General features: G+C 69.0%; 87 protein-coding genes and 1 tRNA gene (1 of these 88 running past the window's edge). 51 read left to right on the forward strand and 37 right to left on the reverse strand.

The features are described from left to right. From WB794_RS07640 to WB794_RS07655, 4 genes are all read left to right on the forward strand, one after another. A partial coding sequence (locus WB794_RS07640; protein WP_337335259.1) for an RHS repeat-associated core domain-containing protein occupies positions 1 to 1185 on the forward strand: 1185 nt, incomplete at its 5' end. Next, on the forward strand, positions 1185 to 1535 hold the full coding sequence (locus WB794_RS07645) for a hypothetical protein (protein ID WP_337335260.1): 351 nt from the start codon (positions 1185 to 1187) through the stop codon (positions 1533 to 1535). The genes WB794_RS07640 and WB794_RS07645, both read left to right, overlap by 1 nt. A gap of 43 nt (positions 1536 to 1578) precedes the next feature. Continuing rightward, positions 1579 to 3639, forward strand: coding sequence for an RHS repeat protein (locus WB794_RS07650; RefSeq protein ID WP_337335261.1), 2061 nt, complete (start codon positions 1579 to 1581; stop codon positions 3637 to 3639). Positions 3640 to 4308: 669 nt separating this feature from the next. Beyond that, the gene (locus tag WB794_RS07655) at positions 4309 to 5262 is read left to right on the forward strand and encodes a hypothetical protein (RefSeq protein WP_337335262.1); all 954 of its coding nucleotides are present in this window, start codon (positions 4309 to 4311) and stop codon (positions 5260 to 5262) included. Here the strand turns inward: WB794_RS07655 and WB794_RS07660 are convergent. After that, complete coding sequence (locus tag WB794_RS07660; RefSeq protein WP_337335263.1) at positions 5247 to 6002, reverse strand: DUF481 domain-containing protein; 756 nt, start codon at positions 6000 to 6002, stop codon at positions 5247 to 5249. The genes WB794_RS07655 and WB794_RS07660 overlap by 16 nt on opposite strands. A gap of 155 nt (positions 6003 to 6157) precedes the next feature. Between WB794_RS07660 and WB794_RS07665 the strand changes: the two genes are divergently transcribed. Continuing rightward, positions 6158 to 6631 (forward strand): acyloxyacyl hydrolase, encoded by a 474-nt coding sequence (locus WB794_RS07665; protein WP_337335264.1) that lies wholly within the window; start codon positions 6158 to 6160, stop codon positions 6629 to 6631. Between the two features lie 74 nt (positions 6632 to 6705). Here the strand turns inward: WB794_RS07665 and WB794_RS07670 are convergent, their stop codons facing one another. The 3 genes from WB794_RS07670 to WB794_RS07680 all read right to left on the reverse strand — a co-directional run bounded on the left by WB794_RS07670 (position 6706) and on the right by WB794_RS07680 (position 10128). Continuing rightward, entirely contained in the window at positions 6706 to 7347 is a 642-nt protein-coding gene (locus WB794_RS07670; protein WP_337335265.1) for a hypothetical protein, read from the reverse strand. Positions 7348 to 7443: 96 nt separating this feature from the next. Then, positions 7444 to 8253 (reverse strand): BPSS1780 family membrane protein, encoded by an 810-nt coding sequence (locus WB794_RS07675; RefSeq protein WP_337335266.1) that lies wholly within the window; start codon positions 8251 to 8253, stop codon positions 7444 to 7446. 60 nt (positions 8254 to 8313) lie between these two features. After that, complete coding sequence (locus tag WB794_RS07680) at positions 8314 to 10128, reverse strand: GspE/PulE family protein (protein WP_337335267.1); 1815 nt, start codon at positions 10126 to 10128, stop codon at positions 8314 to 8316. 145 nt (positions 10129 to 10273) lie between these two features. On the opposite strand from WB794_RS07680, the gene glyQ reads away from it, so the two are divergent. From glyQ to rpmG, 4 genes are all read left to right on the forward strand, one after another. Next, positions 10274 to 11197: a glycine--tRNA ligase subunit alpha gene (gene glyQ, locus WB794_RS07685; RefSeq protein ID WP_415926666.1), complete on the forward strand. Its 924-nt coding sequence runs from the start codon at positions 10274 to 10276 to the stop codon at positions 11195 to 11197. After that, entirely contained in the window at positions 11194 to 13368 is a 2175-nt protein-coding gene (gene glyS, locus WB794_RS07690) for a glycine--tRNA ligase subunit beta (protein WP_337335269.1), read from the forward strand. The genes glyQ and glyS overlap by 4 nt, the downstream gene beginning before the upstream one ends. A 534-nt stretch (positions 13369 to 13902) precedes the next feature. Next, entirely contained in the window at positions 13903 to 14139 is a 237-nt protein-coding gene (rpmB, locus tag WB794_RS07695) for a 50S ribosomal protein L28 (RefSeq protein WP_337335345.1), read from the forward strand. A gap of 12 nt (positions 14140 to 14151) precedes the next feature. Next, positions 14152 to 14316 carry a 50S ribosomal protein L33 gene (rpmG, locus tag WB794_RS07700; protein ID WP_337335270.1) on the forward strand — a complete coding sequence of 55 codons (165 nt, stop codon included), beginning with the start codon at positions 14152 to 14154 and terminating at the stop codon, positions 14314 to 14316. 34 nt (positions 14317 to 14350) lie between these two features. On the opposite strand, the gene WB794_RS07705 is transcribed toward rpmG, so the two are convergent. Next, positions 14351 to 14686 (reverse strand): hypothetical protein, encoded by a 336-nt coding sequence (locus WB794_RS07705; RefSeq protein WP_337335271.1) that lies wholly within the window; start codon positions 14684 to 14686, stop codon positions 14351 to 14353. Between WB794_RS07705 and glnA the strand changes: the two genes are divergently transcribed. After that, entirely contained in the window at positions 14648 to 16057 is a 1410-nt protein-coding gene (gene glnA, locus WB794_RS07710; protein WP_337335272.1) for a type I glutamate--ammonia ligase, read from the forward strand. The two genes, WB794_RS07705 and glnA, sit on opposite strands and share 39 nt — an antisense overlap. Before the next feature lie 24 nt (positions 16058 to 16081). Here glnA and WB794_RS07715 read toward each other — a convergent pair whose 3' ends face one another. Next, a complete protein-coding gene (locus WB794_RS07715; protein WP_337335273.1) occupies positions 16082 to 16627 on the reverse strand; it encodes a gamma carbonic anhydrase family protein in 546 nt (181 codons plus the stop codon). A gap of 98 nt (positions 16628 to 16725) precedes the next feature. Then, entirely contained in the window at positions 16726 to 17397 is a 672-nt protein-coding gene (gene radC / locus WB794_RS07720) for a RadC family protein (RefSeq protein WP_337335346.1), read from the reverse strand. Positions 17398 to 17560: 163 nt separating this feature from the next. Between radC and coaBC the strand changes: the two genes are divergently transcribed. The 3 genes from coaBC to WB794_RS07735 are packed head-to-tail and all read left to right on the forward strand — an operon-like array spanning position 17561 to position 21644. Continuing rightward, entirely contained in the window at positions 17561 to 18775 is a 1215-nt protein-coding gene (gene coaBC / locus WB794_RS07725; RefSeq protein ID WP_337335274.1) for a bifunctional phosphopantothenoylcysteine decarboxylase/phosphopantothenate--cysteine ligase CoaBC, read from the forward strand. Further along, the gene (gene dut / locus WB794_RS07730; RefSeq protein WP_337335275.1) at positions 18772 to 19269 is read left to right on the forward strand and encodes a dUTP diphosphatase; all 498 of its coding nucleotides are present in this window, start codon (positions 18772 to 18774) and stop codon (positions 19267 to 19269) included. The genes coaBC and dut overlap by 4 nt, the downstream gene beginning before the upstream one ends. Before the next feature lie 29 nt (positions 19270 to 19298). Continuing rightward, positions 19299 to 21644, forward strand: a complete 2346-nt coding sequence (locus WB794_RS07735) for a phosphomannomutase/phosphoglucomutase (RefSeq protein WP_337335276.1) — start codon at positions 19299 to 19301, stop codon at positions 21642 to 21644. A 198-nt stretch (positions 21645 to 21842) separates the two neighbouring features. Here the strand turns inward: WB794_RS07735 and WB794_RS07740 are convergent, their stop codons facing one another. Then, positions 21843 to 25430: an ABC transporter permease/M1 family aminopeptidase gene (locus tag WB794_RS07740; protein ID WP_337335277.1), complete on the reverse strand. Its 3588-nt coding sequence runs from the start codon at positions 25428 to 25430 to the stop codon at positions 21843 to 21845. A gap of 10 nt (positions 25431 to 25440) precedes the next feature. Further along, complete coding sequence (locus tag WB794_RS07745) at positions 25441 to 26325, reverse strand: ABC transporter ATP-binding protein (protein ID WP_337335278.1); 885 nt, start codon at positions 26323 to 26325, stop codon at positions 25441 to 25443. Between the two features lie 225 nt (positions 26326 to 26550). Between WB794_RS07745 and WB794_RS07750 the strand changes: the two genes are divergently transcribed. Then, the gene (locus WB794_RS07750; protein WP_337335279.1) at positions 26551 to 27663 is read left to right on the forward strand and encodes an OprO/OprP family phosphate-selective porin; all 1113 of its coding nucleotides are present in this window, start codon (positions 26551 to 26553) and stop codon (positions 27661 to 27663) included. A 17-nt stretch (positions 27664 to 27680) separates the two neighbouring features. Here WB794_RS07750 and WB794_RS07755 read toward each other — a convergent pair whose 3' ends face one another. The 5 genes from WB794_RS07755 to lexA form a co-directional block, all read right to left on the reverse strand. Continuing rightward, positions 27681 to 28907 (reverse strand): lytic murein transglycosylase, encoded by a 1227-nt coding sequence (locus tag WB794_RS07755; protein WP_337335280.1) that lies wholly within the window; start codon positions 28905 to 28907, stop codon positions 27681 to 27683. A 115-nt stretch (positions 28908 to 29022) separates the two neighbouring features. Next, on the reverse strand, positions 29023 to 32133 hold the full coding sequence (locus tag WB794_RS07760; protein WP_337335281.1) for an error-prone DNA polymerase: 3111 nt from the start codon (positions 32131 to 32133) through the stop codon (positions 29023 to 29025). Beyond that, positions 32130 to 33545: a Y-family DNA polymerase gene (locus tag WB794_RS07765; protein ID WP_337335282.1), complete on the reverse strand. Its 1416-nt coding sequence runs from the start codon at positions 33543 to 33545 to the stop codon at positions 32130 to 32132. Before WB794_RS07765 ends, WB794_RS07760 begins: the two co-directional genes overlap by 4 nt. A gap of 7 nt (positions 33546 to 33552) precedes the next feature. Beyond that, positions 33553 to 34218, reverse strand: coding sequence for a translesion DNA synthesis-associated protein ImuA (gene imuA, locus WB794_RS07770; RefSeq protein WP_337335283.1), 666 nt, complete (start codon positions 34216 to 34218; stop codon positions 33553 to 33555). Between the two features lies 1 nt (position 34219). After that, entirely contained in the window at positions 34220 to 34828 is a 609-nt protein-coding gene (gene lexA / locus WB794_RS07775) for a transcriptional repressor LexA (protein ID WP_337335284.1), read from the reverse strand. Positions 34829 to 34956: 128 nt separating this feature from the next. Here lexA and WB794_RS07780 point away from each other — a divergent pair, with 128 nt between their 5' ends. Together WB794_RS07780 and WB794_RS07785 are read left to right on the forward strand one after the other, a co-directional pair. Next, complete coding sequence (locus tag WB794_RS07780; protein ID WP_337335285.1) at positions 34957 to 36402, forward strand: pyridoxal phosphate-dependent decarboxylase family protein; 1446 nt, start codon at positions 34957 to 34959, stop codon at positions 36400 to 36402. A 127-nt stretch (positions 36403 to 36529) separates the two neighbouring features. Further along, positions 36530 to 39349: a DUF3427 domain-containing protein gene (locus WB794_RS07785; protein ID WP_337335286.1), complete on the forward strand. Its 2820-nt coding sequence runs from the start codon at positions 36530 to 36532 to the stop codon at positions 39347 to 39349. 396 nt (positions 39350 to 39745) lie between these two features. On the opposite strand, the gene WB794_RS07790 is transcribed toward WB794_RS07785, so the two are convergent. From WB794_RS07790 to WB794_RS07810, 5 genes are all read right to left on the reverse strand, one after another. Continuing rightward, the gene (locus tag WB794_RS07790; protein WP_337335287.1) at positions 39746 to 40027 is read right to left on the reverse strand and encodes a HigA family addiction module antitoxin; all 282 of its coding nucleotides are present in this window, start codon (positions 40025 to 40027) and stop codon (positions 39746 to 39748) included. Positions 40028 to 40127: 100 nt separating this feature from the next. Continuing rightward, positions 40128 to 40817 carry a lipoyl(octanoyl) transferase LipB gene (gene lipB, locus WB794_RS07795; protein ID WP_337335288.1) on the reverse strand — a complete coding sequence of 230 codons (690 nt, stop codon included), beginning with the start codon at positions 40815 to 40817 and terminating at the stop codon, positions 40128 to 40130. Beyond that, positions 40805 to 41092, reverse strand: coding sequence for a DUF493 family protein (locus WB794_RS07800; protein ID WP_337335289.1), 288 nt, complete (start codon positions 41090 to 41092; stop codon positions 40805 to 40807). Before WB794_RS07800 ends, lipB begins: the two co-directional genes overlap by 13 nt. Positions 41093 to 41143: 51 nt before the next feature. Next, complete coding sequence (locus WB794_RS07805) at positions 41144 to 42430, reverse strand: acetyl-CoA C-acetyltransferase (protein ID WP_337335290.1); 1287 nt, start codon at positions 42428 to 42430, stop codon at positions 41144 to 41146. Positions 42431 to 42524: 94 nt separating this feature from the next. After that, positions 42525 to 43457: a hypothetical protein gene (locus WB794_RS07810; RefSeq protein ID WP_337335291.1), complete on the reverse strand. Its 933-nt coding sequence runs from the start codon at positions 43455 to 43457 to the stop codon at positions 42525 to 42527. A gap of 56 nt (positions 43458 to 43513) precedes the next feature. Here WB794_RS07810 and WB794_RS07815 point away from each other — a divergent pair, with 56 nt between their 5' ends. From WB794_RS07815 to WB794_RS07865, 12 genes are all read left to right on the forward strand, one after another. Further along, positions 43514 to 44380, forward strand: a complete 867-nt coding sequence (locus WB794_RS07815; protein WP_337335292.1) for a hypothetical protein — start codon at positions 43514 to 43516, stop codon at positions 44378 to 44380. Positions 44381 to 44408: 28 nt separating this feature from the next. Next, positions 44409 to 45614, forward strand: a complete 1206-nt coding sequence (iadA, locus tag WB794_RS07820; RefSeq protein ID WP_337335293.1) for a beta-aspartyl-peptidase — start codon at positions 44409 to 44411, stop codon at positions 45612 to 45614. Next, on the forward strand, positions 45611 to 46165 hold the full coding sequence (locus WB794_RS07825; RefSeq protein WP_337335294.1) for a DUF1439 domain-containing protein: 555 nt from the start codon (positions 45611 to 45613) through the stop codon (positions 46163 to 46165). The genes iadA and WB794_RS07825 overlap by 4 nt, the downstream gene beginning before the upstream one ends. Before the next feature lie 704 nt (positions 46166 to 46869). Beyond that, on the forward strand, positions 46870 to 47706 hold the full coding sequence (locus WB794_RS07830; protein ID WP_337335295.1) for a cyanophycinase: 837 nt from the start codon (positions 46870 to 46872) through the stop codon (positions 47704 to 47706). Positions 47707 to 47920: 214 nt separating this feature from the next. Next, positions 47921 to 48883 carry a hypothetical protein gene (locus WB794_RS07835; RefSeq protein WP_337335296.1) on the forward strand — a complete coding sequence of 321 codons (963 nt, stop codon included), beginning with the start codon at positions 47921 to 47923 and terminating at the stop codon, positions 48881 to 48883. A gap of 166 nt (positions 48884 to 49049) precedes the next feature. Next, a complete protein-coding gene (cphA, locus tag WB794_RS07840) occupies positions 49050 to 51854 on the forward strand; it encodes a cyanophycin synthetase (RefSeq protein ID WP_337335297.1) in 2805 nt (934 codons plus the stop codon). Further along, positions 51847 to 53580: a Mur ligase family protein gene (locus WB794_RS07845; protein WP_337335298.1), complete on the forward strand. Its 1734-nt coding sequence runs from the start codon at positions 51847 to 51849 to the stop codon at positions 53578 to 53580. Before cphA ends, WB794_RS07845 begins: the two co-directional genes overlap by 8 nt. A 184-nt stretch (positions 53581 to 53764) precedes the next feature. Continuing rightward, the gene (locus tag WB794_RS07850) at positions 53765 to 57106 is read left to right on the forward strand and encodes a site-specific DNA-methyltransferase (protein WP_337335299.1); all 3342 of its coding nucleotides are present in this window, start codon (positions 53765 to 53767) and stop codon (positions 57104 to 57106) included. Between the two features lie 23 nt (positions 57107 to 57129). Continuing rightward, a complete protein-coding gene (locus WB794_RS13515; RefSeq protein WP_415926667.1) occupies positions 57130 to 57474 on the forward strand; it encodes a type II toxin-antitoxin system MqsR family toxin in 345 nt (114 codons plus the stop codon). Next, positions 57471 to 58019, forward strand: coding sequence for a type II toxin-antitoxin system MqsA family antitoxin (locus tag WB794_RS07855; RefSeq protein ID WP_337335300.1), 549 nt, complete (start codon positions 57471 to 57473; stop codon positions 58017 to 58019). Before WB794_RS13515 ends, WB794_RS07855 begins: the two co-directional genes overlap by 4 nt. Beyond that, positions 58016 to 58474 (forward strand): hypothetical protein, encoded by a 459-nt coding sequence (locus WB794_RS07860; RefSeq protein ID WP_337335301.1) that lies wholly within the window; start codon positions 58016 to 58018, stop codon positions 58472 to 58474. Before WB794_RS07855 ends, WB794_RS07860 begins: the two co-directional genes overlap by 4 nt. Next, positions 58471 to 61341 (forward strand): BPTD_3080 family restriction endonuclease, encoded by a 2871-nt coding sequence (locus WB794_RS07865; protein WP_337335302.1) that lies wholly within the window; start codon positions 58471 to 58473, stop codon positions 61339 to 61341. The genes WB794_RS07860 and WB794_RS07865 overlap by 4 nt, the downstream gene beginning before the upstream one ends. 6 nt (positions 61342 to 61347) lie before the next feature. Here WB794_RS07865 and WB794_RS07870 read toward each other — a convergent pair whose 3' ends face one another. Continuing rightward, positions 61348 to 64416: an efflux RND transporter permease subunit gene (locus WB794_RS07870; protein ID WP_337335303.1), complete on the reverse strand. Its 3069-nt coding sequence runs from the start codon at positions 64414 to 64416 to the stop codon at positions 61348 to 61350. Beyond that, the gene (locus tag WB794_RS07875; protein ID WP_337335304.1) at positions 64416 to 65540 is read right to left on the reverse strand and encodes an efflux RND transporter periplasmic adaptor subunit; all 1125 of its coding nucleotides are present in this window, start codon (positions 65538 to 65540) and stop codon (positions 64416 to 64418) included. The genes WB794_RS07870 and WB794_RS07875 overlap by 1 nt, the downstream gene beginning before the upstream one ends. Positions 65541 to 65619: 79 nt before the next feature. Here WB794_RS07875 and WB794_RS07880 point away from each other — a divergent pair, with 79 nt between their 5' ends. From WB794_RS07880 to ppa, 5 genes are all read left to right on the forward strand, one after another. Next, positions 65620 to 66267 (forward strand): TetR/AcrR family transcriptional regulator, encoded by a 648-nt coding sequence (locus WB794_RS07880; protein WP_337335305.1) that lies wholly within the window; start codon positions 65620 to 65622, stop codon positions 66265 to 66267. A gap of 136 nt (positions 66268 to 66403) precedes the next feature. Beyond that, positions 66404 to 68434 (forward strand): sodium-translocating pyrophosphatase, encoded by a 2031-nt coding sequence (locus WB794_RS07885; RefSeq protein ID WP_337335306.1) that lies wholly within the window; start codon positions 66404 to 66406, stop codon positions 68432 to 68434. Between the two features lie 304 nt (positions 68435 to 68738). Continuing rightward, positions 68739 to 69809 carry a L,D-transpeptidase gene (locus WB794_RS07890; protein WP_337335307.1) on the forward strand — a complete coding sequence of 357 codons (1071 nt, stop codon included), beginning with the start codon at positions 68739 to 68741 and terminating at the stop codon, positions 69807 to 69809. Between the two features lie 45 nt (positions 69810 to 69854). Then, positions 69855 to 70625: a murein L,D-transpeptidase catalytic domain family protein gene (locus WB794_RS07895; protein ID WP_415926668.1), complete on the forward strand. Its 771-nt coding sequence runs from the start codon at positions 69855 to 69857 to the stop codon at positions 70623 to 70625. 218 nt (positions 70626 to 70843) lie between these two features. Continuing rightward, entirely contained in the window at positions 70844 to 71401 is a 558-nt protein-coding gene (ppa, locus tag WB794_RS07900; RefSeq protein WP_337335308.1) for an inorganic diphosphatase, read from the forward strand. Positions 71402 to 71431: 30 nt separating this feature from the next. Here ppa and WB794_RS07905 read toward each other — a convergent pair whose 3' ends face one another. Beyond that, entirely contained in the window at positions 71432 to 72439 is a 1008-nt protein-coding gene (locus WB794_RS07905) for a DUF2333 family protein (RefSeq protein WP_337335309.1), read from the reverse strand. A gap of 131 nt (positions 72440 to 72570) precedes the next feature. Here WB794_RS07905 and WB794_RS07910 point away from each other — a divergent pair, with 131 nt between their 5' ends. Genes WB794_RS07910 through WB794_RS07920 form a run of 3 tightly spaced genes read left to right on the forward strand, consistent with a single transcriptional unit; the run spans position 72571 to position 77688 of the window. Beyond that, positions 72571 to 75246 (forward strand): DUF349 domain-containing protein, encoded by a 2676-nt coding sequence (locus tag WB794_RS07910; protein ID WP_337335310.1) that lies wholly within the window; start codon positions 72571 to 72573, stop codon positions 75244 to 75246. A gap of 58 nt (positions 75247 to 75304) precedes the next feature. Then, the gene (argS, locus tag WB794_RS07915; RefSeq protein ID WP_337335311.1) at positions 75305 to 77086 is read left to right on the forward strand and encodes an arginine--tRNA ligase; all 1782 of its coding nucleotides are present in this window, start codon (positions 75305 to 75307) and stop codon (positions 77084 to 77086) included. Next, the gene (locus WB794_RS07920; RefSeq protein WP_337335312.1) at positions 77086 to 77688 is read left to right on the forward strand and encodes an SPOR domain-containing protein; all 603 of its coding nucleotides are present in this window, start codon (positions 77086 to 77088) and stop codon (positions 77686 to 77688) included. The genes argS and WB794_RS07920 overlap by 1 nt, the downstream gene beginning before the upstream one ends. Before the next feature lie 64 nt (positions 77689 to 77752). Here the strand turns inward: WB794_RS07920 and WB794_RS07925 are convergent, their stop codons facing one another. Next, a complete protein-coding gene (locus WB794_RS07925; RefSeq protein WP_337335313.1) occupies positions 77753 to 79117 on the reverse strand; it encodes a PQQ-dependent sugar dehydrogenase in 1365 nt (454 codons plus the stop codon). A 316-nt stretch (positions 79118 to 79433) separates the two neighbouring features. Between WB794_RS07925 and WB794_RS07930 the strand changes: the two genes are divergently transcribed. Then, positions 79434 to 81998, forward strand: a complete 2565-nt coding sequence (locus WB794_RS07930; protein ID WP_337335314.1) for a TonB-dependent receptor domain-containing protein — start codon at positions 79434 to 79436, stop codon at positions 81996 to 81998. 66 nt (positions 81999 to 82064) lie between these two features. Here WB794_RS07930 and hrpB read toward each other — a convergent pair whose 3' ends face one another. After that, positions 82065 to 84551 carry an ATP-dependent helicase HrpB gene (gene hrpB, locus WB794_RS07935; RefSeq protein ID WP_337335315.1) on the reverse strand — a complete coding sequence of 829 codons (2487 nt, stop codon included), beginning with the start codon at positions 84549 to 84551 and terminating at the stop codon, positions 82065 to 82067. Positions 84552 to 84680: 129 nt separating this feature from the next. On the opposite strand from hrpB, the gene WB794_RS07940 reads away from it, so the two are divergent. Then, positions 84681 to 85109 carry a DUF4920 domain-containing protein gene (locus tag WB794_RS07940; protein ID WP_337335316.1) on the forward strand — a complete coding sequence of 143 codons (429 nt, stop codon included), beginning with the start codon at positions 84681 to 84683 and terminating at the stop codon, positions 85107 to 85109. A 109-nt stretch (positions 85110 to 85218) separates the two neighbouring features. On the opposite strand, the gene WB794_RS07945 is transcribed toward WB794_RS07940, so the two are convergent. The 6 genes from WB794_RS07945 to WB794_RS07970 all read right to left on the reverse strand — a co-directional run bounded on the left by WB794_RS07945 (position 85219) and on the right by WB794_RS07970 (position 93568). Continuing rightward, a complete protein-coding gene (locus WB794_RS07945; RefSeq protein WP_337335317.1) occupies positions 85219 to 87408 on the reverse strand; it encodes a hypothetical protein in 2190 nt (729 codons plus the stop codon). Continuing rightward, positions 87405 to 89108 (reverse strand): phosphate ABC transporter substrate-binding/OmpA family protein, encoded by a 1704-nt coding sequence (locus tag WB794_RS07950; protein ID WP_337335318.1) that lies wholly within the window; start codon positions 89106 to 89108, stop codon positions 87405 to 87407. The genes WB794_RS07945 and WB794_RS07950 overlap by 4 nt, the downstream gene beginning before the upstream one ends. After that, positions 89105 to 89911, reverse strand: coding sequence for a hypothetical protein (locus WB794_RS07955; protein WP_337335319.1), 807 nt, complete (start codon positions 89909 to 89911; stop codon positions 89105 to 89107). The genes WB794_RS07950 and WB794_RS07955 overlap by 4 nt, the downstream gene beginning before the upstream one ends. A gap of 47 nt (positions 89912 to 89958) precedes the next feature. Beyond that, on the reverse strand, positions 89959 to 91608 hold the full coding sequence (locus WB794_RS07960) for an AAA family ATPase (protein ID WP_337335320.1): 1650 nt from the start codon (positions 91606 to 91608) through the stop codon (positions 89959 to 89961). Positions 91609 to 91674: 66 nt separating this feature from the next. After that, positions 91675 to 92430, reverse strand: coding sequence for a PspA/IM30 family protein (locus tag WB794_RS07965; protein WP_337335321.1), 756 nt, complete (start codon positions 92428 to 92430; stop codon positions 91675 to 91677). A 178-nt stretch (positions 92431 to 92608) separates the two neighbouring features. After that, positions 92609 to 93568 carry an RluA family pseudouridine synthase gene (locus tag WB794_RS07970; protein ID WP_337335322.1) on the reverse strand — a complete coding sequence of 320 codons (960 nt, stop codon included), beginning with the start codon at positions 93566 to 93568 and terminating at the stop codon, positions 92609 to 92611. A gap of 390 nt (positions 93569 to 93958) precedes the next feature. On the opposite strand from WB794_RS07970, the gene WB794_RS07975 reads away from it, so the two are divergent. Beyond that, complete coding sequence (locus WB794_RS07975; RefSeq protein ID WP_337335323.1) at positions 93959 to 97177, forward strand: Rne/Rng family ribonuclease; 3219 nt, start codon at positions 93959 to 93961, stop codon at positions 97175 to 97177. A 59-nt stretch (positions 97178 to 97236) separates the two neighbouring features. On the opposite strand, the gene WB794_RS07980 is transcribed toward WB794_RS07975, so the two are convergent. Then, positions 97237 to 97869 (reverse strand): response regulator, encoded by a 633-nt coding sequence (locus WB794_RS07980; protein WP_337335324.1) that lies wholly within the window; start codon positions 97867 to 97869, stop codon positions 97237 to 97239. A gap of 155 nt (positions 97870 to 98024) precedes the next feature. Between WB794_RS07980 and WB794_RS07985 the strand changes: the two genes are divergently transcribed. Then, a complete protein-coding gene (locus WB794_RS07985; RefSeq protein ID WP_337335325.1) occupies positions 98025 to 98954 on the forward strand; it encodes a nucleoside hydrolase in 930 nt (309 codons plus the stop codon). A 51-nt stretch (positions 98955 to 99005) separates the two neighbouring features. Here WB794_RS07985 and WB794_RS07990 read toward each other — a convergent pair whose 3' ends face one another. Further along, positions 99006 to 99227, reverse strand: coding sequence for an HP1242/YdcH family protein (locus tag WB794_RS07990; RefSeq protein ID WP_337335326.1), 222 nt, complete (start codon positions 99225 to 99227; stop codon positions 99006 to 99008). A gap of 444 nt (positions 99228 to 99671) precedes the next feature. Here WB794_RS07990 and WB794_RS07995 point away from each other — a divergent pair, with 444 nt between their 5' ends. From WB794_RS07995 to WB794_RS08015, 5 genes are read left to right on the forward strand one after another with little or no spacing between them, the layout of a single operon-like run. After that, complete coding sequence (locus WB794_RS07995; RefSeq protein WP_337335327.1) at positions 99672 to 100919, forward strand: sugar phosphate isomerase/epimerase family protein; 1248 nt, start codon at positions 99672 to 99674, stop codon at positions 100917 to 100919. A gap of 12 nt (positions 100920 to 100931) precedes the next feature. Next, the gene (locus WB794_RS08000) at positions 100932 to 101414 is read left to right on the forward strand and encodes an S-ribosylhomocysteine lyase (protein WP_337335328.1); all 483 of its coding nucleotides are present in this window, start codon (positions 100932 to 100934) and stop codon (positions 101412 to 101414) included. Next, positions 101411 to 102559: a sedoheptulose 7-phosphate cyclase gene (locus WB794_RS08005; RefSeq protein WP_337335329.1), complete on the forward strand. Its 1149-nt coding sequence runs from the start codon at positions 101411 to 101413 to the stop codon at positions 102557 to 102559. The genes WB794_RS08000 and WB794_RS08005 overlap by 4 nt, the downstream gene beginning before the upstream one ends. Further along, on the forward strand, positions 102537 to 103247 hold the full coding sequence (ubiG, locus tag WB794_RS08010) for a bifunctional 2-polyprenyl-6-hydroxyphenol methylase/3-demethylubiquinol 3-O-methyltransferase UbiG (RefSeq protein WP_337335330.1): 711 nt from the start codon (positions 102537 to 102539) through the stop codon (positions 103245 to 103247). Before WB794_RS08005 ends, ubiG begins: the two co-directional genes overlap by 23 nt. A gap of 1 nt (position 103248) precedes the next feature. Beyond that, entirely contained in the window at positions 103249 to 104145 is an 897-nt protein-coding gene (locus tag WB794_RS08015) for a UbiA prenyltransferase family protein (RefSeq protein WP_337335331.1), read from the forward strand. A 14-nt stretch (positions 104146 to 104159) separates the two neighbouring features. Here WB794_RS08015 and WB794_RS08020 read toward each other — a convergent pair whose 3' ends face one another. Continuing rightward, positions 104160 to 104954: an SDR family NAD(P)-dependent oxidoreductase gene (locus WB794_RS08020; RefSeq protein ID WP_337335332.1), complete on the reverse strand. Its 795-nt coding sequence runs from the start codon at positions 104952 to 104954 to the stop codon at positions 104160 to 104162. 131 nt (positions 104955 to 105085) lie between these two features. Here WB794_RS08020 and tpiA point away from each other — a divergent pair, with 131 nt between their 5' ends. From tpiA to WB794_RS08040, 4 genes are all read left to right on the forward strand, one after another. Then, positions 105086 to 105835: a triose-phosphate isomerase gene (gene tpiA, locus WB794_RS08025; RefSeq protein WP_337335333.1), complete on the forward strand. Its 750-nt coding sequence runs from the start codon at positions 105086 to 105088 to the stop codon at positions 105833 to 105835. An 8-nt stretch (positions 105836 to 105843) separates the two neighbouring features. Further along, complete coding sequence (secG, locus tag WB794_RS08030; protein ID WP_337335334.1) at positions 105844 to 106266, forward strand: preprotein translocase subunit SecG; 423 nt, start codon at positions 105844 to 105846, stop codon at positions 106264 to 106266. Positions 106267 to 106322: 56 nt separating this feature from the next. After that, a tRNA-Leu gene (locus WB794_RS08035) sits at positions 106323 to 106407 on the forward strand. Positions 106408 to 106520: 113 nt separating this feature from the next. After that, a complete protein-coding gene (locus WB794_RS08040) occupies positions 106521 to 108563 on the forward strand; it encodes an acyltransferase family protein (RefSeq protein ID WP_337335335.1) in 2043 nt (680 codons plus the stop codon). 134 nt (positions 108564 to 108697) lie between these two features. Here WB794_RS08040 and WB794_RS08045 read toward each other — a convergent pair whose 3' ends face one another. Beyond that, positions 108698 to 109252, reverse strand: a complete 555-nt coding sequence (locus tag WB794_RS08045) for a DUF3228 family protein (RefSeq protein WP_337335336.1) — start codon at positions 109250 to 109252, stop codon at positions 108698 to 108700. A gap of 98 nt (positions 109253 to 109350) precedes the next feature. Here WB794_RS08045 and upp point away from each other — a divergent pair, with 98 nt between their 5' ends. After that, a complete protein-coding gene (gene upp / locus WB794_RS08050; RefSeq protein ID WP_337335337.1) occupies positions 109351 to 109980 on the forward strand; it encodes a uracil phosphoribosyltransferase in 630 nt (209 codons plus the stop codon). Between the two features lie 68 nt (positions 109981 to 110048). Beyond that, entirely contained in the window at positions 110049 to 110789 is a 741-nt protein-coding gene (gene phbB / locus WB794_RS08055; protein ID WP_337335338.1) for a beta-ketoacyl-ACP reductase, read from the forward strand. 154 nt (positions 110790 to 110943) lie between these two features. Here phbB and WB794_RS08060 read toward each other — a convergent pair whose 3' ends face one another. From WB794_RS08060 to WB794_RS08070, 3 genes are all read right to left on the reverse strand, one after another. Next, the gene (locus WB794_RS08060; protein WP_337335339.1) at positions 110944 to 111993 is read right to left on the reverse strand and encodes a hypothetical protein; all 1050 of its coding nucleotides are present in this window, start codon (positions 111991 to 111993) and stop codon (positions 110944 to 110946) included. A 116-nt stretch (positions 111994 to 112109) separates the two neighbouring features. Continuing rightward, on the reverse strand, positions 112110 to 113927 hold the full coding sequence (gene recD / locus WB794_RS08065; RefSeq protein ID WP_337335340.1) for an exodeoxyribonuclease V subunit alpha: 1818 nt from the start codon (positions 113925 to 113927) through the stop codon (positions 112110 to 112112). Continuing rightward, positions 113924 to 115343, reverse strand: the 3' end of a protein-coding gene (locus tag WB794_RS08070) for a UvrD-helicase domain-containing protein (RefSeq protein ID WP_337335341.1). It continues 2135 nt past the right edge of the window; the window shows 1420 of its 3555 coding nt (coding positions 2136-3555); the start codon falls outside the window, past its right edge; it ends in the stop codon at positions 113924 to 113926. Before WB794_RS08070 ends, recD begins: the two co-directional genes overlap by 4 nt.

Raw genomic sequence — 115343 nt, forward strand, 5'->3', positions numbered from 1 at the left:
GGCTTCACCGGGCACGAGCACCTGGAAGGCCACGATACCATCCACATGAACGGACGCCTCTACTGGCCCACGGGCGGGCGCATGGTGCAGGCCGACCCGATCATCACCGACATCTACAACCCGCAGAACTGGAACCCCTACAGCTACGTGCTCAACAACCCGCTGAACCTGACCGACCCGAGCGGGTACAGCTTCATCAGCAAGTACTGGCGTACGATCGCGGCGATCGTGATCACGATTTATGCTCCCTATGCCGCACCCTGGATTGGGCTGACATCGACTCAGGCGGTTATTGCAGGTGGTTTTGTTGCTGGTGCGGTCCAGACCAACTCGCTCAGGGGCGGAATCTATGGGGCGTTCAGTGCGGGGATGTTCAACAAGATAGGAACAGTGTTCCAAGGTATGTCTGCTACTGCGGGAACGGCGGGCACAGTCGGTCGCACGGGCCTGACCGCAGGCCAGTTCACCGCCAAGATCGTGGCACACGGCATGGCCGGCGGAGTGATGAGCAGCCTGCAGGGCGGCAAGTTCGGGCACGGGTTTGCCAGTGCGGGATTCAGCGAGGCAGCCAGCCCCATCGTGGCAAGCCGGGGCGGCCCGATCAGTCAAGGCACTGCGGCGGCTGTGATAGGCGGAACGGCTTCGGCAATGACGGGAGGGAAGTTCGCCAATGGGGCGGTGACGGCGGCGTTCTCCTATGCGTTCAATGAACTCATGCATTATGAGCGCACTGACTCTGGTGAAATGACGGTGCGTTCTCCGGGGGAGAGCATTGACACCGAACCATTGGTTAGTGCTGTTGTTACCTCATTGGACGCGGGTGAAAATGCGGCCATGCACTGGGCTGGCATGGCGAACGAAACAGGAAACCCCTTTTATGATTTCCTCGGTGGGCTGGCGAGCCTGTGGACACCAGATACTGCGTTTGCAACCGCAACGACACTGATTCCAATAGGCGGCGGAAGCTCTATAGGGGTGCGAGCCGGAAAGGAAATTAGATTTGGTAAAAATCTTCGTATTGCCGTATTTGGAAACCGCACAGGGCACAAATACGGAGAGCTGCCACATTATCATAGAAGAGGGATTGATCCGAGGACGGGTGGGGTTATAGACGGCCAAGGCATAGGCCGTCATAGGCCTTGGGAACCGAAATCAACGGATCGCTATTTCTGGGATCGATTCTAATGAAGCCTCCGTACTTCGTTGTTGAAGGCGACGATGTCAGCGTCTTCCAGAGTATTGACGCACTTGAACAGAGCTTGGAGTCTCCGGATATAGAATGCTATCGAGTGTTCGATGCAACCGGTCAAGTGCTAAATTTGATTTCTGACACCCCCCGATCAAGATATAAATTCCGTTTTGGTTTAGTGGCAATTGGCAAAGTCAAGGTGTCCCTCAAGGAGCCGCCGGAAACAGCGGTTGCTGAGCTCGTGCAAATTCTTTCAAACCATCTTGAACGATTGACTGGCCAGCCTACCAAAACAATTAACCTGAGCGATCTGATCCAAGAAATCGAACGGCAGGTTGGTGCCTGATTGGATCCGGCAAGATAGGATGGGGTCATGGGGATTGCGTCCCGTGACCCTTCCACACGACTGGATATACGACGGTGCCGACCGCCTCACCCTGGGCTGGTTCGAGTACGTGGGCACCACCTGGTACTCGGCCAACGCGACGTACGTGAACCCCGACGCCGCCGCGCCCGCGAACCTGAGCTTCTATGCCCAGTACGACAAGCTCGGCAACCTCTGCCGCAAGTACCAGTTCGGCCTGTTCGCGCAGTACGGCTACGCCGGCCGCGCCGGCTGCGGCACCGCCGGCAACCCCGGCAGCGGCAGCAGCTCCGCCACGCTCAGCGCGCACCAGACCCAGAGCCTGTTCATTCCCGGGCTGATCACGATCGCCAACCAGCACGATGCGCGCGGCAACATGACCAGCGCGGACAGCCTGCGGTTCTATGCCTACAACGCCCTCAACCAGGCCACCGAAGTGCGTCGGGTGGCGAGCGTGGGCTCGTCGGACATCACGATCCGCGCGCGCTTTGCCTACGGCGTGGACGGCGCGCGCTACCGGCGCATCGACGATGGCAGCAGCGCGGGCGGCACCACCACGACCACGATCATCGGCGCCGTGGAGCGGCTGCAGAAGCCGGGCGGTGCGATCCAGTGGCGTCGCACGATCGGCAGCACCGCCATCGTGAGCTACAGCGGCGATCAGCTCGTGGGCGGCATCACCCAGGCCGCGGGCGCGGGCACGGTACGCCACCAGTTCAGCGACCGGCTGGGCTCGGTGCAGGTGATCGGCCTGGTCAGCGGCTCGAGCGTGACGGTGCAGGAGCGTCTGGACAGCGGTGCCGACGGCCAGTGGCGCACGCCCGATCCGCCGTTCGGCAAGGCCGGCTCGTCCCACACCCCGCGCGGCTTCACCGGGCACGAGCACCTGGAAGGCCACGACACGATTCACATGAACGGACGCCTCTACTGGCCCACGGGCGGCCGCATGGTGCAGGCCGACCCGATCATCACCGAGATCTACAACCCGCAGAACTGGAACCCCTACAGCTACGTGCTCAACAACCCGCTGAACCTGACGGACCCGAGCGGGTACAGCTTCCTCGACAGACTGCTGAACCCGTTCAAGAGCGCGATCCGCTCGGTGATGCGCGCGCTCGGGCCGGACGTCTCCGGCGCGCTCATCGGTGCCTGCTCGTTCGTCCCCGGCGCGTGGTCGATCGCCTGCGCCGCGGGCGCAGGCTACGATCACGCCAGAGCCTTCGGGGCAAGTTCCTCGGACGCGCGCCGCAGCGGCGTGGCGGCGGCGTTCGTGGCGACGGTGGCGTGGGGCGTGAAGAAATACGGCGGAAACCTCGGCCCAACGAGCCGGATAGCGATCGCCGCCACCAGCGGCGGGGTGGCGAGCGTGATCCAGGGCGGCAAGTTCGGGCACGGTTTCGTGAGCGCCGGCGTGACGGCCCGGGCGTCGCCGTACGTGAGCAACATGGGTGACGTGTTCGGCACCGCAGCCTCGGCCATCATCGGCGGCACGGTGTCGGAAATGACCGGCGGCAAGTTCGCCAACGGGGCGAGATCGGGGGCGTTTGCGTATGTGGTTGGCAAGGCTATGCAGCGAGCATCGAGTGGTGCCGCAAGAGATGCTGGTACTAAGACTAGCGAAGATAATCCGAGAGTGGGTTTGCTGGCTGCAGAAGAGGCGCGAGCCGCGTTATATGACGCCGGTGTTCTTAGCAAGATCTATAAAGGTGACTTTAAAGTCGCGAGTGAAGATTGGGCTAGATTAGTTGATCCAATAGCGAGAAAGTACAATGTGGAGATTAGCTCGCTGCTTTATCAGATTGGCGAAAATTTGTTTGTATATGCCGCACCCTATAGTGATGGAAATTCCAGTCAGGTCATTGTTCGCGCTGGCCCGCGACTACCGGAGCAGTACGGTGGGAAGATCATTGGGTATATTCATACTCACCCAAGTTCCGCGGCTTTGAGTTCGGATGATAGGAGTATTGCATGGGATATGCGTGAGAGCGCCGGGCACACAGTTTATGCAATCTCTGTCTATCGGGGAGCGCCAGGCACGGTCTGGGATACATTCAATCGAAGGGATATTTTATGGAAAGACTTCTGATCCAACTGCTCATCGGGGTGGGGTTGTTGGTTCCGCCTCCTTGTTTAGCCGAGTCCGGAAAGGCAGAACCTGCGATACGGCATTGCTCGAAGACGGGCGGGGTGGATAATGAAAAATGTTATGTGGATAGCTATGAGCTAATTTCGCGATCAGGATCATATTGCAACATTACTGTCAGTACGTTTGGGTATTTACAACACAACTGGGCGGGTATTCTCCTTTATTCTGATGAATCAAGAGCAAAGCACCAGTGGATTCCCGGAACAATTTCCGTTGAGGATAATATTCAGAAGATCTTGTCCAAAAAACTCGGTGAGTACGGGGGCGGAGCATATTCCGCAATCAGAGGGACTTTTATTTGTGGCAAGCCACACCTCCAGGATGAAGTTGGTGTGGGTCGGCTCGTTGAAGTTAAGTCGATAGAGTTGTTTTCACTGGATCACCAGGGAAACTCCGTGAGGCACCCCGTCTCCCTTACGGACGCGGGTGGGCATGAGTGACAACGTTGAGCAAGTAGGGCGGAACCCGCTATGCGGATTCCGCCGCTACAGGTAGCTACCGATGCCCAGCCTCGCCCCTTCGATCATCACGGATCGCCACGCGCGTCGTCAGCGGCATGACCGAAGCGCGCCATCACCGCATCGGCGATGGCGCAGCCGCGACAGCACCATGGACGCACGCACCTGCCGCGAGCAGACCCGGTACGACGGCTACGGCCGGGCCTGGAAAACGCGCGATGCCAGCGGCGGATGGCTCAAGCAGCAGTTCGATGCGCGCGGGTTTGCCACGCGCCTGTGCGACTCCACCGAGGCGGACACCGCGCCCAGCTGCGGCACCGCGTTCCATGCCACCGTGGACGAGGTGGACGCGCGCGGCGCGGTGCTGGTGGAGCGGCGCGGTTCCAGCGTCGGCCCCACCATCGCGCGCAGCTACGATGCCCTCAACGGCCAGCTGGTGGGCGTATGCACGGGGCCCGGCTGCGGGGTGCAGAACAGCGCCTACGGCTACGACAACAAGGGCCAGCTCACGAGCCGGGAAGAGGCCGGGCGCTACAAGGAGCGCTTCCAGTACGACGGTGCCGACCGCCTCACCCTGGGCTGGTTCGAGTACGTGGGCACCACCTGGTACTCGGCCAACGCGACGTACGTGAACCCCGACGCCGCCGCGCCCGCGAACCTGAGCTTCTATGCCCAGTACGACAAGCTCGGCAACCTCTGCCGCAAGTACCAGTTCGGCCTGTTCGCGCAGTACGGCTACGCCGGCCGCGCCGGCTGCGGCACCGCCGGCAACCCCGGCAGCGGCAGCAGCTCCGCCACGCTCAGCGCGCACCAGACCCAGAGCCTGTTCATTCCCGGGCTGATCACGATCGCCAACCAGCACGATGCGCGCGGCAACATGACCAGCGCGGACAGCCTGCGGTTCTATGCGTACAGCGCCCTCAACCAGGCCACCGAAGTGCGGCGGGTGGCGAGCGTGGGCTCGTCGGACATCACGCTCCGCGCGCGCTTTGCCTACGGCGTGGACGGCGCGCGCTACCGGCGTATCGCGAAGAAGGAAGGCGTCGGCCGCACCCGGCGCTGGCCGGCATCACGACCGCCGCCGATGGCTTACTTGAAGTTGTAGACCAGATTGACCTTGGTCAGGCGGTCGGTCTTCTCGATGCCGGGGCCGACGTCGGTGTTGTGGCGCACGTCGAAGCCGGCCTTCAGTGCCAGCTTCGAGTTCATCGCCACGGCGATGCCGAATTCGTTGCTCACGAAGGTGTTGTCGCTTCCGGCTTCGACCAGCAGGGTGTCGAACAGCGAGGTGTTGGCGGTGAGCATGTGCTTGTAGCCCAGCAGGCCGCGGCCGATGAAGTCGCTCTGGGTTTCGCCGGTGAGCGCGTCCTTGGCGCGGCGGTAGCCGGGGCCGATTTCCGTGACCAGATTGGTGCGCGCATTGTTGATGAACGTGTGGCCGTAGCCGATCGAGAACGTGGTCTGGTGCTCGTAGGGCGCGAAGTCGTCGTTCTCGTAGCGCAGCGCGGCAACCCACGAGCTGACCTCGTTCATCTTGACCGCGCTGCTGGCACCGAACTCATAGCGGTTGGCCGAGGTCTGCATGAACTTCTCGGGGACGCCATCGCCGTCGACGTCGGCGCTGACCTCGGACTTGTTGCGCAGCGCCGAGAAATAGAACGCGTGTTTCCAGCGGTCGTCCTCCTTGGCGAAGGCGATCTTGCCGTTGGCGTTGTCGGACTTGGCATTGCCGCGTGCCATCGCCAGACCGAACTCGCCGGTGCCCGACCAGCCGCCGTCGGTGGCGGACGCCGCGAGCGGCAGACAGGCCAGCACGGCGGCGGCCAGGAGGGTCTTCTTCGTCATTGTGATTCTCCGTGTGTGGGGCCGATGCGCCGCAGGGCGCAAGGCCCGGCGATGCTACCGACTGCGCCTGATGCGCAAGTGAACCGGAAGCGTTGCGTTCAGTGTCGATTCTGCGTTCCGCAACCGAGCGAGCCGGGGCCCCGGAGTATCATGGCGTGTCGTGTTTTCTGTTCACTGGTGCCATGAGCCGCGTCTGTTTCCTGCTTTTCATTGTCCTGGTCATCGCGACCGGGAACGCGAACGCCGGGTTCCACGCCGGCGCGGCGTGGGTCGATGAAATCGACGGCGTGGCCAGCCATGCGCTGACCTTGAGCTGGGAAACGCCGACGCGGCATCCCTGGGAGTTCATGCTGGGGTACATCGCAGCGCGCAACGCGGCTGCGGCGCGCACGCCGGACGTCTACTTCGGTTCGGTTTCCAAGCGCTTCACCTGGCGCGGCTGGTTCGTGCAGGGCGGCATCGCGGCCACCAATTCCGAAACCGAGGCGCTCTCCAGGCACTGGCAGTTCCAGACCGGCATCGGCTACCGCTACCAGCGCCTGACCTTTTCCCTGCGCCATCTCTCCAACGCCAATACCGGTGGCCGCAACCGCGGCGAGAACCTGCTGCTCGTGCAGTACGGTTTCTGAGGGCAGGAAAGGGGAGTCGGAACATCCGGCATCTTCGGCCGCCACGTTCGATTCCCGATTCCTCACTCCCGCCATCAACGGCAGCCGTTGCGGCGCTCGCGGTCGATCAGGCGGATCAGCTCGGCGTCGCCCATCGGATCGTTGCGCTGCGAGAGGTCGCGGATCTTGCTGACGGTATCGGGGCAGGGATGGTAGTTGCCGCCGAACAGGCTTCCGATCATCGCCACGAGTTTTTCCGGCGACATGCCCTCGTGCAGCACCACCGCGCGCGGCGTGAATGGTTCGGCGCGTCCGGGCAGCGGCTCGGCGCGGTGCTGCAGGAAGTCGCGCGCGGCCGTGTCGCCGCGCGCTTCGCGCCGCGCGCCCGCGCGCAGCGCGTCCAGCAGCCGCACGCTGTCGGCGTCGGAGAGCCGGGGCGGCACGACGTCGCGTGACGGTGCCGGATCGGGTGGTGCCGAGGGCGTTGCCTGCGGTCGTGGTGAAGCCTTTGCCGCATGCCGGCGCGGTGGTGCTGCCGGGAACGGCGGCGGTGGACTCGCCGCCGAGGGGCGGTCGGCCGCCAGGAAAACAACCTCGAGCGCCGCGTCAGGCGCGGGCTCCGACCGCCGCTCCTGCGACAGCCACAGTCCGAATCCCAGGTGGCCCGTGATGACGAGCGCGAGCACCGCAGCCTGCGGTGCCCGCGCCAGCCACCGATCATCCTTGACCGACACCATCCCACCCCTCCATTTCGGGCGCGCCACCCTAGGGGGGCGTGGATTAGGCGCGGGTTAACCGGATGCAAAGTTTCCGTTGGACAGGCGTTTCTGCCCTCACGCCACCATGCCGCCGCCGTCCCGCGGCGGTTCGGCGGAGTCGGCTTCCGGCAGCGCCGGCGCCTCCCTGGTGGTGTCGCCGCCGACAACGTCCTTCCAGGCCAGGTACATCGAGGCACCCGCGATGGGGGTGACCAGGATCGAGGTGACGAACTGGCCGAGCAGGCTGGAAATGACCGACAACACGGCCATCAGGAGGATGGCCGCCCCCAACAGCACCAGCAGATAAAGCAGGATCGCGCCGACGTTGTCGCGGCTGGCGTGCAGGCTGCGGCGCATCGCGGCGAAGGCGTCCTTCTCGCCGAAGACCACGTCGGGAATCGCGAAAAAGGTCACCGCAAACACCACGATCATCAGTGCCACCACCACCAGGCCCAGCACGAAGGCCCCGGCACCCGCCGCGCCCAGCAGGGCTTCGGGCCGTTCCAGTATCGCGGACGCGCCCGCGCCCGCCAGCGCCACGCCGATCCAGATGGCGATGAGGACCGCCGCGATGAAGCCCGCCACCACGCTCGGCAGGCACAAAATCAGCAGCGGCCCGATGCGGCCTTCTTCCTTGAAGCCCTGGAACAGGTGGGCGAGCTCGGCGGTTTCCCCGCGCGACTGCGCGCGCGCCGCCCAGGCGATGCCGGCGTAGAGCGTCGGCGAGATCACCGCCAGCACCAGCGAGCCCAGGATCGGCAGGGTGCCGATCAGGGTGACGATCAGCCCCATCAGCAGGAAGGCGGCCGGGTTCTTGCGTATCAGCTCCACCGCGCCGGTGAGCCAGGCGATGCCGTTTGCGGCGGGTACGTTGCGTGCGGTCATGGGATTCTCCGAAAAGTGCGCAAAACGGGCGGGATGATGGCAGGACGCGATGACCGGACGCTATTCGGGCGGCGGCAGCACGTCCAGCACTTCCGCAATCGTGGTCAGGCCCTGCGCGACCTTCTGCGCGCCGGAAGCGCGCAGGGTCTGCATGCCCTGTGCGATCGCGTCGCGGGTGAAGCTGGCCAGGTCCATATCCTTCTGTACGCGGCTGCGAAGGACCGGGGTGATGAGCAGGAGCTCGTACAGCCCGACGCGGCCAAGGTAGCCGCTGTGGCGGCACTCCAGACAGCCGCGCGCGGCGAAGCCGGAGGCGGGCTTGGGCAGCCCCAGCCCGCTGGAAAGCACCGCCCAGCCGTCTTCGTCCAGCGGCGCGGGCTTCTTGCAGTGCGGGCAGAGCGTGCGCACCAGGCGCTGCGCCAGCACGCCGTTGAGGGTGGATTGGATCAGGTAGTGCGGCACACCCAGATCGAGCAGGCGGGTCACCGCCGAGGGTGCATCGTTGGTGTGCAGCGTGGACAGCACCAGATGGCCGGTGAGCGAGGCCTGCACCGCCATCTGCGCGGTTTCCAGATCGCGGATTTCGCCGATCATGATGATGTCCGGGTCCTGGCGCAGCAGCGAGCGCACTCCCGAGGCGAAGTCCAGGTCGATGGCGTGGTGCACCTGCATCTGGTTGAGCTCGGGCGCGATCATCTCGATCGGGTCTTCCACCGTGCACACGTTCACGTCCGGCGTGGCCAGGCGCTTGAGGGTGGAATAGAGCGTGGTGGTCTTGCCCGAGCCGGTCGGCCCGGTCACCAGGAGGATGCCGTGTGGGCGGCCGGTCAGGTCCTTCCAGGCGTCGGCCTCGGCGGCGTCGAAGCCCAGATCCTTGGTGGATTTCACCGCCGTGTCCGGGTCGAAGATGCGCATCACGCACTTCTCGCCGAAGGCGGTGGGGATGGTGGACAGGCGCATCTCCACCTCGCGCCCGCCCGGCGAGCGCGTCTTGATGCGCCCGTCCTGCGGGCGGCGGCGCTCGCCCAGATCCATGCGCCCCAGCACCTTGATGCGGCTGATCGCCGCGATCATCACCGGGGTGGGCAGCTCGAACACCTTGTGCAGCTTGCCGTCGATGCGGAAGCGCACGTGGCTCAGGTCGCGGCGCGGTTCCATGTGGATGTCGCTGGCGCGCTGCTCGTAGGCGTACTGCAGCAGCCAGTCGACGATGTGCACGATGTGGCGGTCGTCCGCGCCCACCTCGCCGGCCCGGCCCAGCTCCACCAGCTGCTCGAAGCTGGGCATCGAGACGCTGGGGTTCTCCTCGCGCTGGTCCCTGGCGCCGCGCACCGAGCGCGTCACGCCGAAGAACTCCATGGTGTAGCGCGCGATGTCGAGCGGGTTGGTCACCACCACGGTGATCTCGCGCCGCAGCACCTGGGTGAGGTCGGCCATCCAGCGCTGGTCGGTCGGTTCGCTGGTGGCGATCACCACGCGATCGGCGCTGACCGCCACCGGCAGGATGCGGTGGCGCTGGGCGTAGGCGTGGGATATGAGCGCGGTGACGGCCGGCACGTCGATCTTGGTCGGGTCGATGCGCAGGTAGCGCAGACCGACCTGGATCGCCAGCCAGCGCGTCAGCGTTTCGAGGTTCAGCTCGCTGCCCGCGCGCTTGCGGTTGGCGAACTTGAGGTTGGCCACCAGCACCAGCGGATGGATGTCCACCCCGGGCCGCTGTTCGCGCACCGCCTGCTGGGCGCGCGCCAGATCCGCGTCACCGATGAACCCGTCCTCGGCCAGCGCCGCCAGCACCTGCGAAGCGGCGAGCCGGGCTCCCTCGGGAAAACGGCGGGCGGGCGCAGCGCTGCGCTGTGGCTGGTCATGGCGGGTCATGGCGGGTCACAGCATGACACGGCACGGGAGGATGTTCAGCCGCGCGGGTGCGCGCGCGCGCCGCTGCGCCTGTCGAGCAGGGCCGCGTCGTGCCGAGGCAAGACCGCGGCGGCGGGTTGTCCGTATAATTCCCGGTTTTCACCCGATGCGCAGGCCCATGACCGGTCCCACCTTCCAGCAGCTGATCCAGTCGCTCAACGCCTACTGGGCGAATCAGGGCTGCGTGCTGATCCAATCGCTCGACCTTGAAGTCGGGGCCGGCACCTTCCATCCCGCCACCTTCCTGCGCGCGCTCGGCCCCGAGCCGTGGAATGCCGCCTACGTGCAGCCTTCGCGCCGCCCCACCGACGGACGCTACGGCGAGAACCCCAACCGCCTGCAGCACTACTACCAGTATCAGGTGGTGATGAAGCCCAACCCGGACAACATCGTCGAGCTGTATTTCGACTCGCTCAAGGCACTGGGCATCGATCCGCTGGTGCACGACCTGCGTCTGGTCGAAGACAACTGGGAGTCGCCCACGCTCGGTGCCTGGGGATTGGGCTGGGAGGTCTGGCTCAACGGCATGGAAGTCACCCAGTTCACCTACTTCCAGCAGGCCGGCGGGCTGGAATGCAGGCCGGTGCTGGGCGAGATCACCTACGGACTGGAGCGCCTGTGCATGTATCTGCAGGAGTGCGACAACGTCTACGACCTGATCTGGACGGTTGGTCCGCAGGGGCCGGTCACCTACGGCGACGTGTTCCTGCAGAACGAGCGCGAACAGAGCGCCTACAACTTCGAGCACGCCGACGTGAAGGAGCTGTTCCACCGCTTCGACGCCTGCGAGGCCGAGGCGCTGCGGCTGGTCGAGCTGGGCCTGCCGCTGCCGGCCTATGACCAGGTCTGCAAGGCCAGCCACAGCTTCAACCTGCTTGACGCGCGCCGCGCGATTTCCGTCACCGAGCGCCAACGCTACATCCTGCGGGTGCGAAAGCTGGCCCAGAACGTGGCGCAGGCGTATTTCGAGCAGCGCGAGAAGCTGGGTTTTCCCGGCCTCAAGGCCGCCGCGCAGGAGGCCGTCGCATGAGCCTGCAACCCCTTCTGATCGAACTGGGCACCGAGGAGCTGCCGGTCAAGGCGCTTCCCGGCCTGGCGCAGGCGTTTTTCGACGGCGTGATCGCCGGGCTGGAAAAGCGCGGCGTGGCGGTGGAGCGCGGCGATGCCGCGCCGCTGTTCACTCCGCGCCGCCTGGCCGTGCGGCTGCCGGGCGTGGCCGTGCGGCAGGCCGAGCAGGCCAGCGAAGTGCTCGGTCCGTATCTCAACATCGCGCTCGATGCGCAGGGCCAGCCGACCCGCGCGCTGGAGGGCTTCGCCGCCAAGAACGGCGTCGAATGGACCGGGCTCGAACGCCTCACCGACGCCAAGGGCGAGCGCTTCGTGCATCGCGCCGTCAGCGCCGGCGCGGCGACGGAAACGCTGCTGCCGGAGGTGCTGCGCGAAGCCATCGCCGCGATGCCGATTCCCAAGCCGATGCGCTGGGGCGCACACGAGTTCGCCTTCGCGCGCCCGGTGCACTGGCTGGTGCTGCTGCTGGGCGGGCGCGTGGTCGAGGCCGAACTGTTCGGCATCCGCGCCGGCGGGGAAAGCCGCGGGCACCGCTTCCACGCGCCGCAGGCGGTGGCCATTGCGCATCCGGACGAGTACGTGGCGGCGCTGGAAAAGGCCTTTGTCCTCGTCGATCCCGCCGCGCGGCGCGAGCGCATCCGCGCGCAGGTGTCCGAGGCCGCGCGCGCCGCGGGCGGCGTGGCGCGCATTTCCGAGGACAACCTCGAGCAGGTCGTGGCGCTGGTCGAATGGCCCGCGCCGATCACCTGCGGCTTCGAGCGCGACTTCCTCGCGGTGCCGCAGGAAGCCCTGATCGAAACCATGGAGATCAACCAGAAGTTCTTCCCGGTGCTGACCGAAGCCGGCGCGCTGACCGAGCGCTTCATCGGCATCGCCAACATCGAGTCGGCCGACGTCGACAAGGTGCGCGCCGGTTACGAGCGCGTGATCCGCCCGCGTTTTGCCGACGCGCGTTTCTTCTTCGACGAAGACCTGAAGCAGGGGCTGGAGGCGATGGGCGCGGGGCTGACCACCGTCACCTACCAGGCCAAGCTCGGCACGGTCGCCGACAAGGTGCAGCGCGTGGCCGCGCTGGCCGAAACCATCGCCGCGCAGGTCGGCGTCGAACCGGCGCAGGCGCGCCGCGCCGCCGAGCTTTCCAAGAACGACCTGCAGTCGCGCATGGTCAACGAGTTCCCGGAACTGCAGGGCATCGCCGGGCGCCACTATGCCGTTGCCGCCGGTGAGCCGGAAGCCGTCGCGCTGGCGATCGACGAAGCCTACCGCCCGCGCTTTTCCGCCGACGACATCGCGCTCTCGCCGCTGGGCAAGGTGCTGGCCGTCGCCGAACGCCTGGACACCCTGGCCGGCGGCTTTGCCGCGGGCCTGAAGCCGACCGGCAACAAGGATCCCTTCGCGCTGCGGCGCAATGCGCTGGGGCTGGCGCGGACGATTATTGAGAGCGGCGAAGAGCTTTCTTTGTACCAGTTGTTGTTGGAGGCATCTAAGTATGTGATTGCTTCGATGCATACAGTGACCCATCGGGAGCTTGATGCAGCACTCACTGCAGCGAAAGAACGAGGTGTCGCTGCCCAAGTTGCCACGAAGGCAAGTTGGATTCCTATTGAACAGAACGTGGCGGATAGTCTTTACGACTTCATCCTCGACCGCCTGCGCGGCTACTACGCCGAGCGCGGCGTGCCGGCGACGCACTTCAACGCCGTCGCGGAACTGAAGCCCGCCTCGCTCTACGACTTCGACCGCCGCATCGACGCCATCGGCCAGTTCGCCGCGCTGCCCGAAGCCGCCGCGCTGGCCGCGGCCAACAAGCGCATCGGCAACATCCTGCGCAAGGTCGAAGGCGAGATTCCCGACGCCATCGACCCGGCCGCCCTGGTCGAGCCGGCCGAGGAGCGCCTGGCCGAGGCGTTGCTGGGTGTGGAAACGGCCGCCAATGCCGAACTGGCGCAGCGCAACTACGTCACCGCGCTCAAGCACCTGGCGCAGCTGCGCGAGCCCATCGACGCCTTTTTCGAGGACGTGATGGTGATGGCCGAAGATCCCCGCGTGCGCGCCAACCGCCTCGCCCTCCTGCAGCGCATCGCGCGCCGCTTCCTCAGCGTGGCGGACGTTTCCCTGCTGGCCAGCGGCTGAGGAATTTCTCCCGGGCCGGCCGGGTCGGAGAGGGTACGGCGGGCGGTGGGCCGCTTGCGGCCACGTCATCGCGCCCGCATCGCGCGGGCCTTTCGCGAGGGGTTCGGTGATGCCGCATGACTGGCCGTATAGTCTGTCGCCATGTCGCGTCTTTCCGACCCGCTACGAGAAGTCCTTGCCGTGTTTCCCGCACTGTCGCCCGAGCCGCCGCCGGCCGGCGCTGAATTCCGCGCCTTGCGTCATGCCGATCCAGTGGCGGCATGGCTGGATCTGATGGAAACCGTCGAGCTGCTGCGCGCCTCGTGCCCGGTGCCCGCGCCCGCAGCGCGGCGCAGCCGCGACGGCCTGCAGTTGTTCGGCCATCGCGGTTATGGCAAAATGCACGGCTCGCTTCCTCCGGCCTTGTGCCGGGGACCGTGCCGGCAGCGCGATTTCCGGCCGCAAGCGACTGATCCCGCATCGCGCGCCGCCCAAGGCGGCGGGGCCGCCGTTCCCCTGGCCAAGGGGGGCATCACAGAACCTTCGAGGTGCGTCATGGCACGCGTGTGTCAAGTGAGCAAGAAGGGTGTGCAGACCGGCAACAACGTCTCGCACGCCAACAACAAAACCCGCCGTCGCTGGCTCCCCAACCTGCACGAGCGCCGCTTCTGGGTGGCGAGCGAGAACCGCTGGGTGAAGCTGCGTGTTTCCAACCATGCCCTGCGCACCATCGACAAGAACGGCATCGACGCCGTCCTGGCCGAACTGCGCAAGCAGGGCGAGAAGGTCTAAGGAGCTGCGACCATGGCATCCAAGCGCGACAAGATCCGCCTGACCTCCTCGGCCGGCACCGGACACTTCTACACCACCGACAAGAACAAGAAGAACACCCCGACCAAGATCGAGATCAAGAAGTACGATCCGGTGGTGCGCAAGCACGTGATCTACAAGGAAGGCAAGATCAAGTGACCTGAGCGGCCGCTGCGGCGGGCGCATGTCGGAATCAGAAAAGCCCGCCGTCCGGCGGGCTTTTCTTTTGCCGCGCGTGGCCTACCCACCCGCGCCATGCCGGCACGCGGAAGCGGTCGGCATGCGGGTGCTGCGCGGCCTGCCAGCCGACGACCGGCAGTGCGCGAAAATGCTGCGGTGCGGTACGATTCCGGGTCGCCCGAAAGAAGCTGACGACCGGATTCCCGGTCCCGATGCGTTCCGCGCAGGCCGTTCCGGCGACCAACGCCGCGCCGGATCCGGGCACGCCGGATCCGCGCAGGCTCCCGCCCATCCATGCCACGGAGTGCCCATGTCGTACGAACAGGTCGAAAAGCTCATCAAGGATCACGCGGTCGAGTTCGTCGACCTGCGCTTCGTCGACATGAGCGGCCGCCAGCACCACATCACCTATCCGGTCCGGGCCGCAGGCCCCGCCCTGTTCGAGGACGGGCGCATGTTCGACGGATCTTCGCTGGCCGGATGGAAGGGCATCAACGAGTCGGACATGGTGTTGCTGCCCGATGCCGCCAGCGCCTACCTCGATCCGTTCACCGCCGATCCCACCCTGGTGCTGGTCTGCGACGTGCTGGAACCGGCCACGATGCAGGCCTATTCGCGCTGCCCGCGCTCGGTCGCGCATCGCGCCGAGGCGTTCCTCAAGGCCAGCGGCATCGCCGATACCGCCTACTTCGGTCCGGAGCCGGAGTTCTTCGTGTTCGATTCGGTGCGCTGGGGCAACGAGATGGGGCACGCCTTTTTCGAGATCGATTCGGAAGAGGCCGCCTGGTCCGCCGCGCGCGAGTACCCGCACGGCAACAGCGGTCACCGCCCCGGCGTGAAGGGCGGCTACCTGCCGCTCCCCCCGAGCGACACCCTGCACGACCTGCGCGGCGAGATGGTGAAGGTGCTGGAGTCGCTCGGCATCGAAACCGAAGTGCATCACCACGAGGTGGCCACGGCGGGGCAGTGCGAAATCGGCGTGAAGTTCGACGCGCTCCTGACCATGGCCGATCGCCTGCTTACGCACAAGCACGTGGTCAGGAATGTCGCCCACCGCGCCGGCAAGACGGCCACGTTCATGCCCAAGCCGCTGGTGGGCGACAACGGCTCGGGCATGCATGTGCACCAGTCGCTGTTCAAGGACGGGAAGAATCTTTTTGCCGGCGAGGGCTATGGCGGGTTGTCGCAAATGGCGTTGTGGTACATCGGCGGCATCTTCCGGCACGCCCGCGCCATCAATGCCTTCAGCAACTCCACCACCAACAGCTACAAGCGCCTGGTGCCGGGTTTCGAGGCTCCGATCCTCCTGGCCTATTCGGCGCGCAACCGCTCGGCCTCGTGTCGCATCCCGTGGGTTTCGAGCCCGAAGGCGCGCCGCATCGAGATCCGCTTCCCGGATCCGGTGCAGAGCGGCTACCTGGTCTTCTCGGCGCTGCTGATGGCCGGCCTCGACGGCATCCGCAACAAGATCGATCCGGGTGCGCCGAGCGACAAGGATCTCTACGACCTGCCGCCGGAGGAGGAAAAGAACATCCCCACCGTCTGCCACTCGCTCGACCAGGCCCTGGAGGCACTCGATGCGGACCGTGACTTCCTCAAGGCCGGCGGGGTGTTCAGCGACGACTTCATCGACGGCTACATCGCGATGAAGATGCGCGAGGTCACCCGATTCCGCGCCGCCACCCACCCGCTGGAATACGCGCTCTACTACGGGCTGTGAGCGGATGCTTCAGGGCCGGCGGATTCAGCCGCCGGCCATCGCCAGATAGGTGTCCTTGAGCCGGACGTAGTGCGCCGCGCTGTAGCGCAGCGACTCCAGTTCGCGCTCGCTGAGCCGGCGCACGCAGCGCGCCGGGTTGCCCAGCCACAGCTCGCCCGAGCCCACGGTCTTGCCCGAAGGCACCAGTGCGCCGGCACCGACGAAGCCGTAGTCCTCCACCGTGGCACCGTCCAGCACGGTGGCACGCATGCCGATCAGGCAGAAGCTGCCGATGCTGCAGCCGTGCAGGATCACGCCGTGGCCCACCGTGGTGTCCGGACCGATGACCGTGGGGAATCCGCCTGGCCGGGTGTAGGGGCCATCGTGGCTGACGTGCACGATGCTGCCGTCCTGGATGCTGGTGCGCGCGCCGATCCGGATGAAGTTGACGTCGCCGCGCAGCACCGCGCCTGGCCAGATCGAGGCGTCGTCGTCCAGTGTGACCTGGCCGATCACGGTGGCGGCCGGATCGACGTAGACGCGCGCACCGAGCGCGGGCGTGGCGTGCAGGAAGGGGCGAACGGGCGTCATCGGATCGTGGGGCGGATGGACCAGGCGGTGCAGTTTAGCCGCGCGCGGCCGCGTCACCATCACCCGCCGGTCGCCGAGCCGGATCGTGGCCGGCGCGTTCACAGCCAGCCCCGTTCGGCGAAGCTCGTCACCTCGTCGCCGATGACGAAATGATCGAGCACGCGCACCCCCACCAACTTGAGTGCCTCGCGCAGGGTCACGGTGAGCGCGCGGTCCGAGGCGCTGGGTTCGGCGATGCCGCTGGGATGATTGTGTGCGAACACCACCGCGGCGGCGTTGTGCTCCATCGCGCGCCGCACCACCTCGCGCGGATGGACCTCGCTGCTGTCGAGCGTGCCCATGAACAGCTCCTCCATCGCGATCGGGCGGTGCCGGGTGTCGACGAACAGGCAGGCGAAGACCTCGCGCGTGCGATCCCGCAGGCGGGCGCGGAAGTACTCGCCTGCGTGGCGCGGATGGGTGATGGCACCGGGGCGATCGAGCCCCGTCGCCAGGTGGCGTGTGGCCAGTTCCAGCGCCGCTACCAGGCGCGCGGCGCGCGCCGGCCCGAGCCCGGACTCACGCACCAGTTCCCTGCCCGGGAGCGCGAGCAGGCCGCGCAGGCCGCCGCGGCGCGCCAGCAGCTCGCGCCCCAGATCGATGGCGTTGCGCCCCGGCAGCCCGGTGCCGAAGAACACCGCCAGCAGCTCGGCGTCGGACAGCGCCTCCGGCCCGCGGGCCAGCAGTTTTTCCCGCGGCCTTTCTTCGGCCGGCCAATCGCGCAGGTTCATGTCGTCCTCCCATCGGTTCAGGACCATCCTTCCTGATCCGGTGCGCCGCCGGCATCGGTTCGGAGCGGGTTTGAAGTAAGCTGATCGCCCCGTTCCGGCATAGGACTTCTCCGATGCGGCCACGCCTTCGCCGCCCCCTCGCGCTCGTTCGCGGGCATCGGGCATGAGCACGACGCCGCAGCGCATCCTGCTCGGCGTGAGCGGCGGAATCGCGGCTTACAAGGCGGCCGATCTGGTGCGTCGCCTGCGCGAGCGCGGCGCGCAGGTGCGCGTGGTGCTGACGGAAAACGCCGAGCGCTTCGTCACCGCGCTGACCTTCCAGGCCTTGTCCGGCGAGCCGGTGCGCACCTCGCTGTGGGACAGCGCCGCGGAAGCCTCGATGGGCCACATCGAGCTGGCGCGCTGGGCGCAGCGCGTGCTGATCGCGCCGGCTTCGGCCGATCTGATCGCGCGCCTGGCGCAGGGCCAGGCCGATGACCTGCTGACCACGCTGTGCCTGGCGACCGAGGCACCGTTGTTCCTCGCACCCGCGATGAACCGGGTGATGTGGGAGCACCCGGCGGTCCAGGCCAACCTTGCCACCCTGGTCGAGCGCGGTGCGGTGCTGCTCGGCCCTGATGCCGGCGGCCAGGCCTGCGGCGAAACCGGCGCGGGGCGAATGTGGGAACCGGCTGCGATCGCCGATGCGGTCGTGACGCCCGATCCCGATCCCGAGGCCGCCGCTGTCCTCGCCGGACGCCGCCTGCTGCTGACCGCCGGGCCCACGGTGGAGGATCTCGATCCGGTGCGCTACCTCGGCAACCGCAGCTCCGGCCGCATGGGCTACGCCGTGGCCGCGGAAGCGCAGCGGCTGGGCATGCGCGTCACCCTGGTGTCCGGCCCGGTGAATCTTCCCGTGCCGGCCGGGGTCGAGCGCATCGCGGTGCGCAGTGCCGAACAGATGCTGGCGGCGGTGACGGATCGCGTCGCGCAGTCCGACCTTTTCATCGCCACCGCGGCGGTCGCCGACTTCCGGCCGCGCGAGGCGAGCCTGGAGAAGATCAAGAAGCGCGGCGACGGCGGCCTGACCCTGGAGCTGGTACAGAATCCCGACATCCTTGCGGAAGTCGCGGCGCGGCAGGATCGGCCCTTCGTGGTCGGCTTTGCCGCGGAAACCCACGAGGTCGAGCGCTACGCGCGCGACAAGCTGGAGCGCAAGCGTCTGGACATGATCGCCGCCAACCGCGTGGGCGAGGAGGGCTCGGGCTTCGACGCCGACTGCAATGCCCTGACCGTGCTGTGGCCCGAGGGTCGGCACGAGATCGCGCGCGCCGACAAGGCGCAGGTGGCACGGGAGTTGCTGGCGGTCATTGCCCAGCGCTTCCGGAATCGCCCATGACCCTGCCCGCTGCCCCATGGTCGCCGGAGCGGACCACCTTTCCCGACGTGGCCGTGCGGCTGCTTGATCCACGCCTGGGCGTGGAGTTTCCGCTGCCCGGATACGCCACCCCCGGTGCCGCCGGGCTCGACCTTCGCGCCATGGTCGAGGCACCGCTCACTCTGATTCCCGGCCAGAGCGAACTGGTGCCCTCCGGCCTTGCAATCCACATCGCCGACCCGGGCTGGTGCGCGGTAGTGCTGCCGCGCTCGGGCCTGGGGCATCGCCACGGGCTGGTGCTGGGCAACCTCACCGGGCTGATCGACGCCGACTATCAGGGTCCGCTCCTGCTCAGTCTGTGGAACCGCAGCGACAGGCCATTTACCATCAGCCCCGGCGATCGCGTCGCGCAGCTGGTGTTCATCCCGGTCGGCCGGGCCCGTCTGGTGCCTGTCGATGCCTTCGCCCCCAGCGCGCGCGGCGAGGGCGGGTTCGGGCATACCGGCACGGGTTGAGCGCGCGATCGGGCACCCAGGGGGAATCAATGGCAAAGCGCAACAAGAACGAGCCACGCGAGGGCCTGCCGCTGCCGCCGCAGGTCAGCATCGGCATCCTGGGCGTTTTCGCGCTGCTCGCGCTGCTGGGCGGCGTGGGCATCCTGTGGCAAACCTGGCGCGCCTCCAACACCGAATCGTTGGGCCCGCGCCTGGAGCAGTTGCGCACCAGCACCGCCGCCGCGATCACCCGGGACGTCCTCCAGATGCAGGAGCGTCTGGATGTCGCGATCCAGGAACCGCGCCTGCGCGCCGACGTGGCTGCCGGCGAGTTCGAGGATGCCGTCGCGCGCCTGCGCACCGACTGGCCCGACGTCGGTGATGTCGCCCTCTACGCCTCTTCGCTCGACGACCCGTTCTCCGAAGAATTGGCCGCGGTAGGCTTCGGCAAGCTCGCGCTGCTGACAGCGGCGGTAAACGAGCGCGCCAGCCGGGTCGGCGTCGTGGGCAAGGACGCCGCGCTCTCGCTCGGGCTTGCTGCCCCAATCCCGGGCGATGACGGCGAGCCGCTGGCGGTGGCCTATGGCACCGTGCCGCTGGACACCATCACCGGTTCGGTCAGGGCGGTCAGCCTTCCGGGCGGCTACCTGGAGCTGCGCAGCGGGCAGCGGGTGCTGGTGCAGATGGGCGATTCGAACCTTCGCTTCGCCACCGAGTCCACCATGATCGAAGGCATCGCGCTGCAGATCGCCACCGCCGCCCCCGAATTCGTGTCCACCCTGCCTTATTCGAAGACCACCCAGCTGGGCCTCGGCATCGGCGCGCTGCTGATGGGTGCCCTGCTGGTGTGGAAGCTGCTCAAGACCCTGCAGCTGGCCTCCAGCCGTGGACGGGAGGTGGAGCCGACGTTTGCCGAAGCCCTGCGCCAATCGGAGCTGGAGGCAGAGCGCGCACCGGCCGCCGCCGCGCGCCGCGCGCCGCCCGGGCCCGCCCCGGAACCGGCCGCGAAGAAGCCCGCGCTGGCGCTGGATCGCAGCATATTCCGCGCCTATGACATCCGCGGCGTGCTGGGCAAGACCCTGAGCGATGATATCGCGCGCCTGCTGGGCCAGGCGATCGGCACCGTGATGGCCGAGCGCAATCTGCGCGAGGTCGTGGTCGGACGCGACGGGCGCCTCTCCGGTCCCGAGCTGTCCGACGCGCTGATCGAGGGCCTGCGTCTGGCCGGGCGCGACGTCATCGACATCGGCATGGCACCCACGCCGGTGGTGTATTTCGCCAGCTACCAGCTCCACACCGGCTCCTGCGTGGCGGTGACCGGCAGCCACAACCCGCCCGACTACAACGGCTTCAAGATCGTGCTGGGCGGTGAAACCCTCGCGGGAGAAGCGATCGAAGACCTCTACTTCCGCATCATCGACGGCCTGCTGGATCGCGACGGCGGCGGCGGCCTGCAGAGCATGGACGTGTCGTCCGAGTACATTTCGCGCATCGCCTCGGACGTGCAGCTCGAGCGTCCGATCAAGGTGGTCGTGGATGCCGGCAACGGCGTGGCGGGTGTCATTGGCCCGCAGGTGCTGGAGGCGATCGGGGCCGAGGTGATGCCGCTCTACTGCGACATCGACGGCGAATTCCCCAACCATCATCCGGACCCGAGCGATCCGGAAAACCTGCGCGACCTGATCCACCTCGTGCAGAAATTCGAGGCCGACATCGGCCTGGCCTTCGACGGCGACGGCGACCGCCTCGGCGTGGTGACGCGGGAAGGCGAGGTGATCTACCCCGACCGCCTGCTGATGCTGTTCGCCCGCGACGTGCTCATGCGCAACCCGGGTGCCACGATCATCTACGACGTCAAGTGCACCGGACACCTGGCCGGGCAGATCCTGCGCAACGGCGGCAGCCCGATCATGTGGAAGACCGGCCATTCGCTGATCAAGGCCAAGATGCGCGAAACCGAGGCCGAGCTGGCCGGCGAGATGAGCGGACACTTCTTCTTCCGCGAGCGCTGGTTCGGCTTCGACGACGGCATCTATTCCGCCGCGCGCCTGCTGGAAATCCTTGCCGCCGACGACCGCAGCCCGGAAGAAGTTTTCGCCGAGCTGCCCAAAGGGGCCAGCACGCCCGAGCTCAAGGTGCCCATGGAAGAGGGCGCGCACTACGCCTACGTCCGGGAGTTCGTCGAGAAGGCCCGCTTCGAGGACGCCAAGATCTCGACCATCGACGGGCTGCGCGCCGACTGGCCCGACGGCTGGGGCCTGGTGCGCTGCTCCAACACCACGCCCAGCCTGGTGCTGCGCTTCGATGCCGACGACGAGGCCGCGCTGGCCCGCATCCAGCAAGCCTTCCGCGAGCAGTTGCTGGCGGTCGATCCGGACCTTGCCCTGCCGTTCTAGCGCTCCGTCCCGCAGGTTTCCCGCCTCGTCACGCCCGCGCCGGCGGGCGTCCATCGCCTTGAAATCCAAAGTAAAGCCGCCGGTTCCCCGCCCTCGCGGGGGCGGCAGTCCAAGCACATTCCCGGCACCGCGGCACGCCGGAGCCTGTCGTCCATTCCCATGCGGAACCGCAGCGCCCGGCCGCCGCTCGGCCCGCCATCACTTCAGCGTCACGCGCCGGCGATTGTCGTCCGAAACCCGATCGATCAGCGTGTTGTAGGGATCGATGCCGGCATCGTAGGGTTCCGCATCCACCACCAGCTCCAGCGTGGTTTCGGTCTGGTCGAAACGGTGGCGGGCGAGGTAGAGCACGGTCTCGTCGTCTTCCTTGCCGCCCTCGGGGCGCGCGAAAATGCCGACCTCGATCTCGTTGGTGACCGGCACCCCGGTTTCCTTGCCCTGCCCGTCGGCCTCGAACTTGGCTGCGTGCAGCTTCAGCGTGACCGCGTACCTGCCGTCGTCGCGCTTCACCGCGGTGGCTTCCAGCGCGCGGTTGTCGAAGAACACGATCTTCTCGAACAGGTCCTCGATCAGCGGGTGGAACGCCGGGTCGGTGTCCTCGCGCAGGTAAGCCAGCAGCTCGCGCGAAGTGGTGTAGGGCGGCTCCTGGTAGCCCTTGTCTTCCAGGAAGCGCTTGAGGATCGCGTTCAGCGTGTCCTCGCCGATCGCGTCGCGCAGCGCGTAGAACACCAGCGAGCCCTTCTGGTAGTGGATGTACTGCTGGTTTTCCACCAGCGCCAGCGGCAGCTCCTCGCGTTTTTCCATGGCGCGCGACATGAGGTACCGGTCCAGCTCGTACTTGAGGAACTTGCGCATCCGCGCGCGGCCGTACTCCTTCTCCATCACCATCAGCGCCGAATACTGCGCCAGCGACTCGGACAGCATCGTGGAGCCCTGCACGTTGGCACCGATCACCTGGTGCGCCCACCACTGGTGCGCGACCTCGTGCGCGGTGACGTAGAACACGTAGTCGATCTTTTCCGCGTCGCGCAGGTCGGTGACGAAGCCGATGGCTTCCGAATAGGGCACGGTATTGGCGAAGGCCTGGGCAAAACCGGCGTAGGCGGGGAACTCCAGGATGCGCAGCTGGCGGTGCTGGTAGGGCGTGAAGTGGGTGCTGAAGTAGTCCAGCGACTTCTGCGCGGCCTCGATCATGCGTTCGACGTTCCAGGCATGCTTGGGGTCGTGATAGACCTCGATCGGCAAGCCATTCCACTCGCCGCGCGCCACCTCCCAGCGGGCCGACAGCCAGGCCGCGAAGTTGAGCATCGGCACATCCATCGTGTAGTGGAAGTGGCGGCGGCCGTTCTCGATCCACTCGCGCTGCAGATAGCCCGGTGCCAGCGCGATCTGGTCGGGCGTCGTCGAGATCGTGGTCTCGAACCGCAGCCAGTCGGCATCGGCGGCGATGTAGGTGTTGGCGCGTGCCGCCTCGTCGTCGATCGAGGCCATGCGAGGCACCTCGCCCAGGTCGCGCTTGCGCCGCTCGTTGCGGTCCTCGATCTGGAACGACTCGATGTAGCCGAACTGCGGGAATACGAAGCTGTTGAAGAAGCTGCCGTTGTCCACGATGGCGGTCTGGGCGCGGCCGTTGGGAAAGCCCGCCTGTCCCAGCGTCAGGCGGAAGTCGAAGTCCATTTCCGCGCCCGGGGCGAGCGGCTGGTCGAGCCGGTAGATCGCGTAGTCGAGCACCTCGTCCTGCAGCACGACTTCGTGCGGGGCGAATTCCAGCACCAGCCGGCTGTCGCGGAATCCCGCCGGCACCACGACGTGCAGCTCGTTGATGGCTTGGGCGTGGCGGTTCTTCAGCCGATAGTGCCCGCGCACGTTCGCGGTGCGCGTCTCCGGATGCAGGTCCACGTCCACCCGCATTTCGGTGATGCGCGGCTGGGCGATGCCCTTGTACTGGCGGTACTTCTTCTCGTAGTCCGCCTGACGGTCCAGCGCCACGTCACCCGGCACATACTCGTTGAGCCGGTGGGTGTTGTGGAAGATGAAAAGGCCGCTGCCGGCGAAAACCGCCAGCGCCAGCGCCGCCGCGACCGCCGGGCCGGGTGCGAGGCGGCGGCGCGCCTCGCGCAGGCGCTCGGGGAACGTGGCGCGGTTGCCGCGCACCCAGAACAGCAGGCCGGCCACGAACAGCAGCGCCGCGAACGCGCCCCAGTACAGCCGCAGCCAGGCCCAGCCGATGAGGAAGTGGCCGTAGCCGTTCATGTCCGAATAGGGCAGGGGCGGCGTGCCGAACGGACGATAGAGCAGGTCGTCGAAATCGAGGAAGCCCATCGTCGCGCGCAGCACCAGATACACCAGCATCAGCAGATAGCCGATGAACTTGTTGTTGCTGATGACCTGCAGGAACAGCGCCAGCACGCCCATCAGCACGAAGCCGGAGCACTCGATCAGCATCCGCGACAGGTACAGCCCCGGCTCGATCGCCACCCCGCCGCGGATGAGCTGGTAGACGATCGTCACCGCGATGCCCGAGGCATAGAACAGCAGCACCACGCCGGTCAGCGCCACCAGCTTGGAGGCCAGCGCGATCCAGTCGGCGTTGGGATAGGCGTCGGTGACCTCGGCGATGCGCGCGCTGCGCTCGCGGAACACCAGCTCGCCGGCGTAGAACACCACGATGATCAGCAGGAACAGGGAGTAGGAGCCGGTGACCAGGCCGACCATCGTGGCCGTGGTCGGATAGCGCGGGGTGCCGAACATCTCCATGCCGAAACTGAGGTTGACGATCAGGATCATCAGCCCGAACAGTCCCATCACCAGCAGCGGCACGCCGCGCAGCACGCCCTTGAGGTCAAACCCGGCCAGGTGCAGGAACTGGCGCCACTGCGCCCCGAAGCCGGTGGCGAGGGTGACCGCGGGAAGCGTCAGCGCCGCGGTACGCGGGGCTGCGGGTGCCTCCGCGCTGGCGGTGGGCTTGCGCCGGCGCAGCGTCCAGCCTTCGCGGTCGGTGCGGAACAGCCGCCACGCCGCCCACAGCAGCAGCGCGCCCAGCGCCAGCCAGATCGCGCGGTTGACCAGCAGCAGCCCGGACAGCGGCGGGACCAGCGTGTTGCGTTCGCTGATCGACCAGTAGCGCGTCGCCTCCTCCACCGCCGCCATGCCATAGGGATCGAGCAGCGCGCCGATCCAGCGGGTGTCGAGATCGGCCGTGAGCGTGCCGGTGATGATGTTGAACACCAGGAAGGCGATCACCCCGACGTAAGTCATCAGCATCGAGCGCGTCGCCACCGCCAGGCAGAACAGCAGCGCGCCCATGAAAAAGAGGTTGGGCAGGATCAGCACCGCCAGCGCCCACAGGTAGGGCGCGGCGGTTGTCGGCCCCAGCCGTTCGGCGTCGACCCAGGGCATGAAGGTGCCGACGAAGATGCCGAGCGCCACGCCCAGCATGATCAGCCCGGCCATGCCGAGGCCGCCGGCGAAGCGGCCGAGGAGGTAGTCGCGCTTCTTCACCGGCGTGGTGAAGAACAGCTCGGCGGTGCGGTTGTCGAAATCGCGCAGCGCCGCGCCGCCGATGAAGATCACCGCCAGCAGCATCGCCAGCGAAATGAAGGCACCCAGGAGATAGACGATGACGTAGGGCGCATTGCGGTTGACGTTGCCGATGGCCCCGCCCACCTGCACCGCGTCGGAGCTGGCGGCACCGAAGGCGAGCAGGGCGAACACCGAGAACACCACCCAGAATACGGGGCTGGAGAACTGCTGGCGCAGCTCGAAGGCGAAAATGGTCCGGAACATGGGCGTGACCTCAGGCAGCGCTTGCCGCGGCCTGCGCGCGCAGCCGGCCGAAATAGACGTCTTCCAGGTCCGGCGCGATGGCTTCGAAGCCCTCCTCCGGGCGCGTGTCGGCAAGCACGTGGATCACCGGCACGCCTGCCACCAGGCGCGTGGACAGCACCACCAGATCTTCCTGGTAGCGTGCCAGCGCGGCCTTGGGCACGGTCTTGCGCCACACCCGCCCTTGCAGCGAGGCCATGGCCTCGCGCGGCTCGCCGGTGAGCAGCACCTGGCCGCGCGAGATGATCGCCATGCGCGGACACAGGTCGGTCACGTCCTCGACGATGTGGGTGGAAAGGATCACCACGACGTGCTCGCCGATTTCCGACAGCAGGTTGAGGAAGCGGTTGCGCTCCTCCGGATCGAGCCCTGCGGTCGGCTCGTCCACGATGATCAGCCGCGGATCGCCGAGCAGCGCCTGTGCGATCCCGAAGCGCTGGCGCATGCCGCCGGAAAAGCCGCCCAGCTTCTGCCCGCGCACGTCCCACAGGTTCACCTGCCTGAGCAGCGCTTCCACCACCTCGCGGCGCTCTTTCGCATTGACGATGCCCTTCAGCCGGGCGAAGTGGTCGAGCATGGTGATCGCCGGCTCCTTCGGATAGACCCCGAATTCCTGCGGCAGGTAGCCCAGCCGGCGGCGCGCCTCGGCTTTGTTCGCCAGCAGGTCGAGATCGCCGAGGTGGATGGTGCCCGAGTCCGGATCCTGCAGCGTGGCGATGGTGCGCATCAGGGTGGATTTGCCCGCGCCGTTCGGCCCCAGCAATCCAAACATGCCGGTCGGAATATCAAGCGAGACGCCGGTGAGCGCCGCGACGCCGTTGGCGTAGGTCTTGGAGAGGTTCTTGATCGACAGCATGGGGTCGGGTTCCGGTAAAAGAATCGGGTGTGGCTTCAAGCCATCGCGCGCCGGCACGAGGGACGGTGCGGGGCGATGGATACGCGGGAAGACTACTTGGCCGGCCGCGGTGTGACTTGTGCCAAAGGTCGTGATGAAGGTCACGGAATCCCGGCGCAGCGTACGCGGCGCGCGCACCGGCACCGTGCTGCCATAATTGCCCGGATACCCGGTGGCCACTACGCCATGACGCAGCGACGCAACGCCCTGCTCCTCACTCTCTTTCTTGTTCCGGCGTCACAGTGCGCCGGCCTCGAGCTGGGTACGTTCGCCGGTTCCACGGTGGAGTGGGAAGGGCTGCTGCAGGCCGATCGCTACGGCTATCACGACGTGCGCCCCGACGCGGCGCGCCGCGCCGACACCGGCATGCGGCGCGCGGAGCAGAACCTCATCGGCACCGGTCCGGGCCGCGCGTTCTGGGAAATCGCCTACGACGTCCACCTCGAGCGCTGGTTGAACGTGCAGCTAGGTCTGGATCTGGGCAAGGGCCGCCGCCTGCGCGCGGGCCAGTTCAAGCAGCCGCTGGGCCTGGAAGAAGTGGCCTCGACGCGGCACGCCGATTTCATTGCCAAGGCGGCCGTCAGCAACGCCCTGGCTCCCGGTCGCCGGGCGGGGGTGAACTACACCCAGGCGGGCGAAGGCTGGAGCGTCAGCGTCAGCGCGATCGACCGCAGCATCAACGCCGGCGGGGCGCAGGGAACCGGCTATGCGGTGCGCGCCACCTGGGCACCTGTCCGCACGTCGGGCCGCACCCTGCACCTCGGCCTGGCCCAGGTCAGCCACACCGTCCCCGGCGGCGGGCAGCGCCTGGCCGCGCGCCCGCAGAGCGACCTGTCGAACGAACGGATCATCGACAGCGGCCGCTTCACCGACGCCCACCGCCTGGACACCAGCAGCGCGGAAGCGGTGTGGCTCGCCGGCCCGCTGAAGCTGCAGGCCGAATACCTGCAGGGCACCATCGAGCGCACCGCCGCCCCCGACTACACCGCGCGCGGCGGCTATCTGAGCGCGGTGTGGAACCTCGGCGGCGAGGCCTGGTCGTATCGCGACGGCCTGCCGCGCGCCGCATCACCGACGTCGGCGCACAGCCTCTGGCAGCTCGCCGCGCGCATCGAAACCCTGGATCTGGACGACGCCGGGATCGAGGGCGGACACATGGACACGATCACCCTCGGGGTGAACTGGTACTGCGGGGAACACCTGCGGCTGAGCCTCAATGGCTCGGGCGTCGACAGCCACCGGCGCGGCGCGCCCGCGGACAGGGAAGTCGTCGGGCTGCGCGCGCAGATGCACTGGTAGCCGGGTGCCGCCGGCGTTCAGCGCGCCTGCGGACCGTCCGCTCGCCGGGCTTCGCGCTCCAGCGCGTCGAGAATCCTCTTTCCCGCCCGCCCGTCGGCCGGCGTCATCCGGAGGCGCTCCTGCTCGGCGACGATGGCGCGGCGGGTGCGGGTGCCGATCATGCCGTCGGCCTCGCCGATATCGTGGCCGCGCGCGATGAGCAGACGCTGCAGTCGCTCGCGCTCGTCGCGGCCGAGGCCGGGGTCGTCGGTGGGCCAGGCCGCGACCTGCGGCGGGTCGCCGCGCAGGCGGTCGGAAAGCAGCGCGATGGCCAGCGCATAGCTTTCCGCCGCGTTGTAGGAATAGATCGCGCTGTAGTTGCGCAAGGCGAGCCACGCCGGACCGGCCCTGCCGGCGGGAAGCAGCAGCGCGGCGCGCGCTTCGCTCTGCGGCAGCGGTGAGCCGTCGATGCGGGTCACGCCGCGCGCGCGCCAGTCGGACAGCGTGCGCGCGTTCTTGCGTCCCGCCAGCGAAGCGTCCAGTGCCTTCGGCACGCGCACTTCGAATCCCCAGCGTTCGCCGCGCTTCCAGCCGGCGCGCTGGAGGTAGTTGGCCGTGGACGCCAGCGCATCGGGAACGCTTTTCACCAGATCGCGGCGGCCGTCACCGTCGAAATCCACCGCGATGCGCGCATAGGTGCCGGGCATGAACTGGGTGTGGCCGAAGGCACCGGCCCAGGAGCCGGTAAGTCCGTCGGGGGAAAGATCCCCGGCGTGCAGCAGCTTCACCAGCGCCAGGAACTCGCCGCGAAAGAACGCCTGCCGGCGTCCGGCGCAGGACAGCGTGGCCAGAGAAACCAGCAGCGGACGGTTTCCGGAAACCTGCCCGTAGTCGCTTTCCACGCCCCACACCGCGACCACGGTGTGACGGTCCACGCCATAGGCCGCCTCCACCCGCGCCAGCACCGCGGCGTGGTGCGCCAGCATCTCGCGTCCCTGCGCGACGCGGCGCGCGTCCACCAGCGCGGCGAGATAGTCCCAGATCGGCGTGGTGAACTCCGGCTGTGCGTCCAGCAGCGTCAGCACCGAGGCATCGGGTGCGAGGCCGTCGGTGAATCGATCGAAGGCCGCGCCGGGCACGCCCGCATTCGCCGCCTGGGCGCGCAGGCCGGCAAGGCAGCGGGCGAAGTCGGCATCCGCGGCCGCCGCGCCGCCGATTGATGCGAGCAGCAGCAGGAGTGCCAGTACGGGACGCGGTGAGATCATCTGAAAATCCGTTGCCGGGCTGGATGCGCCGTTTCGCCATCATTCCAGCACACCCGCGCCGTCGTCCGGAAAAATCCGCGCGGTTTTTCGAAAGCCCTCGTGCTTCCCGGTGGCGTCAGTGGAAGTCCCGGCTGCGCACGTCCAGCTCCGCCAGCCACGGGCTCAGGTCGACGAGGTTCCGGGCGATCAGGTGGCGCACGCCGTCCTTTGACTCCAGGCGCCCGTCCACCTGCAGCAGCTGCGCCTCCACCAGGGGCCGGCGCTGGCGCTCGGCGAGGTTGCGCCAGACCACGGCATTGATCAGCCCGAATTCGTCCTCCAGGGTGAGGAAGGTGACGCCGCTGGCGGTGGCGGGGCGCTGACGGCAGGTGACCAGGCCCGCGGCGCGGACGAATTCGCGGCTTTGCATCAGGCCCAGCTCGCGTGAACTCTTGCAGCGCCGCCGCGCCAGGCGCGCGCGCAGCAGGGCCAGCGGATGGGCTCCCAGGGTGGTGCCAAGGCTGGCGTAGTCGGCCTTGAGGTCCTCCACCCGGTCGGGCGGGGGCAGGGCGATGCGCGGCTCGGGCGCGGCAGCGCCTTCCAGCAGCGGGCGGTGCGCCTCCAGGCCGGCAACCGCCCAGCGCGCGCGGTGGCGGTGCCCGGCCAGACCGCGCAGGGCGCCGGCGTCGGCGAGCAGCGCCTGCGGGCTCTTTTCCGCCCCGCTCCCGTGCGGCAGGGCGGCGCGGCGGCAGAGGTCGTCGAGGTCGGTGAAGGGGCGATCGCTGCGCGCCGCGGCGATGTGTCGCGCGACGGCTTCAGGCAGGCCGTGCACCATCGACAGCCCCATGCGGATGGCCCAGCCGCCGCGCCCGTCGGGTTCCAGCGTGCTTTCCCAGTCGCTGGCACGCACGTCCACCGGGCGCACGGCGACGCCGTGGCGGCGCGCGTCCTGGAGGATCTGGTCGGGGCTGTAGAAGCCCATCGGCTGGCTGTTGAGCAGGGCGCAGGCGAAGGCTGCGGGGTGGTGGCACTTGAGCCAGGCGCTGGCCCAGGCCAGCAGGGCGAAGCTGGCCGAGTGCGATTCGGGAAATCCGTATTCGCCAAAGCCCGCGATCTGCTCGAACAGGCGCTGCGCGAATCCCGCCTCGTAGCCGCGCGCGAGCATCCCGGCGATCAGCTTTTCGCGGTGCGGCTCCATGCCGCCGTGGCGCTTCCAGGCCGCCATCGCGCGGCGCAGCCGGTCCGCCTCGCCCGGGCTGTAGCCGGCCGCGACCACCGTCAGCTGCATCACCTGCTCCTGGAACAGCGGCACGCCCAGGGTGCGCTCGAACACCGCGCGCAGCGCCTCGGAGGGATAGCTCACCGGTTCCAGCCCGGCGCGCCGGCGCAGGTAGGGATGCACCATGTCGCCCTGGATCGGCCCGGGGCGCACGATGGCCAGCTCGATGACCAGATCGTAGAAGCAGCGCGGCTTCATGCGCGGCAGCATCGCCATCTGCGCGCGCGATTCGATCTGGAACACGCCGATCGTGTCGGCGCGGCTGATCATCTCCCAGGTCGGTGCGTCGTCGCCCGGAATGGCGGCCAGATCCAGCGCCAAGCCCTCGTGCCGGCGCAGCAGCTCGAAGCTGCGGCGCAGGGCGCTGAGCATGCCCAGCGCCAGCACGTCCACCTTCATCAGGCCCAGCGCGTCGAGGTCGTCCTTGTCCCACTGCACCACGGTGCGCCCGTCCATGGCGGCGTTTTCCACCGGCACCAGGCTGGACAGCGGCGCGTCGGAAATGACGAAGCCGCCCGGGTGCTGGGACAGGTGGCGGGGAAAGCCGATCAGCGCGCTGGCCAGCACCAGGATGCGGTGCAGCAGCGGGCCGTCGGGGTCGAAACCCTGCTCGCGCAGGCGCTCGGCCGTCGGGATCGCGCGGCTCCAGCGCCCGGCGCAGGCGGCGAGGCGGTCGGTTGCCTCGGGCGGCAGGCCCAGGGCGCGCGCCATGTCGCGCAGGGCACCGGCGGCGTGATAGGTGCTGGCCACCGCGGTGAGCGCGGCGCGCTCGCGCCCGTAGCGGGCGAACACGTACTGGATCACCTCCTCGCGCCGCTCGTGCTCGAAGTCCACGTCGATGTCGGGCGGCTCGTTGCGCTCGCGCGAGATGAAGCGCTCGAACAGCATGCCGATGCGGTCCGGGTCGATCTCGGTGATGCCCAGCGCGTAGCACACCGCCGAGTTGGCGGCCGAGCCGCGCCCCTGGCACAGGATGCCGCGCTCGCGGGCGAAGCGGACCAGGTCGTGGACGGTGAGGAAGTAGCTCTCGTAGCCCAGCTCGGCGATCAGGGCCAGCTCCTTCTCGATCAGGCTCCGGCCCTTGGGCGTGACGCCCTCCGGCCAGCGCCTGCGGATGCCCTCCTCGACGAGCTGGCGCAGCCAGGCGGCGGGGCTCCAGCCGGCCGGCACCGCCTCGCGCGGGTACTGATAGCGCAGCTCGGAAAGATCGAAGCGGCAGCGCCGCGCGATGCGCACCGATTCCTCCATCAGCGCCGCCGGGTAGCGCTCGGCCAGCTCGGCGCGCCGGCGCAGGTGGCGCTCACCGTTGGGAAACAGGTGCGCGCCGGCCTCGGCCACCGGGACGCCGTGGCGCAGGGCAGTGAGCGCATCTTGCAGGGCGCGCCGGCCACGCGCGTGCATGTGCACATCGCCGCAGGCCACCCGCGGCAGCTCCAGCGCCGCGCCCAGCGCCTCCAGCCGCATCAGGCGCGCGGCGTCGTCCGGGCCGCAGTGCAGTTCGACCGCGATCCACGTGCGCCCGGGAAAGCGCTCCGCCAGCCAGCGCCCCTGCGCCGCGTCGGGCCGCGGCCCGGGAATCCACAGCGCGAGCAGCCCTTCGGTGCCCGCATCGAAATCCTCGTGCAGCAGGCGGTATTCGCCCTTGGGCGCGCGGCGGCGCGCGGCGGTGATCAGGGCGCACAGGCGCTGGTAGCCGGCGAGGCCTTCGGCCAGCAGGACGAATTTCGGGCCGTCCTCGATCTGCATTTCGGCGCCGATGATCAGGGCGATGCCCACCTCGCGCGCCGCCTGCCAGGCGCGCACCGCGCCGGCCAGGGTGCATTCGTCGGTGATGGCGAGGGCGGCGTAGCCCAGCCGCGCGGCGCGCTCGCACAGCTCGCGGGCGCTGGAGGCGCCGCGCCGGAAGCTGAAGTTCGACAGGCAGTGCAGCTCGGCGTAGGCCGGCGCATCGGGCGGGCCGGGACTCATGCGAACCAGCCGTGCAGATGCCAGGTGCCGTCGCCGCCGCGCTCGCGGTACACCCAGGCCTCGCGGCCGTCGCGGGTGAGCACGCGGTAGTAGTCGCGGCGCGCGTCGGCGCAGTCCCACCAGCCCGACTCGATGCGCTCCGGGCCGGCCAGCACGCGCGGCGCGCCGTACAGGGGCGGGGCTTCGCGCACCAGCCAGGCCGGGCGCGGGGCGTCGAGCGTCGGCGCGGGGGCCGGCGCATCGGATTCCCCCGGCGCGCTCGCGCGTTCGGGGCGGTGGTCGGCGCGCAGCGCCAGGCCCTGCACCGCGTCCTCGCCCAGCCGCGCGCGCAGGCGCTCGCGCAGGACCTCCCAGGGCACGGCCTGCTGCGGGCGCGGATCGAACAGGTCGCGGTGCTCCGGCGCAAAGGGCGGCAGGGATTCGGCGTGCAGCGCCAGCGCCTCCACGGGCGCGGGCACCGCGGCGCGCTCCAGCCGCCCGCGCGCCAGTTCGAACAGCAGCCCCGCCTCGCGCTCGGGCGCGAGCAGGCCCACCGGCACGCGCGTGGCCGGATGGTCCTCGTGCTCGAGAACCAGCTCGAACCGCTGCGCGCCGCCGTCGCGCGCGCCGAGGTAGAGCGCAAGATCGCCCGTCAGCCGGCGCAGCGGAAACAGCAGCGCCTGCGAGGATTCGACCCGATGCGACAGCTCGACGCGCGCGGCGAAGCGCGGCGGCGGGCGGTAGAGCGGCAGCGCGATCTCGCGCTCGCCGTAGAGCGCGTCCAGGTGCTCCAGCAGGCGCGGCGGAAAGCGCCGCATCAGGGCGCTGCGCGGCAGCGCGCGCAGGGCGCCGAGCTGGCGCAGGCCCATGCGCGCGAGCGCCTGCACCATGGGCTCGGGCAGGCCGCTGCGGGCCAGCGGCAGGGCGTCCAGGCGCGCGCGCAGCGCCGCGTCATCCGCGACCTGCGCGTCGTCCTCGATTCCCGCCAGCACCCGCGCCGCCAGCGGATTCGGCGCCAGCGCCAGGCGGTGGCGGAAGCCCAGCGCGGCCAGCTCCTCGCGCCAGCGCGGCGCGATCTCTTCCCAGCCGCCGAACAGGGCGCGGCTGCCGCCCACCTCCACCGCCAGCGCGCGCGGGCCGAAGGCGGCCACCTGCGAGCTGAAGCCATAGGCCCAGGCCGCCAGCAGGTCGCGCTGGCGCGCCTCTTCGCGCACGTCGCGCGGGCGAACCTGCAGCCGGCCGGCCAGCGCCTGCGCCACGCCCAGCGGCTGCCCCGGCTTCAATCCCAGCGCGCGGGCCCGATCGCAGGCATCGTGCAGCACGCGCCGCTGCGCGGGGCCGTCGACCAGCGCGAACGGAGCATCGTCCGGCCCGCCCGCGCGAAGGGCACCGTCCAGCGCCAGATGCGGCAGCAGCACGCAGGCCCAGCGCACGGGTGTCTCACTGCGCGAGCGAAATCGGCCGCGCCGGCACCGCGCCGCCGCGGCACTTGAGCACGCGCAGCGCGTTGGGCTCGGGGCCGATGGCCAGGCGCAGCGCCGCCGGCGAGGGGTTGCGCTGCGCCGCGAGCGGACGCCAGGCGAAGGCGAGGCTGCGGCCGGTTTCCGCCGCCACCTGCAGCCTGCGCAGGGCGCGATCGTCGGCGCGATGGGGCCAGCACAGCACCGCGCCGCAGCTGCCCGAGCGCAGGCACTGCTCGGCGGCCCACAGCGCCTCGCGCGGATCGGTGGCCTGCACCAGCTGCAGCCGCGCCGGCTCCACGCCGGCGCTGCGCCAGGCCGGGGCGCAGGGAAGGTGCGGCGGTGCCACCAGCACCACGCGCTGGCCGGCCTGCGCCAGCCGCGCCAGCGCAGGCCAGGCCAGGCGGATTTCGCCCATGCCGTCGGCCGGATGCAGGATTTCGCTCAGCGCCGCCTGCGGCCAGCCGCCGCCCGGCAGCGCGGCGTCGAGCGCTGCGTGGCCGGTGGGAACGGCGTCGGCACGGGGGCGCGCGGGCGCGCCGCGTCCTTTCCACAGCCGGCGCCCGTCCAGCAGCGCTTCCAGCACCACGGGTGACGCGGCGTCATTGGCCGCGACAGCGAGTTCGACCTGCCGGAGCGCGCCCATCTCAGCCGCGCCTCACCAGGCCGCAGTAGAGACCCTCGATGGCGAAGTCCTGCCCTGGTCCCACTTCGATCGGTGCGTAGGCGCGGTTGCGCGGCAGGAGGCGCACGCGCCCCTCGCGCAGCGACAGGCGCTTGATGGTCAGCTCGCCGTCCAGCCGCGCCACCACCACCTGTCCCTCGCGCGCCTCGGCGCTGCGGTGCACCCCGACCAGATCGCCGTCGAGGATGCCGTCCTCGATCATCGAGTCGCCCTCCACCCGCAGCAGGTAGTCCGGGCGCAGGGAAAACAGCCGCGCGTCGAGCGAGAGGGTATCGCCCAGCCCCGCGTCGGCGCCGATCGGCACGCCGGCCGCCACCCGGCCCAGAATCGGAACCGGCAGCGCCCCGGCCTCGCGCTTCGCGCCTGCCGGCCGAATCCCGCGCGCCTGCCCCGGCGTCAGCTCGATCAAACCCGCGTCGGCCAGCGCCAGCACCTGCTTGCGTGCTGCCCCGCGCGAGGCCAGCCCGCAGGCCTCGGCGATCTCGGCCAGCGAGGGCGGCTGCCCGTGCACGAGGGCGCGCTCGCGGATGAATTCGAGGATGCAGCGGCGGCGGGGGCTGAGTTCGTCCATGGGACACATTTGTACTCTTTTCGGCGAGCGAACGCCAGAACCCCCGGCGCAGCGGGATGCCCTGTGGCACGGGTCGCCCGGGTGCGCCGTCGCTATAGTTTTCGCCCCATCCATCCGGAGCACGAACGGTGAACCACGCCGCGCACGATCCCGCCAGCCTGGAGCTTTCCCCCGAGCAGATGCGGACCATGGGACAGACCGTGGTGGAGCGCGCGGTGGCGCACCTGGCGGCGCTGGACCGCGCGCCATCCAACGGCGACTTCACCGACATCGAGGCGCTGTGCCGTGCGCTGCGCGAGGACGCGCCCGAAGACGGCGCGCCGCTGGAATCGCTGCTCGATCCGCTGTTCGAGGAGTGGATCCCGCGCTCGTTCGGCACGCCCGGTCCCGGCTACTTCGCCTACATCCCCGGCGGCGGGGTGTATCCGGCGGCGCTGGCCGACTTCATCGCCGACACCGCCAACCGCTACACCGGCATCTGGCAGGCCGCGCCCGCGCTGGTGCAGCTGGAGGCCAACACCCTCGACTGGCTGCGCGACTGGATGCAGTTCCCGGAAACCGCGCGCGGGCTCTACACCCCGGGCGGCTCGATGGCGATGTTCAACGCCATCGCCGCGGCGCGCGAGGACCGCCTCGGCCACAACATCCGCGCCGGCACGCTGTATGTGTCCACGCAGTCGCACCACTGCATCACCAAGGCCGCGCGTCTGGCCGGCGTCGCGCACGACCGCGTGCGCCAGGTCGCGGTGGATGGACGCTTCCGCATGCGCGTGGACGTGCTGAAAGCGGCCGTTGCCGAAGATCGCGCCGCCGGGCTCAGGCCCTTCATGGTGTTCTCCACCGCCGGCACCACCAACACCGGCGCGGTCGATCCGCTGGAGGCCGTCGCCGACCTGTGCGCGCGCGAAGGCCTGTGGCACCACGTCGACGGGGCCTACGGCGCCTTCTTCCACATGGTTCCCGAACTGCGCCCGCTGCTGGCCGGGCTCCCGCGCGCCGACTCGCTCACCCTCGACCCGCACAAGGGGCTGTTTATGCCCTACGGCACCGGCGCGCTGCTGGTGCGCGACGGCGAGAAGCTGCGCGCGCTGCACTCGTCCGAGGCCGGCTATCTGCCCGACAACCAGAGCGAGTTCTACGACCCGGCGCAGTACGGACCGGATCTTTCGCGCGGCTTCCCCGGCCTGCGCGTGTGGCTCACCCTCAAGCTCTTCGGCACCGCGCGCTACCGCGCCGCGCTGGCGGAAAAGCGCGCGCTGGCGGTCTGGGCCGCGAACGAAGTGGCGAAAATCCCCGGCGTGGTGATGGACGCCGCGCCGCAGCTCTCCCTGTTCGCCTTCCACCTGGAGAGCCCTCGGCTCGACACGCTCGAAGCCCAGAACGCCGCCACCCGCGCCCTGATGGCGCGCGTCACCGCGCGCGGCCGGGTAATGGTGACCGGCGCGCAGGTCGGCGAGCGCTACCTGGGCCGGGTCTGCGTGCTCAGCTTCCGCTCGCGCCGCGCCCAGGTGGAAGCCTGCGTGGAGGATATCGCCGCTGAAGCGGCTGCGCTGCTGGCTGAAGCGGGGGGTTGAGCGAAGATCGGAGTCTCACCAACCTCGTCGTCCTCTTGGTTCGGCGTTTGCCAGCGATTGAGCGAGCTTTTCAAGGTTCCCTATACTTCAGGCGTAGCGCGAGCCACCTTGCATATGAGAAAGGTCAATGCAGGAACCACTCTCCAAGTCGGTCGTAGGAAACCTGCCCGGACAGCGCAGGATGCTGGATGTGGTTCGCGATGCGCTTCTTTCTGCCAATCGAGTGTCCATCGCAGTGTCGTTCTTCCGATACAGCGGATTCGGTCTCATATGCGAAGAGCTGGAGCAATTTCAAGCACGGGGTGGAACATTACGACTTCTGGTCTCCACTTATATGTGCGTTACTCAGCCAGAAGCTCTGAAAGCAGTCCTAGAATATCCAGGCGTGATCAGCCGCCTTCATCTAGCCCACCAACAGGGCTGTAAAGATCAAGGGCTGCACGCCAAAATGTATGTAATCGAGGACGAGCCGGCGGAGTGCTGGATCGGATCTTCGAACTTCACCAAGGGCGGGCTATCAACCAATATTGAGGCAAACCTGCGGCATGTCGGACAGCATGAATTGCTCGAAGCACAAGGTCTGTTCGAATACCTCTGGTTGAGGGAAGATGCGTTTCCTCTAAGCCACGAGCTGATCGACGCTTACGCGCAGACAGTTCGTCAATCATTAGTGCAGCCGGCAAAGATTCCGGCTACACACATCGATCAGTCCCAGCCTGTGTATGGCAGTGAAAGGAACGTAAAGCCCAATCAAGCGCAAGTCGAAGCGCTGACTCGATTGAACGAGTTGCGAGAGAGCGGTGAGCGTCGAGCAGCTGTTGTTGCGGCGCCGGGAGTTGGTAAAACCTTTCTTGCTGCGTTCGATGCGCTGGCTCATGGGGCACGAAGCCTTCTGTTCCTATCGAATCGACTGGAGCATCTCACTCAGGCAGAGCGAACATTCAATTCGGTATTTGGGGACACCCGCATTTATGGCCGAGCATACGGTGGTCGCCTAGACACAAACGTCGATTTCGTGTTCGCTACGATTGCGTCTGCCAGCAACAGCACCAAGCTAACGGGCCGCACCTTCGAATATGTTGTGGTGGATGAATTCCATCATGCATCAGCGCCGTCCTATCGCGCCCTGCTAGCTCAGCTGGATTATGATTTTTTGCTGGGCCTCACGGCCACCCCAGAGCGTCAGGATGGTCACGATGTACTTGCTCTTTGCGATTACAATGTTGCCTACGAAGTTCGGCTGGTGGAGGCGATAAATCGAGGCTGGCTGCTTCCTTTCCACTATTTTGGTATCGCTGACGAAAGCGTAGATTATGGCTCGATCCCATGGCGCTCTGGTGGATTTGACCCAGAGCGCCTGGAAAATGCTCTGATGGTTGAGAACCGCGTAGATGAGATGCTTCATCACTGTCGAATTCGTGGATTTGATGGACCAAAGCGTATTGCGGTTGGCTTCTGTGCTGGAGTCCGACATGCTCAGTATATGGCCGATGCGTTACGCAGGCGGGGCATTGAGGCTCGTGCAGTCACCGGGATGGATCATGTTGCCGAGCGCGAAAAAATCTATAAGCAGCTTCAAGACCCCTCACACCCCCTGGAGTGGCTGTTTGTAGCGGATGTCCTAAATGAGGGTGTGGATCTTCCGGCGATTAATACTGTGGTGTTCCTGCGCCCAACTGAATCCGCAACTATCTTTATTCAGCAGCTTGGTCGCGGCCTGCGATTGACGCCACAGTCGGAGGTTTTGACAGTGCTTGATTTCGTCGGTCATCACCGTTCGGCTTGGCTGGCAGTTGACGCGTTAGATGCGTTGAGCGACCGCAACGCCCCGCGCGGCCCAAGCACGGTACCTCTTCTGGATATCACACCGCCCAAAGATTGCGAGATTGTTCTTGATGCAAAGACGGTCGAGATTCTTAAAAAGGTACAGCGCTACGCCCCCTCGCGCAAGGATCTTTGTTTGACCGCCTATAAGCGCCTACATCAAGAACTAGATATTAGCCGGCCACAACTGGTGGATTTGCTATCCGACGCAAATATGCCAACTCCATCCGATGTGCGCAGCGCATTTGGAAGCTGGATTGGATTGCGTCAAGCCGCTGAAGATGCGCAGGCTTGGGAGCTTTCGCTTGATCGGGACAGCGCCAGTTATCAATTACTCTTGTCTGCAGAAAAGGACTGGCAAGCGCAGCGCGTCTATCCATATGCTGCACTATGGGGTATGTGTGCAATGCCCGATGATCCCGATGCGGGTTACGAAGCGTTTTATCAGCGATTTCCGCGTTGGCGCGCAGAGTACAAGCCATACGCCGAGTCCAAAGTGGCGGATACGCTCAAGCGTAAGCTTGGAGACTTGTTTGATGGCGTTGGGCTAACCAAAGGGGCGAGGCAAGAAATCCCAGCCGATTTGCTGCGAGAAGAAATCGAAGGCCGCATCCAGTACACCTTGGAAAAAGACTTTCGATCACGGCACGGCGGCATTTTGCGTCGTCCGGAAGCACTGGACTTGCATCGCGGTTACAGTCGGCAAGAGATCGTCAACCACTTTAATAGTCAGTATGATCCGGCGCGGCATAATATGGGCGTGATGACCTTTGATTGTGCCGGTGAGCACATAGTCATTATTACTAAGCTAGATACGAGCAGCGCAATTGCGCGTCACCAATACACCAACCGCATCAAAGATGACTCCCACTTTATGTGGACAAGTCAGAATAAGCAGACTAGAAACTCCGGTACTGGCCGAATGATCGTCGAGCACCGTAACCTAGGAATCACGTTACACCTGTTTGTGCAACCGAGCTCGCACAGCATGGCCAGTTATCTTGGTCCTGTCGATTTTATTTCTGCGGAAGAAGACGCCCCTATGCGAGTTACATTTCAGTTGCGCAACCGTATTCCTAGCATGGTCATTGAGCAGCTGCAGGGTGAACAGCGTAAGGATTAGATGCACCGTGCCAATGGAGGTTTGGTTTGGCCAGATTTTGCAGATATCCTGCGTTATAATCCATAGCAAAACTCGACCTGATTAGCCCCTCCCTCAGTTATGCTCAGACGGAAAGTTCCCTCTCCTCTATTTGCATGGGGAGAGGAAGCTCTACAGCTGCGCCCTGGGGCTAGTCAGGAAACTTAATTCTCCTAAAGTCCTTGCGGCGCCCCACCAGCGGCTAAGGAAAGGAGTTTGTGACTAAGACTTGACATTAATCAAAGTCTGCGTATGTCTGGTCATTTCTACACCCCAGCCCATGGCGAAGCTCGGCACATGACACCTCGCGAGAAGCAGCCCGCCAATCAGTGCGTCGAAGCGTTTCATCGTCGGACTCTTCGGTGCACGTAACGACAGCTACGCCGCCACCAGCTTTCTCACCTTCAGTTCGCTGCGGTGCTGCTCGGCCTGCCAGAGCTCGTACTGCGACTGCTGCGCCAGCCAGCTCTCCGGGGTGGTGTCGAAGGCGATGGAGAGGCGCAGCGCCATCTCCGGGCTGATGCCGGCCCGGCCGTTGAGGATGGCGCTCAGCGTCTTGCGACTGACGCCCAGCGCCTCTGCAGCGTCCGTGACGGAAATACCCAGCGGCTCCAGGCAGAGCTCACGCAGTACTTCACCGGGATGGGGAGGGTTGTGCATGCGCATGGCGAAACCTCAGTGGTAGTCCCCGTAGTTCACGACCTCGGCGTCCCCGGCTTCAATGCCCCTCCAGTCGCTTCTGGACTCCTGTTGCGAACGCTCAGGCCGCCTCGATCGCCGGCGCCTGCGCGGCGATCGGCACCAGCCGCAGCTCGCGGCACAGCTCGCGCACCAGCACCGGGGCGACGATGGCGGGGTGGGTGGCGGCACCGAGATCGGTCATCTGGGTGACGGCCAGGCCGCGGTAGCCGCAGGGGTTGATGCGCGAGAAGGGCGCAAGGTCCATGGCGATGTTGAAGGCCAGGCCGTGGAAGCTGCAGCCGCGCCGCACCCGCAGGCCGAGCGCGGCGATTTTCGCCTCGCCCACGTATACGCCCGGCGCGCCTTCGCGCCGCGCCGCGGCGATGTTCCATTCTTCCAGGGTATTGATGATGGCCTGCTCGATGCGGCACACCAGCTGGCGCACGCCGATGCCCAGGCGGCGCAGGTCGATCATCGGATAGGCCACGATCTGGCCCGGGCCGTGGTAGGTGACCTGACCGCCGCGATCCACCGCCACCACCGGGATGTCGCCCGGCGCCAGCAGGTGCTCGGCCTTGCCGGCCTGGCCCTGGGTGAAGACCGGGTCGTGCTCGACCAGCCACAGTTCGTCCTCGGTATCGGCGTCGCGCGCGTCGGTGAAGGCCTGCATCGCGTGCCACACCGGCTCGTAGGCGCGGCGGCCCAGATCGCGTACCAGCACCGACCGCAGCGGGGCCGGATCGGGCGATGGCTCGATCAAACCGTCCACTTCACTTCCGGATGGCCGCGCAGCGCGGTGTGCGCGGCGTCGTACTGGGCGCGGTCGATGGCTTCGAAGACGATCCGCACGGAGACGTAGCGCCCGCCGCTGGAGCCGCGCACGGTCACCTCCTCGTGTCGGACCGCCACGCCAAGCGCTTCCAGCAGCGCCGGCAGCTCGCGCTCGAGCGCGGCCGTGGCCGCGCCCATCGCCGAAAGTTCGAAGACGCCGGGGAACTGGAAGCCGTGGTCGGGGTTGTCGCTCTGGAGGATGCAGGTATTCATCGCCCCATTATCGGGGCGATGACTGCGATTCCCAAGCGTCGGGCGGAGCGGCTACCGTTCCAGGATCGCCGTCACGCCCATGCCGCCGGCGGTGCAGATCGAGATCAGCCCGCGGCCCTTGCCCCTTTCCTTGAGCAACCGCGCGAGGGTGGCGACGATGCGCCCGCCGGTGGCGGCGAAGGGATGGCCGAAGGCGAGCGAGGAGCCGACGACGTTGAACTTCGCCGGATCGATGCGGCCGAGCGCGCCGTCCAGACCGAGGCGCTCGCGGCAGAAGGTTTCCGATTCCCACGCCCGCAGGGTGCACAGCACCTGCGCCGCGAAGGCTTCGTGGATTTCGTAGAAATCGAAGTCCTGCAGCGTCAGCCCGTGGCGCGCCAGCATCTGCGGCACCGCCCAGGCCGGTGCCAACAGCAAGCCTTCGCCGTGCACGAAGTCGACGGCGGCCACCTGCGCATCGACGATCCAGGCCTCGACCTCCAAGCCGTGCGCCTTGGCCCAGTCCTCGGTGCCCAGCAGCACCGCCGAGGCACCGTCGCTGAGCGGGGTGGAGTTGCCGGCGGTCAGCGTGCCCTTGCCCGAGCTCTTGTCGAACGCGGGCTTCAGGGTGGCGAGTTTTTCGACCGAGGTGTCCGGGCGCAGGATGTTGTCGCGGGTGACGCCGCGGAAGGGCACCACGAGATCCTCGAAGAAGCCGCGCTCGTAGGCGGCAGCGGCCTTGCGGTGCGAGTCGTAGGCGAGCTGGTCCTGGTCGGCGCGCGCGATGTTCCATTCCTTGGCCATCAGCTCGCAGTGGTCGCCCATGCTCATGCCGGTGCGCGGCTCGGCCACGCCGGGGAATTCGGGCTTGAGCTCGCGGAAGGAAAAACCCTTGAAGGCGCGCAGCCGCTCGCCGACGCTGCGCGCGCGGTTGAGGTCCAGCAGGCGCCGGCGCAGCGCCTTGTTCACCGAGATCGGCACGTCCGAGGTGGTGTCGGATCCGCCGCCGATGCCCGAATCGATCTGGCCCAGCGCGATCTTGTTGGCCACGGTGATGATGCTGTCCAGGCTGGTGCCGCAGGCGCGCTGCAGGGTCAGGCCGGGCGTGGTGGGAGCCAGCCCCGAGGACAGCGTCGCCTCGCGCGCGAGGTTCCAGTCGGAGGAATGCTTGAGTACCGCGCCCATCGCCACTTCGCCCAGGCGCTCGCCGTGCAGGCCGAAGCGTTCGACCAGCGCACCCAGGGTGCGGATCGACATGCCGAGGTTGCCGACGTCGTAATAGGCGGTGTTGTTGCGGCAGAACGGGATGCGCACGCCGCCGATCACGCCGGCGCGTCGGGGGGATTGGGTCTTGGCCATCGCGGGGCTCACGGCGGTGGGAACGGGGATGCCGCGATGATAGCGCAGTGCCCATACGGTGGCGAACGGAAAGGCGCGCGGACGCGACGCCTGCTCATGCGGCAGCGTCTTTCGGCGGCGGCAGGTCGAACCAGGCCGGCATCGCGGCCCAGAGGAAGAAGCCCCACGAGCGCTCGCGAATGCGGGTCTGCCAGATGTCCACCGCCTGCTGCGGCAGGCCGGGGTCGGACGGATCGCAGGGTCCGGTGGCGGTCAGGTCGCGCCGGCCGGTGCGGATGTCCAGCCCGAACTCGACGATCACCACCGGCACTTCCGAGATGCGCGCGATGCCGAACAGCCCCGTGGTGAAGCGCGCCGGGCGGTCGAACAGCGTGACCGGTTCGGTCGGATCGTTGGGATGGGGCGGCACGTCGAGCATTCCGCAGACCCAGGTGGCCCCCGCCTCGCCCGACCTGAGCGCCTTCACCGAGCGTCGCACCGCGCCGTCGGGCATCACCAGGCTGCGGCCGTTGACCCGGCGCAGCTGCCACATGCGCAACGCGCCGTACCAGTAGGCCAGGAAGGTGCCGCCCATGGCGCGGCGGCTGAGCGGGGCGATCAGGCCGGAGATGACGACGTCCTGCTGGCGCAGCGCGCGCAGCGCCCAGAAGCCCGGGCACCAGTGGAAGAACACCCCGACCGCGCCGCCCTTCACCTCGGGCCACCGGTCCCAGCCGTCCACGTAGCGCGCCAGCCAGCGATCCGAGCGCGTCATGCACAGGTAGAGATCGGCGTGGTCCACCAGGCGCGAGAGGCGGAACTGGCGCGCCCACAGCGCCGCATCGTCGATCGGGACGTGCAGCCGCGCCTGCGCCAGCGCGGCCTGCCATTCCTGGCGGTAAAGCCAGGAAAAACGCGAGCACAGGCGCAGCCAGCGAAACCCCAATGGCCAAGGAACCAGCGCCGACAGTCCGGGGATCAGGTAAAGCTCCAGCAGGGCGCGCAGTTCCCGGCGCAGCGAGGCGAGCATCGGCGGGGCACACGGCATCGAAAAGGGGACCGCGATGGTACTGTAGCGCCCTGTTTTCCGCTCCTCGACCCCGCATGATCGCCCCCATTTCAACCCTTGGCGCGCTGGCGCTGGAATGCTCGGCGCCGATGGCGCGCAGCGCGCTGGCGCGCGAGGCGGCCGCCGAACTCGCCGATCACGTTGCCGCCGATCTGGCGCGCTTCCTGCCGGGCGTGGAGCAGGTGGACCTGGCGCTGGCGGCGGCCGCGTTCGACCCCTCCGAACTGCTGCGCGCCGGCTGGCCGGTGCACGCCGCGCTGGATGCCCTGGTCGAGCGCGCGCCCGAGCCGCACCTGCCGCGCGTCATGGGCTTTGGCGCGCACGAGGGGCAGATGCCCGAGGGCCTGGAGCCCGATCCGGCGCTGCACGGCGGGCCGCTGCGGCTGGTGCCCTTCGTGCTGCGCGGCGATCCGCGCGCCCTCGCCGCGGTGGCCCGGGAAATGGAGGAAAACCTGCTGGAAAAAGGCATGGCGCAGGCCGCCACCGCCTTCTTCGCCCAGCGCGCCTTCAACGCCCCGATGGAACACGCCCGCTACCTCAGCCTCAACGACCTGCTCGCCATGACCGCGATGCAGTACGAGCACGCCGGCATCGCGCCGCTGTGGCCGCTGATCGAAAGCGCCCTGCTGACGCCGGAGCGCGAGGAATGGCTCGATGCCCCGCCCGAGCCGCTGCTGCGCTGGGACGGCAGCGAAGTGCGCATCGCGCTGATGGACCTGCCGGCCTGGTCCGAGCACGGCTTCCAGCCGCAGGGCATCGACGCCGAGCGCCTCGGGCGCGCCTTCGAGCGCTTCCAGATGCGGCAGCAGCAGTTCGCCGCGGTGCTGGGCAGCCACGGCATCCCGGTGCGCTTCGATCACTGCGGCACGGGCGACGACCCGCGCCAGGTGCTGCGCGCCTGATCGACATCCACGCCCCGGAGCCGCCGCCGTGTCCCTTGCCCACCTGCCGCCCGCCCCGCTGATCGCCCTGCGCAACGCGCACCTGTTCGCGCCCGAAGATCGCGGCGTGGCCCACCTTCTGCTCGGCGGCGGCCGCGTGCTGTGGATCGGCGCGCGCTGGAATGACCTGCCCGCCGACTTCGGCGTGGAGACGCTCGATCTGGAAGGCCGCCGCCTGATCCCCGGCCTGATCGACGGCCACGTGCACGTCACCGGCGGCGGCGGCGAGGCCGGTTTCCGCACCCGCGTCCCGGCCCTGCCGCTGTCGCGCTATACCGGCGCGGGCATCACCACCGTCATCGGTCTGCTCGGCACCGACGATGTGGCGCGCAGCCCGCGCGAGCTGCTCGCCACGATCCACGCGCTGCGCGAGAAAGGGCTTTCGGCCTTCGGCTACAGCGGCGGCTACCACCTGCCGCCGGCCACCCTGACCGGCTCGCTGCGCGGCGATCTGGTTTTTCTCGAACCCCTGATCGGCGTCGGCGAACTGGCGATTTCCGACCACCGCTCCAGCCAGCCCACGCTCGACGAACTCCTGCGCGTGGCCTCCGACGCCCACGTTGCCGGCCTCATGACCGGCAAGGCCGGCGTGGTGCACCTGCACCTGGGCGACGGCGAGCGCGGGCTGGAACTGGTGCGCCAGGCGCTGGATCAAAGCGAGCTGCCGGCGCGCGTGTTCCAGCCCACCCACGTCAACCGCCGCCGCGCCCTGTTCGGCGAAGCGCTGGCGCTGGCGCGCCGCGGCGTGCCGATGGATGTCACCGCCTTCCCGGTCGAAGAAGGCGAAGACGCCTGGAGCGCCGCCGACGCCTTCCTGCGCTGGCGCGAGGCCGGCGCGCCGATGGACCGGCTCACCGTCAGCTCCGACGCCGGCGGCTGCCTGCCCTGCTTCGATGCCGACGGCCGGGTGTGCGGCATGGACGTGGGCGCGCCCGGTGCGCTGCTGGAAACCCTCGCCGAACTTCTCGCGCGCGGCGTGCCGCTGCCCGAGGCCCTGCCCGTCTTCACATCGAACGTCGCCCGCGCGCTGCGTCTCGCCGGCAAGGGGCGCGTGGCGGTCGGCGGCGACGCGGACCTCCTGTGTCTGGACGAGGCCGGCGGCGTGCACCACCTGATCGCCCGCGGCCGCGTCCACTGGCGCGGTGCCAGGCCCGTGCTCGCCGGCACCTTCGAAACGGCCGGGGCACCGGCATGAAGCGCGCCATGATCCTCGCCGGCCTCGCCGCCCTGCTGCTGGCCGCCGCAACGGTGTGGTGGCTCAAGGGCCGTTCGCTCGAAGTGCGCGTCACCGAACCGCAGCTGCGCGCGCAGCTGGCCGAGCGCTTCCCGGTCGAGCGCACCGTGCTGCTGCTCCTGCGCTGGCGCCTGGCTGACCCGAGCCTGGAGTTCCTGCCGCAGCGCCAGCGCGTCGCGGTCGGAGTCGACGCCCGCCTCAACCTCAAGCTGGAGGGCGGTCGCAGCGACCTGGGCGGACGCATCGAGCTGGAAACCGGGGTGCGCTACGACGAGGCGCGCGGCGCGCTCTTCCTCGTCGATCCGGTCATCACCCGGCTGGTCATCGACGGCCTGCCCGAGGGCCACGCCCAGCGCGCCACCGACTCGGTGCGCGAACTGCTCGCGGAGGTCTTCAGCCAGAAGCCGGTCTACACCCTGGACCGCACCGACCTGAAACAGGGCTCGGCGCGCCTGCTGCTGCGCGAGCTGCGGATCGAGGACGATGCGGTGGTGGTGCGGCTGGGGCTGTAGCGCGCGGCTTGATGCGCGTTGTGGGTGGTGTGGTTGGTGGCTTCTTTCGGTTTTGGTTGGGCGCTGTCGCGGGGTTTCGTCCGCCTCGGCGGCGGCCGAGTTACCTTTCTTTGCTTGTCCAAAGAAAGCTAACCCAAAGAAACGACACCCCGGCACCGCGCACCGCCTGCTGCGCAGGCGGCGTGCCCTGCGTTGCTCGGCAACCGGCGGCCGGCGCGAACTCGGCCATCCATGGCCTCGAACAGCCGCGCCTATCCCCGCCGGCCGCCTGCGCTACTCGGCGCGGTTCATGGGGATCCGGTAGATCAAGAGCGAAAGCCGGCAGGCAGCGAGATGACCGCACGCTCCTGCTCTCACGAACCCGGAAGGCGCAGCCTTCCGGGCGGGCCGCTGGGGTCGCCTTTCTCATGGTTACTTCTCTTTGGCGAAGCACTGCGCCGCAGGAGCGGCGCGAACGGCGAAGCCGGCCCCGAAGGGGCGTAGGGCAGGATGCCCGGAGTAAAGAGAAGTAACTCGGCCGCCGCCGAGGCGGACGAAATCCCGCGAAAGCACCCAGCCAAAACCGAAAGAAGCCGTACCCCAAGCACCAGGCCACCATCCACACCCATGGCGCATCCACGACAGCCCCGCTTGGAAAATCCCGCCAACGCGGCAAAAATGCGCGGTCCGCGCCGCGCGATTGCAGTCCTGGAGCAAGAAGAACCATGAGCCCTAGCAGGGTCGCCGACGGCGACGAGCGCGGCTGGATCGTCCCGATCGGCGGCGCCGAGGACAAGGAGCACGATCCGCGCATCCTCAAGCGCTTCGTGCGCGTGTGCGGCGGCGGCGAGGCCGATATCGTGGTGATCCCGACCGCCAGCCGGCTGGAAGATACCGGCGCGCGCTACGAGAAGATCTTTTCCGACCTTGGTGCCGCGCGCGTCACTTCGCTCAACTTCGCCACCCGCGCCGACGGCGAGCGCGAGGACTGGCTGGAGCGCATCGCCTACGCCACCGGGGTGTTCTTCACCGGCGGCAACCAGCTGCGCCTGTCCACCATCCTGGGCGGCACCCGCGCGGCCAAGATGATCCGCCAGACCAACGCGGCCGGCGTGGCCGTGGGCGGCACCAGCGCGGGCGCGAGCATTCTTTCCGAACACATGATCGCCTTCGGTGCCGAAGGCGGTTCGCCGCGCGCCGACAGCGTGCGCCTGGCGCCGGGCCTGGGTCTGACCAACCGCTTCATCATCGACCAGCACTTCCGCCAGCGCGACCGCCTCGGCCGTCTGGTCAGCGCGCTGGCCTACAACCCCTTCCCGGTCGGCATCGGTCTGGACGAGGACACCGCGGCCTTCATCGGCCCGGACAACACGTTGGAAGTGGAAGGCTCGGGCGCGGTCACCGTGGTGGATGCCGACGGCGCGGAGTTTTCCTCGATGGCGCAGGCCGACGAGAGCGATCCGGTCTGCCTGATCGGCCTGCGCGTGCACGTGCTGGTGCGCGGTGCCACCTTCAATCTGCACACGCGACGCGCTTCGGCGGGAACGCTGGAGCGTGGCTGATTCGCACGGTTCCGGTGCCCATCCGTCGGAATGGGCGTCGGGAAAGGGCCGTCGGGGAGCGTGGCTGGGGATTGTTTCCAGCGGAATCCGCTATCCGCCATCCGTCGCACCGGTACTGCGCGGCACGCTCTTCAGGGGAAACGCGCCGGCCGCGCTTTTGTTCGGATATTCGGATAAACTGCCAACCCCATCACGTATTTCCGGAGCTTCACCCATGAGTCGTCCAACGATCCGCCTCTTGCTGCAAACCGCCGCGGTTGTGGTATTCGGCCTGTGCCTTGCTGCTCCGGTGATGGCGCAGAAGAAGGCTTCCGACCTCCACGCCAAAGGTGCCAGTGCCTTCACATCGATCAACGGCAATCCGCTGACCGTGCGCGTGGGCGACAACAACTCGTTCCAGGTGTTCAATGCCGCGATTCCCGGTACCGGTCAGTTCTATCCGGAAGACTCCCTCGACACGGGAGCCATGGGCTGGATCGTGCAGGTGGGCGGCGTCCAGTACGCGCCAACGCTGCAGGCGGGCGGCAGCATCGGGGCTGCGACCCCGTACAGCGGCACCGCCGTCAGTGCGGTGAGCGGCAGCGGCACCAGCGCCTCGCCCTTTCAGGTCACCGTGGATGGCACCCTGGGTGCCAGCGGCATCACCGCGCGCCAGGTGGTGAGCTATGTCAACGGGCAGAACTACTACAGCATGCGCATGACGCTCACCAACGGCGGCGCGGCGGCCCAGAGCGCCAGTGTGTTCCTGGGTGGTGATATCTACCTGGCGGGAGATGACGCCGGCATTCCCACGCGCCAGGGGGCTTCGAATGCGGTCGGTGGCAGCGACTGCGGTGCCACGCCCAGCTACTTCATCCTGTTCATTCCGCAGACGCCCGTCACGGCCTGGACCGGCGCTGGTTACGACTCGGTCTGGAGCCAGATCGGTGCCGGCGCGCTCGACAACGCGCTGGCCACCGGCTGCATCGACAACGGTGCCGCGCTGCAGTGGAACCGCAGCATTCCGGCCGGTGGCAGCGTCACGCTGGAGGCGAGCGTGTCCTTTGGCGACATTCCCGACATCGTGGTCCCCGTCGCGCCGGTCAACGTGATGGTTCCCGCCTCCAGCCACCAGAGCCTCCTGCTGATGCTGTTGGCGATGATGGGTGCCGGCTGGCTGGTGCTGCGCCGCCGCTGATCGGCCGTCGCGTTACCCGCGTCACGCGGAGCGCCGGTACCCGGGAGGGGCCGGCGCTTCGTCGTTCCGGGGGCTGATCGCCGCGCTGCCGCACCGCGCAATTCCCCTTCCCCGCGCTTTTGGGCATCCTGCACGTCTCATCAGGGGATCGTGTCGGAGGGGACACATGCGCATCGTTGATCGTTCCGTGTACGTGGGGCCTTCGCTCTACGCGCATTTTCCGGTAATCCGGCTGGAGCTGGATCTGGGCGAACTGGAAGCCTGGCCGAGCGCGCGCCTGGGCGAGGACTTCATCGGCAAGCTGCTGGGCGCCCTGCCGGGGCTGGCCGAACACGGCTGCTCCTACCGCGAGCCGGGCGGCTTCCTGCGGCGGCTGCGCGAGGGCGAGGGCACCTGGCTCGGGCACGTGCTCGAACACGTCGCGATCGAGCTGCAGAACATCGCCGGCGAGGACGTCACCTTCGGCAAGACCCGCAGCATCGACGGCCGCCCCGGCGTCTACAGCGTGGTGTACGAATACACCCAGCGCGAAGAGGGCATCGAAGCGGGCATCCTCGCGCTCAAGCTGCTGTGCGCGCTCCTGCCCGAGGCGATCCGGCCGCCCGGCGCGGTGCCCGAGGGTTTCGACTGGGCTACCGAGCGCGACGCCTTCATCCGCTTTGCGCAGCGCCAGGCGCTGGGGCCGTCCACGGCCTCGCTGGTGGCGGCGGCGCAGGCGCGCGGCATCCCGTGGCTGCGGCTCAACCAGCAGTCGCTGGTGCAGCTCGGGCACGGCAAGTACCAGCAGCGCATCCAGGCCACGGTGACCGGCAAGACCTCCTACATCGCCGTGGAGCTGGCCGGCGACAAGGAGGAAACCAACAAGATCCTCGCCGCGCTCGGCCTGCCGGTGCCGCGCCAGGAGCTGGTCACCAGCGAGGAAGGTGCGCTGCGCGCCGCGCGCCGGCTCGGCGGCGCGGTGGTCACCAAGCCCTACAACGGCAACCACGGCCGCGGCATCACCATCAACATTTCCGATCCTGACGCCGTGGCCGCAGGTTTCCGCGCCGCGCGCGAGCACTCGCGCTCGGTGATCGTGGAAACCTTCCAGGAAGGCGACGACCATCGCCTGCTGGTGATCAACGGCGAGCTGATCGCCGCCACCCGTCGCACGCCCGGTCATGTGGTGGGCGACGGCAAGCACACGATTGCCGAACTCGTGGACATCGTGAACCAGGACCCGCGCCGCGGCGTGGGCCACGAGAAGGTGCTGACCCGCCTGGCGCTGGATGCGCACGCCGAACAGATGATGCAGCGCGTGGGCTACACCGCCGAATCGGTGCCGCCCGAGGGCGAGCCGGTGTTCCTGCGCGCCACCGGCAACCTCTCCACCGGCGGCACCGCCACCGACGTCACCGACATCATCCATCCCGACAACCGCGACATGGCGGTGCGCGCGGTGCGCGCCATCGGGCTGGACGTGGGCGGCGTGGACTTCCTCACGCCCAACATCGCCGAGAGCTACAAGTCGGTGGGCGGGGCGATCTGCGAGGTCAACGCCGCACCGGGCTTCCGCATGCACGTCGCACCCAGCGAGGGCACGCCGCGCGACGCCGCCGGCCCGGTGATCGACATGCTGTTCCCGCCCGGCGCGCCTTCACGCGTGCCGATCGCCGCGATCACCGGCACCAACGGCAAGACCACCACCGCGCGCATGCTGGCGCACGTCGTCAAGATGGCCGGCTACACGCCCGGGCTCACCACCACCGACGGCGTTTACATCGACGGCCAGCGCACCGTGGAAGGCGACATGACCGGCCCGGTGTCGGCGCGCATGGTGCTGAGCGATCCGCAGATCGACCTGGCCGTGCTGGAGACCGCGCGCGGCGGCCTCTTGCGCGCCGGCATGGGCGTGTCCGAGGTGAACGTGGGCGCGGTGCTCAACGTGCAGTCCGACCACCTGGGCATGAAGGGCATCGATTCGCTCGAACAGCTCGCCGAGGTCAAGCGCATCGTCGCCGAAGTGGCGACCGACTGCGCCGTGCTCAACGCCGACGACCCGCTGGTGCTGAAGATGTCGGGCTACGTCGAAGCCAAGAGCATCTGCTACGTCACCACCACGCCCTCGCACCCGCTGGTGCGCGAGCACATCCGCGCCGGCGGGCGCGCCTGCGCGCTGGAGGCCGGCATCAACGGCCAGATGATCACGCTCTACGACAAGGGCAGCCACCTGCCGCTGCTGTGGACCCACCTGATCCCGGCCACGCTGGAAGGCCGCGCCATGCACAACGTGCAGAACGCCATGTTCGCCGCCGCCATCGCGTATTCGCTGGGATTGAAGCTCGACGCCATCCGCCAGGGCCTGCGCACCTTCGACACCACCTTCTTCCAGGCCCCGGGCCGCATGAACGTGTTCGACGAGCACCCCTTCAAGGTGCTGTTCGACTACGGCCACAACGCCCACGCCGTCGGCGCGATGGCCGATCTGGCGCAGCGGCTCGACGTGACCGGGCGGCGCATCGTGGTGCTGGCCGGACCGGGCGACCGGCGCGACGAGGACCTGCAGGCCATCGCCGACGCCGTGGCCGGGCGCTTCGACCACTACATCTGCCGCCGCGACGACTCCCTGCGCGGGCGCGACGGCGACACCGTGCCGCTGATCCTCCAGCGCCGGCTCAAGGAGCAGGGCGTACCCGAATCGCAGATCTCGATCATCCCGGACGAGCAGGAAGCCATCGATGCGGCCCTGCGCATGGGGCGCGCCGGCGACCTGCTGCTCGTGTTCGCGGACGCCTTGATCCGCTCCTGGAAGCAGATCATCAAGTTCCGCCCGGAGGGCGCACCACCCAAGCCGGCTCCGGCTGCCGCGGTGGTGAGTGAAGCGCCGAGCGATCCGGTGGCAGTGGCGCACGCCGAGCGCCTGCGCGAGCTGATGGAAGGGGCGGTGCGCGACGAACGCGGCATCGTGTTCGCGCGGGAAGTCGATGACTGAGGTGCAGGCACCGCCGCTGCCCTTCGACGGCTCGCGACGGCTGACCGGCCCCAACCGCCACTTCGCCGAACCTGGCGTGGTGCTGGAGCCGGCATCCGGCGTGGCCGTCGACGAGGCGCGCCTCGCGCGCTGGGCCGCGAACGTGCGATCCATGCGCGATGCGCTCGGTTGGCCCGATGCGCCGCTCGCGGCCGAACCCCACGCCGGCGGCGTCAACCTCGCCTTCGTCGCGCCGGTCGATCGCCTGCTGTGCGCCACCGAGGTCAACGAATGGGCCTGGGGTGAGGCCTGCGGCGAGTCCGTGGGTGAAGCGCCCGGCCACCCGGCGAGCCGGGATCGTGAACAGGCCACGCATACGCTCGCCGCACTGGCGCGCGCGCAGCAAAACCCGGTGCTGACCACCCTGCTCGCCGAGGCGCAGCGGCGCGGCGTTCCGGCGCTGCTCGATGACGAGATCCTCACGCTGGGCAGCGGTGCCGGCGGGCAGGATTTTCCCCTGACCGCCCTGCCCGCGCCCGAATCCATCGACTGGGCGGCGCGCCATGCGGTTCCCACCGCCCTGGTCACCGGCTCCAACGGCAAGACCACCACCGTGCGCCTGATCGCCGCCCTGCTGCGCGCCAGCGGCCGGCGCGCGGGCTGGTCCTGCACCGACGGCCTGTTCGTGGAGGGCGAAAAGCTCGAATCGGGCGACTACTCCGGCCCGGTCGGCGCGCGCACCGTGCTGCGCCGCCGCGGCATCGACGCCGCCGTGCTGGAAACGGCGCGCGGCGGCATCCTGCGGCGCGGCCTGGCGACCGAGCGCGCCGACGTGGCCGTGGTCACCAACGTGAGCGCCGACCACTTCGGCGAATACGGCATCCACAGCCTGGAAGACCTGATCCGCGCCAAGCTCACCCTCGCCCGCGCGATCGACGCGCGCGGCCTGCTGGTGCTCAACGCCGACGATGTGCGGCTGCGCGAGGCCGGCCTGACGCTCGCCGCGCCCGTCGGCTGGTTTTCGCTGGACGAGAACGCGGCATTCCTGCGCGAACGCGCGCCCACCCGCCCCGCGTGCCTCGCGCGCGAGGGCCATCTCTGGCTGCATCCGCAGGGCATCACCGCGGCCGGCATCGACCTCGGCGATATCGCCGCGATGCCGCTGAGCGTGGGCGGCGCGGCGCGCTACAACATCGCCAACCTCGCCGCCGCCGCGCTCGCCGGTTTCGCGCTGGGCATCGACATCGACACGATTCGCGCAACGCTCGCGAGCTTCGGTGCCGACAACGCCGACAACCGCGGCCGCCTCGAGCGCTGGGAATGGCGCGGCGTGCGCGTCTGGCTCGACTACGCGCACAACCCGGAAGGGCTCGCCGGCCTGCTCGATCTGGCCCAGACCCAGCGCCGCGGCGCGCGCCTGGGCATCAGCCTCGGCCACGCCGGCAACCGCCTCGACGAGGCCCTGCGCGCCGTCGCCCGCACCGTGGCGCGCTATCACCCGGATCGGGTGGTGCTCAAGGACGTGGACGGCTACCTGCGCGGGCGCATGGCCGGCGAAGTGGCCCAGGTGATCGGCGACGCGCTGCAGGCCGAAGGCGTGGCATCGGCAGCCATCGACGTCATCCCCGACGAAGCGGAAGGTGCCCGCGCCCTGCTGGCCTGGGCGCAGCCGGGCGACCTCCTCGTCCTGCCCGTCCTCGGCGTCAAGGCGCGCGAGGAGATCCTCGCCATCCTCGCCGGCGCATAGCGCGATGGCGGAAACGCCTGCGGCGGTTCCGCCCTACGAAGTACCCGCGTAGGGCGGAACCCGCGCAGCGGTTTCCGCGTCGTTGGCCCGCCGTGCCGCCGCCGTTCGGCGGGCCAATGGCGCGTGCGCCGTCGCGTTGCCGCAGCCGTCCGGCTACTCTCCCGGTATTGCTGCCGAACCCTCAATGATTCCCATGGCCGATACCTCGTTGGAAACCCTGCGCCGCGCGATTCTGGAGCTGCTCCCGCCCGATGGCGGCAGCGTCGGCAACCAGAGCCTGCGCGAACGGCTGTCGCAGCACCTGGGCACCGCCGTTTCACAGGAAGACTATTTCGCCGCGCGCGACAGTCTGCTGGCAGAAGGCGCGGTGGCGACGGGCCGCGGGCGCGGCGGTTCGGTGCGGCGCGTCGTGGGTGAGGAGCCAGCCAAGCCGCTGATTCTCGCAGCGCAGGAAAAACCCGCCGGGGCCGATGCGCCCGCACCCCGGCAAGCCACGATGAGCCTTGCGCAAACCCGGCAGGCAAAGACCGAGGCCGCACCCCGGCAAACCGGCGAAACGGCGCAGGTGATCGCCTACCGCCATGACCAGAAGCGCAAGAACAACCCCGACGTCGGCGTGGTGACGCCGGAAACCGACCCCGAGCAGCCGCGCACCGCCTGGGCCTGGGATCCACACATCGACCCGGCGCTGCAGTTCGACGTGGGCCGGGCGCAGATCGAGCGCCTGATCGACGATGCGCTCGCCTGCGGCGATGAGGCGGTGATGCGCCAGGCGCTGGAAGAGCTCAAGCGCCTGTCCGAGCCCTACCTCAACTGGGCCGGCAAGGCCGAGCGCACCAGTTTCGAGGTCGATACCGTCAGCCTGCACGTCCACGAGCGCATCGACCCGGCCAGCCTCCTCGCGGTGGTGAAGAAGCGCCTGAAGAAGGAGAAGGGCGAACACGGCGGCACCGGCGACCTGTTCCGCGCCTGGTTCGAGGAGCCGCTGCCCTACCGCGAAGCCATCGAGTTCTACCGCCACGACCGCGGCTGGGCCAACCGCCTGGTGGCCGGCGATTCCCTGCTGGTGATGAACAGCCTCTTGCAGAAGGAGGGCATGGCCGGGCAGGTGCAGATGATCTACATCGACCCGCCCTACGGCATCAAGTACGGCTCGAACTTCCAGCCCTTCGTCAACAAGCGCGACGTGAAGGACCGGAAGGACGAAGACCTCACGCAGGAACCGGAAATGATCAAGGCGTTCCGGGATACCTGGGAGCTGGGGATTCACAGCTATCTGACCTATCTGCGGGATCGGCTGCTGCTGGCGAAGGAGCTGCTGCACGAATCGGGTAGCGTGTTTGTGCAGATTTCGGATGAGAACGTGCATCACGTGCGTGAATTGATGGACGAACTGTTTGGTGCAAACTGTTTTCTTGGTTCAATTGCAGTTGTCAAAACGTCGGGCCTAGCAGCCTCAGACACATTAGCCAGCTCGTTCGATTACCTCATCTGGTATTGCTGTAATCGATCCAAGGTGAAGTATCGCCCTCTATTCTTCCCTCGGGAGAACAAAGGAGAGGGAATACAACCCTACATCTACGCAGTAGATCCATCGACAGGAATCAAGCGCCGTTTCGGCGAATTCGAGGCAAAAGCTCCTGAACGTGTGTCTATGGTCAGAAGGTATCGTTCTGACAATCTCACTAAACCAGGGCCTGGGAGCAAGTACGAACTTGAATTTTGTGGAAAGGCGTTTGACCCGGGCTCGCGTTGGTGGGGTACTACTCCGGATGGGATGGGGCGAATCAAGAGAGCAGGTCGATTGATGTTGAGTGGCCAAGGGGTTTGGTATGCGAAGTATTGGGATGATTTTCCGCTGAGCCCCTACAACAATCTCTGGACAGATACGGGCTCTAGTTTTATGAGTGACAAAATGTATGTCGTTCAAACGAGCAGCAAGATCATTGAACGCTGCCTCCTGATGACCACCGACCCCGGCGACCTCGTGCTCGACCCCACCTGCGGCTCCGGTACCACCGCCTTTGTCGCGGAAAAATGGGGTCGCCGCTGGATTACCTGCGACACCTCGCGCGTGGCGGTCACGCTGGCCAAGCAGCGGCTGATGACCGCCAGCTACGACTACTACGAGCTGAAATACCCGCACGAGGGCCTGCGCGGCGGCTTCATCTACAAGACCGTCCCACACGTCACCCTGAAATCCATCGCCAACAATCCGGAGATCGACGAGATCCACGAGCGGATGCACCCGGCCATCGAGCGGGCGCTGGAGGCGCTCAATGCGGCGCTGAAAACCGCGGGCGCGCCGTTCAAGGTTTCCGAGGGCGGGCGCAAGGGCACGACGCTGGATTTTTCCCCACCGTCATTCCCGCGTAGGCGGGAATCCAGTGACTCGGATCCTGCAACCGGTACCAAGGCACTGGATTCCGGATCGCCGCTGCGCGGCGTCCGGAATGACGAGCTGTTGGAATGGGAGGTGCCGTTCGACTTCCCGGACGACTGGCAGCCGGAGGCGCGCGAGGCCTTCGAGGCCTTCCACGCCGCCCGTCAGGCGATGCAGAAGAAGATGGACGATTCCATCGCCGCGCACGCCGATCAGGAAACCCTGTACGACCAGCCGCAGGTTTCCAAGGACAAGCTGCGCATCACCGGCCCGTTCACGGTGGAGGCGGTGCCCTTTCCCAGCGTGCTGTCGCTGGACGAGGCGCAGGCGCCGGCCGAGGCCGATGTCAGCGTGGCGCGCTCGGGCGAATCCCTGCGCCAGCACGCCTGGCGCGACGAGCTCTTGAAAACCGGCATCCGCGGCAAGGGCGGCCAGATGCTGCGCTTCACCGCGCTGGAAACCCTCCCCGACACCCGCCACCTGCACTGCACCGGCCACGCCGACAGCGGCGAACGGGTGGTGGTGAGCTTCGGCCCGGAGCACGGCGCGCTGGAGCAGCGGCAGGTGGAGCTGGCGATGCGCGAGGCCGGCGAGCTGTTCCCGCGCCCGAAGATGATCGTGTTCTGCGCCTTCGCCTTCGACCCGGAGGCGGCCAAGGACATCGACGCCACCCGTGGCATCGTCGCGCTCAAGGCGCAGATGAACACCGACCTCCTCACCGAGGATCTCAAGAAGGCGCGCAGCAGCAACCAGAGCTTCTGGCTGATGGGGCAGCCGGACGTGGAACTGCGCCAGCGCAAGGACGGCAGGTACGAGGTGGAGGTCAACGGCTTCGACTACTTCGACACCACCACCGGCGAGCTGAAGTCCGGCGGCAAGAAGAACATCGCCGCCTGGAGCCTGGACACCGACTACGACGAGCGCAGCCTGTTCCCGCGCCAGGTGTTCTTCCCCATGGCCGGCGCGAAGGACGGCTGGAACAAGCTCAAGCGCGACATCAAGGCCGAACTGGACGAATCGCGCCTGGACAAGCTCCACGGCACCGTGAGCCTGCCCTTCGAACCGGGCGAGAACCGCAAGGTGGCGGTGAAGATCGTGGATGATCGGGGGATCGAGTCGCTTAAAGTCATTCCTCTGGATTGACGGGGGAAAGGGATCTAACCATAATGGTGAGCCGAAAGGAGACGAAGACCCGTGCTGACTACTCCTTGCCGCGCGTTGTCGAGTTGGCGTCCCGTAAGGCATTGGCTTATGCCACGACCAGTGCGCAACGAGACGTTGCGAACCTGGGATACGGGCTGGAAGAAGTCTGTTCCTGCCTGTGCGACCTGCAGGACGCGCACTTCAGCCATTCCGAGCGGTATCGGCCCGCGGGCCCATGGCATGACGTTTACAGGCTCGAATGGGCTCCGCCCGGATCGGAGCCGGACTGCCTTTACGTGAAGTTCCGAATGGACGGTGATCTCTTGGTCATCGAGCTCTGCTCATTCCATCTACAGCGATTCCTATGACCAATCTGAAGACGTGCAACGAGTGCGGGGAAGGACGTCTCCACCCGTCGACCTGGGAGGCGGACTTCCGTCATTACGACGGAACCATCCACGTCACCGGCCTGCAGTGCCATCGCTGCGATGGCTGCGGTGCCGACCCCGTGTTCCCGGATCAAATCGCGTTCAACGAAAAGCGCATTGCCGATGCGAAACGCAAGGAAACCGGCAGGCTCGTCGGGCGGGAGGTTCGCGTGTTGCGCGAACAGTTGGGCCTGACACAGCAGCGGGCTGCCGAACTGTTCGGCGGCGGTGCCAACGCGTTCTCCAAATACGAGCGCGGCGAGGTGATGCAGAGTATCGCCATGGATCGGTTGATGAAGGCTGCGGCCTTTGTTCCCGGTGTGCTTGAGTTCTTGCAGATGGAAGTGGACTTCCACGCGAAGGGAGTGACCGGAGGGGTTGAAACCTATTGCGTCAGCAGCAGCATCACGCTCCCGGAGACGAGGAGCCGTCCGCAACTCAGGGTCGTGCAAAAGGCCGAGTGGAGCGCGGCGGAGGCAGCATGACTCCTGAGCAGAAGGAAAACCTGAAGGCCGCGACCCCCAAGCTCAAGATCCTGGACGTGGTGCTGGTGCGGAGCGCTTTCACCAGGGCGACGGAGGAACCCACCGCACCGGGCAAGGCATGGCAACAGCACAAGCGTGGTGTGCAATATGGAATCACGGATTCCTCTGAAGGGAATGCGAGAGAGCTTCACGTGCTTGTCCAGCTTGGCACCCGAGTCCTGCTGTCTGAGGCGGCCGAAGGGCTTGAAGGAGTTGTGCAGTTCGAAATCGAGGCGGACTTCGTCGTTCGCTATCAGATCGCGGGCGGGCTGGACGAGTCCGCGCTCGATGTCTTTGCCAACTTCAACTCCGTACACAACGTGTGGCCCTTCTGGCGACAGCATGTGTATGACATCGTGCAGCGCGCTCGCCTCCCCCACCTCGAAATACCGCTGTTTTCCGGCTCCAAGTCGTGACGGTCCCCAAGTCCCTCATCATCAACTCGCCCTACCAGGAGCCGACGCGCCATTGGCAACAAGGCAGCGGCACCGCGTTGAGCCTCATCGAAGGCCGCCGCCCCGCGGCCTACGAGGTCTTCGATACGCGCACGCCCAACAACACCAAACGGACCGAGGAGCTGAAGCTCGTCAACCGCATCCGCCAGCGCGTGCAGGAATGGCGCGAGGCCGACTATCCGGGCATCACCCAGGTCACGCGCAGCCTGCTGGAGCACTGGCGCGACAACCAAGCCCGCACGCTGCCGTTCTACTTCTGCCAGATCGAGGCCATCGAGACGCTGATCTGGTGGGTCGAGGCCACGGCGGAGTTCCGGCAGGGCATTTTCCTGGAGGGTGACGGCGGGCCGTGGGAGCGGGTGTGCAGCAAGATGGCCACCGGCAGCGGCAAGACCACGGTGATGGCTATGGTCATCACCTGGCAGGTGCTCAATGCGCTGGCCTATCCCAAGCGCAACAAGGATTTCTCGAAGGCGGTGTTCATCGTGGCACCGGGCCTGACGGTGCGCGAGCGGCTTCAGGTTTTGATGCCGGGCAATCCCGCCAATGTCTATGACGAGTTCAACCTGTGCCCATCCGAGGCGCTGCGGCAGCGGCTCAACCGGGCCGAGGTGCTGGTCGAGAACTGGCACACGCTGATGCCGCTCAAGCAGGGCGAGCGATCCGTGGTGAAGAAGGGCCCGGAGAGCGACGAGGCGTTCACCCGACGCGTTCTGGGCAAGCTGGCCGCGCACAGGGACATCATCGTCATCAACGACGAGGCGCACCACGCCTACCGCAAGCCGGCGGACATCAAGATCAGCAGGAAAGAGGCCGAAGAACGGGGCATCGATCTGGAAGAGGCCACGCGCTGGATCGAGGGGCTGGATCGCCTGCACAAGACGCGCCGGATCAGCCGCTGCTTCGATCTTTCCGCAACGCCTTTCGCCCCGACCGGCAAAACCAATACCGATGAGGGCCTGTTCGGCTGGATCGTTTCGGATTTCGGCCTGAATGATGCGATCGAGGGCGGCCTGGTGAAGACGCCGCGCGTGGTGGTGCGCGACAGCGCCCTGCCGAACGCGGCGCTGCGCTCCAAGCTGTACCACCTGTACCGCGAAGCGGAAGTGTCTGAAGACCTCAACCGCAAGGCGGCGAAGGCCGAGGATCCGCTGCCCAAGCTGGTGCAGGATGCATACACCCTGCTGGGCGCGGACTGGCGCGAGGCCGCGCGGCAGTGGGAGGAAAGCGGGCACACATCGCCGCCGGTGCTGCTCACGGTCTGCAACCGCACCGAGACGGCGGCGCGCATCGAGCGCTATTTCACCAGCGGCGATGCCTTCTGGCCCGAGCTTCACGCGCCGGAGAAGACCCTTCGGGTGGACTCGAAGGTGCTGGAGAAGGCCGAGATCGGAGCGGCATCCGCCGCCGACAAGGACTACGAGGCGCGGCTCAAGCAGATCGTGGACGCGTCCGGGCTGCCGGAAGATCGCAAGGAAGCATTCGCGGCGATGAAGAAGGAGGACATCCTTCGATCCATCGTCGACAACGTGGGCAAGCGCGGAACCGCCGGTCAGCGGCTGCAGAACGTCATTTCGGTGGCGATGCTGTCGGAAGGCTGGGACGCCAAGAACGTCACCCACATCATGGGCCTGCGCGCGTTCACCAGCCAGCTCCTGTGCGAGCAGGTGATCGGCCGCGGCTTGCGTCGGGTGAGCTACGAAACCGACGAGAACGGATTGTTTCTTCCCGAGTACGTCAACGTGTTCGGCGTGCCGCTGTCGATCTTCCAGGACGACGGCGAGGGTTCGACACCGCCACCACCGAAGCCGATAAACCAGATCGAGTCGCTGCCCGAGCGCAACAGCCTGGAAATCCGCTGGCCGAACGTGCTGCGGGTGGACACGGTGGTGAGGCCGACGCTGGCGGTGCGCTGGGACGAGGTGCAGCCCTTGGTGCTGAAACCGGAGGAAACGCCCATCTCGGCCGAAATCGCGCCGGCGCTGGGCGGTGCGACGGACTGGAGCAAGGTCCACGTCATCGACCTGGAGCTGCTTCCCGAGCAGTTCCGCCTGCAGCGGCTGATCTTCCTGGCGGCGCGCAAGGCCCATGACCAGATCAAGGACAGCTTCCGCGGTGGCCGCGAGTATCTCGTCTACCAGATGATTCGCCTGGTTGAGGAATTCATCGCCTCCGGCCGGCTGGTGATCCCCGGCCTGTTCCACCAGGAGCCGCTGCGCAAGAAGATCCTGCTGACGCTCAACGTCGACCGCATCGTCGAACACCTCCTGCGCCACGTGTACGAGCAGAACGCGGAGAAGCTCGAGCTGATCTTCGACGAAGACATGCCGATCGGCTCGACCCGCGCCATGCGCACCTGGTACACAACCAAGCCCATTGTACCGACGGTGAAATCCCAGATCAGCCACGTGGTCGGTGACAGCACCTGGGAGGGCTATGCCGCCAACGTCTTCGAGACGTCAAAAGCGGTGCTGAGCTACGTCAAGAACGATCACTTGGGCTTTCAGATCCACTACCTGTGGGGCGGGTCGCGGCGACGCTTCCTGCCGGACTTCCTGATCCGGCTGGCGAACGGCAGAACGCTGGTGCTGGAAATCAAGGGCGTGGACGACGACCAGAACCGCGCCAAGCGCGCCGCCCTGGCTACCTGGGTGGAGGGCGTGAACCAGAAAGGCGGCTTCGGCACCTGGGCACATGCGGTCGCCTTTGAGCCGAGCGAGATCCATGACCTGCTGGCTCAACACGCGACGGCGGAAACGCCTGCGGCGGTTCCGCCCTGCGAAAGCCCATCCGGCAGGGCGGAACCCGCGCAGCGGTGTCCGCCGTGAGTCGGCTTACGGTGCCACGGGTTCCTCTTCCTTCACCCGGAACCAGGCGGCGTAGAGCGCCGGTACCACCAGCAGGGTGAGGCCGGTGGCGGCGATGAGGCCGCCCATGATGGCCATGGCCATGGGGCCGAAGAAGGCGCTGCGCGAGAGCGGGATCATGGCGAGCACGGCGGCCAGCGCGGTGAGCACGATGGGGCGGAAGCGGCGCACGGTGGCGTCGATGACCGCCTGCCAGCGCGGATGGCCGGCGGCGATGTCCTGCTCGATCTGGTCCACCAGGATCACGGTGTTGCGCATGATCATGCCGGCCAGCGCGATGGTGCCCAGCATCGCCACGAAGCCGAACGGCACGCGGAACGCGAGCAGGAAGGCGGTAACGCCGATCAGGCCGAGCGGGGCGGTGAGGAACACCAGGAACGAGCGCGAGATGCTGCGCAGCTGCAGCATCAGCAGGCTGAACACCACCACCAGGAACAGCGGAATGCCGGCCTTCACCGAATTGGCACCGCGCGCCGAATCTTCCACCGTGCCGCCGGTTTCCAGCAGATACCCCGAAGGCAGGCGCGCGCGGATGTCCTCCAGCGTGGGCAGGATCTGCGCCACCACCGAGGCCGGCTGCTCGGCGCCGTAGATGTCGGCGCGCACCGTCACCGTGGGCAGGCGGTTGCGGTGCCAGACGATGCCCTCCTCGAAGCCGTATTCCAGCGTGGCCACCTGCGACACCGGCACCGCGCGCCCGTTGGCGGTGGGTACGGCGAGCGAACCGAGCAGGGAGAGCCGCGCGCGCTCCTGCTCGGGGCCGCGCAGGAGGATCTGGATCAGCTCGTTGTCCTCGCGGTAGGTGCTGACCTCCAGCCCGGAGAGCGAGCTTTGCAGGAAGCGCGCCAGGTGCGCGGAGCTGACCCCGAGGGCGCGCGCGCGTTCCTGGTCGAGCACCAGGCGCACCACCTTGCTGGGCTCCTCCCAGTCGAGGTTGACGTTGCTGACGTGCGGATTACTGCGCACCCGTTCGGCCACTTCGCGCGCCAGCGCGCGGGCCGTGTCGATGTGCTCGCCCGAGACCCGGAATTGCACCGGGTAGCCGACCGGCGGGCCGTTCTCCAGCCGCGTCACGCGCCCGCGCAGGGCGGTGAACTCGGTTGCGAGCGTGTCGATCAGGGCGCGCCGCACGGTCTCGCGCTCTTCCACGCCCCGGGTCAGCACCACGAACTGCGCGAAACTGGTCTGCGGCAGCTGCTGGTCCAGCGGCAGGTAGAAGCGCGGCGAGCCGGTGCCGACGTAGGCGACGTAGTTTTCGACCCCGTCCATCGCGGCCAGCCTGCGCTCCAGCCGCTCCACCTGCGCCTGGGTGGCCGGCAGCGAGGCCCCTTCTTCCAGCTTGAGGTCGACCAGGAGCTCGGGTCGCGTGGACGAGGGAAAGAACTGCTGGGGCACGAAGCGGAACAGCGCGACCGCGGACACGAGCAGGGCCAGCGTGCCGGCGAGCACCAGCCAGCGCCGGCGCATCGCGCCCTGCACCAGGGCGCGAAAGCGGCGGTAGAAGGCGGTGTCGTAGGGGTCGTGTGCGCTTCCCTCGCCGCCGCGCGGCTCAGGCAGGAACTTGTCGCCCAGATAGGGCACGAACACCACCGCCGCGACCCAGCTCAGCAGGAGCGCGATCGTCACCACCTGGAAGATCGAGCGGGTGTATTCGCCGGTGGCCGAGGCCGCGGTCGCGATGGGCAGGAAACCCGCCGCGGTGATGAGGGTTCCGGTCAGCATCGGGAACGCGGTGCTGGTCCAGGCGAAGCTCGCCGCACGCAGGCGGTCGTAGCCCTGCTCCATCTTCACCGCCATCATCTCGATGGCGATGATGGCGTCGTCCACCAGGAGACCCAGCGCCAGCACCAGCGCGCCGAGCGAGGTCTTGTGCAGGCCGATGCCGAAAAAGTGCATCGCGGCGAAGGTCATCGCCAGCACCAGCGGGATCGACAGCGCCACCACCAGGCCGGTGCGCAGCCCGAGCGAGAAGAAGCACACCAGCAGCACGATCGCCACCGCCTCGGCCAGCACCCGCACGAATTCGCCGACCGAGTCACGCACCGCAGCGGGCTGGTCGGAAACCTTGCGCAGCTGCATGCCCACCGGCAGGGTCTGCTGCAGGCGCGCCAGCTCGGCGTCGAGTGTCTTGCCGAGTTTGAGGATGTCGCCGCCTTCGCGCATCGAGACCGCCAGCCCCAGCGCGTTCTCGCCCATGAAGCGCATCTGCGGTGCGGGCGGATCGGAGAAGCCGCGCCACACCCGCGCCACGTCGTCGAGCCGGAAGCTGCGGTCGCCGACGCGGATCGGGAACGCGGCGATGTCCTCGACCCGCTCGAAGCGCCCGGAGACACGCAGCTGCACGCGTTCGTCCGGGGTTTCGAAAAAGCCCGCCGGGAGGATGGCGTTCTGTTCGTCGAGCGCGCGCTGGATGGCGTCGAGCGGAATGCCCAGGGTGGCGAGCTTGGTGTTGGACAGTTCGATCCAGATCTTTTCCGCCTGCAGCCCGATCAGCTCGACCTTGGCCACGTCGGGCACGCGCTGCAGCTCGATCTCGAGGCGGTCGGCGTAGTCCTTGAGCACGGCGTAGTCGAAGCCGTCGCCGGTGATGGCGTAGATGTTGCCGAAGGTGTCGCCGAACTCGTCGTTGAAGAACGGCCCGATCACGCCGGCGGGCAGGGTGGCGCGGATGTCGCCGGCTTTCTTGCGTACCTGGTACCAGAGCTCGGGCAGCTCGCGCGAGGTCATGGAATCCTTCGCCATGAAGATCACCTGCGATTCGCCCGGCCGCGAGTAGGCGCGGATGGACTCGTAGCGCCCGGTCTCCATCAGCTTGCGCTCGATGCGGTCGGTCACCTGGCGGCTGACCTCCTCGGCGGTGGCGCCTGGCCACAGGGTGCGTACCACCATGGCGCGGAAGGTGAAGGGCGGGTCTTCGCTCTGCCCGAGGCGGCCGTAGGAGATCGCGCCGAGCACGCCGAACAGGAGGATCGCGTAGAGCACCAGCGAGCGGTGCCGCAGCGCCCAGGCGGAAAGGTTGAAGCCGCCGGTATCCATCACGGTGCCGCCGTGAGTTTGACCGGGCGGTTGTCGCGGTCGATCGGCTGCAGCCGCTGGCCTTCGGCGATCAGGTGCACGCCGCCGCTGACCACCCAGTCGCTGGTGAAAAGCCCGTCGCTGACGACCGCCTCGCGCTCGCCCCAGGCGGCCACGGAAACCGTGCGGCGGATAGCGCGCGCGGTGGCCGGATCGAGCACCCAGACGAAGGCCTCGCCCGCTTCGCCGCCGACCGCCGACAGCGGAACCGAGAGCCGCGCCGCATCGCCCTCGACCAGATAGACGCGCGCACTCTGGCCCAGGTCCACGGGAACGGAAGCGGGCGCGTTGAACGCGACCCGCGCCGCGAAGGTGCGCGCCTGCGGGTCGGCCGCCGGCGACAGCTCGCGCACCGCGCCGGGCCAGCGCTCGCCGCTGCGCGACCACAGTTCCACCGCGACCGGCGTGCCGACGGCCGCGCGCCCGACCTGCGTCTCGGGGACGCTGATCGCCACTTCACGCGCGCCGTCCACCGCCAGGGTGAACACCGCCTGCCCGGCCGCGACCACCTGCCCGGCTTCGGCCAGGCGCGCGGCGATCACGCCGGCGGCGGGTGCGTGAAGCTGCGCGTAGTCGCGCTGGTTCTGCGTCACCGCCAGCTGCGCGCGGGCGCTCTCGGCCTGCGCCTGGGCGGCGGCGAAGGTGGCCTGCTTGGCATCGAAAAGCGACTGGCTGACCAGCCGCCGTTCCAGCATTTCGGCGTAGCGGTCGCGCTCGGCCCGGGCCAGCGCGAGCTCGGCCTCGGCGGCGCTGAGCTGGGCGCGCACGGCGTCGGCCTGCAGGGTCAGATCCCGCGGATCGAGCTCTGCCAGCACCTCGCCCTCGCGCACGCGCGAGCCGGCGTCGACGAGGCGACGCGCGATCTTGCCGCCGACCCGGAACGACAGCGCCGGCTCCTCGCGCGCGCGCACTTCGCCGGAAAAAATCTGCAGCGCCGCCGCCGCCGGCTGCGGCTGCACCACGATCGCGGGGCGGGGCGGCGCGCCGGCGTCGTCATCCGCAGCGCATCCCGCCAGCGCCAGCATCGCCAATCCGAACGCCAGTCCCAGCGCCGGGCCGGGGGAAAAACGCGCGTGAGCCGCCATACGGGCCACCCTTGAGTAAACTAAACTGATCGGTACATTATATTTTCCGAACCGATCAGTCCAGTTAATCAGGAAACCCATGCCGAGCGCCCCCTCTCCCCGCCGCCAGGCCGGCCCCGGCCGACCCAAGAGCGCGCAGAAGCGCCGCGCGATCCTGCAGGCGGCGCAGCGGCTTTTCCTCGCCAACGGGTTCGAGGGCACCAGCGTCGACCAGATCGCCGCGGAAGCCGGCGTGTCCAAGCTCACCGTCTACAGCCACTTCACCGGCAAGGAGGCGCTGTTCTTCGCCGCAGTGGAAGAGCGCTGCCGCGAGCAGCTGCCCGACGCGCTGTTCGCCACCGCGCTGGCCGGCCCGATCCGCGATCGGCTGCTGGACATCGGGCTGCGCTTCCACACGCTGCTGGCGAGCGAGGACGCGGTGGCGCTGCACCGCATGCTGATGCGCGATCCGCGCACCGTGGAGCGCCTCGGCGAGCTGCTCTGGAACGCCGGACCGGCGGTCATCCTGGCCAGTCTGGAGGCCGTCCTGGCAACGGCGGTGGCGCGCCGGGAGCTGGAGATCGAGCGCGTGGGCGAGGCCGCGCGGCAGTTCCTCTGGCTGCTCAAGGGCGACATCAACCTGCGCATGCTCTGCGGCCCGGCAGGCGGCGGCCACGGCGACGACGACGGCGAAGCGCACGTCGCCTCGGTCGTCACGATGTTCCTGCGCGCCTACGGCCCGCGCTGAGCCGCGCTCCCCGGGACGAAGGTCCAAGCCGCCGCGCCGCCGCGCGCGGTGCGGCCATGCGATAATGCCGGACCTTTTGCCCGCGCCGCGACCCGGCGGCGCGGATGTCCTTACATTCACGACACGGGGTTCTGCGATGCTTGAGCAATACGGCTTGTGGCTGGCACTGGGCTGTGCGGTGCTGGCGATTCTTTATGGTGTGGTCTCCACGCGCTGGATCCTGGCGCAGGCGACCGGCAACGAGCGCATGCAGCAGATCGCCGGCGCGATCCAGGAGGGTGCCAGCGCTTACCTGCGGCGCCAGTACGTGACCATCGCGATGGTCGGCGTGGTGCTGTTCCTGGTGATCGGCTTCGTGCCGGCGCTGGGCTGGCCGACCGCCATCGGCTTCCTGATCGGTGCGGTGCTGTCGGGCCTGGCGGGCTTCATCGGCATGTTCGTCTCGGTGCGCGCCAACGTACGCACCACGCAGGCGGCGACGGTCGGGCTGAATCAGGCGCTGGCGGTCAGCTTCCGCGGCGGCGCGGTCACCGGCATGCTGGTGGTCGGTCTGGGCCTGCTGGGCGTGGCCGGCTACTTCATGTTCGTGCTCGGCGGCGGGCGCGACGAGGCGTCCGTCGCCACCGCGCTGCAGCCGATGATCGGCCTGGCCTTCGGCTCCTCGCTGATTTCGATCTTCGCGCGCCTGGGCGGCGGCATCTTCACCAAGGGTGCCGACGTCGGCGCGGATCTGGTGGGCAAGGTCGAGGCCGGCATCCCCGAGGACGACCCGCGCAACCCGGCGGTGATCGCCGACAACGTCGGCGACAACGTCGGCGACTGCGCCGGCATGGCGGCCGACCTGTTCGAAACCTATGCGGTCACCATCATCGCCTCGATGCTGGTGGCGGGCATCGCCTTCGGTACCTATGGCTGGTCCGGCGTGGTGTACCCGCTGGTGCTGGGCTCGGCCTCGATCATCGCCTCGATCATCGGCACCTTCTTCGTCAAGGCGCGGCCGGGCGGCAAGATCATGAACGCGCTGTACCGTGGCCTCGGCGTCTCCGGCGTGCTGGCGGCGGTCGCGTTCTGGTTCATCACCCACAGCATGTTCGACGCCGCGCTGGCGATGCCGCTGTTCTGGTGCACCATCGTCGGCCTGGTGCTGACCGCGCTGCTGGTGGTGATCACCGAGTACTACACCGCGACCGAATACGCGCCGGTGCGGCAGGTCGCCAAGGCCTCGGAAACCGGCCACGGCACCAACGTCATCGCCGGCCTGGCGGTGTCGCTGAAGTCCACCGCGGCCCCGGTCATCGCGGTCGCCGCGGCGATCTGGTTCTGCTACGACCTCGCCGGCCTCTACGGCCTGGCCGTGGCCGCCACCGCGATGCTGTCGATGGCCGGCATGATCGTGGCGCTGGACGCCTACGGTCCGATCACCGACAACGCCGGCGGCATCGCCGAAATGAGCGGCCTGCCGCCCGAGGTGCGCGAGACCACCGACGCGCTCGACGCCGTGGGCAACACCACCAAGGCGGTGACCAAGGGCTATGCGATCGGCTCGGCCGGCCTCGCCGCGCTGGTGCTGTTCGCCGACTACGCGCACAAGCTGGACACCTCCGGCACCGCGGTGAACTTCTCCATCGACAATCCGAACGTGGTCATCGGCCTGCTGATCGGCGGCATGATTCCGTACCTGTTCGGCGCGCTGGCGATGCAGGCCGTGGGCCGCGCCGCCGGTGCCGTGGTCGAGGAAGTGCGCCGACAGTTCCGCGAGATCAAGGGCATCATGGAGGGCACCGGCAAGCCGCAGTACGACAAGGCGGTCGACCTTCTGACCCGCGCCGCGATCAAGGAAATGATCGTGCCCTCGCTGCTGCCGCTGGTGATTCCGATCATCGTCGGCCTGACGCTCGGCGCGGACGCGCTCGGCGGCCTGCTGATGGGCACCATCGTGACCGGCCTGTTCCTGGCGATCTCGATGTGCACCGGCGGCGGTGCCTGGGACAACGCCAAGAAGTACATCGAGGAAGGCCACCACGGCGGCAAGGGTTCGGAAGCGCACAAGGCCGCCGTCACCGGCGACACCGTGGGCGATCCCTACAAGGACACCGCCGGCCCGGCCGTGAACCCGCTGATCAAGGTCACCAACATCGTGGCCTTGCTGCTGGTACCGGTGCTCTGAGCCGCGCAATCCCGCACAACCCATGACAACGCAGCCGCCCCGCACCCGCGGGGCCGGCCTGCGACGGTTGCGCCCTGCAACCCTTCATGCGCCCCGGCTTGCCGGGGCTTTTTTTATGGCGTATCACTCGGGTGGCATGAGGCGAAAGCAAGGTCGGCGCGAGTGCCCGCGCGGCGGTCGGCGCGCGGCCGGAGCGTCCGTCGCGCCATGTGTGGCGCGTGAAGATGAACGCGACAGCGCCGCGTTTTCCGCGGAAAAGGTACTCTGACCCCCGTTTCCTTTTTCGCCCGCCTTGGCTGCACCCATGTCCACACGCACGTTCCTGCGCCGCTGGCGGCTTCCGGAACTTCTCGCCGCCATCGCCACCGTGGCCGTCGCCAGCCTGGCGTTCGCCCAGTCCGACACGGGCGTCGGCCGCGGCGATGGACTGCAGCCCGGCGAGTTCCTCTGGCATCCCGAGGTCGCACCGGCCGGGCCGGTGGTGCTGGTGGTCAGCCTCGACGAGCAGCGCGCCTACGTCTACCGCAACGGCATTGCGATCGGCGTGTCGACGATCAGCTCGGGCAAGGCGGGCAAGGAAACCCCGCCCGGCGTGTTCACCATCCTGCAGAAGAAGCGCGAGCACTACTCCAACCTCTACGACAACGCGCCGATGCCGTACATGCAGCGGCTGACCTGGGACGGCATCGCGCTGCACGGCGGACGGCTGCCCGGCTACCCGGCCTCGCAGGGCTGCGTGCGGCTGCCGCAGGAGTTCGCGGCGAAGCTGTTCACCGTCACCCGGACCGGGGACACGGTGGTGGTGGCCGAAGGCAAGTCGTCGGCGGCCAGCCTGGTGCATCCGGCCGTGCTCGCGCCGATCGCGGGCACCGGCGAACCCGCGCCGGCCACGCTACGCGTCGGCGACGCGCCGACCTGGGACGAAAGCCTTTCGCCCGAGGGGCCGGTGAGCGTGCTGGTCAGCCTGGCGGATCGGCGCATCTTCGTATTGCGCAACGGCGTCGCGATCGGCGAGGCACCGCTCCAGGTCGAGCCGGGCTTCGGCATCGGCGGCACGGTGCTGATGGTGATGGGCAGCGAAACCGGACGCGCGCCCGGTCCGCGCGATCCGGTCCACGACCGGCACCGCTGGAGCGCCTATCCGATCCACGGACTCGACGCCGGCGCGCTGGCGATGCTGCAGCTGCAGCTGCAGGGCCAGCCGCTGCGGGCGGACGCGGACTTCGCCCGACAGGTGCGCGGCGTACTTGCGCCCGGGGCCACGGTCCTGCTCACGGACCTGCCCGCGGTTCGTGCGCCGCTCGCCGGGTCGCCCCTCGAGCCGCTGCTGGAATCGGGGCCCGAAGCGTCCGCCCCCGTGGCGGATGGAGACTGAATACGGCCCCGGCCGGCATCTTGCGCGGCTGCTATCCTTCCCCCGATGCCCTGTTTTCGCCCCCTCGCGCTGCTGCTGGCGGTCGCCCTCGCGATCGCCGACGCTGGTGCCACCAATACCTCGCGTCTCGATCCGATGACCGAAGCCCTCGCCCGCAGCGCGCCCGCGCTCGATCGCGGGGTTCTGGATCTGGCCGCGCGCGCCATGTCCTGCGCGCTCAGGCAGCCCGGTGCCGCGCTGCGGCCACGGACGCTGAGCGTGATCGACTTCTCCCGGCCCTCCACCGAGCCGCGGCTCTGGGTCTTCGACCTCGAGCGCCCGGGTCTGCTGTTCGAGGAATGGGTCGCCCACGGCCGCAATACCGGCGGGAACATGGCGACCGCGTTCTCGAACCGCTCGGGCAGCTACATGTCCAGTCTGGGTGGTTTCCAGACCCAGGAAACCTATGTCGGGGCGAACGGCTATTCGCTGCGCCTGCGTGGTCTGGAACCGGGTTTCAACGACCTTGCCCGCGAACGCGCGATCGTCATCCACGGCGCGCCCTACGTGAATCCGCTCGTGGCCGGCACCCAGGGCCGGCTCGGGCGCAGCCTCGGCTGCCCGGCGGTACGGCCGGCGGTCGCGCGCGAGCTGATCGATTCGATCAGCGACGGTTCCTTCATGTTCGCCTACTTCCCCGATGAGGAATGGCTGGAGAAATCGGCGCTGCTGGCCGATGACTGCGGCACCTTGCAGCAGGCGATGGCGGCGTCTGCGGCGCGGCCGCGGGAACAGGGGGCAGAGTACCTTTTCCAGGAAATGGCGCTGCCTGATTGACCCTCGTCCCTGAAGACGAGGCCGGATCGGCTCGGAGCGCGCGCCGATCCGCCGTCTGCGCAAGGCGTTGAAACCGCCTCGAACGCGGCGAAGCCATTGTTGCGAGGGGGCGCGGGATGCGCCGATGATGCGGTGCAGCAAACAATCCCGTATCCTCTGCCGCATTCCAGGTCGCGCGGCGCTGCGCGGCAGTTTGTCCACTAGCCAAGGAGCCTGCCATGGGATTGGGTCTGGTCGATGCCGGCCGCGACGTGCCGAGCGAAATCAACGTCATCATCGAAATCCCCAAGGATTCCGAGCCGGTCAAGTACGAGGTCGACAAGGCCTCGGGCGCGATGTTCGTGGACCGCATCCTCTCCACCCCGATGCGCTATCCCTGCAACTACGGCTATGTGCCGCGCACCCTGGGCGGCGACGGCGATCCGGTGGACGTGATGGTGATTCTGCCCCTGCCGCTGGTGACCGGCTGCGTGGTGCGCTGCCGCCCGGTGGGCGTGCTGCAGATGACCGACGAGGCCGGCCGCGACGAGAAGATCCTCGCCGTGCCGGTCGGCAAGATCTTCGCCGGCTACGCCCATATCGAGGACATCGGACAGGTCTCGCCGCACTGGCTCGAGCGCATCGGCCACTTCTTCGAGCACTACAAGGACCTGGAAAAGGGCAAGTGGGTGCGCGTGGAAGGCTGGGGCGATGCGGCGGCGGCGCGGCAGGAGATCCTCGAATCGCAGCGTCGCTACGAAGCGGCCCCGGCGCACCAGAAGCCGCCGGCGCGCTGATCCGAAGGCGCGGGGCGCGCGCTGCTCGCCTCAGCCGCGCTCCAGCAGGCGGCGCAGATCGATGATGGCGGCGTTGGCGCGCGAGATGTAGTTGGCCATCACCAGCGAGTGGTTGGCGAAGAAGCCGAACGGCGTGCCGTTGAGCACGATCGGACTGCCCAGCGGTGCCTGGGTGTCCTCCAGCTCGCGGATGATCTGGCGCAGGCTAACCAGCGCGTTCTTGTCGCGCAGCACGCGGTCGAAGTCCACCTCCACGGCCTTGAGGAAGTGCAGCAGCGCCCAGGTCGACCCGCGCGCCTCGTAGAACACGTCGTCGATTTTCGTCCACGGCGTGCGGACCACGGTCAGCCCGTCCGGGCCAACCTCGCCGCTGCTGTCCGGATCGGTGTCCAGCACCGCCTGCCCGGCGCTGGTGGACAGGCGCTGGGAGAGCGAGCCCAGGCGCTTTTCCACGATCGCCAGCCAGTCGGCCAGGTTGTCGGCGCGGGCGTAGAAGTGGGCGTTGCCGCCGGGGGCTTCGATGCGCGCCAGATACGCTTCCACGCGCGCGATGCCCTTGCGGTACTGGCTCTCGCTCGAGGGCAGCAGCCAGCGATCATTGGGCGAGGAAAACAGCGGGTCGGCCTCGGCCAGGTCGACATCTTCCACGCTCTGGGTTTGCGAGCGGGAAAAATCGTTGCGCATCGCCTTGGCCAGGTCGCGCACCTGCACCAGCGCACCGAACTCCCAGTTGGGCATGTTGTCCATCAGCACGCCGGGCGGCAGCTTGTCGTTGGAAAGGTAGCCGCCGCGCTTGTCCAGGAGCGTGCCGGCCACGCGCGCGAGCGAGCGCACCATCGCGCCGCCGGTTACCGGCGGGCCGCTGCGCGCCGGCGCGGTTTCGACGGACGTGCCGGGGGCATCGAACAGCGAGGGCTCGTGGTCCCACCACCACATCAGCGCCAGGGTGGCCAGAATATACGCGCCGCCCAGCACCGTGCCGAGGTGGATGAAAAGGTGGCTGCGTCTGCCGCGGCGCGGGCTGATCGCATCGCTCATGGAAAATCTCCGGTGACCGGTGGCCATAGCGTAACCCCATCCGGCATCCGGCGAGCGCGGGTTCGTGTTACAAGGCCTTCCCTCGCCGCCGCGTGCGGCCGGCCCGTTCCGCTGATCGAGATCCTTCCGACGTGAATCCGTTTTCACTGCTGCGCAAACCCGCCTGGGAACACAAGGATGCCGCCCGCCGCGCCGCCGCGGTCGCAGGCGAGGAACACCCCGACCTCATCGCGCGCCTGCCCGATCTGGCGCGCAACGACCCCGACCCGGCGGTGCGTCTGGCGGCGGTGCGCCGCATCGACGACCTCAGCCTGCTGGGCGACCGCTCGCGCAACGATGATGCCGCGACGGTGCGCGAGGCCGCGCGGCAACGCTACATCCAGCGCCTGCTCGACGCGCGCGTGCCCGAGCCCGAGCGCGAGCGCGTGCTGGCGGTGGAGGAGGACGGCGAAATCCTCGCCACGCTGGCACAGCAGGCACCCGAGGCCACGCTGCGCCGGCTGGCGCTGGAGCGCGTGCAGCGGCCGGGTCTTCTGGCCGAACGCTGCGTCACCGATCCCGACCCGGCGCTGCGTCGCTGGCTGCTGGATCGGATCGAGGACATTCCCACGCTGGAGCGCATCGCCGAACGCGCCCGCAAGAGCGACAAGCTGCTTTCGCGCACCGCGCGCGAACGGGTGCAGGCCGCGCGCCTGGCGGCGGGCGATCCGGCCGCCACCGCCGAACGCGCCCTGGCGATCTGCGAGGAACTGGACACGCTGCGCCGCAGCGTCGCCGCCGACGCCGCCGAGCGTCGCGAAGTGCTCGCGGCCGAATGGGACACGCTGCGCCCGCGCCTGGACGAGGCCATGGCGCGTCGCGTCATGGGCTACTTCAGCGCACTCGATGCCGCGCTTGCGCCGCCCGCGCCGGAGCTGCCCTTGCCCGAACCCGCGCCGGAAGCCGCCGCGGAACCCCCGCCTGCGCCGCGTGAACCCGACACCGCGCTCGCCGCGCTGCTCGCGGAGCTGGAGGCGCGCGCCGCGCGCCTCGGGCCGCGCGATCTGGAGGCGCTGGAACGGCGCTGGCTGGCGCGGCTGCGCCAGGTCGAACCGCTGCTGCCCGAAGAACACGCCCAGGCGGCCCGCTTCCGCGCCCAGGCCACGGCGCTGCACCACCAATTCGAGGAGAAGGCGCGCCGCCGCCAGGCCGCGCTCGACACCCTGCCCGAGCGCGTCGCGCAGCTCGAAGCCGCCGTCTCCGCCGGCCATCTGGCGGCGGCGCGCGATCTGGAGCACGGCCTGCAGGCCGACACGCGCCTGCTGGGCGAGCAGGTCCCGCGCGCCTTGCGCCGACGCATTGGCGAGGCCGGGCGGGAACTGGCCACGCTGGGGCGCTGGCAGCACTGGTCCGACAACAAGGCGCGCCTGCGCCTGATCGAAGAGGCCGAGGCGGTGCCGGGTGCCGGACTGCATCCGGATGCGGTCGCGGCAAAGGTCAAGGAGCTGCAGGCCGAATGGCAGCAGCTCGACGACGCCGGCGGGCGCGAGGCCGGCGCGCATCCGCTCACCGGGCGCTTTCGCAGTGCCTGCCATCGCGCCATCGCGCCGGCGCGGCCCTATTTCGAAAAACGCCGCGAGCTGCGCGGCGCGCGGCGCGAGGAGATCGAGGCCTTCCTGGCGGAGCTGGAGCCGCGCCTTGCCGACGAGCTTCCGATCCGCGACCTGCTGACCCTGCGCCGCCAGATCATCGACCAGCTGCGCCTGACCGACGAGCTGGAGCCGGGCGCGCGGCGCGAAGTCGGTCGCCGCCTGCGCGCGGCGATGGAGCGCGCCAGCGCCGGCATCGCCCGCTGCGAGGGCGAGGCCGAGGTGGCCAAGCGCAAGCTGCTGGCCAACCTGCGCCGCGACCTGATGCATGCCGAACTGGATGCCGCGCTGCCGCTTGCGCGCCAGGCCCAGGCCGCGTGGAAAACCCTGCCGCGCGCCGCGCGCAAGGTCGACGACGCGCTCTGGAAGGAGCTGCGCGAGCTGGTCGATCCCTGGTTCACCCAGGCCGATGCGCGCCAGCGCGAACAGCAGGCCGCGCAGACCGCCAGCGCCGACGAGGCGCGCGCCATCCTTGCCGAACTGTCGGCGCTGGCGGACGCCGACGCGGCGACCCTCGCCCAGGCCGAGTCCCGCCTCGCGGGTCTGCAGGCGCGCTGGCGTGCGCTCGCCGATGCGCAGGTGGAAACCGCGGAGCGCGCGCCGGTCAACGGGCGCCGCCCCGAACGCGGACCGCGCCGGTCGCCGCCGCGCTCGACCCTGGACGAGCGTGCCTTCGATCGCGCCGTGGCGCGCGTGCGTGAAGCCGTCGCGCGCGTGGCCGAGGCGCGCCGCGGCGAGGAGCTGCGCCTGCTGTTCCAGGCCGGGGCGCTGGTCGATGCTGCCGAAGCGCTCGCGCGCGGCGAGATCGAGGCGCGCCGCGAGGCGTTGCAAATGCAGTTCGACGCGTTTGCCCTGGCCGGCGACGCGAAGGCGGCGCTGCAGACGCGCCTGCGGGCCGCGCTCGACCCCGCGGATACGGACGCGGCGGACGCGGCGGCCCAGGCCCGGGCCCGGGCCGAGGAGCTCACCGTGCTGGCCGAACTGGCGCTGGAGCGCGATTCACCCGCCGGCGCGCGTGAATTGCGCCGGCGCATCCAGATCGAACGCCTCTCGCGCCGCCTCGCCGGCGAGGACACCGGCGACGAGCTGCGCAGCCTGCTGCTGCGCTACGTCGGCCTGAGCCAGGTGCCGCCGGCCTGCCGCGCCGCGCTGTCGGCGCGCTGGCAGGCGCTGCTCTGAGTCAGGAACTGGCTGGACAATCGCAGTAAACTAGCGGGCTTGCCAAGGAAAGCCCCCGATGTCGTTCAAAGACCACCTCCGCGAACTGGTGCTTCAGGCCCTGCTCGACCTCAAGCGCGCCGGCACGATCACGCTGGAGGACGAACCGGCGTTCGTGATCGAGCGCGCCAGGAATCCCGAACACGGCGACTACGCCACCAACGCGGCGATGCTGCTGGCCAAACCCCTGCGCCGCAACCCGCGCGAGCTGGCCGAAGCCATCGTCGCGAGCCTGCCCAAGTCCCAGCACATCGAGGCGGTGGACGTGGCCGGCCCGGGCTTCATCAATTTCCGCCTCACCGCCACCTGCCGGCAGAGCGCGGTGCGCCGCGTGCTGGAGCTGGGCGAGCGCTACGGCTGGCAGCCGGAAGCATCGCGCGAATCGATCACCCTGGAATTCGTTTCGGCCAACCCGAACGGCCCGCTGCACGTCGGCCACGGGCGCGGCGCGGCCTACGGCGCGAGCCTGGCCGCGATCAAGGAAGCCGCCGGCCACACCGTGCAGCGGGAGTACTACGTCAACGATGCCGGCCGCCAGATGGACATCCTCGCGGTCAGCGTCTGGGTGCGCTATCTGGAGCTGGGCGGCGTCACCGTGCGCTTTCCCGACAACGGTTACCAGGGCGACTACGTCGTCGAAATCGCCCGCGCCCTGCGCGCGCGGGAGGGCGACGGCCTCCTGCACAAGGCGCTGGACGTGGAGTCCGACCTGCCGCCCGATGAAAGCCAGGGCACCGAAGCGGTGCCGGGCGACAGGGAGAAACACGTCGATGCGCTCATCGCGCGCGCCCGCTCGCTGTTGGGCGAGGCCGGCTACCATCGCCTGTTCGACGCCGGGCTGGCCTGGTGCCTGGCGGACATCCGCGACGACCTCCAGCAGTTCCGGGTCAGGCACGACAACTTCTTCTCCGAACGCTCGCTGATGACAGAAGGCTACGTCGCGCGCGCCATCCAGGTGCTGCGCGACAAGGGCCACCTCTACGACGCCGGCGGTGCCACCTGGTTCCGCGCCACCCACTTCGGCGACGACAAGGACCGCGTGGTGGTGCGCGAGAACGGCGTCACCACCTACTTCGCTTCCGACCTCGGCTACCTTCTGAGCAAGTTCGAGCGCGGCTTCGAGCGTGCCCTCTACATCTTCGGTGCCGACCACCACGGCTACATCGCGCGGCTCAAGGCCGCGGCGCAGGGCCTGGGTCTGGATCCGGCGCAGATCGACATCCGCCTGGTGCAGTTCGCCATCCTCTACCGAGGTGGCGAGCGCGTGCAGATGTCCACCCGCGCCGGCAGCTTCGTCACCCTGCGCGAGCTGCGCGAGGAGGTGGGCACCGATGCGGCGCGCTACTTCTACGTCATGCGCGGCAACGACCAGCACCTGGACTTCGATCTGGATCTGGCCAAGAGCCAGTCCAACGACAACCCGGTCTACTACATCCAGTACGCCCACGCCCGCATCTGCGCGATTTTCCGCCAGCTGGCGGAAAAGAAGTGGAGCCACACCCGTTCGGCGGTGGAAACCGCGCGCATCCGCCTGGTCGAACCGCAGGAGCAGGCGCTGCTGATGGAACTGTTCCGCTTCCCGGAAATGGTGGAAGCGGCGGCCGAGCACGATGCGCCGCAGCTCATCGCCACCTACCTGCGTGAGGTGGCCGGCGAGTTCCACAGCTATTACAACGCCACCGCCATCCTCGTGCCCGAGGAAGAGCTGCGCAACGCGCGTCTGGGTCTGTGCCTGGCGGTCAGGCAGGTGCTGGCCAACGGCCTCGCGCTGATCGGCGTGTCGGCCCCGGAGACGATGTGATGGCAACCCGACGCAAATCCCAGGCCCGACGCGGCAGCGAGCGTCGCGTGCCGATCTGGATCTGGCTCCTGGGCGGCATGCTGATCGGCCTGGGCCTGTCGGCGGCGCTGCTCATCTACGATCGCGACGGACGCCTGCCCGGCCCGCGTCCCAATCCGGCGGCGCAGGCCCCGCGCGAGTCCGAGGCCCCCATCGCGCCGGCGCCGCGTGCCGAACCGGAGAAGCAGAAGCCGCGCTACGACTTCTACACCCTGCTGCGCGAGCGCGAGACCCAGGTCTCGGACAAGGAGCTGGCTGAAAAGGTGCGCGCCGAAACCGCCCGGCCCGCCGCGCCCGCCCCCGCCCAGCCGCAGGCCGCGCGCGAGCGCTACCTGCTGCAGGCCGGTGCCTTCCGCGACGTGCGCGACGCCGACGCGGTGAAGGCGCGCATCGCGCTCGCCGGGCTGCAGGCGCGCGTGGAAACGGCCAACGTCAACGGTGCGCCCGTTCACCGCGTGCGCCTGGGGCCCTACGCCACCGCGAGCGAGCTGGAAGCGGCCAAGCGCCAGCTCGCCGAAAACGGCGTGCCCGACACCCTGGCCGTGCGCGAGGCGCTGGACTGACCCACCCGCCCCGGCGCATGGCACACCGGGGCGTCTTCCGGCCGGCGCGGCTCCATCGGGCCGGTTACGGCCCTTCGAAGCCGTCCGCGAAAAGCTCGTCCGCAGGCAGCATCGGTGCCACGATGCGGTAAACCTTGCCCGCGCTCATGTCGGTGAAATACAGGTGACCGTCCTCGCCCTCGCCGAATCCGGTCGGCATGTTGATCGCGGGATCGTTGCTCCAGGTCTTGGCCAGGGTCCAGCTGCCGCCGCTCTCGGTCGCTGCGAACAGGCGGTTGTAGTAGGCCTCGGCATAGAACAGCACGCCGCTGATGCTGGTGTACGGGCCGCGATAGCGGAAGCCACCGGTGATCGAGACCCCGATGCTGCGCCCGTAGGTCAGGATCGGGTCGGTGCGGCCGGCCAGCGCGCACAGCGCCGTTGTGCTGCCGCGCACGTGGAAGCCCTCGCACACCTTCCAGCCGAAGTTGAGCCCTGCGGCCGAACCGGGCACCAGGTCGATTTCTTCCCACGCGTTCTGCCCCACGTCGCCGATGATCAGATCATGGGTGAGACGATCGAAGCTGAAGCGCCAGGGGTTGCGCAGGCCGTAGTGGTGGATCTCGTCGCACGCCGCCGCATCGCCGCCGGCGTCGCCGGCAAAGGGATTGCCGGGCGGGATGCCGTAGGTGCGCAGCGCCGGGTCGGCGCCGCACAGGTCGGCACCGGCCGGCGTGTTGGTGCTGTCCACGTCGATGCGCAGCATCTTGCCCAGCAGCGCGTGTGAATCGGCGCTGCCGCGGGGCACGCCGGCCGGTGCGGTGCCGGTGAAGCCGGCGCTCGGGGTGCACCCGACCATCGTGGCCGGCGACAGCGACTGCCCGGAATTGCAGGGATCATTGCCGCTGCCGCCGTCGCCCATGCCGATGTAGAGATACCCGTCCGGGCCGAAGTGGATGTCGCCGCCGTTGTGGTTGGAATAGGGCTGGTAGACGCGCAGCACCACGCTGCCGCTGGCCGGATCCGCCTGGTTGGCATTGCCGGCGGACACCGTGTACCTGGCCACCACCGTATTGCCGCTGCCGTCCGTGTAGTTGATGAAGAAGCGCCCGTTCGTGGCGTACTGGGGATGGAAGGCCAGGCCCAGCAGGCCGCGCTCGCCGCCCGTGGTGAAGCCCAGCGGCGGCGCGCTGCCGCCGGAGCCGATGTCGAGGAAGGGCGTGGGCAGCAGCGCCCCGCCGGCGTCCACGACGCTGATGATGCCGCCCTGGCGCACCACGAACAGCCGGCTGCTGCCGTCGCCGGCGTTTCGCACCGCCAGCGCGCCGCCGACGCCGCCGGCCACGATGGTCTGGAAGGTGATCGCATCGAGATCGGCCGGGGCGGCGGCCGCATTCCATCCGGCCACGGCCAGCGCCGCGCTCATGCATGAAGCAAGGAGTCGTTTCATCGGGAAGTACCCCATTGATCTGGGGCGCGCGATGCTCCGTGCAGCCGCGCGCCCTGCGGCCCCCCGCGCAGGGTTTATACCCCAAACAGGGTAGATTCGGGGCCCTGGTCCGGAGCGGTTTGTGCGCCTGCCTGCGCAGAGAGCGAAGCCAAACCGCAGCTGACCGGGAACCCGGCGCGCCGCCGCGCCCCCGGGATTGTCACGAGACTGTCACCCCGATTTCATATCGTGCGCGGCATCCGTCGTGCCGAACCACGCTCAGCGTCCTGCTGCGGCGTCGGCACCACGCACCCCCTCTCCCTTGTGCCGCAGTCCGATGAAATCCTCCCCGCTCAGCCTTGCCATCCTGGTCGCCCTGACCTCTCTTCCGGCGTACGCCGAGTCCAGCGCCTTGCCCGAGCCCGCACCTCCCGATCCTGCGGTCACCGAGCTGTCCGAAATCGTCGTGGAACAGACCCGTGTCGTGGAAGAAGGCGGTGGCCAGTTCGACGCCATGCAGCTGCGGCGCGAATCGGCGCAGCTGCTGGACGTGCTGTCCTACGAGCAGATCGCGCGCAGCGGCGACTCCAATGCCGCCGTGGCGCTGCGCCGGGTCACCGGCCTGAGCCTGGTCGACGATCGCTTCATCTACGTGCGCGGCCTGGGCGAACGCTACTCCGCGACCCTGCTCAACGGCGCCCAGATTCCCAGCCCCGATCCGACCCGGCGGGTGGTGCCGCTGGACCTGTTTCCCGCCGGCCTGCTGTCTGGCATCGAGGTCAACAAGAGCTACAACCCGGCGCTGCCGGGCGAGTTCGGCGGCGGCACGGTGGACCTGCGCACGCGCGGCATTCCGGCGGCGCGCCTGTTCAAGGCTGACCTGGGCCTGGGCTTCGTCGATGGCACCACCGGCAAGGACGGCTGGCGATCGGCCAGCGGTGATCGCGATTGGCTCGGGCGCGATGACGGCCTGCGCGCGCCGCCTGCCGGCGTGCTGCAGCGCCCGCTGCCGCCGCGCGGCTCGGAGGCGCTTGCGGACCTGGGGCGCGAGGTCATGGCCAAGCCCTTCGGCGTATCGCAGCGCTCGCTTGGCCCGGACGGCAACGCGGCGCTGTCCTTCGGTGACGTGTGGGGCGGCGACGACCTGCGCATGGGCTTCATCAGCGCCGCGCGCTGGTCGCAGAGCTGGGACAAGCGTGACGAGGACCGTGCCGAGTACGCCCGCCTCGGCGACGGTCGCCTGGTCGCCAGCGAGGACTACCGGCGCGAGCGTACCGAGCAGAACGTGGCGAGCAGCCTGTTCCTTTCCGGCGGCGTCGACGTCGGCGCGAACCACCACCTTGATGCCACCCTCATGCGCCTGGCCCAGAGTCTCCAGCAGGACCGCATCGACACCGGTCTGCGCGCACTGGGTACGCCCGAGCGCACCACCCAGAGCGAGTGGGTGGAAAACGTGCTCACCAGCCGGCAGCTCAGCGGCGAGCACCGCTTCCCGAACGCGGGCGATGCGCAGGTGCGCTGGCAGGTCACCGACTCGGACGCGACCCGCGACCTGCCGTTCGCGCGCAGCTACCTCTACACCCGCAACGCCGCCGACGAGTACGTCTACACCTCCAGCTTCCCGGCCCAGATGCGCTGGGAAATGATGCGTGACGACGCGCGCGAGGCGCGCCTGGACGTGTCCGTGCCGTTCATCCTGGGCAACGACGCCGAGCTGGCCCTGTCGGCCGGTGCCAGCCGCCTGCGGCGCGACCGCGACTCGGAAATCTGGCGCGTCAGCGTGCGCCACCTGACGCAGCTGCCGACCGGCAGCACCCCGATCGACGAGATCCTCGCGCCGGAAAACATCGACGCCCGCCGCCTCGAACTGCTCTCCGCCAGCCAGCCCACCGACTTCTACCAGGCCAGCCAGTCGCTCGATGCCGCCTATCTGCGCGCCGACCTGCGCCTGGGTGCGTTCCGCGCCGACCTCGGCGTGCGGCGCGAAGAAAACGACCAGAGCGTGGTGACCCAGGATCCGTTCCTGCCCGGCGCGGTGCCGACGACCGCGCATCTGGAAGGCAGCGACACCCTGCCTTCGGCCACGCTGACCTGGGCCTACTCGGACAACGCCCAGCTGCGCGCCTCCTGGAACCGCACCGTGAGCCGCCCGGAGTTCCGCGAACTGTCGCGCGCGCCCTACACCGATCCGGCGCTGGACCTGACCGTCGTGGGCAACCCCAACCTCAAGCAGACCAGGATCACCAGCTACGATCTGCGCTGGGAATACTATTTCACCGGCACCGACAGCCTGTCGGTGGCGCTGTTCCGCAAGGACTTCGACGATCCGATCGAACTGGTGAGGACGCCGGCGTCGAGCGATCTGCTGGAGTTGCGCAATGCCGATACCGCCTACGTGCAGGGCATCGAGTTCGAGATCGGCAGCAACCTGGGCTACTTTGCCGACGCCGGCTGGGTGCCCGAGGCGGTGCGCAACGCCATCCCCTGGTACGACCTGGCGCTCAGCCTCAACCATGCGCGCATCGATTCGGAAGTGGACCTGGGTGCCAACGCCGGCATCCAGACCCTGGCCACCCGCCCGCTGCAGGGCCAGTCGCCCTATCTCACCAACTTCGCCCTGACCTGGTTCGATCCCGAGGCGGTGCATGAGGCGACGCTGCTCTACAACGTGGGCGGAAAGCGCATCAGCAAGGTCGGCCTGCAGGGTTTGCCGGATGAATACGAGCAGCCCTTCGGCCAGCTCGACTTCAGCTATTCGCGCCACTTCGCGGAAAACTGGAAGCTGCGCCTGCGGTTGCGCAACCTGCTCGACCCGGCGGTGGAGTTCACCCAGGGCGACGAAGTGTCGCGGCGCTATCGCAAGGGGCGCGAGATTGCGGTGAATCTGGAGTGGGCCTACTGATCCGCGGAGAACGGGCGCTGGCGGAATCCGTCCGGCCCCCGTTCCCGGAGCCATCCGCACGGTGACTCATCCGCGCGGCTTGGCGCGGTGGGTCGCGGTGGCGGTCCACGGATCGTCGGGCCAGGGATGTCGCGGATAGCGGCCCTTCATTTCCTTCTTCACTTCCGGATAGGTGCGTTCCCAGAAGCCCTTGAGGTCCTGGGTGACCTGCAGCGGGCGACCGCCGGGAGACAGCAGGTGCAGGGTGAGCGGCACGCGGCCCGCGGCGATGCGCGGGGTGTCGGCCAGGCCGAACAGTTCCTGCAGCTTCACCGCGAGCACGGGCGCGTCGTCGTGCTGGTAGCGGATCGGGCGCTCCAGGCCCGAGGGCACGAGGATGCGCGTGGGAGCCAGCGCGTCGATCTTCTGGCGCGCGGTCCAGTCGGCGTGCGACTTCAGTGCCTCGGCAAGTTCCGCCTCGCCCAGCGCATCCAGCCGCCGCTTGCCGGCCAGCGCCGGGCGCAGCCAGTCGTCCAGCGTGGCCATCAAGGCGGCATCGGAAACGTCGGGCAGGGCCGCGGCCTCGTCCGGCAGCCAGTCGCGCAGGCAGCGCACCCGCTCGCGCCACTGGCGAAGGTTCTCCGTCCAGGGCAGCGCCTCCAGCCCGGCCTCGCGCACCGCATCCACCAGCGCGTCGGCGAAACGGGCCGGGTCGGGCTGGGCGATGGGCCGAACGTCGAGCAGGATGCGGTCGAAGCGGCGTTCGCGCCGCGCCGCGATGCGCTGCGCGTCGGTATCCCAGAACACCCGGCCTTCGGTCACGAAGCGCGCCGCGAAAGCGCGCTCCAGCGCTGCCTCGTCCACGGGCGCGGCGCGCAGCACGCGCGCGTCGCGCTCGGCCTCGCGCAGCTCGGCAATGACGATCCACGCTTCGCCGTAGAGCGCGCTGTCGGGCGCGAGCGTGGCGCTGCGGCCGTTGGCGAGCTGGTAGCGGTGCGGGTCGGACGGATACTGGTGGGCGATGCGGTCGGGGAAGGCGAACATCAAAAGATCGCCGAGGCGATGGGCGGCGGCATCGGCCGGCGCTGCGGTGCCCACGCCCAGCCGCCGCCGCCACTGCCTCGCAGCCTGGTCGATCGCGGCCAGCGCGCCGCGCGAAGCCTCGGGCGGCGTGCGGCCGGCGCGAAACGCCGCCAGCGCCTGCCAGCGCGCGGCGATATCGTCGCGGCGCGGGCCTTTCAGCGGATCGCGCGCTTCGAGCAGGGCCGCCAGATCGCAGGCCAGCGCCGCGTCTTCCGGCAGGTCCGGTGCCAGCAGCATCGCGCCGATGCGCGGATGGGTGCCGAGCTTCAGCAGGCGCTGGCCGAGCGGCGTGATGCGTCCGTGCGACAGCGCGCCGAGGCGTTCGAGCAGGTCGCGCCCGGCCGCCAGCGCGCCGGCGGGCGGCGGGTCGAGGAAGCGCAGCGCGTCGCTGCCCCAGGCCGCCAGTTCCAGCGCCAGCCCAGTGAGTTCGGTGAGCGCGATTTCCGGGCGGCGCGAAGGTTCCAGCCGCTGCGACTGCGGCCAGAGCCGATAGCACCAGCCCTCGGCCACGCGACCGGCGCGGCCGGCGCGCTGGTCGGCCGAGGACTGCGGGATCGTGACCACGTCGAGGCGCGGGAAGCCGGAGTTGGGATCAAAGCGCGGCTCGCGCGCCAGGCCCGAGTCGATCACCGTGCGCACGCCGGGCAGCGTGACCGAAGATTCGGCCACGTTGGTGGCCAGCACGATGCGGCGGCGGCCGTCGGCGGAAGGCTGCAGCACCGCGCCCTGCGCCTCGACCGCAAGCTCGCCGTGCAGCGTCAGCACCTCGGCCGCCAGCCCCGCGCCGTCGAGCGCACGCTGCGCCTCGCCGATCTCGCGCTGTCCGGGCAGGAACACGAGGATGTCGCCGGGGTGCGCGGCGAAGGCGTCCTGCACGCAGCGCCGCACCTGCGCGGCGAGCGGCTCGTCGCGCCGTGCCGGCGGGTGCGAGATCGTCACCGGGAAGCTGCGGCCTTTCGAGCTCAGGCGCGGCGCATCGAGAAAGCACGCAAGCTTCTCGCCATCGAGCGTGGCGCTCATCACCACGATGCGCAGGTCTTCGCGCAGCTGCGCCTGCACGTCGAGCGCGAGCGCGAGGCCGAGGTCGCCGGAGAGGTGGCGCTCGTGGAACTCGTCGAAGAGGATCGCGCCGACGCCGTCGAGCATCGGGTCGTCCTGGATCATCCGCGTCAGGATCCCCTCGGTCACCACCTCGACGCGGGTCGCGGCGCTGGTCCGGTTCTCGAAGCGGATGCGGTAGCCGATGCGCTGCCCGACCGCCTCGCCCAGCCCGCGCGCCATGAAGCCCGCCGCGGCGCGCGCCGCTACCCGGCGCGGCTCCAGCATCACGATGCGCCGCCCGTCGAGCCACGGCGCATCCAGCAGGGCCAGTGGCACCCGCGTGGTCTTGCCTGCGCCGGGCGGCGCTTCCAGCACCAGGCGCGGGTGCGCCGCCAGCGCATCGCGGATCGCCGGCAGCAGCGCATCGATCGGAAAGACGGGTTCGGTCATGGGCTGCGAAGGGTAGCGCAGGGCGCGCGCCGCGCAGCGGCGGGCGGCTGGTGCCGCGCGCGGCCTCTGGCAGGCGCGAAGGTCCGCCGCTATCGTCTGCCCACCTTTCCCTGCTCCGTGGAGCTTCCCATGCGCTTCCTCGCCGCCTGCCTGCTTTCCGCCGCCGCCTTCCTCGCCCACGCCGGCGGCTACACCGCCTACGGCGAAGCCTTTGCCGACGGTGCCGCCGTGCCGGTGTCCGAGGCCATCGCCGCGTTCGATGCCCACGCCGACAAGCCTGCGCTATACAGCGGCCGCATCACCGAGGTCTGCCAGAGCAAGGGCTGCTGGATGGTGCTCGAACACGAGGGCCAGGCCGCGCGCGTGATGTTCGGCGCGGATGCCTTCTTCATTCCGAAGGATTCCACCGGCAGCGCCATCGTGCACGGCACGCTCGCGCGCAAGGCGCTGACCGCGGCGCAGATCGCGCACATGAAGGCGGACGGCAACGGCGGCGACGTCGCCGCCGTGGAATACCGCATCATCGCCGACGGCGTGCGGCTGGCGGGAAATCCCTGAGTCCGGGGGCATGGCGGATTCGCCGGTGCCGCCGCCATCGCGCCGGCACCGACCCGGACGCGCGCTCCCCGTGCCACCTGGAGCACGCGCGCGGCATTGAAGCGCGGGGTCAATTCGCCGCCCGAACGTACCCGGGCTGCGCCTCGAACCACTTTTTTGCGCCCTTGAGGCGGAACTGGCGCTGGCCGTTGTCCACGTCCACGCCCACGCCGAGCACGCCCCAGCGGGCGTGGAGCTGGCCGGACGGCTGCTCGCCGCAGTAGCGGATGCGCCCTTCGAGGTCGAAGCGGTCGTTGTTGGCCCGCATGTCGTCGACGACGAGGCACTCGCCCTGGCGCTGGAGCCGTGCGCTGGCGTCGGCTTCGCCGGCGTCGATCAGGCGGCGGATCCAGGTCGGGAACTGGCGGCGCTGGGCAAAGACGGAAAGCAGCGGGGCCACGTCGCGCAGCTTCACCTGCGCATCGACCGCCAGCGCCATCGGCTGCTCGAAGTCCATCAGGCCGTCCTTGAGTTCGGCCACGCCCCACCAGCCGCGCGTCGTTTCGCTTTCCGGCCGCAGGATGCCGACGTGCTGCAGCGCGATGCGGGTACCGGGCAGGTGGAACTGGCGTTCGGCGAGGCTGGCGGCGGCCAGGTGCGCATCGACCAGGAGGTTGCCGCGCAGCACCAGTTCGCCCAGGCTCAGGGTGGCCTCCGTGGCGCGGAGCAGGAAGGTGCCGCCGCTGCGGTTTTCCGCCACCTGCATGCGCATGTCGGCATCGATGCTGCCGCGCCCGGCGAGGAGCTTCACGCCGTGCGGCGGCAGATAGCGGTTGAAGCGCGCGAGGTCGGGCAGGCGGGCATCGCGGAATCGCAGGCGCACATCGAGCGAGTCCGCCAGGGTCTGCATCTGCCCGGTGCCGGCCAGTTCCAGACGCAAATCGCGGCCCGAGCCCAGCACCGCGTCGGGCTTTCCGGCGGGTGCCAGGTCGAAGCGATCGAGTACCACGGAGGCGACCAGTCGCGCTTCGCCGCCATCCCCCGGTTCGATGTCGGCGCGCGCGTGCGCTGCGCCCTGGAAGCGGTGCGCGTATGCGGACAGGCCGAACTCGGCGTCGCGGATCGCCAGCGCGGTGCCGGGTGCCAGATGGCCCGCCGTCACCCGGATCCTGCCCTTCACCTCGCCGCGACCCTCCAGTTCAAAGTCCTGCAGGCGGCGGAACAGCGGCCTGATGGCGGCGAGCGAGGGAAATTTCGAGTCGAGCTCGATGTCGCCATCGAGCCGCGCCAGCTGCTGCGGCCAGGGCGGCAGCGGCAGGCGGCGGGAAGCGAGCACGAGCCGCGCGCTGGCGCGCTGGATCAGGTCGGGAATCGGCGGCAGATCGAGCGCGAGCGCCAGGTCGTCGTCACGCGCGCGCAGCGCAAGCCGCGCCTCGCCATCCGTCGTCAGCCCGGAAAACGCGGTGACGGCGAGCGGCAGTCGCAGATCCAGCGCGCTGCCCGGCGCGAGCAGGCCGTGGTCGAGATCGAGTCGGGCTTCGATCCGTCCCGAATCCGCACTGGTGCGGGTTGCCACCTGCATGTCTTCGGCGATGCTGGCAACGAGGCCGAACGCATCGGCGTCAAGGCGCAGTTCGGCGACCAGCAGATCGAGGATCGCCGCGCCGGGATGCTCGCGCCGGCGGTGGGCGTCGATGCGTGCCGCAGCATCGATCGTTGCGTCATGCACCAACACGCGCCCACCGTGCAGCATCCGTGCCTGCTGCAGGTGCAGGCGCGAGGGCAGCAGTTCGAACGGGCCGCCGCGCAGCTGCTGGTACCAGCGCGCCTCGGCCTGTGCCAGGCCTTCCAGCGTGGCATCACCGACGTCCAGACGCAGGGTTGAATCCACCCGCACTTGGTCGAACACCAGGCGCAGCGCGCGCTCCCCGTGCGGCGGCGCGGGCAGGGCGGGTTCCACTTGCCGCACGCTGACGCGCGGCGCGTCAGCCTCGATCCACGCGAAGCGCAGTTCCCGGCGCAGCAGCGGCCAGAGGGCGATCCGGCCGCGGGCGCGGTCGGCACCGATTTCCCAGGCGGTGCTGCGCGCCTGCCCGCCCAGCGTCACCCGGGTGAGCGTGATGCGGCCGGGCCAGAGCATCCAGCCGCCCTGCCAGTCCATCTGGAAGCGCTCGGGCTTGCGGTTGACCAGAGGCTCGAGCAGCGGCGAATTGATCAGCGCGTTGGCCAGGACCAGGTATGCGGCCACCCCGACCAGCGCGATGCGCAGCAGGCGCAGCATGCGGCGCGGCCGGGCGGCGGGTGCGCCGACCGGCGTCATTCCAGCGTGAACCACTGCACCTCGACGCGGCGGTTGAGGTCGCTGTCCGGGCTGGCCGGTTCCTCCCAGCCGCGCCCGACCAGCTCGATGCGCGCCGGATCGATTTTCGGATAGCGCGCCAGCAGCGCGTCGCGCACCGCCTGGGCGCGCTGGCGCGACAGCTCCATCGCCTTGAGCGCCATCGAGCGCACCAGCGGCTGCCCGCCCTGCTTCTCGAACTCGGGCAGGCGCGCGTTGTCGACGTGACCGCGCAGCAGCACGATCGAGCCGGGGCTGACCTGCAGGAAGTTGCGGATGGTGTCGAGGTATTCCTGGTTCTGGCTGGCGTTGCGGTCCAGCACGGCGGAATTGGGTTCGAAGAAGAAGCGGATGTCGCGACTGAGGAGTGCGTCGCCCTCCAGCGACACCGCGCCGCCGGTGCGGATCGGCGCGATGGCGATGGTCTGGCCGGCGAACTGGCCCGCCTTGGTCAGCGCATCGAGCCACTGGGTATCGACGAAACGCGCCGGGTCGGCCGGGTTGCGGATGAGGTTGCCGTAGGCCAGCACCGAGGACTGGAAGATGCCCTGGAAGGAGCCGGCCGCATCGATCTGGCCGCTGAAAAACGCGAGGTTCTCCGGCAGATTGGACAGGTGCACCTTGGCCAGCTCGGCGCGCGCGTCGGCCGCGCTCCACCCGAACGCCTTGGCGATCGTTTCCAGATGCGCTTCGGGGGTGTCGCGCACCTGGCGGTTGCCTTCCATGAGGCCGTGCACCAGGCCTTTCGTCCACTCCGGCCGCGCCTGGGCGAAGCCTTTGTTGACGGTGAGGATGTCGGCCACCACCAGCAGGTTGCGGTTGGAGACCAGCGCCTTGGCGCGTCCCGCGGAGGCCGCCACCACCTCGTCGGTGCGCGGCGACCAGCCGACGCAGCCGTTGAGGCGCGGGCGGCTGATGGAAAGCTCGGCCGCGTAGGCGTCGCAGGCCACGAAGGCATCCTCGTAGAACACCAGCCCCAGCTCGCCGGCCGCCGGCCGCGCGTCGAGGTCGCGCAGCACCTTCACCGGCACGCCCGCTTCGGAGGCGAGGTAGCGGATGAAGAACTCGCTTTCGTTGAACTGCGAGGCCGCCAGCACGCGCCCCTTGAGCTGGTTGATCGAGGTGATCCCCGCATCCACGACCACCTGGTCGGCACCGCGCGAAAAGCCGATCTGCGCCGGCACCACGATGTCGAACTGCCGTCCCAGCACCGCGAGGGTGTCGACCGTGGTCACCGAGGCAGCGACGCGGCCGTTGTTGAGCTTGGACCAGCCTTCCTCCTCCTCCAGCTTCAGCCGCACCTGGAAGCCGTAGTTGCGCGCGAAGAAGGAGTCGGGATTGGGTGCCAGCCCGCCGTTGGCGACCACGAGGCCGGCGTAGCCGGCGTACTCGCTGATGTCCACGTCGATGATGTCGCCCTGCGGCTGGTAGGCCGCGGCGGCATCGAGGGCGGGCAGTGCGGTGAGCGGCTCGATCGGATCGGGCGCATCGACCGCCTCCGCGCGCGCCTGGACCGCATCGCGGCTGCCGTCCGCCGGCAGGTCGGGGGTCTTCATGTCGCGCAGCACCAGCCAGCCGCCGAGACCGAGCAGCGCCAGGATCAGGATGAGGGTGATCACGACGCCGGCGGCGTTGCCGCGCTGGCGTCGGGCACGGGTGGTCTGCGGATGGATCGACTTCATCGCGACTCTCCTTCGGACAGGGGTTTGTCAGTGACGGGGTTGCCGCGCAGCACCCGCTGGGGCAGCGCGGCGGTTTCATCGAGGTCCAGCGCGCCCAGCAGGTCGCGCTGGCTGTCGAGCCAGCGGTCGGCCTCGTTGAAGGCCGAGGTGAGGGCGTCGAGCGAACTGCCGATGCGCTTTTCATCACCGGCCAGCAGCGCCTGCTCGCGGATCAGCGAAACCTGCTGGTCGATGCGCGCCAGCTCCGCGTCGATGCGCTCGGCGCGCAGGGCGGCCTGGGCGTGCGCGGCCTGGCGCGCATCGATCACCTGCTTCTGCTGCTCCAGGCTGCGGCGCAGCTCCGGGTCGAGATCGGCCTGGCCCAGGCGGCGGTCGATGCCGTCTTCCTGCTGCTGCAGCCGCGCGCTGTCCTCGCGCGCGCCGACCAGCACCTGGGAAATGGTCTGACTGGCGCTGAGCATGCGCAGATGCAGCCAGACCAGTTGCTCGATGCTGTCGGCGTAGCTGCGCATCATCGGGTCGGCGTCGAGCAGCGCCAGGATCTCGCGCCCGCGCCGCTCCAGCGTGCGCTGGCGCTCGCGCCGCTCGCGGTCGAGCGCATCGAGCAGGGTGAAGTAGCGCCGCTCGCCGGGATCCTCGCGCGCCGCCTGGGCCTCCACCGCCGCGCGAAAGCGGCGGTTGCTGGCCATGCCGAGCAGGTAGGCCAGCTCCAGACCGGCACCGAGCAGCCAGAAGCCCGGGCTGAGGAAGATGCCGAGCAGGCCCATGGCACCGAGGAAGAAAAAATTGGGTGGGATCGGCATTCCCATTGGCCGCGCCGTGAACGCGGCCCAGAGGCGGCGCGCGAAGTTCACGTCGCGTCTCCGCCATAGTGGCGCAGGGCTTCCGGCACGAACTTCATGTCGGTGGCCTCGCGGATCGCGATGCGCATCTGGAAGGCCATCACGTCGGCCGGCACCGGCGGCTGGTAACCGGTCAGGCACTCCTCCAGCGCCGCCAGGACATCGAGCCCGCGGGTGCGGGTAAGGCGATAGGTCTTGACCGCCAGCGCCTCGGCGGCACCGGGCGTGAGCAGGGTCGGCAGCGCGAGACCGGCCATCGCCCCGGTGCCGGGCGCGATGCCGAAGCGCTTGAGCAGGACGTTGAGCAGCGCCGCGCTTTCCTCCGCGCTGGCAGTGGGCAGCAGCGGCACCTTCACGTCCACCCGCCCGGGGCGCTTGAGGTCCACCTCGATCAGGTCGGGGCGCGAGGAGGCGAGCATCCACATCAGCCGGCCGCGGTTGCCCGAGTCGCTCATTTCCTGCGCGATCATCGAATACAGCCGGCCCGAGAGGCCGCTGTCGCCGCTGCCCGAATCGCGCCGCCCGAGGGTCTGGTCGGCCTCGTCGATGAACACGATGCAGCGCCCCAGCGCGCGGATCAGGCGGAAGATCTTTTCCAGGTTGCCTTCGCTCGAACCGACCCAGCGGTCGCGGAAGTTCTTGAGCTTGACCACCGGCACGCCCGCTTCGCCGGCAAGGCACTCGACCAGATAGGTCTTGCCGGTGCCGACCGGCCCGCACAGGAGGTAGCCCATCGGCAGCGCGCGCAGATCGCCCGCGCGCCACAGCGCGATGTCCTGGCGCAGCCAGTCCTTGAGCACGTCCGGTGCGTGGTAGTCGTCCAGACTGCGGCGCGATTCGACGAATTCGATCAGGCCCGCGGCATCGCCCTCCACCAGCGCCTTCTTCACCTGGACGAAATCCGCCGGCTGCAGCGGCCGGTGCTCGTGCGCGCGCTGGCGCACCAGGCTTTGCAGCGCGCTGATGCTGACTCCGGCCAGCGCCTGCGCGGCGGTTTCGTCGCCCTGCCCGGGATCGAACGCGGCCGGGTGGTCCAGGCGCAGCTGCGCGAGTGCGGCGGTGAGCCGGGGCACGTCGGGCAGCGGGATGCGCAGGCGCGCCACGCGCGGGTTGAAGGCGACCTGCGGGTGCAGATCGTTGAGGTTGTCGGCGATGAGAAAACTGGCGAACGCGAGCTCGGAATAGGGTGCTTCGCTGGCGAAGTCGCGGATCAGGCTGGCGAGGCTGGCGATCTCGAAATCACCTGGACGACCGCCCGGAAGCCACTGGTCGACGCCGCGCAGGATGAAGGCGATGTGCTCGTCCTCGCCGCGCCCCAGCGCGCGCAGGTTGGCGCGGTAACGCAGGTAGCGTGCCACCACGTCGAGCGCCGCGCGCGGCTCGCGCGGCAGCGGGCCGAGCTTCTCGAAGGCCGGCCAGTCGCGCAGCCGCTCGGCACCGCGCGTGACGGCCAGCCCGTTGCCGGCATCGTAGGAAAACACCACCTGGAAACCGCCCAGGAGCTGGGCGTCAAGGTATCGGGTGAGGGACACCAGCCGGCCGTCCAGCACGAAGCGGTCGGCGCTGTTGCCGTACAGCACGAACTGCCCGTGGGCACCGCTCTCGTAGGCAAGCGCCAGTTCGGACAGCCAGGTGGGTGCGTGCGGTTCCAGCGGCATCTGGGCCTATCCAGGAATCGAGACGGACTCCCTCTCCCCGCGGGCGGGGAAAGGGAGAAATGAGGCTCACGCCGATTCGCTGTCGCTGGCGCGCGGCGTCGAACCCATGCTGCGCTCGGCCGGCTGCGGCAGCGGCGCACCTTCCAGGGTGAGGCCCTCGGCGGCGGCGAAGTCGGCCAGTGCCTGGTCGGCCAGGGCCTGCTGCTCGGCTTCCTTGAGGTTGATCTCGCCCATGTCGATGGAATCCTTCGCCACGCGCGCGCGGCCGGCCTGCTTGGTGCGCTCTTCCTCGACCATCTCGTGCAGGCGGTTGAGGGTGTCGCCCGAGTCGCCGATCTGCCCGATCATGCCGGCCGCCATCTCGTTCATGTCGGCCAGCGCCTTTTTCATGCGCATGTCGTTGATCGCGCCCTTGAGGCTATCGATCTTGGCGCGCGCCGCGCTCACCGCCACGTCGCGGGCCTTGACCAGGTTCCTGTAGGTTTCCTCGGCGTTCTCCAGCTGGCTGCGGTTCTCGACCAGTTCGCGCGCCACCGTCTGCAGGCGCAGGGCGAGCTGGGCGGCGGCGGCCTGATTCCCGGCACGCAGGTGCGCGCGGGTCTTGGCGCGCAGATCGCTGTCCTCGGCTTCCAGCTTGCGCACCTGGCTCATCAGGCGCTCGGCCAGGCCGGCGTGGGCGGCCAGACTCTGGTTGTAGCTGCCGATCTGCTTGCGCAGGTTTTCCTGCTCCAGCTCCAGCAGTGCCTCGGGATTGCGCTTCTCGATGCCTGAGACGAACAGCGACAGAAAGCCGCGAAAGACATTCATCAAACGGGTGAACATGCCGCCTCCGGGGGTGCAGAACGTGGGAACCGGCGCAGGATAACGCCTCGCGCACGGTTGCAGGACGCCGGATGCCATTCAACGTGACGCTTCGATGCTTCGTAGCCGCCGGACGCCGAACACCGCGTCGGGAACGCAGCCCCGACCTGCGATGCGCGACATGCCCCGTGCGGCGCGGTCAGAGCCGGTCCAGAACGTCGGCCAGTTCCGGAGCCAGCGGCGCGTTGAGGAGGTAGGGTGCGTTGCCCTGGTCCAGCGCGAATTCCAGCGAGGCGGCGTGCAGGAACAAGCGCTTGAGGCCCACCTGATCGCGCAGTCGCCGGTTGACGTCCTCGGCACCATACTTGTCGTCGCCCGCCACCGGATGGCCGAGGTGGGCGGCGTGGACGCGGATCTGGTGGGTGCGCCCGGTTTCGATCCGCACTTCGCAATAGGAGTGTCCGCCGCGCCGCTCCAGCACGCGGAAGTGGCTGACCGACGGCTTGCCCTGCGCATGCACCTGGACGTGGCGCTCGCCGCCCTGGCGCAGGCCGATGTGCAGCGGCGCATCCACCGTCAGCGTGCCGTCGGGCAGGCGTCCGGTGAGCAGGGCCAGGTAGCGCTTGGTCAGCCCCGCGCCGTGATCCTCGCGCAGCAGGGCCTGCAGTTCGACCAGCGCCGAACGCTTCTTGGCCACCACCAGCAGGCCCGAGGTGTCGCGATCGAGCCGGTGCACCAGCTCCAGCGTCTGGTCCGGGCGCAGCGCGCGCAGCGATTCGATCGCCCCGAAGCTGATGCCGCTGCCGCCGTGGCTGGCCATGCCCGAGGGCTTGTTGAGCACCAGCAGGCGCGCATCCTCGAACACGATGGCCGCCTCCAGCGCCGCCAGCAGGCGCTCCGGCGGGCGCGTCGGGGTGCCCGGTTCGTCCAGCCGCACCGGCGGAATGCGCACCTCGTCGCCCTCGGCCAGGCGCGCGTCCGGCTTGGCGCGCTTGCCGTTGATGCGCACCTGACCGGTGCGCAGGAGGCGGTACACCATCGAGCGCGGCACGCCCTTGAGCTGGCCGGTGAGGAAATTGTCGATCCGCTGGCCGGCACGGTCGGCGTCGACCTGCACCCGCCGGACCCCGGATCCGGGCCCGTTTGCCGCCGTTGTCATGGGATTGCTACACTGTACAAGCGAGATAACGTCAGGATTTGGCTGCACGCCGGAGTTGGTTGGCGGGCAGCAAGGGTTCCGGCGCAGGTCTGGCAGCGGCACGCAACCTGCGTGCAAGTGTATCCGCTGCGCGGTGCCGGGACAGGCAGTTCGCCCGAAAAGTGCATGCAACGGCTTTTCGGCTTGTAGGCCGACCGGATGCGAGAGCATCCAGCGGCTTTCCCTTTAGGTTTGAAATCGCGCTCCCGCGGGAAATGCCCGACGGTTCGATGCGCTGGAGATTCTGCACGGCGACGGTCCGCGCCTGGCGCGACCGGACGCCGCCCCCGAAACTGGGCGCGGAGCACCCGGCGTTCCTTGCGGCTAGAGCGCGTGAGGAATCGCAACACCATGAAAAGAATGCTGATCAACGCCACGCAGCAAGAAGAGCTGCGCGTGGCCATCGTCGATGGACAGACGCTGTACGACATCGACATCGAGCAACCCTCCAAGGAACAGAAGAAGTCCAACATCTACAAGGGCCGGATCACCCGGCTCGAGGCCTCGCTCGAGGCCGCCTTCGTCGAGTACGGTGCCGACAAGCACGGCTTCCTGCCGCTGAAGGAAATTTCCCGCGACTACTTCGTCGAGGGCGTGAATCCGAACAAGGCCACGATCAAGGAGCTCCTGCGCGAAGGCCAGGAAGTGGTCGTGCAGGTGGACAAGGAGGAGCGCGGCAACAAGGGCGCGGCGCTGACCACCTTCATCTCGCTGGCCGGGCGCTACCTGGTGCTGATGCCCAACAGTCCGAGTGCCGGCGGGGTGTCGCGCCGCATCGAGGGAGACGACCGCGCCGCGCTCAAGGAGGCGCTGGACCGCATGTCGATTCCCGACGACATGGGCGTCATCATCCGCACCGCCGGCGTCGGCCGCGACGCGGAAGAGCTGCAGTGGGACGTCGACTACCTGCTGCAGGTGTGGAAATCGATCACCGACGCGGCGCTGTCCAAGCCCGCCCCCTTCCTGATCTACCAGGAGTCGCGCCTGATCATCCGCGCGCTGCGCGACTACCTGCGCGCCGACGTCGGCGAGATCCTCATCGACAGCCAGGAAATGTTCGATGACGCGCGCGACTTCGTGCAGCAGGTGATGCCGCAGAACCTGCGCAAGCTCAAGCTGTACAAGGACACCACGCCGCTGTTCAACCGCTTCCAGATCGAATCGCAGATCGAGAACGCCTACGAGCGCACCGTGCGCCTGCCCTCGGGCGGTTCGATCGTGGTTGACCAGACCGAGGCGCTGACCGCGATCGACGTCAACTCGGCGCGCGCCACCAAGGGTGGCGACATCGAGGAAACCGCGTTCAACACCAACCTGGAGGCGGCCGAGGAAGTGGCGCGCCAGATGCGCCTGCGCGACCTCGGCGGTCTGGTGGTGATCGACTTCATCGACATGGGCTCCTCCAAGCACCAGCGCGAGGTCGAGAACCGCCTGGCGCACGCGCTCAAGTACGACCGTGCGCGCGTTCAGGTCGGCCGCATCTCGCGCTTCGGCCTGCTGGAAATGAGCCGCCAGCGCCTGCGCCCGAGCCTGGGCGAATCCAGCCAGATCATCTGCCCGCGCTGCGAGGGCCACGGCCGGGTGCGCTCGGTGGAATCCCTGTCGCTGTCGATCCTGCGCCTGGTGGAAGAGCAGGCGATGAAGGACAACACCGGCCAGGTGCTGGTGCTGGCACCTTCGGAAGTGGCCAACTTCCTGCTCAACGAGAAGCGCCGTGCGCTGATGGAGATCGAGCAGCGCCACGACGTGCCGGCGGTCATCGTGGCCGATGCCCAGCTCGAGATTCCGCACTACGAGGTCAGCCGCATCCGCGAGAACGAACTGGACGAGGAGGAGAGCGGCAAGCCGAGCTATCGCCGCACCACCGCACGCAAGCAGGAAGTGCACGCGCTGACCCGCGCCAACCTCAATATCCCGCCCACTCCGGCGGTGACCGCGGTGCGGCCCAGCCAGCCGGCACCGATCCGCGAGGAAATGCCGGTGGAGAAGCCGCAGCCGACGCCGGCTCCGGCGAAGGTCGCGGCCGCCGCCGTGCCTGCATCGCGGGTGACGGCTCCCAAGCGCGGATTCTTTGCCTGGCTCGCCGGCCTGTTCGGCGGCGGTGATTCCACCTCGACGCCGGCTCCCGCCGCGCGCCGCGAAGGCACGCCGCCGGCGCGCGGACCGCGACCGGGTCAGGGTACCGGCCAGAACGGTCGCCGCGACGGTCGCGATGGCCGCGGCGACAAGGCGCGCGGCGAGCAGCGTTCGCGCAGTGGCCAGGAGCGCGGTCGGCCCGGTGGGCAGGAACCGCGTGCCGGCACGGCGGCGAAGGAATCCGTGCAGGAGGCGCAGGGCAATCGCGCCGGCAAGCGTGCCGATGCGCCGCGCGCGGAGGCGGGCGGCAAGCGCGATGCGCGCCAGCAGGCGCGCGCCGACAATCGCGAGCCGGGTCGCGCCAGGCCCGCGCCGGACAAGGAAATCGCCTCGACCGGCAGCGTGCCGCGCGACGTCCAGCTTCCGGCGGGCGAGCGCAAGTCCGCGCCGGAGGCCGCGAAGGACGCCGTCGAATCGAACCTCCGTTCCGTGCCGGCGCGCGGTGCGCCGGTGGCCGAGGCGGAGAGCGAAGCCATCGACACTGCGGCGGCAGCGCCGGTCGAAGGTGTGGCAGTGACAGCGGAAGGCACCGAGCCGAGCGAAGAGGCGAGCGCGTCCTCGCGTCGCCGCCGTGGTCGCCGCGGCGGCCGTCGCCGCCGTCGTCAGGACGAGGGCGCGGCCGAAAACGGCGGCACGTCGGCCGACGACCTGGATCTGGAGGACGAGGATGGCGACGAGGGCGCGATGCCCGCCGCGTCCCGCGCCGATGCGCCCGACGGTCGCGACCCGGCAGCGGCCGACGGGCCAGTCGAAGTTCGTCCGGCACCCGCGCCGGCCCTGCGTCCGGCGCCGGTTCTGGCGCCGGCTCCCGTGCCCGCACCTGCACCTGCACCTGCACCTGCACCTGCACCTGCACCTGCACCTGCACCTGCACCTGCACCTGCACCCGTGCCCGTGCCCGTGCCCGTGCCCGTGCCCGTGCCTGCCGAGGCGAGCGAGCCGGAAGCCGCGCCTGGCGCCGATTCCGAGGCGGCGGCTGCGGTCGAGGCGGTTTCGATCCCGGCTCCGAGCCCTGCGCCGGTCCCTGCACCGGTGGCGGAGCCTGCGCCGGCACCGATCGAAGTCGCGGCGGAGTCCGCGCCGACGCCGGTACCCGCCGCTCCGCTTTCGGCACACGAATCCTCGCCGGCACCCGCCAAACCGGTGGCACCGGCCGCCGATGCCATGAGCTCGGTGTTTGCTCCCGTGCCCGCGCCGCTGGAGCGGCGCGGGCCGGCCGAGCCGGTGCGGATGTCGGTGGCCAGCGCGGTCGCCTCGGCGCTGCACGCACGCGGCCAGCAGGGCAGCCTGTTCGCCGCGCCCGAGCCGCGCCCTGCCGCAGAACCGGACGCAACGCCGGATCCGGCCGATTCCGAGCCGCCTGCGGAAGCCGAGGAGGCTCCCGATGCGCGGCCGGCGGTCGGATCGGACACAGACGAGCGGTCTGGATCGTGAGGGCCAGCGGCCGGTGCCACGGCACCGGCCGTGGCTGCCGGGCGATGCCCGAGGGAACCTCAGTTCGCGGCCAGCCCGTGCTGCAGCGCCAGCCGCGTGAGCGAGGCGATGTCGTTCACTCCGAGCTTGGCGAACAGGTGGTACTTGTGCGTGGCGATGGTTTTCGAACTGAGGTTGAGGTTGTCTGCGATGACGGTCATGCGCAGGCCCTGCACCAGCAGCATCGCCACCTCCAGTTCGCGCACCGAGAGCTGCTCGAACGGCGAGCCGGTGGTATCGAGGCTGCTGATCGCCATCTGCTGGGCCACGGCGGCGGAAATGTAGCGCTTGCCGCGCGCCACGTCCCGGATCGCGCGCAGCAGCTCCTCGGCCGGCGCGGCCTTGCCCAGGTAGCCGTTGGCACCGGCGGCAAGCACCCGGCGCGGCAGCGGGCCGTCCTCCTGCGCCGATACCACGATGACGCGCGCGGGCGAGTCGCTGCGGGTCAGCCGATCCGTGACCTCCAGCCCGCTGATGCCGGGAAGGTGCAGGTCGCACAGCACCACGTCGGCCGGCGTTTTGCGCAGCTCGGCCAGCGCCTGCTCGCCGCTGCCGGCCTCGCCGACCACGGAAAAGTCGGTGTGCTGCTGCAGGAGCATGCGGAAGCCGGTGCGCACCAGCTCGTGGTCGTCCACCAGATAGACACGGATCATTCGGCCATTCTCCCCCTGCGGAAACGGCAACCGGCGCCAGCTCCCGATTCCCCAAGCCTACGCGATGGCCCGGCAAAGCGCCAAACCGGGGAATCCGACACCCGCCCGCGCGCACCGCGCCCAATGATCCAGCGACCTGTTCACGGAGACAAAAGATGACCCAGCGGCTGCTGATCGACACCGACCCGGGCGTGGATGACGCGCTCGCCATCCTGATGGCCCACGCCCATCCGCGCTGCCGGATCGAGGCGCTGACCATCACCGCCGGCAATGTCGGTCTTGGCCACACCCTGGCCAATGCCCTGAAGCTGTGCGAGATCGCCGGGATCGACGCGCCGGTGTTTCCCGGCGCGCCGGTGCCGCTGGTCGCCATTCCCGAGGACGCGGCCTATGTGCACGGACGCGATGGCTTCGGCGATACCGACCTGCCGCCCGCCGCGCGCCGGCCCGAGGCCGAACACGCCGCGCTCGCCATGCTCCGGCTTTCGCACGCGCATCCGGGCGAGCTGACCTTCGTGATGCTCGGCCCGCTCACCAACCTGGCGCTGGCGCTGTCGCTCGATCCGGACTTGCCCGAGCGCGTGCCGCGCCTGGTGGTGATGGGCGGTGCGGTCACCGGCCGCGGCAACACGCGCCTGCCGGTCGAGTTCAACACCGGGTTCGATCCGGAAGCCGCGCGCATCGTGTTCGAGCGCTGGCCGCGTTTCGAACTGGTGGACTGGGAAGCCACGCTGCGCCACGGGCTGGCGCACGAACAGTGCGACCTCTGGTTCGCCGCCGACCATGAGCTGGCGCGCTTCTACGACGCGATTTCGCGCCAGACGCGCGCCTGGTCGGCGGGTCTGCGCGGCCCGGAATGGCACAGTGCGGATGCGCTGGCGATGGCGCAGGTCCTCGAACCGGAGTGCGCGCTGGAGACCGTGGATCGCGCGCTCACGGTCGAACTGGCCGGCGAGCACGCGCGCGGCATGACCGTGGTCGACTGGCTCAGCCGCACCGGGCGTCCCGCCAACGCGCGCATCCTGATGTCCTACGACCGTGACCGCTTCGAACACCTGGTCCGCGCTGCGGTCGGTACTGCCTGAGGCCGCCGCGCAGGATTCGCAGCGGCCCCGAAGGCTGCGGCCCGGATGGCCTCAGTGCGTTCGCCGCTCTTCGTACCAGCGCATGAGGCGCTGCTTGGCGGCCAGCTTCTCGCGCTTCATCTGCGACAGCGTGCCGGGACCAAGCGGCAGCGCGCCAACGGTGGCGTCGGCCACCTGCCGGTCAAGTTTCTGGTGGTGCTGATAGAGCCGGCGAAACTCGCTGTCGTGCTGCAACAATGCGTCGATTTCGCTCTGCGGCTGTGCTTCGAACATGTCGATGAACCTCCGTGGGGTCAGTGCTGACGTGGACGGGCGGGCAAGGTTGCCCGCCACCGGGAGGGACCGGCGGAGAAGGAGAATGTTCCGACGTGATGACCGGGCCGGGAATCCGGTCACGGTGGAGGCAGGAGAAAGCGGAGCCGGCCACGGATCGCGCCCCCCGGTCGCCGGCCCTGTCCCGGATCGGGACGGACGGCTGGCAACCCGGAGCGGCACTGAAGCATCCATCGGCCCGTCCTGCGCGGCACCGGAACCCCATTGCCCCGGCGCAGGACCGACCCTACTCCGGGCAACAGGCGGCGGCAAGGGCCGCGCCCCGCAGGTGCCCGAACGCGCCGGACCCGCGGCCGAGCGGGCGTGAATCGTGGTACGGCCATCAACGCCTTGCGTCGGCGGAACGCGCTAGAATGCAATGCTTTTCATTCCCGGAGGCCAGCCATGGGTGCGATCCGGCTCAGCTACAGCACGTTCGGACTGACCAACCTCGACTTCCTCGACGCCATCGACGCGGTGGACCGCGCCGGCTACGAGGGCATCGAAATCTCGTTCCATCGCGACCAGTTCAACCCGTTCAACATCGACGACGACTACCTGGCGGTGGTGCGCAAGCGCCTGGATGCGCGCCGGGTGACGGCGGCCTGCGTGGCCACGGCCTCGCATTTCTTCGACCCGCACCGCCCGCACGAGCCCTCGCTGATGGCGCTGGAAAAGGCCGCGCGCATGCGTCGTATCGATCTGGTCAAGCGCGGCATCCGCGTCGCGCGCGGGCTGGGCGTGAACCTGGTCACCTTCGGCAGCGGCTTCATCCGTGACGAGCACGTGGCCAACCCCGGCGTGGACCCGGGTGAACTTCTGGCCGAGTCGATCCACGAATGCCTGCGCGAGATCCGCGACGATGAGGACATGACCCTCCTGATCGAGCCCGAGCCGGGCATGCACATCGAAACCATGGCGCAGGGTCTGGCCCTGCTCGACCAGGTCAATTCGCCCAGGTTCAAGCTGCACATCGACATCTGCCACGCCTACTGCTCGGAGAAGAATTACCTCGACGCGCTGCGCGCCGCCGCGCCGCAGGCGCGCTACCTGCATATTTCCGATGCGCGCGAGGGCTACAACCTCAAGATCGTGCACGATCGCGAGGATCTCGCGCCGGATCTCGACTTCGCCAGCGTGCTGGTGCACTTCGAGGACACCGCCGACTTCCTGCTGCTGGACCGCGACCATCCCATCCACTTCCGCGAGGCGGCACCGAGTGCGGCGCGCGCCAGGCGCATCGAAACGCTGCTGGATCGCGCCGGGGTGAGAAAAGACCTCGAGGTCGTGGGCTATTCCAGCCTCTACGCCGGCAGCTCCGCGCTGGATGACGAGATCTTCACCTACCTCATCTCCATGCCCGGCCTGAGCTACGACGTGCTCGAACGCGCCCGCCCGGTGGTCGGCTACCTGCGCGGAGCGAGGGGTGCGGCGCGGGTCGACAGGATGGTGGCCAACACCCTCACGGGCGTCGTGCATTTCCACGAGATTCCGGGCGAGGGCACGCTGGATCTGGCCGGCAGTTTCAGGGCGCTGGTGGAGGGCGGTTTCTCCGGCTACGGTTCGGTGGAGCTGTATCACCACGTCGAGGGCTGGCAGAAGGCGCTCGATGACAGCTACCGGCACTTGGCGCCGCTGGCGGCGGCGCACTGATCGGAGGTGGCCATGATCGATGCGAGTGCGTTGGGCTGGCCCGCTGATCTCGTGGGCGAGCTGGACCACCGCCGGCTGAAGGCTCCGGCGGTGAAGCTGCGTTCGGCCACGCCCGGGGAGAAGGGCGACGTGGTGTACGCGGTGGATCTGCGCATCCGCCGCCCCAACGCGGGGGAGTACCTGACCGATACCGAACTGCACTCGGTCGAACACTTCCTGCTGGAAGGTTTCTCGCGCCTCCTGCCCGGCACCTTTCTTTCCGTGGGCATCATGGGCTGCCAGACCGGCCTGTACCTGGGCTTCCTCAACGAGGGCCGCGTGCCGGTGATCCTCGATACCCTGGCGCAGATCCTGGAGGACATGCAGCAGGCCACGGCGGTGCCCTACGCCAACATCGAGCAGTGCGGGCGCTGGCGCAATCATTCGCTGCACGATGCGCAGCGCGTGGCGCGCGAGATCCTGGCGCGCCGCGCCGACTGGCTGGATGCGGCATGAGCGCGGTGCCCCCCCAGCGCTGGGAAGTGCGGGTGCAGCGCCCGATCGCCTACGACGTGATCAAGGCCCCGGCGCTGTTCGACCCGGCGAGTGATCTCCTGATGTCCTTCGGCAACCCGCACGGGCGCCGTTTCGTGGTGGTGGACGGCACCGTGGATCGCCTGCACGGCGAGCGCATCCGCGGCTATTTCCGCGAGCGCGGCATCGAGGCGCGCATCCAGGTGTTTCCGGGCGGCGAAGAGCACAAGAACAGCGAGATCTACCAGGACATCGCGCGCGCGCTCGATGCCTTCCCCATCCACCGGCGCGATGAGCCCGTCATCGCGATCGGCGGCGGCGTGCTGACCGACGTGGTGGCCTTCGTCGCGGCGAGCTACCGGCGCGGGGTGCCGCATATCAAGGTGCCCACCACCCTGATGGGTTACGTCGATGCCGCGCTCGGGATCAAGGCCGGCATCAACTTCAACGGCAACAAGAACCGCCTGGGTGCGTTCGAGCCGCCGCTGGCGGTGCTGCTCGACCGCAGCTTCCTGCCGACCCTGCCGCGCCGGCACCTGGTCAACGGCGTGTGCGAGATCATCAAGCTCGCCATCATTCGCGACGCCGGCCTGTTCCAGCGCCTCGAGCGCGACGCCGCGCGCGCGGTGGCGACCTGTTTCTCCGAGCCGGCGGGCGAAGCCATCCTCGATGGCGCCATCGGCGGCATGCTGGAGGAACTGGTTCCCAACCTGCATGAGGAAGATCTGGCGCGCCGGGTCGATTTCGGCCACACCTTCAGCTATGGCCTGGAGACGCGCCACGAGCACCGCCTGCTGCACGGCGAGGCGGTGCTGCTCGACATCCTGGTTTCCACCTGCATCGCGCAGGCCCGCGGCCTGCTTTCGGCGTTCGAAGCCGATCGCATCTTCGCGCTGGTCGAGGCGCTCGACGCGGGCCTGGACTACGGCGTGCTGGACACCGACCTGATGTGGGCCTCGCTGCTGGACCGGGTCAAGCACCGTAACGGCCTGCAGCGCGTCCCCATGCCGACCGGCATCGGACACTGCCTCTTTCTCAACGACATTTCACGCGCCGAGCTCGATGCCGCGGTGCTCGCCCTTCACTCCCGGATCAAGGCCAGCCATGAACCAGCCATCGAATGTTGACAGCCAGGAGGTCAGCAAATTCGACCGCGTCGCCCAGCTCTGGTGGGATCCCGCCGGCAAGATGGGGATGCTGCACGTCATCAACCCGCTGCGCAGCCAGTTCACCTTCGACCACGCCGACGTCAATGGCAAGCGCGTGGTGGATGTGGGCTGCGGCGGCGGCATCCTGACCGAAACCCTCGCCCAGGCGGGGGCCGACGTGGTCGGCATCGACCAGTCCGAGCTGACCCTGGAAGTGGCGAAACAGCACGCCGCCAAGAGCGGGCTGACGATCGACTACCGCATCCAGACCGTGGAAGAACTCGCGGAAAAGGAAGCGGGCACCTACGACGTGGTGACGTGCCTCGAGATGATCGAGCACGTGCCCGATCCGGCCGCCATCATCGCGGCGTGCGCGCGCCTGCTCAAGCCCGGTGGCCACGCCATCTTTTCCACCATCAACCGCAGCTTCAAGGCCTGGCTGTTCGCCATCATCGGCGGCGAGTACGTCATGCGCATCCTGCCGCGCGGCACCCACCAGTACGAAAAGCTGGTGCGCCCGACCGAGCTGCGGTCGTGGTCCGAGGCCGCGGGCCTGACCTGGCTGCGCAGCGCCAGCCTCATGTTCAATCCGCTCACGAAGAAATTCCGCGTCGCGCACGGCAAGGAAGACGTCAACTACATGATGAGCTTCGTCAAGAAGAGCTGACATGCGCACCTACCTCGCCCTGTCGCGCTCCACCCACGGCGTGATCGATATCGCCATGCCCGGCTTCGCGGCCCTGCTCTGGCTCGGGCGCTTCCCGGCCTGGGACGTGCTGGCGGTGGCGCTGGTCACGGCGCTGGCGGGCTACACCGCGATCTATGCGCTGAACGATCTGGTGGGTGTGGAGGTCGACCGCGAAAAATTCGCCGGCAGCGGACCCAACGCGGGCTATTCGGTGGAAGCTTCCGACCTGCGCTATCCCATCGCCCGGGGCAAGCTCGGCTTCGGCCGCGGGCTGGCGTGGTTTTCCGTCTGGTATCTCATCGCTCTCGCCGGCGCGTGGTGGCTCAATCCCTGGCTGCTGGTCGTGGTACTGGCCGCGCCGATCCTGGAAATCGTTTACTGCCTTCTGTTCAAGGTGACCTGGTGGCGCGTCGTGGTGAGCGGCGTGGTCAAGTCGCTGGGCGCGATCGCCGCGGTGCTGGTGGTGGTGCCCGAGCCGTCGCTGCCGTGGCTGGGGCTGATGACGGCCTGGATCATGGCCTGGGAGATCGGCGGCCAGAACGTGCCGGCCGACTGGAACGATGTCGAAGAGGACCGCCGCGTCGGCGCGCGCACCATCCCGCTGGTGTTCGGCCCGCGCGTGGCCGGCACGGTGGTGCTGGTGTCGCTGGTCGTGACCGTGGCGCTGAGCCTGTGCCTGCCGGTGATGTCGCCGCTGGATCTGGGGCTGGCGTATCGGCTCGCGGCCTTTGCCGCCGGCTTTTTCCTGCTGCTGGTGCCCGGCTATCGGCTGTTCCGCTCGCACGATGGCCGCCGCGCCGCGCGCCTGTTCGACCGCGCCAGCCTGTATCCGCTGGCGATGCTGGTGATCATCACGGTGTTCGTGCTGCTGGCCTGACGGCGTGCGACGGCTCAGCGATCGTCGCGCATGCGGCGCGAGTTGCGCGCCATCATGCGGTGGACCGCGAAATCCGGCAGGTACTTGAAGGCCAGGCGCAGCATCTTGTAGCCGGCACCGGGCACCACGATCAGGCGGCCCGCCTCCACGCCTTCCACGCCCTGGCGCGCGACGTCCTCGGCATCCAGCCACATCCATCGGGGCAGCCGGGAAACCAGCGCGCGGGTGCCGGTCACATCGTGGAACTCCGAATAGGTGAAGCCCGGACACAGCGCGCACGCGTTGACCCCGTAGCGCGCATTCTCCAGCGCCAGCGACTCGCTGAACTTGATCAGGAAACTCTTGGCCCCGGCGTAAAGCGTCTGCCCGCTGGACCCCGGAGCAAGCCCCGCGAACGAGGCGACGTTGAGGATGCGGCCGCGGTTTTCGCGGATCTGCGGCAGGAACCGCCAGGTCAGCTCGCTCACCGCCGTCACCATCACCTGCAGGAAGTGCGCGTGGGTTTCCCACGGGGAAGAAAGATAGTTGCCCGCCACGCCGAAGCCGGCGTTGTTGACCAGCCGACCGACGCTCACGCCGCGTTCGGTCAGCGCCTCGAACAGCGCGCGCGGGGCCTCCGGGTCGCCGAGGTCGGCCGCGACCACCACGCACTCCACCTGCGGGCGCAGCTCCTGCGCCAGCGCCTCGAGCCGCTCCGCGCGACGCGCCGTCAGCACCAGCGGCACGCCGCGGCGGGCGTATTGGCGCGCAATGGCGGCACCGATGCCGCTGGATGCGCCGGTGATGAGGGCATGGGGAACGCTGGACATGGCGGTGCTCACGCGGAACGGGACGGGCGAGCGTAACCGCCCCCGCGCCGCCGTGCCACGCGCGGCCGGCGTGACCGCCCCGCGCGCCGCGGCTATCCTTGGACCCTTCCTTCTCGACTGTGGAGTCCTCGATGCGTCGCAGGATCGTGGCCGGCAACTGGAAACTGCACGGAGACCGTGCCTTCGCCCATTCCCTGGTGGATGCGCTGGCCGTCGCGCCGGCCGCGCCGGGCGTGGATCTGATCGTCCTTCCGCCGCTGCCCTATCTGGCCGAACTGGCGGCGCGCCACGGCGACGGCGCGATCGCGTTCGGGGCGCAGAACCTGGATATCCACCAGCAGGGTGCCTACACCGGCGAGGTCGCGGGCGCGATGCTGCGCGACGTGGGTGCCAGTCACGTACTCGTCGGCCACTCCGAGCGGCGCGAGCTGCACGGGGAAACCAGCGCGCTGGTGGCACAGAAGTTCGCCGCGGCGCGCGCGGCCGGCCTGGTGCCGATCCTGTGCATCGGCGAGACCCTGGCCCAGCGAGAGGCCGGGGAAACCCACGCCGTGCTGGTGGCCCAGCTCGAGCCGGTGCTGGCGCTGGGGGCCGAGCTGCTGGACGGGAGCATCCTCGCCTACGAGCCGGTCTGGGCGATCGGGACGGGCCTGACCGCCACGCCGGCGCAGGCGCAGGAGGTCCACGCGCGGGTGCGTGGCGAAGTGGCGCGGATTGGTGATACCATAGCCAGCTCGCTTCCGATCCTGTACGGCGGAAGCGTCAAGCCCGCCAATGCGGCCGAGCTGTTCGCGCAGCCGGACATCGATGGCGGCCTGATCGGCGGGGCTTCCCTCGTCGCCACGGATTTCCTTGCCATCGCCGCCGCCGCGGCGCGGTAGACCGAACCATGCTCTACACCCTGTTCAACGTCATCTATGTGCTGGTCGCAGTCGCCATGATCGCGTTCATCCTGCTGCAGCAGGGAAGCGGATCGGCGGCCGGCTCCGGCTTTGGTGCCGGCGCATCCGCCACCGTTTTCGGTGCGCGCGGCTCGGCCAACTTCCTCTCCAAGAGCACCGCCATTCTCGCCACCATCTTCATGGTGATGTCGCTGGGCATGGCGATGTACCTGCACAAGTCCAGCGGCTCCGGCGCGCAGGGCGAGGATCTGGGCATCATGGGTTCGGTCACGCCGGCCACCACGGTGCCGGCCGCGCCGACGGCGATCCCGCAGCAGATCGAGGCTCCGGCCGCCATTCCCGCGCCTGCGGCCGAGACGCCGCCGGCTGAAGAGGCCCCTGCGGAAGCGCCGGTTCCGGCGTCCGAGTGAGGCCCGCAACATTTTGATATGATGCGCGGCCCACGGCGGGCCGCCGTGAAGAATCAGCCCAGGTGGCGGAATTGGTAGACGCACTACCTTGAGGTGGTAGCGGCGAAAGTCGTGGGGGTTCGAGTCCCCCCTTGGGCACCAAACTCACATGCCGGAACTTCCCGGAGCAGCTAAAAGGCCCTGATTTCCAGGGCTTTTTTGTATCCGGAAGCCCGGTGACGCCGCGGGAACAGCGTGGGGAGGAAAGCAGGGTCATGAGCGAGCCCGGCGGCGCGCGTTCCGCCACAGCGTCCGCGTTCCGCACCGATATCGAGGGCCTGCGCGCGCTGGCCGTGCTGGCGGTGCTGGGCTATCACGCCGACGTGCCCGGCTTTGCCGGCGGCTTCGTCGGCGTGGACGTGTTCTTCGTCATCTCCGGGTTCCTGATCACTGGCATCCTGTTCTCGGAGATCGCGCGCACCGGTGCCGTGAACCTCGCCAATTTCTTCGCGCGGCGCGCGCGGCGACTGTTGCCGGCCTCGGCGCTGGTGCTGGTGATGACGGCGATTGGCGGCCGCCTTCTGCTGGCTCCCGTGGATTTCCCGCTGGTGGCCGGCGACATCGCGGCGGCGGCGCTGTATGCGGTGAACCTGCGCTTTGCCTGGCAGAGCACCGACTACCTCGCCGGCGACCGCGACGGCAGCCCGGTGCTGCATTACTGGTCGCTGGCGGTGGAGGAACAGTTCTACCTCCTCTGGCCGCTGCTGCTCCTGGCACTGCTGGTATGGCTGCCGCGCCGCTCGCGCGCAGCGCGACCGAAGCACGCGCCGAGCCTGCCCGCGCTGCGGGTTTTCCTGCTGGCGACCTGTGCCGTCTCCTTCGCCGTCGCGCTGTGGCTGACTGAACGCGCGCAGCCCTGGTCGTTCTTCTCGCCCTGGGCCCGCGCCTGGGAGTTTGCCGCCGGCGCGCTGGTGTACGCCTGCCGCGATGCCCTGCTGCGCCTGGGCGCGCGCCGCGCGGCGGCACTGGGATGGACGGGCCTGGCCGCACTCGCGCTGGGCGTGGTGCATACCGAGGAAGCGGGCTTCCCCGGCGCGTCGGCCTGGCTGCCGGTGCTGGGTTCGGCGGCGATGATCGCGGCCGGTACGCGCGGCGCGTTCCCCGCCGGGCACATCGGTGGCCTGCTGTCGCTGGCACCGCTGCGCCTCGTCGGGCGGCTGTCCTATTCGCTGTATCTCTGGCACTGGCCGGTGCTGGTCTACGCCATGCACGCCTTCGGGCCGATGTACTGGGGAGAGAAGCTGGCCTGGACGCTGGCCTCGGCGGTTCCTGCGGCGCTGGCCTGGCGCTTCGTCGAAAAACCGATTCACGAAGGCCGCCGCGGCGCGACCCGGCGCCCCGTCGTCGGATTCTGGGTCGGCGCAGCCGCTTCCTGCAGCGGCCTCATCGCGGCCGCATGGCTGGCTGGCCCGGTCCTGTTCGCCACGCCCGGCGTGGCGGCCGAGAACGGCGCGCCACCGGCACTGGAAGCGCAGCTTGCCGCGGTGCGCGACGACCTGCCGGTGGTCTACCGCGACGGCTGCCACCTCTCGATCCAGGCCACCGAATCGGCTGCCTGCGTCTACGGGCACGCGGATGCCGACGTGAGCGTGGCGCTGCTGGGCGATTCCAAGGCGGCGCAGTGGTTTCCGGCGCTGGAGGCCATCGCGCAGGCGCGCGGCTGGCGACTGCTGAGCCTCACGAAATCCGGCTGTCCGGCAGCCGAGGTCACGCTGTGGTCGAGCCAACTTTCCAGGGTCTATCGCGAGTGCGGCCAGTGGCGCGACGGCATCTTCGAGCGTCTCGCGCGCGAGCCGCCGGATCTGGTGCTGGTCGCGAGCGTTTTTCCCGGCCGGGTGTACGACGCGAGTCGGCAGGAGGAGGTGGAAGGAGCGGACGCGCGCAGCCTGTGGCTCGACGGGTGGTCGCGCAGCTTCGAACGCCTGCATGCGGCGAAGCTGCGCGTGGCGCTGCTCGCCGACACGCCAACCGCGCCGCAGGACATGGCGCGCTGCGTCTCGGCCCATCCCGATGCCCCCGAACGCTGCGATTTCCCCCTGCCGGCACCGGCCATCGCGCGGATCGAAACCGATGCCGCGCGCGCGGCCGGCCTCCCGGTGATCGATCTTGGCGCGCACTACTGCCGCGGCGGCCGCTGCCAGGCGGTGATCGACGGCCTGCTGGTCTATCGCGACAAGACCCATCTGACCCCCGCCTTCGTGCGTCGGCTGGTCGAGCCGCTGGGCGAGGGCGTGGACGCCGCGCTTGCGCGCCCGTAGCCGGCAGATCCGCGCGCAGACGGCATCGGATGCCCCCATCGCGAGCAAGCCCGCTCCCACAAAATCGCGCGAAGGCTTTGATGCTGCGTGCAGGAGCGGGCTTGCTCGCGATAAAGGTGGCTTGGGCCGTGCCTTCAACGCCAGTTCGCGTGCGCCTCCCAGAACGCCACGGCGCGGCGGTAGGCCGTGCGGTCCAGCGCGACGCCAGAGCCGCCCTCGTCCACGCCCAGCGCATTGCGCATCATGGTGATCGGCACCATCGGGATTTCCTCCGGCTCCAGGGTGTAGAGGCAGCCGACCACGCCCCAGTCGGCCTCGATCGGCGAGCCTTCGCGCGCCAGTTGTTCGCGGCTGTAGAGGATCGGGATGAGGTAGTTGGCCTGCGGTGGCTCGATGCCCTCGAACCAGCGCACCAGCACCGGCAGCTCCTCGCGGCTGCGCGCCTCGTAGGCGCTGCGCAGGAGGTGGCGGTTCTGGTCGGTGAGCGGCAGCACCGAGCAGCGCGTCGAGGTCCAGTTGCGGTGCACGTGCAGCACGCAGAACGGCGCGTAGCCGGGCAGCACCTCGAGCGGCGGATGCGCATTGAGATACTGCTCGAACTCCGTATCGCTGCAGTCGCGGATGGCGGTGGCGCGGCCATCGCGCGGGAACAGGCGCGAGCGCGCGAACGGCGTCAGGACGATGGACACGGGATCACTCCGCAGGGCAAAGGGCGATTATCCTCGGCTTCCACCGCGTCTGCGCCCGCAGGCCCGATAATCCGCACATCCCGCAGCCGAGTCCGCCCATGAATATCGTCGAAGTCCGTCATCCGCTCGTGCGCCACAAGATCGGCCTGCTGCGCGATGCCTCGCTCAACACCAAGGATTTCCGCGAGCTGGTCACCGAGCTGGGCACGCTGCTGGCCTACGAGGCCACCCGCGATCTGGCCACGGAATCGGCCACCCGCCAGGGCTGGGCCGGGCCGGTCGAGGTGGATCGCATCGCCGGGGCCAAGATCACCCTGGTGCCGATCCTGCGCGCCGGCCTGGGCATGCTGCCTGGCGTGCTGGCGCTGATCCCCTCGGCACGCGTCAGCGTGGTGGGGCTGCAGCGCGACGAGGCCACGCTCCAGCCGATTGCCTACTACGAACGCCTCACCGGCCGCCTTACCGAGCGCGACGCGCTCATCCTCGACCCCATGCTGGCCACCGGCGGCACCCTGATCGCCACCATCGACATGCTCAAGCGCGCCGGCGCGCGCCGCATCCGCGGCATCTTCCTGGTGGCCGCGCCCGAGGGCCTCGCGGCGCTGCAGGCGGCGCATCCGGACGTGGAGGTTTTCACCGCTGCGATCGACGAGCGCCTCAACGAAGACGGCTACATCCTGCCCGGTCTCGGTGATGCCGGCGACCGCATTTTCGGCACCCGCGGCTGACCACTTCGGCCCGTGTAGAATCCCTCCAAGCACGCCATGTCGAGCGTGGATCACCGAGGGAGTTTGCTATGACTGCACGCACCGTATTGGTCACCGGCGGCACCGGTGGCATCGGCACCGCCATCTGCAAACGCCTGGCCGATGCCGGCCATCGCGTCGCCACCAATTACCGCAACGAGGCGAAAGCGCTCGCCTGGCAGTCGGCGATGAAGGCCCAGGGCTACGATTTCACCATCGCCAAGGGCGACGTGACATCGCCCGAGGAGGCGGCCGACATGGTGCGGCAGATCGAACAGGCGCTCGGCCCCGTCGACATCCTCGTCAACAATGCCGGCATCACCCGAGACGGCACCTTCCACCGCATGAGCGCGGACCAGTGGAACGATGTCATCAACACCAACCTCAACTCCTGCTTCAACGTCACCCGTCCGGTGATCGAGGGCATGCGCGAGCGCAAGTGGGGGCGCATCATCCAGATCAGTTCGATCAACGGGCTCAAGGGCCAGTACGGCCAGGCCAACTACGCCGCGGCCAAGGCCGGCATGCATGGTTTCACCATTTCGCTGGCGCGCGAAAACGCCAGGCTCGGCGTTACGGTCAACACCGTTTCGCCCGGCTACGTCGCCACCGACATGGTGATGGCGGTGCCCGAGGAAGTACGCGCCAAGATCGTGGCCGACATCCCCACCGGCCGCCTCGGCAAGCCCGAGGAAATCGCCTACGCCGTGGCTTTCCTGGCCAGCGAGGAGGCCGCCTGGATCACCGGGTCCAACCTCGATATCAACGGCGGCCACCACATGGGCTGGTAGCGCGACGCGCCCGCGACCCAGGGAAAAATCCCGCGTTCCGGGTGCGTGTCACGCGGGCCGCACCTTCACTGCGGTTCGTCCGACATCACCCGCAGCAAGACGCCCGATCATCGGCGGATGAGCGGGCGTCACGCCTTCAACGCGAGGTCCGAAGTCACTCGCCCAGGCGTGCTTCCAGCATCCGCACCTGCGAAAGCCGCGCGGCACGGGCGGCGTTCTCGGGTCGCACCGACTTGGCCGCCGCCGGCAGCGCGCCCTGTGCCGCGAGCTGCGCGGCCAACCCTTCGCTGCGGCCGGCGCGCTTGGCGGGCCCTGCACCTTCCTGCACGAAGGTGCGGCTGGCGCTGCGGAAGGCGCGCGTGGGGTAGGCCGCGTAGTTGTAGGGGTTGGTGCCTTTGGGATAGAGCGTGAACAGGCCGGAGCCGTCGTTGGTGCCGATCGCCAGTTCGTAGAGGATGTACCACATCACCCCGTTGAAGTAGCCATCCTTCACCACGATCACCTGCGCGCCGGTGGGGAAGTCGCTGGTCGGACTGGCGAAGTAGCCGACCGCGTCGTGGTTGTTCAGGGCGAAGGTGCTGCAGCCGCCGACCTGCGCGTCGTCCGGACGGCAGCCCTCGTAGGTCCAGGCGTTGACGCTGTTGTCCCAGAGATAATCGTCCAGCACCAGCACATCGGCGGTGAAGGGGTAGGTCACGTCCGGGTGGGTGGCAAGGTCCACGGTGACCTGCCATTCGCCCAGCATCTTGAGCGTGTCCGCGCTGGTGCCGGGGGAGTCTTCGTTGCGCACGAAGTAGAACTCCTGGCGCTGGATCGGAATGGTGTGGCCGCTCGGCCAGGTGAGCGTGGCGCGGCGGTTGTCGTCGGGATCGAAGGCGATGCGCAGGGTGCCGTAGCTGGGTTCGACGGTGGGGCGGGCGATATAGGGCCGTCCGGCCGGCTGCACGTCGCGAAAGCTGATGAGGTCGGCCTGGAAGCTCACGCCGGTCGAGGTGTAGTCGAGGAAGCCGACCGAGGTGTACCACTTGGCGCGACCCTGGGCATCACCGCTGAATGCCATGAAGCCCAGCAGGTTGTCCTGGATCTCGATGTAGTAGCCGGTGCCCGATTCGGCCGGGTTCCACCACGCGCCCGATTCGGGTTCGTAGGCGTGCGCGGCGGGTGCGAGGAGGGCGGCGAGGAGCAGGGAGAGCACGAGGCGCATGGCGGTTCCTGTCAGGCGCAGCCACGGTCTGGCTGCGCGGCCACGCTAGCAGGCGGCGATTAATCGCCATTGAATCCGGCGACCGGCGGCCGAATACCGCGCCTGCACGGCAGGCTTCAACCCTCGCGCAGGCGGCGGGCGAGCCCGCCGGTCCGCTGCAGCGCGGTACCAAGGCAGGCGGCAACGGCGGGCGTCGTCGCCCACAGGTCGATCGCCCGGCGGGCGCGGGACAGCGCCGTGTAGAGCATCTGGCGAGACAGCAGCGGGTGGGCGGCGTCGGGCGGCAGCAGCACCGCGATGCGGTCGTACTCGGAGCCTTGGCTCTTGTGCACGGTGAGCGCAAAGGCGCATTCGTGCGCGGGCAGTGCGTCCGGATCGAAGCGGCGCGGCGCGCCGTCGTGCGAGTCGGGTGCGGGATCGAACAGCACCTGGAGGCGCTCGCGCCCGCTCGCCGCACGCAGACGCAGGCACAGCCCGATATCGCCGTTGAACAGGCCCGCCGCCGCATCGTTGCGGGTGATGACCACGGCGCGGCCGGGATACCAGCGCGTCTCGGGCGGCAGGCCGGCGCGCTCGCGGTAACCGCGCTCGATCCGCAGCGCGGACTCGACCGCTCCGAACGGGCCTTCGCGCAGCGCGCACAGGAGCTGGCGACGACCCAGCGTGGCCAGCGCGCGCTGCTGTGAGGCGGGGTCGTTGGCGTCGATGGCGTCGAGCGCGCCGGCCTCGCGCGCCTCGCGCTGCAGCTGCGCGGCCCAGTCGACCAGGCGCGCGCCGAGCGTGGCCCCATGCGCGACGCGGTGGAAGGCGGCGTGTTCGCCGGCGGCATCAATGGCCTCGTGGAACCGCGCCGCATCACCGTCGCGCACGGCGGCGTTGATCGCGCCCAGCGCCTGATCGGCGCGGAAGCTGTGGCCCAGACGCGCCAGCGCCGCGTGTTCGCCCAGCGCCTCGACCACGTCGGCCAGGGCCGAGCCGGTGCCGATCGCGGGAAGCTGGTCGGCATCGCCCACCAGCACCAGCGTGGCGCTGTCCGGCAGCGCCACCAGCAGCGCGCGCAGCAGGGCCAGATCGACCATCGAGGCCTCGTCCACCACCACGATGTCGGCGGCCAGGCGGCGCTCGGCGTCGAAGGTGAATCCGGCCTGCGGGCCGCGGCTGCCGAGCAGGCGGTGCAGCGTCGCGCCCGGGGCGGCGTGCGCCAGCGCCAGCTCCGGCTCCCACCCGGCGGGAAGCCGCGCCGACAGTGCCAGGGTGCCTTCGCGCAGCGACTGGGTAAGCCGCTGAGCGGCCTTGCCCGTGGGCGCGGACAGGCACACGCGCGGCAGGCACCCGTGCCGCTGTCGGAAATCGTGCGCCAGCGCCAGCAGCATCCGCAGCACGGTGGTGGTCTTGCCGGTGCCCGGGCCGCCGGTCAGCACGAACAGGCGTCGGCCGCAGGCGCGGCGCACGGCCTCGCGCTGGGCCAGGGCTTCGGGCGGCGCGCCGTCGAACAGCGCATCGAGCGCGGCGTCCGCGCCGGGTGCGTCGTCGCGCGGGGCCTCCAGACGCGCGCGCAGCGCCGCCGCGACGGCGCGCTCGTGCAGGAAATTGCGGCGCAGGTAGAAGGCGTCGCCGTCGAGCACGAAGGGCGCGTTCGAATCCGCGCCGGCCGGCGTGCCGATCCAGCGCGGCGCGTCCTGCGCCAGCGTGCGCAGGTCGGCGGCGAGGTGCCCGATGTCGGGCGCGCCGAGCCGCGCGGCGTGGCCGGGTTCGAGCATCAGCGCCACGTCGCCCTGACCGTCGGCCAGGCTCGCCCACGCGGCCGCCTGCGCCAGCGCCGGCGCGCCGCCGTGCGCGAGCACCCAGCGCGCCACCGTGCGGTCGAGATCGCGCCAGCGCTCGTTCGCGCCGGGCAGGGCGCGCGGACGGAAGTCGAACCGTGAGGCGCTCATTCGCCGGCTCCCGGGGCCGCGCCCAGCTCGCGCTGCGCGGCGTCGAGCAGGGCGTCGCTGAAGCGGTGCCGCCAGACGCCGCAGGCCGTGCCGTCGCCGAGGCGCAGGCCGACCGCGCGGATGAAGAGGTACCAGCAGTCGCCGAGGTGGCGCTCGCGCGCGTAGGCATCGCCCAGGCGCGTGCGCAGGTAGCGCTCCACCGCGACCGCGTAGAGCAGGGCCTGGAAGCGGTAGCGGTGCGCATCCATCGCCGCGTCGAGCGCCGCGCCGGCGTAGTCCTCCAGCGCCGGTGCCTGCCGATCGCCCAGCGCGTTGCCCTTCCAGTCGAGCACGTGGACGCGGCCGTCGTGCTGGAACACCAGGTCGATCTTGCCGTTCATCAGGCCGCGCAGCGCGCCCCCGCGCGCCGGCACGAGGTCGGGATAGCCGACCGCGCGCGCGGTGGCGTCCAGGCGCGCGAGCGAGGTGCCGTCGAGCGCGTAGTTGAATTCCATCTCGTGGCGCTGCCCGGCGGCCGGCACCTGTGCAAGGCGCAGGCCGCGCCCGTCGAGGTCGGTTTCGAGCACGGCATCCAGCCGCGCCGCGATGCGCTCGGCCAGCGCGGCGGTATCCAGCGTCGGGTCGCGCACCGCGAAGCGCTCCAGAAGGCGCTGTGCCGAGGCGGTTTGCGCGGCGAGCGGTTCGCCGATGCGGTGTTCTTCCAGCAGCGCATGGACGGCGTTGCCGAAGGCGGGGCCGGCGACGCCGGCGAGCGCGTCGAGCTGCGCGTGGCGGGTGCGGGACGGCGCTTCGGTTTCCTCGGGCAGCGCCTCGAACCCCGCCGTGGATTCGTCGTTCGCCGCGGCGTCCGGATCAAGGGTGCCGGCGTGCGCGCCGGCGGTCAGGGTGGTGAAGCTGTGGCGCGAAGGCAGCGTGCCTTCGCGCGCCGGCGGCATGGCGCGGGCGCCGCGCTTGACCTGTGCGCCGTCGGCCTGCGGCGCGCGCCGGAACTCCGCTTCGGGCCAGGCTGTTTCGATCCGGAACGCAGGCGCATCGCCGCCGGGCGGCTCGAGCTCCGCGGCGGCCAGCACCAGCGGCGGGGCCAGCGGGCCGGTGGCGTTCTGGTGCGGCCGTCCCAGCCAGACCTGCGCGCCGAGCCGCGCGCGCGTCAGCGCCACATAGAGCACACGGTAGCGCTCGTCCTGCTCTTCGCGCCGCACGGTCTCCAGGTCGTCCGGCGTGCTGGCAATGCGGCGGCTGCCATCGGGCAGCGAAAGCAGGCTCACGCCGTCGGGCGTCCGCCCGACGTGGTTCCACATCAGCGGCAGGAACACCAGGCCGAACTCCAGCCCCTTGCTGGCGTGCAGGGTCATCACCTGGGCGCAGCGCGCGTCCGACTCCAGCCGCAGCGCGCGCGATTCGGCGGCCTCCTCGTCA

This window comes from Denitratimonas tolerans (assembly GCF_037203605.1).
GTDB lineage: Bacteria > Pseudomonadota > Gammaproteobacteria > Xanthomonadales > Xanthomonadaceae > Denitratimonas > Denitratimonas tolerans.

Coding starts and splice junctions, on each gene's coding strand:
- WB794_RS08020 (WP_337335332.1), bottom strand. CDS start 104,954: ATGTCCAGCGTTCCCCATGCCCTCATCACCGGCGCATCCAGCGGCATC.
- argS (WP_337335311.1), top strand. CDS start 75,305: ATGTCGTTCAAAGACCACCTCCGCGAACTGGTGCTTCAGGCCCTGCTC.
- tpiA (WP_337335333.1), top strand. CDS start 105,086: ATGCGTCGCAGGATCGTGGCCGGCAACTGGAAACTGCACGGAGACCGT.
- WB794_RS08015 (WP_337335331.1), top strand. CDS start 103,249: ATGCGCACCTACCTCGCCCTGTCGCGCTCCACCCACGGCGTGATCGAT.
- WB794_RS07990 (WP_337335326.1), bottom strand. CDS start 99,227: ATGTTCGAAGCACAGCCGCAGAGCGAAATCGACGCATTGTTGCAGCAC.
- WB794_RS08060 (WP_337335339.1), bottom strand. CDS start 111,993: ATGCGCCTCGTGCTCTCCCTGCTCCTCGCCGCCCTCCTCGCACCCGCC.
- WB794_RS07760 (WP_337335281.1), bottom strand. CDS start 32,133: ATGAGTCCCGGCCCGCCCGATGCGCCGGCCTACGCCGAGCTGCACTGC.
- imuA (WP_337335283.1), bottom strand. CDS start 34,218: ATGGGCGCGCTCCGGCAGGTCGAACTCGCTGTCGCGGCCAATGACGCC.
- WB794_RS07675 (WP_337335266.1), bottom strand. CDS start 8,253: ATGACCGCACGCAACGTACCCGCCGCAAACGGCATCGCCTGGCTCACC.
- WB794_RS07970 (WP_337335322.1), bottom strand. CDS start 93,568: ATGACAACGGCGGCAAACGGGCCCGGATCCGGGGTCCGGCGGGTGCAG.
- WB794_RS07655 (WP_337335262.1), top strand. CDS start 4,309: ATGGACGCACGCACCTGCCGCGAGCAGACCCGGTACGACGGCTACGGC.
- WB794_RS07860 (WP_337335301.1), top strand. CDS start 58,016: ATGACTCCTGAGCAGAAGGAAAACCTGAAGGCCGCGACCCCCAAGCTC.
- WB794_RS08040 (WP_337335335.1), top strand. CDS start 106,521: ATGAGCGAGCCCGGCGGCGCGCGTTCCGCCACAGCGTCCGCGTTCCGC.
- WB794_RS07955 (WP_337335319.1), bottom strand. CDS start 89,911: ATGCCGATCCCACCCAATTTTTTCTTCCTCGGTGCCATGGGCCTGCTC.
- WB794_RS08005 (WP_337335329.1), top strand. CDS start 101,411: ATGAGCGCGGTGCCCCCCCAGCGCTGGGAAGTGCGGGTGCAGCGCCCG.
- dut (WP_337335275.1), top strand. CDS start 18,772: ATGACCCTGCCCGCTGCCCCATGGTCGCCGGAGCGGACCACCTTTCCC.
- WB794_RS07845 (WP_337335298.1), top strand. CDS start 51,847: ATGACTGAGGTGCAGGCACCGCCGCTGCCCTTCGACGGCTCGCGACGG.
- ppa (WP_337335308.1), top strand. CDS start 70,844: ATGGGATTGGGTCTGGTCGATGCCGGCCGCGACGTGCCGAGCGAAATC.
- WB794_RS07735 (WP_337335276.1), top strand. CDS start 19,299: ATGGCAAAGCGCAACAAGAACGAGCCACGCGAGGGCCTGCCGCTGCCG.
- WB794_RS07850 (WP_337335299.1), top strand. CDS start 53,765: ATGATTCCCATGGCCGATACCTCGTTGGAAACCCTGCGCCGCGCGATT.
- phbB (WP_337335338.1), top strand. CDS start 110,049: ATGACTGCACGCACCGTATTGGTCACCGGCGGCACCGGTGGCATCGGC.
- WB794_RS07755 (WP_337335280.1), bottom strand. CDS start 28,907: ATGATCTCACCGCGTCCCGTACTGGCACTCCTGCTGCTGCTCGCATCA.
- glyQ (WP_415926666.1), top strand. CDS start 10,274: ATGCGCAGGCCCATGACCGGTCCCACCTTCCAGCAGCTGATCCAGTCG.
- WB794_RS07805 (WP_337335290.1), bottom strand. CDS start 42,430: ATGGCCAAGACCCAATCCCCCCGACGCGCCGGCGTGATCGGCGGCGTG.
- WB794_RS07830 (WP_337335295.1), top strand. CDS start 46,870: ATGAGCCCTAGCAGGGTCGCCGACGGCGACGAGCGCGGCTGGATCGTC.
- radC (WP_337335346.1), bottom strand. CDS start 17,397: ATGAACCTGCGCGATTGGCCGGCCGAAGAAAGGCCGCGGGAAAAACTG.
- WB794_RS07815 (WP_337335292.1), top strand. CDS start 43,514: ATGATCGCCCCCATTTCAACCCTTGGCGCGCTGGCGCTGGAATGCTCG.
- WB794_RS07995 (WP_337335327.1), top strand. CDS start 99,672: ATGGGTGCGATCCGGCTCAGCTACAGCACGTTCGGACTGACCAACCTC.
- WB794_RS07890 (WP_337335307.1), top strand. CDS start 68,739: ATGTCCACACGCACGTTCCTGCGCCGCTGGCGGCTTCCGGAACTTCTC.
- WB794_RS07930 (WP_337335314.1), top strand. CDS start 79,434: ATGAAATCCTCCCCGCTCAGCCTTGCCATCCTGGTCGCCCTGACCTCT.
- ubiG (WP_337335330.1), top strand. CDS start 102,537: ATGAACCAGCCATCGAATGTTGACAGCCAGGAGGTCAGCAAATTCGAC.
- WB794_RS07885 (WP_337335306.1), top strand. CDS start 66,404: ATGCTTGAGCAATACGGCTTGTGGCTGGCACTGGGCTGTGCGGTGCTG.
- WB794_RS07790 (WP_337335287.1), bottom strand. CDS start 40,027: ATGCACAACCCTCCCCATCCCGGTGAAGTACTGCGTGAGCTCTGCCTG.
- WB794_RS07800 (WP_337335289.1), bottom strand. CDS start 41,092: ATGAATACCTGCATCCTCCAGAGCGACAACCCCGACCACGGCTTCCAG.
- WB794_RS07980 (WP_337335324.1), bottom strand. CDS start 97,869: ATGATCCGTGTCTATCTGGTGGACGACCACGAGCTGGTGCGCACCGGC.
- WB794_RS07960 (WP_337335320.1), bottom strand. CDS start 91,608: ATGCCGCTGGAACCGCACGCACCCACCTGGCTGTCCGAACTGGCGCTT.
- glyS (WP_337335269.1), top strand. CDS start 11,194: ATGAGCCTGCAACCCCTTCTGATCGAACTGGGCACCGAGGAGCTGCCG.
- WB794_RS07975 (WP_337335323.1), top strand. CDS start 93,959: ATGAAAAGAATGCTGATCAACGCCACGCAGCAAGAAGAGCTGCGCGTG.
- coaBC (WP_337335274.1), top strand. CDS start 17,561: ATGAGCACGACGCCGCAGCGCATCCTGCTCGGCGTGAGCGGCGGAATC.
- WB794_RS07925 (WP_337335313.1), bottom strand. CDS start 79,117: ATGAAACGACTCCTTGCTTCATGCATGAGCGCGGCGCTGGCCGTGGCC.
- rpmB (WP_337335345.1), top strand. CDS start 13,903: ATGGCACGCGTGTGTCAAGTGAGCAAGAAGGGTGTGCAGACCGGCAAC.
- WB794_RS07985 (WP_337335325.1), top strand. CDS start 98,025: ATGACCCAGCGGCTGCTGATCGACACCGACCCGGGCGTGGATGACGCG.
- WB794_RS07745 (WP_337335278.1), bottom strand. CDS start 26,325: ATGCTGTCGATCAAGAACCTCTCCAAGACCTACGCCAACGGCGTCGCG.
- WB794_RS07940 (WP_337335316.1), top strand. CDS start 84,681: ATGCGCTTCCTCGCCGCCTGCCTGCTTTCCGCCGCCGCCTTCCTCGCC.
- hrpB (WP_337335315.1), bottom strand. CDS start 84,551: ATGACCGAACCCGTCTTTCCGATCGATGCGCTGCTGCCGGCGATCCGC.
- WB794_RS07670 (WP_337335265.1), bottom strand. CDS start 7,347: ATGGTGTCGGTCAAGGATGATCGGTGGCTGGCGCGGGCACCGCAGGCT.
- upp (WP_337335337.1), top strand. CDS start 109,351: ATGAATATCGTCGAAGTCCGTCATCCGCTCGTGCGCCACAAGATCGGC.
- WB794_RS07855 (WP_337335300.1), top strand. CDS start 57,471: ATGACCAATCTGAAGACGTGCAACGAGTGCGGGGAAGGACGTCTCCAC.
- WB794_RS07785 (WP_337335286.1), top strand. CDS start 36,530: ATGCAGGAACCACTCTCCAAGTCGGTCGTAGGAAACCTGCCCGGACAG.
- glnA (WP_337335272.1), top strand. CDS start 14,648: ATGTCGTACGAACAGGTCGAAAAGCTCATCAAGGATCACGCGGTCGAG.
- WB794_RS07825 (WP_337335294.1), top strand. CDS start 45,611: ATGAAGCGCGCCATGATCCTCGCCGGCCTCGCCGCCCTGCTGCTGGCC.
- WB794_RS07920 (WP_337335312.1), top strand. CDS start 77,086: ATGGCAACCCGACGCAAATCCCAGGCCCGACGCGGCAGCGAGCGTCGC.
- secG (WP_337335334.1), top strand. CDS start 105,844: ATGCTCTACACCCTGTTCAACGTCATCTATGTGCTGGTCGCAGTCGCC.
- WB794_RS07835 (WP_337335296.1), top strand. CDS start 47,921: ATGAGTCGTCCAACGATCCGCCTCTTGCTGCAAACCGCCGCGGTTGTG.
- WB794_RS08000 (WP_337335328.1), top strand. CDS start 100,932: ATGATCGATGCGAGTGCGTTGGGCTGGCCCGCTGATCTCGTGGGCGAG.
- WB794_RS07905 (WP_337335309.1), bottom strand. CDS start 72,439: ATGAGCGATGCGATCAGCCCGCGCCGCGGCAGACGCAGCCACCTTTTC.
- WB794_RS07870 (WP_337335303.1), bottom strand. CDS start 64,416: ATGGATACCGGCGGCTTCAACCTTTCCGCCTGGGCGCTGCGGCACCGC.
- WB794_RS07880 (WP_337335305.1), top strand. CDS start 65,620: ATGCCGAGCGCCCCCTCTCCCCGCCGCCAGGCCGGCCCCGGCCGACCC.
- WB794_RS07810 (WP_337335291.1), bottom strand. CDS start 43,457: ATGCCGTGTGCCCCGCCGATGCTCGCCTCGCTGCGCCGGGAACTGCGC.
- WB794_RS07895 (WP_415926668.1), top strand. CDS start 69,855: ATGCCCTGTTTTCGCCCCCTCGCGCTGCTGCTGGCGGTCGCCCTCGCG.
- WB794_RS07875 (WP_337335304.1), bottom strand. CDS start 65,540: ATGGCGGCTCACGCGCGTTTTTCCCCCGGCCCGGCGCTGGGACTGGCG.
- rpmG (WP_337335270.1), top strand. CDS start 14,152: ATGGCATCCAAGCGCGACAAGATCCGCCTGACCTCCTCGGCCGGCACC.
- WB794_RS07965 (WP_337335321.1), bottom strand. CDS start 92,430: ATGTTCACCCGTTTGATGAATGTCTTTCGCGGCTTTCTGTCGCTGTTC.
- WB794_RS07950 (WP_337335318.1), bottom strand. CDS start 89,108: ATGAAGTCGATCCATCCGCAGACCACCCGTGCCCGACGCCAGCGCGGC.
- lexA (WP_337335284.1), bottom strand. CDS start 34,828: ATGGACGAACTCAGCCCCCGCCGCCGCTGCATCCTCGAATTCATCCGC.
- WB794_RS07680 (WP_337335267.1), bottom strand. CDS start 10,128: ATGACCCGCCATGACCAGCCACAGCGCAGCGCTGCGCCCGCCCGCCGT.
- WB794_RS07750 (WP_337335279.1), top strand. CDS start 26,551: ATGACGCAGCGACGCAACGCCCTGCTCCTCACTCTCTTTCTTGTTCCG.
- WB794_RS07645 (WP_337335260.1), top strand. CDS start 1,185: ATGAAGCCTCCGTACTTCGTTGTTGAAGGCGACGATGTCAGCGTCTTC.
- WB794_RS07945 (WP_337335317.1), bottom strand. CDS start 87,408: ATGACGCCGGTCGGCGCACCCGCCGCCCGGCCGCGCCGCATGCTGCGC.
- cphA (WP_337335297.1), top strand. CDS start 49,050: ATGCGCATCGTTGATCGTTCCGTGTACGTGGGGCCTTCGCTCTACGCG.
- WB794_RS13515 (WP_415926667.1), top strand. CDS start 57,130: ATGGTGAGCCGAAAGGAGACGAAGACCCGTGCTGACTACTCCTTGCCG.
- recD (WP_337335340.1), bottom strand. CDS start 113,927: ATGAGCGCCTCACGGTTCGACTTCCGTCCGCGCGCCCTGCCCGGCGCG.
- WB794_RS07740 (WP_337335277.1), bottom strand. CDS start 25,430: ATGTTCCGGACCATTTTCGCCTTCGAGCTGCGCCAGCAGTTCTCCAGC.
- WB794_RS07715 (WP_337335273.1), bottom strand. CDS start 16,627: ATGACGCCCGTTCGCCCCTTCCTGCACGCCACGCCCGCGCTCGGTGCG.
- WB794_RS07660 (WP_337335263.1), bottom strand. CDS start 6,002: ATGACGAAGAAGACCCTCCTGGCCGCCGCCGTGCTGGCCTGTCTGCCG.